The following is a 102,551-nucleotide window of genomic DNA, read 5'->3' on the forward strand; positions in this document are numbered from 1 at the left end:
CCCATCCCTAAATAAGGTGAAAAATACTGCCCATAAGGATCCACTGTCAGCCATCTTCCCAATCGTCCATCCCACAAGCGTAACTCGAAGGCTTCCATTCCGGTTTACCTCACAGGCTCTTATTTGCATAAGTGTTCGGTGAGTGCTCCGCAATTCCGGGTCTTTCTACCTCACTGTTTTATATTTTCAATAGGAGTTCGGTGAATGCTACGCATTTCCTGTCCCTGGAAAGCGTAACGGTAGTTAGAATCGGTGATTTACTGGTTGGGCAACGGCATCCCGAAAGAACGTAAAGTAAAAATACCTCTTTAAATAATAATCCCGGCTGGTGGCCGGGATTATTTTGTTTATTTTTCAAAAGCGTTATTCAATGTACTTGTTATGTTTCTTTGGGGTTCATCTCCGTTGCTGGGATTTATTTAGAAGCTATCATCAGGCAACTTATGCAGTATCATTTTGACACTCGTCGCCATGTACTTATTATGTCTCTTTGATGTTCGTCTCCCTCTTTAAAGAACTACTCCAACAGGTCAATTGGAGGTTTAGAAAGCCATTCATACCCATAAATATCATCCTCTAAAATTGCTTCTATCTTATCAAACGAGTATGCTCCATCATTTCCATTATTAAAGAACAAAAATTCATTTTCGCCGGTATCTATTTTAATATAATAGATCACCTTCTTATGAGTATCAAGTGTTTCACCTACTCCAAATTGAATATTCAAAATTTCATTGCCTAATAAACATGATAATTCATCCTTATCCTTTTCAATTTCTGTTGTTAAATAAGCCTCATATACAATCTCTTCTAAAGCAATCAACCTTGTATTTAAGCTGAATAATACTGTTTCTCCGTCATCACCTATGCCTAATTTAAATGAAAATTTTTCATTTAAGCACTCAACGTTAAAATAAAGCTCTAAAAGAATATTCTCTAAAGCAATTTTTATTATACTAATTATTTTAGCCCCATTTATTTTATTTATTTCAACCATAGTGATCTTGCATTATTAAAATGTTTATTTCCGCCGGCTCTCCTAAGAATTGTAATCATTGTCCCATCAGATTGTGTTACCACAATATGTGTTCCATTATAATAGAACACAGCATTTTCAAATCCTCCTGCTCCTGGTTTCATCCAAGTACCTTGGCGGATTTCTATTGGATTTCTATAAATACGTTCAGCTATTTTTCTCATCCAAACTAACTGCTCAGTCGTCAACGCATCTCCTTTCTTAGCCAAACCCCATTGCACTGCATGTTGTTTTAATTTATTATCATTTATTTTCAATCCAGGGCCAATAAACTCATTAGCAACCTCTTTTTCAGCTTGTGCAAGAGCTTTAGCAGCATTAGCTTCAGAAGAAAGAAGACCAAGTGAATAAGAAGTCACATTCATGACTTTATCATCCATTGACATTGTAGAACCATCCAAATTCCTAAATGCATCATCTCCAGTCCCTCCTTTGCCTTGAAAAAACTGAACAGCCATATAAATATTATTCCCTACAGAATTTATAAATTGATCGCCTATTGCATCGCTTTCTGATAGATACGTCCAATTAAACCCAAAACTATTATGCTGTGTCGGCATATGTATATCTGCCTTAGAACTATTCAAACACCTAACCCCTGAAAGATCAATATTAGGCAATGAATAGCTCATTGCAACATCTAACTGCGGCCCATACTCCCTAACAGGCTTATACCCAGCTGCAGCCGTAGTAAACAATGGCGGATCACCATCAGCTCCTCCATCCGGGTCAATTCTACTAATCGGGTTATTCCCCATCCCTAAATAAGGTGAAAAATACTGCCCATAAGGATCCACTGTCAGCCATCTTCCCAATCGTCCATCCCACAAGCGTAACTCGAAGGCTTCCATTCCGGTTTACCTCACAGGCTCTTATTTGCATAAGTGTTCGGTGAGTGCTCCGCAATTCCGGGTCTTTCTACCTCACTGTTTTATATTTTCAATAGGAGTTCGGTGAATGCTACGCATTTCCTGTCCCTGGAAAGCGTAACGGTAGTTAGAATCGGTGATTTACTGGTTGGGCAACGGCATCCCGAAAGAACGTAAAGTAAAAATACCTCTTTAAATAATAATCCCGGCTGGTGGCCGGGATTATTTTGTTTATTTTTCAAAAGCGTTATTCAATGTACTTGCTATGTCTCTTTGGTGTTCGTCTCCTACTGAAAGTTATTCTGATTTAACATTTCTAAAAAAACATTTAAAAGCATTTATTTGATCTTTATTTATTTTGTATTTAATATTTAATATTTCGATTTCTTTTTCTAATTCTGGTTTAATATTAAAATAATATTTTGTTTTGAAGCCATTCTTAGTAAAACCGATTATCAGAATTGATTTTCCACTATTCTTTTTAACTCTATATTTCTGAATAATCTGCATAAAATCCGATAAATATTCTTTATTTATAACTTTAGTTGACGAAAATATTTTAGATTCAAAATCGTTAATACTATCAAAAATTGGATTCTTATTATTAATAATTTCCATAATTCTGGTACTATCTGAAACTATCGATAAATTACAAATATTATATTCTCTTATGTTATTTTTATCAGGATTTTGGGGTAGATACAAACATTTATAATTACAACTATAAGTAAAAACCAATGTTAAAATAAAAATTATTCTCTTTATCATTTCTTCAATACATGTAAATTTATTAATCCAATATGTTCTTTAGAAGGTTTTATAAATCCAACTTTATAAAATTCAAATACATTATTAACAATATCATAACCATATCCAAATGTAAAAATACTTTTTCTTACACCTGACGCCTTATGAATTGCGGTTAATGAAAGTTGTCCATACCAGTGAATTTCCGAATTATTATGATTTGTTGTATTTGGAAAATCATAATAACCAATTGAATAGCCAGTTATTTCAATTTTAGGATAATCTGGAAAAAAATCTTCAGGCCCATCAATTTTATCTTTGAAATTTCTAGAATTTGATCCAGAAGAATTAGAAGAACTTACTGTTTGAAACCAACTATAATTCTTAAAATTATTACTTAGATCTACGAAACCTGCAAAAACTTCAACGCCCGTTAGACTACCATCCAGTTTCTTTTTAAAAGAAGAATCGAAAAGCCCTACAATTTTATCATCTAAATTAACATATGGAATCTCCGCATTTGATTTCAACTTATACCTATCAATGACCCTATTTATATTAAATAGATTATTAATATTAAATTCTTTAGAAAATTTACCTGATAATTCACCATCAATAAAAACTCTATCAAAATTATCATTCGTTAAAACTTCAGTAGTATTTCCTGTTTTGGAGTCATAAAAATAATCATTAGGCGGTTCATCCATCCCCCCATCAGGGTCAATCCTACTAATCGGGTTATTACCCATACCTAAATAAGGCGAGAAATACTGTCCATAAGGATCAATCGTCAGCCATCTTCCCAAACGTCCGTCCCACAAGCGTAACTCGAAGGCTTCCATTCCGGTCTCCGGGTCTTTCTCCTGGCCCTGAAAAGCATAACGGTAATTGGCATCCGTGATTTGCTGGTTGGGCAACGGCATTCCGAAATAACGTAAAGTAAAAATAGTATTTTAACAAATAATCCCGACTAATGACCGGGATTGTTTTGTTTATTTTTCAAAAGCATTATTCGATGTACTTGTTATGTCTCTTTGGTGTTCGTCTCCTTATTCAATGTACTTATTATGTCTCTTCGATGTTCGTCGTCCTTCTACAAATTAAATACTTTTAATTAGTTTATGCTTCCATTTAATTGAACTTAAAGAATAATTATTCTTTTTCTTAAAATCACTATAAGTTAAACTGTTTTTCTCTACATCTGCAATATTCAAGTGAATTTCATATTCATTTTCATCTTTATTCTTAATAAAAATTTCAGCATAAAAAGGTTCAACCCACTGATTATTAATCTTACTCTTTCCAAAAATTAAAAAACCTGATATAATAATTTTATCTTCATTTAAAGAGCATTGAGTAATTAAAGAATCATCTACCCACTCATCATTACCCCAAATTAAAAAATCAATCAAAATATTTTCTATTATATATGAAATTATCACTGGAATATCTTCCAAAAACTCATTATAAAATATTTCATAAGTATTATATTCAAGATTACAGTTTTCAAATTCACAAAGAAGCAATTCTATAAGTTCGTTAATTGATTTCATTTCTATTTACTAAGATATTTTTCCAATGATTTTATTAAGTCATGTTCAGCACCTTGCCTTTGCCCATGAGCTCTATCTCTACCAAGTTTTGTTGTAACCTTAATTCTTTTTTGAACACTTGCTTTTAATTGATTTAACAAAACTTCTAATTCTTCTTTCGAATACTTATGAAAGTCCTTTGGACTAATTAGTTCTCCATGAACTTTCCCTGTTCTATCAATTGAAGGCAAATCTCCTCCACTATGAGTACCCTTAGAAAAACTATCATACAACCCTGATATATCATCTACCACATGCCCTACTGCAACACCAGACACCGCACCACCATGAGCAACCATTCCAGCTCCAAACGGGACAGCTGCCAAAGAAATTCCTGCTGTTTCAGGAGCAAACACTATCGAACCTTTCATCAAACCATTACCAAGTGCTCCTTCAAATGCTCCAGCAAAAATACTAGCAACATCACCAAAAAGCTGACCAACCCTAAAAGTAGTCCTAGAGTTATTCCAATTCCACTCATCTGGACTCATTCTATTCGCCCCTAATGCCAAATTAGACCCAAAAGCACTAACCAAACCTACGCTGAAAGCTCCAAAATGTTCAAGAGCATTCTGTGCTTTTGGAACAACTACATTTATGACAACATCATCTAAAAAAGTCATTTTTTCAACTGGCCCATAAAGACCAGAATCTCCAGGGATCTGACCAGTAATTGACCAACCTGGAGGGCATCCGTTACAATCTCCTGCATCTCCATCCATTCCTCCATCCGGGTCAATCCTACTAATCGGGTTATTACCCATTCCTAAATAAGGCGAGAAATACTGCCCCATTGGGTCCACCGTCAGCCATCTTCCCAATCGGCCATCCCATAAACGTAACTCGAAGGCTTCCATACCGGTTTACCTCACAGGCTCTTATTTACATACGTGTTCGGTGAGTGCTCCGCAATTCCGGGTCTTTTTACCTCACTGTTTTATATTTTCAATAGGAGTTCAGTGAATACTTCGTATTTCCTGGCCCTGGAACGCATATCGCTAATTGGCATCCGTGATTTGCTGGTTGGGCAACGGCATCCCGAAAGAACGCAAAACAAAAATACTTTTTTAACAAATAATCCCGGCAAATGACCGGGATTATTTTATTTATTTTTCAAAAGCGTTATTCAATGCACTTGTTATGTCTCTTTGGTGTTCATCTCCCTCCTAATCATTCATAAAAATAGCAATACTACTTTTAATATAGCCTGACATTTCATTTAATCCTTTAATAAAGTTTGTTTCAATTATAAACTCCTTCTTTATCTCATTCCTCCATATAAAATTATCTCTGTATTGTTCTTTAAATCTTTCGACATCTTTATTTAAAACCAGCTTATCTTCGTCATTATTTAAATAAATTAAATCATCATAAAGTTCAATAAAAAGAGATATATCTTTCCATAATTCAAGAAATCTATCATCTAAGACTTTTAGACTATTTAATTCATTTTCGAAGTCTAACAATACTTTATCATTTTCATTATCCTCAACATTATTAACCCATTCAACTAATTCATCAAAAAAAACATTATCACATATAAATTTTTTTAATTCTAAGAAATTCAAAAAAAGAATTATTTTATTTTCATTATTTCTCAGAATATACTCATTATCAGAACTTAGATCAATCCCCCAAACAAATAAATATGCTCTATTATCTAAGATTATTTCAAATAAGTACTTACCGAATTTATCAGAAACTGAATCCATTATTATCTTTTTTTACCATTAAACTCCGCTCTTTTATTTTTAAACCATTTTTTTATTTGATTCCAAGGACTCCCAGGCCCTTTTCCTCCAGGAGGGTTGGGACCAGTAACTTCATCCGCCAAATCACCATCCCCACCTGAAGACCAATCAATATCAGACGGATTTGGTTTATCATATTGGCCATCAGGCCAAACATTCCGCCTTCCTCCTTTACTCATTCTATGAATTAATTCATCAACTGAAGCTTTATTCGCAAATACTGCTTCAATATCATACTGAGTAGGCTTATATTCTGGTTTGTATGTATTTACTCCTGCTATACAACTTAAATTTCCTGAAGCTCTAGCCTCGGAAAACGTAGGCCTATTATCTACATCAGGTATTTTAGACCCATAATACATCATTGTCCCAATAGTACCAACTCCTACAACAGGAATTAAAAAATCATTCCAAGCACCAATACCACTAACATCATCAGCTGCGAGAAACGCTTCAATTTGCATTCCTCTTGTCAAGGTCAAGTTCATCATCATTTGAGCATCCATTGCAACAGCACCTCCAATCGCAATTGAACTATATGAATACCTAGAACCCGCGACAGCTACATCAGGCAATGAATAACTCATGCCAACATCTAATTGCGGCCCATACTCCCGAACGGGCTGATAAGAAGTCTGCGCAGCCGTGGTAAACAAAGGCGGATCTCCATCCATTCCCCCATCCGGATCTACCCTACTAATCGGGTTATTCCCCATTCCCAGATAAGGAGAAAAATACTGCCCCATAGGATCCACCGTCAGCCATCTTCCCAATCGTCCATCCCAAAGCCGCAACTCGAAGGCTTCCATACCGGTCTCCGGGTCTTTCTCCTGGCCCTGAAAAGCATAACGGTAATTGGCATCAGTGATTTGCTGGTTAGGCAACGGCATCCCAAACGGATAATAGTCACTCTTACCGGTTAAAGATACTAAAGCGGTGCCAACTTTCCTAATGATAGCCCGCACATTCCCCAAGTGGTCTGTCATCTCATACAGGGTAAATCCTTTTTCCGGACTGGCATCACGCTTGAAGACTCCTATTCGCCCTGTGCCACCGTAAACCGTATTTTCAACCAATTGCGGCGTACTGCCACCGGAAGTGGTCAATACATTGTGTACCGCCATTACACTGCCCGATACATCGCGCACATAATAGGTCGCATTGATATTACCGCCGGTTAAATAGCTTTCTTTTTTCACACGCTGTCCGCGGTCATTGTAAACAAAAGCTACTTTTGACACTTGTGCAATCTGGGTACTCAGATTGTCTACAAAGATCCGTTGCTTGTATGAAGCACTGCCACTGTAGGTTTTTTGGGTCTGGATTTCCAAAGTAACATATTCCTCATTCGCCGGTGTATAGGCAAACGACACATGCTGGTCAAACAAGCGTGTGCAGTACTCGGCTGTGGCATTATTGATTACCGAAGAATTGATCAATGTCCCGTCCTGTTTTTTCAAGCGTACCGTGACCACCGGCTTAATATCCACACTGGACGTGGGATACGTTTCTTCCCCATCCGGCCCTACAGTAGGGTTACCGGTATAATACAAATTTTTATCCACTATGACATCCAGGTCAATTTTGGTATAGGTATTCGGCAGTACCCGCAGCTTTGTACTGGCGGTTTGCGTCCCTAACAACTGAAGACCGTTCCCGTGCGGGTAAACCGAGTCAAAACAAAACATGTCCTGCTCTCCCGTCCTGGTAAAGGGATAAGTCACCTGAGGTGTCCCCAACGTCCATTTTCCGGCTTCATCGGCAGTGGTTGCACTACTGTAGTTCTGGGAATACAAACTGACAAAATCACCTGTATTGCTTGACGAATGCGTCTTGATTTCAGTCACTAACCCGGATGCATTGTATTTATAACCTACTTTATCCTGAACGTTGTAAATCAATTGCCCTAAATCATTGTAGACATAATTGGACACTTTTTCAGTGTACGAACCGCTATATTGTAAATCTTTCTCCTGATTTTTCAAATCACTGTAACGCGTTGTCACCGCATTATCGGCAATATCTTTTACATACTTCAGCTGGTTCGGCTTGGCTGCATCATACACATACGTAAAGTTATCCATGCTGTTGGTTCCGTTACCGTCAGTGTAACCGGTACGTTTCATGGCCTTGATATTCCCGTTGGCGTCATACGTAAGATTACCTTCCTGATAATCATTATTGGCATTTGCCGTGAATACACCGGCAGTGGTAGCCAAACCAAAAGTAGCCTGGCTCAGCCAATTGTTTTTATTATACTGGTACGTATAGGCCTTATGGCTAGCTGAACCAACCTGTGTGTTCCAACGGGTCGATTTGATATTTCCGTTGTATTGATCCGTTCCTTGTGCCGTTGTGGTTGCCAAAGGTTTCGGCAGGTTGTTACGGGTATAATCTCCGTTATAATAATCCAGTGCAATACCGAACACATCGGCAGCAAAACCGTTCGCACCGTCATTCCCGGGATCATTCGTTGCAGAAAGAGACGGATGATTAATCGCTTTTAACTGACCGCTAAGGTTGTACACATAATCAATACCCTGCAAGCTTTCCGCTAACTCGGTACGTTTCAAAGCGCCGGATTCATTGTAAATATAATGGGCTTGCTTAGTAAAGTTAGTATCGTTTACCGAAGTCGAAACATCCGTTAACTGACCAATCGCATTATAATCATACTTATGCACAAAGGTTTCGCTTGCATTGTACTTCTGGTACAACACTTTCACCACATTTCCGTTGGCCGGGTCATATTGGTACTGGATACTTTTCAATCCGGTAATTCCCGGTATTTCCTGCAACACCCATTCTACCCTGCCAAATATGTCATAACTGTACCAGGTTTTTGTAGTATACGGATTTTGGGTATAGGAATACGAAACTGCTCCGGCAACGAAATTCTGCTTGAATACCGTTCCTGAAAGCCCGCTGGCATTGAGTTTGGCTGCCAAATCAGGATCAGGGAGGTCATATCCTATAAAATTCTGTTCTGTTCTTCCGGTTGAAGGCAAGCCATCCGTCAAATCAATAATACAGTCCACCAAAGGCGGTCCGTTATAACTCAAATCGTCCGGACAACCCTCATCGCTTACGCCGGGCGCACTGAAAACAATTTCGTTACCCGTATAAACACCACTTTCTACAGGACGTCCCAACTCATCATAATTCGTATAAGAGAAACTGCCCTTTTTTACCTGTTCGTCGTTTTGTGAAAAACGGATCTGTCCGTCATTGCGGTATTTCATCCGTCCCGTCCCTTCATCCGGACTGGTCGTTTTCAAAACCTGTCCCAGATAATCGTATTCGAAAGTACTGGACAGCTCATTTGAAGTCAGCACATTTAAAGGCTGGGTACTTTTCACCAAACGCCCCTGAAAGTCGTATTCGCTTTTAGACAAATCATAATAATTCACCTTGTAAGTAATCCGCACTGGCGAAGGAACACTTGTTGCTTTTAAATTGTTGTAATAGTATTTATTTACCTCTTCAATCCTGTAAAAACCGGGCTGAAACGTAATACTGCTATTGGAACTTGATATGGCACTCCCGGAAAGTGTCGAAGTGATATCGGTTTCGGTAATCAGGTCATACACCCGGATTTGGTGGCTGGTGGTCAGATTGGCAAAAACCACTGTGCCCCCACACCCTTGGGGAATATGGATATCCACATACGATTTGTCCAGTATGTCTGAATACACATTACGGGCACTTCCTTCTCCACTTCTGGCTGCTCCTAACATCTTTCCGTCAGTATCCACATACACAACGCTTTCTACACCATGTACGTCACGCGAAACGGTTTTAATGACCTTGCTGTTCTTCAGTGCGGCATAAAAAGGCTCCGAAGAAGTCACCGGTAATTCCATGGTCATACTAAAACTGTAGGTCTGAAGCCAATTCCCGTTAATTTTATTACCGCCCAAAACTGCTCTTGCAGTTCCCGGACTCAAATCACTGTAAATGGATCTGGTATAAGGATACGAAGTAACATCCTGATAAGCATCAAGGGTATTGGAATTGCTGTAATACCAACCCAAAGAATTTACATCGGAACTGATGACAGGCGGATTCCATAAAGTTCCGGCTGCATCATACTGTTGTATCCCAACCGGCGTACCGCCTGATAGGATAAAATTAGACTGATAGGTAAAGTCACCGCTTGCATTGACCGGAGCGGTTAAGGTCTGTAAAACAGGGCGGTTAAAATAATCGTAACGCACTTCACTGGCCCAAACCCGGTTGGTTAGCTTATCCCACGACAATTGCTGGGTTCCTTTTCCCAGTACATTAAAATAGGACACACCTTTAGATATCGTGTTCCCATTCAAATCATAACTGATGGAACTGGCCCAGTTTTTGGAAGTCCCCACATCGGGCACCGCTTCTACTGTTTGGGCAAACAGTGGTAAAGAACCAAAAAACAACAACAGATAACCTGTTAACTTGTTAAATGCGTTTATTGATTTATATAGTTTCATAAGATTCTTATCTTAAATGGTATTAATGGAAAAAGCAATTATCAATTTTAAAAGGTAAAGCCTGCTGTGTATTGCTGATTCCTTTATAATTCTGCTTATTCTGGTTAATCAGTTTAAAGCCTCCGTTGCCTGATTCATAGGTTTTACCGTCAGTATCAACATCTTCGGTATAAGTGGCAATCAATCTTCCGGCATTATCATACTTATAAATGGTCCCCATATTATTGGTTCCCAACACACAAATCAATTGATCTGTTTTTTGATCATAAACGTATGAATTCAACGAAGAGGTTAATGGTGACATTCTGAAATCATCAACATAAGCCGCTCCCATACCGCATGACCCTCCTGTCATTTTAACATGCACCGAATTGCTTGCCGTATTTTCAGGAATGTCAAAAACAAAATTCAATTGTGCCCAGCAGCCTGAATGTACAATTTCAGATGGCGCCATACCCGTACCGTTTACAACTAACATGGTTCCGTAATTATTGGTACCGGTCGTACGGCAGGTTTCGGTCATGAAGTTTTTCAACACCCAGTACGATACCTTGTACTTGCCCGGTCTGAAAGTATAAGCATAATTATTGTTAATGTTGGCATAGTAATTCTTAGGCCCGCTCGAACCGTTTACTTCAAACATTTTTTCACCAACCACACTTGATTTAACTGAATACTTCCCGGTGTGGGCCACATCAGTACTTCTCAAAGTGGCTCCTTTTACTTCACCTTCAAACATATTCCCTGATTCCACATATTCGGCACCGCTATAATACATTTCCGAATAACGGGCATTACCCGACACAATTACTTTATCTTGTTTGTCTGCCATTTTTGTAGAAGCAAAATTCCCGTTGATGTCTTTAGTCTCAATAGGAGATGAATAATGGTTATAGCGTGTAACTTCCGATACTTTCTTCCAGCTAGGTGACAAAGGCACATTATTGATCCAGTCAAACGGTGCTATGGCTTCGCTGAAACTGCTTACATATGTTCCGTCGCTGTTGCGTATTCCTTTCCATACATAACCTTTCTGTTTCCTCCAGACTTTCTCGTTATTGGCCGTAGGTGTGGCCTCAACTCCGAAATTATCACGGTAGGTCCAGTTTTTATTCCAGGTCGTTATACCTACACCAGTCGTTTTACCATCAATCGAAACGGTATTCATCACCTCTTGTGTCAGCATGTGTTTATTATTCGGGTTCACGGTTTTTGATCCCATTTCAGCATACTTTTTATAGGCCGGAACGCGGGTTACCTTTTGTTTCAGCCCTTTTGCATTGGTAGTTTCTACAGTCAGGAACATTCCTGTTTCCGGATCGGTATCACTGTAGGTTTCCGTACTGGTACCATGCATATTGGTATTGGTCGTACTCACTAACACACTACCATATTCCTTTTTACTTGAAACTGACAACAATCTGGTTTTCAATGTCAAATTGTTAGGTGATTCGGCCGGCGCAGTATAAACTGATTTCATCGATTGGAACGATTCCTTCACGGCTCCTCTGTTTATATTCGCGCTTTCCAGTTCGGTACCGCTCAGGTATTTCTTTTCAACTCTGGACATCAATTGCCCTTTAGTATTATACTCTTCAACTGATCGGAACTGACCAATCACTGAGGTATTGACTTCAACATTAATAGATTTTGCATTCAATTTCCTACTGGCATTAATCTCTCCATTATCGACAACCGTTGCCTTGAAAATCATTTTGTCATCATCATCTTTCATCACGATATTCGGATTAAAAATATCCATAACGGGTTTCAGGGTATAAAATCGGTAAAGAGTCGAACCGTCGCTCTTTCCATTCACATCCTGCGCTTCCATTGTCACATATTCATACATTACCCCGGGAGACGGAAGCTCACTTTGATACGGCACAAATTTCTGCCCTCTTACCGGACTGAAAGATGTGATTCCGGATGACTTATAATTTGCATCTGTTTTTTCTCTTCCATAACCCGGAACGTTATAATAGTATCGGGTTTTGTAACTGTTATTGGCCTCATCTTTCAGCGTAATTGATTTCACGCGCAATCCGCCTCCGGTTCTGTCTTTTGGTGTCTTGCTGGCAATCATCCGGTACTTTATACTCCAACGGTCGGGACATCCTGTACCACATCCTGGCAAATCAGGACATTCACCTCTCGGTCTTGGCTCCGAATGGTGGGAATTAGATGTTGTCGAAGTCTTACTAAAGAAGTTATTCAACACCAGGTTTTTATTATCACCGTACAACGTACCGCCTGATTCTACAGGTATGCCCGGAATAATTTCGGTATATTGAACAGGCAGTTTGTCACAAGTTAATTTTATGCCGGTATCCGACACTTCCGTAATGATACATTTGTTACCGCTATTGATATCTATGGTTCCCTTATCGGTATCTGTACCTTGACCATTCCAGTGGCGCTCATTCCGGCACAGCCACAAATCAAGGAAAACACGGTCACCTATAGCAAAATAATCCTTGTATTTAGTACCCAATCCTCCAATTGTACCACTCTCATCGGTAATTTCCACCTGGAGATTATCTCCTGAATTGGTCACTTTAAATTTCAAATTCTCACTCCAGAACTTTCTTGAAAACGCTTCAGAATGGAAGTCGTCTTCCTCATGCTCAAACTCAATGGTTCCTCCTGTAGGGGTTGTAATTTTATTCATGGTCCAGGCAGCCGCTAACACTTTGTCTTCCTGACCTGGTATATCCTTATGGAATCCCCATTCGTCTTTTGCCCTTAAATCGGTAATAGGTATTCCGTCGGTTTCAGTCTGTACCAAAGTACTGAGCCAATTCAAACCTTCCCGCTGCACAATGGCATTGGCCGGATATTTTATATAATCATTAGGATCTCCTTTATACTCACCTTTATATTCAAATTGGTAAGGCTGCATAAAATCATAGTTATTCCTGCCTAAAAAACGCACGGATTTTAAACATAACTTACCTGCATTCGGGTTTTTCGTGGCATGATAAACAGCCCCGGGACTTCCCATTGATTTCCCGGCTGTTGGTGCAGTATAATTATTCGTATGATCTTTAACGGCCAGATTATAGTTGTAATCAAGGTCGATTACCTTAACGGCGTTATTGTAATCAAAATTTTCAAAATCCTTAACATCATAAACCCCGCTCTCATTGTTGATCATAATATTCGGGTTACCGTATTCATTGTAAAATCCGCCAGCCGGCAGAAGACCGGGTTGCCCAAATACATCTTCAACATCTATATCCCCCCTGAATCCGGGTTGGTAGGATTTTACATAATCCGGAAGTCCATACGTATTCAGTTTCAGATTATCATTTGCATTTCCTTTTGAAACTACGCTCTCTTTATTATTCACCAGAATAATCTTTTCCAGCACCATTTGGAGTTGCTTCTTATAAGCAATACCGTTTTCATGTGGATAAACATTACCGGGATCTGGCCCGTTAGACTCTCCTCTGTCACAAAATACCTTTGTCGGAGAAAATTTATATTCCAGATCACATCCGGAAGAATCAAAACGCAGGTCTTTCACAAAATAAGCAGTCTGGGTTGCCGAAACTACCCTGTCCAGATAATACAATTGTTTTCTTCCGAATTGATAGGTACCGTAATCCCCTTTCTCAATCTTTTCTTTAAGATTGGAATCATAATCTTTCAGGTTTTTATCAGTAGGATTGCGCCATACATAACCGTCTGACCACTTTCCGTAGTCCATGCGCACCCAGTAACCGTAATCTTCCTGATCGGCTATATTATTGTTGTTCGTATCGATGAAGTCAGGTCCGGTAATAGCCGTCAGCAACCAATGGGTCGCATATGACGAATACTGCCTTTTCTCACTGACATTATTTTCATTGTTGTCTTTCAATACTTTTCGCTCGACCATCTCAAAATGATAAACCGGCTGTGAGAAGTGGTATACTTTACCGTCAGGTGCTGTTATTTTATAACCGCCAATACCATCGTCTTTATACTCAGGGGTATTACGCAACAAGGCATCAAGACTGGTACCGTTTGCAGTCGGACTTAAAGGAGACAGTAAACCTGCAGCCTGATTGTTCTTGATTTGCTTGTTGGTAAAAACCTCAACATAGTTCCCTTGCTTGATCCGGTCATTATTCAAAGCCGGACGTGTACTCAATATTTCCCCTAAACTGTTTCCCCCATTATTGGCTATGGTAAGTGAATTCACATTTCGGTTCTGGGTAAACTGACCGTTAAAGTAAAACTCAATATCATTGCTGGTATTTTTCCCGAATGTTTTGGTCGTAGTCAGGGAATTATGATTGTAAATCCGCATTTTCCCATCAAAAGACCCCGGATTCGGGCCATGATAACCCAAACCGTAAATAGTGGCATTATCCAACATTTTGGGAGCCATCGATCCCGAAATACCGGCTCCATTGACGTCATAAGAGTCATAACCGGCATAGGTAAAATTGATTTTTTCCCTGTCCATATCATAATCTCCTATAAATTCTTCTTCAGAAACCGGAAGCGCCTGATCATAGGTATCAATATAACGGTAGCGGTCCTGGTAATCAGAATAAACACCGTCTACTGTACTTGAATTCAGTTCAACTGCATCATTGCCTGAATCAGATGCATCAACATTACCATATAAAACACCAAAACCTTTTTTAGTGTAAGCTTTAGTTAAACTTGTAGTCACTTTTGTTTTTCCGAAACCAATTGAAAACCCGGGCAACTGGATAGGAATATAAAAACCACTGCTCTTCACTTCCCAGTCTCCAACAGAAAAACTTCCCGTCGATAAAGACATGGAACCGGATTGTCCTTTATCATTTCCACCTCCCAATGAGGCACTGTATTGAGTACCGTTTTCAGAAAAACTGGCCCCAACCCCAATAGTCATACCCCCAGTTCGCAAACCGGCTCCTACATTATAAGAAAGTCCCCCTCCATTAACATTTCCGGATATACCCATACTCCCTCCAAAACCGGTTTGACCATTTCCGGCTCCGGCATTCACGCCCAAAGAATAATTTCCGTCAGTATAAATTCTGGCAGATGCTCCCATTCCATTTCCCAAACCAACAGAAGCGAAAACCGAACCCGTCAGGGATTTATTGGAACCCCATGAGGCACCCACCCCTACTTCGGCTCCGTTTTTCAGTCCTATACCAACATCAATGTTATAAATAGTCTCAGCATCTTCATAACGGATAAAATCAAGTGAACTTCCGCCTCTCCAATCATCCGGTGTGGCATTCAACCCCCTGTTGATGGCTCCTGTATTAAGGTTCCATCCCAATCCGGTCCAGGTGGATTCCAAATCCAACGGAATACCGCCGTGATACGACATACTGATTGGCATTCCGCCAACATCCATCAAAGGCAATACATACGATAAATCACCGGTAGCTAAATTGACCATATCGGTCGCATTCGCCGACTCGAAGCCGCTGGCTTCCGGTGCATTGGGTCCGTTATTGGACGCATATAATAAGTTTACCGGAAATAAACTCGGGACAAAAACCAACAAAAAGAAGGTCGCGATTGCTCTTGAGAATCTTGTTCTTTGAATCATATTGGGGACTGTATTAATCTAATAATAAATTTGAAGGGTAAGTAAATGACAAATCTCCTGTACCAACGCCTATATCCTGGACATTGACTTTAAAAGTATTGCCTTTTGACTTTGAATGGTCTTTTTTGAATACCAACAATACATTAGTTGACTTCGACATCCCGTAAGTCCTCGGGGAATTGAAATCTAAAAACTGTAACGTATCTTTCCGGTTGGTAAGACAAACCAGTTTATGCATATTGAATGATAAATTATTCTGTATGGTATTGAATTCTTCTCTTGTCCTGGGAACCGTACTGAGAATTTCATTACCGTCTTTGGTATAAGTAAGAAGGAAATAGTAATAATCCTTGTATTTGTTCTTAAGTGAATCTTTAACCTCTTGTGAATTGTTTTTCAAAAGAGTTTGTTCCTGACTCACCATCAACTCGGCAGGCCGGTAAGTCAAGTCAACCTGTATCCCGTTAACCGTTTTAGCCTGTCTGTACCCATTGTCCGGATCATTAACATAAGATATCAGATCTTCTCCGTTATCAGGAAGACCATTCTTACAGGAAAACAAAAGCAAAACAATAAAAAAGAGGGAAATAACAAACTTTATTTTTTTCATACAACATCATTACCGTTCAAAATACAGAAAGCATACCTTTCTATTTCCAAACAGATTAACCGCATTTTTATCAGTAAATTCTTAATGTAAATTTTTCAAAATCAGTAGTAAAAGTAGTCGTAAATAATGAATTTCTAAAATTAACAGGGCAATTTATTTTTAAAGAACCGTGAAAAAATAATCAAAAAGAAAAAATTATATTTGCAGCCAAATTTACCCTCATGAAAAAATCATTCAGAAAAGTTGCTTCTTTCAACCTACAGGAAATGCTTATCGTATTGGCTATCATCGGAATACTTCTTTTGATTGCCCTTCCTAACCTTATGCCGTTAATCACCAAAGCAAAAAGTGTCGAGGCACAAACACAGTTGAAAGCTATTTTCAATGCCGAAAAGCAATACTTTTTCATGAATTCCAAATACAGTACCAGCCTGACCGAACTTGATTTTGAAACCCCAAAAACAGTAAAGGAGAGCGGAAGTGCAAATTACCACTACGAGATTCTTCAGGCTTCAAATACCGGATTCAAGGCTCGCGCAACGGCGGTTACCGATTTCAACGGAGACGGAACCTTCAATGTTTGGGAAATTGACCAAAACGGAAATCCGAAGCAAACCGTAAACGATTAATGTTTTTCGTTAAGATTTTCATACTCATTTGTTTCACGGGAATACTGCTCCAGGATTACAAATCCAGATATGTGTATTGGTTCTTGTATCCTTTGGCCGGAATTGCCGCGTTTGCACTCCAGTTTGAAAAAAACGGAATTGAAATAACGCTGTTAAACAGCGCTATAAACCTGGGATTCATCACCATATTCTTGCTGATTGCTTTCCTGTATGCGCACTTTATAATGAAGGTCAATTTCTTAAAGGAAGCATTTGGAATGGGTGACCTACTGTTTTTTATTTTTATTTCATTCGCTTTCGCACCCTTTTCATTCGTAATTCTTTTGGTTTTTTCATTGATTTTTTCACTGGCAATCCATTTTTTACTGAAAGAAAAACAAAAACAACATACTACAATACCGCTGGCTGGCTATATGTCGCTATTCTTTGGCACCATATACCTGCTGAGCTTTTTTACAAACCTGTCTGTAATTTATGCCTTTTAAAAAATGAAAGAGAACTTAATCCCTGTTGAACTGCTGCAGCTTGTATCTGTAGACCAGGCATACCATTACAGAATTTTACCTTTTAACAGAAAAGGGAACAAAATAACGTTCAAAACTGATGCAACTGATTTAGACCAGTTGCAGTCGGAGCTTGAAATCATTTTCGGACTGGAGGTTATTCTGGAAGAAGAATCTACCGAAACCATCAATAAAAACCTATCGTTAAACTACCGTAAAACAACTACCGATACGGTATCTGAAATGCATTATTCCACTGACTTCCTGGAAAAGATTTTAATGGAAGCCAAACAAATCGGAAGCAGTGACATCCACTTTGAACCTTTCGAAAAATCAGCCCGCATCCGCTTCAGACTGGACGGAAAACTCAAGGAGCAATACCTGATTCCTTCCGCCGAATATCCGGTGCTGATCAACAAAATCAAAATCAGGGCGCATCTTGATATTGCCGAAAAAAGATTACCGCAGGACGGAAGAATCACCATCAATACTGCCAATGAGGATTTTGATATCCGTGTTTCCGTACTGCCTTCGCTCCATGGAGAAAAAGTAGTACTGAGAATTTTAAGCCGCGATGCAAATCACATCAACCTGTCTTCGTTAGGGTTTACCGAAAACGAACTGTCGCTTTATACCGAAGCCATACGTAAACCGAACGGCATTCTCCTGATTTCAGGACCAACAGGATCGGGTAAAACGACAACCTTATATGCCACTTTAAAAGCGCTTAACCAACCCAATGTAAACATCCTGACCGTCGAAGACCCCATCGAGTACACGCTGGAAGGAATTACACAGGTACAACTGAAGGAAAACATCGGTCTTGATTTTGCCGCTACGCTGAGAACTTTTTTGCGTCAGGATCCGGACATTATCATGGTAGGGGAAATCCGTGACGCTGACACGGCAAACATGGCCATAAGGGCAGCCTTAACCGGTCACCTGGTTTTGTCAACCATCCATACGAATTCTGCCTGGGCCACCATCTCAAGATTAATCGATATGGGGATTCCGCCGTTTTTAATTGCCGGTACTTTAAACATGAGTATTGCACAGCGTCTGGTGAGACAATTGTGCAACCACTGCAAGGTGAAATCGGAGGTGTCAAAAGACATCTTCCCTAAAGGTTTCCAAATTCCGGCATCACTCACACACCACTACCAGGCCGTGGGCTGTGAACATTGCCACCAAACAGGTTATTCGGGACGAAAAGCGATATATGAAATCCTTCCGGTCACTACAGACCTCAGCAATGCCATTAAAGACAATCAGTTCTCAATTGACCAATATGTACAGGACAAGAATCTGGTTACGTTGCAAAAAAACGCAGTGGAACTCATCACTGACGGAACAACTTCAATCGACGAAGTTTTTTCATTACTCCTTTAATTAATTGAATTATATTTGCCGACTTTATACAAACCCTATGAAAAAGATTATCTGGCTTTTACTCTTGATTTCGAATCTGAATGTATTTTCTCAAGATGCTAGAATCCAAAATATAAAAAACAATATTGAAGCAATTACGGCTGACTCTCCGGGTCTGACCGAAAAAGTAAACATCAATATCAAAGAAACAACTTTGACCAGCTTCCTGTTGGCCGTTTCTGAAGTACACAAAATAAACTTAAGCGTATCACCGCAATTGAACCAAATCAGCATTGTAAACAACTTTACGGATGTGACGGTAGCAGATCTTTTGGTGTTTTTATGCAAGGAATACAACTTGAGCATCGACTTTACAGGAAACATCCTGTCTATAAAAGCTTACGAAAAGCCGGTGGAAAAACCGGTAGAAAAACCGATTCTTGTGGATTACAACGCTCAGGAAAACCTGCTTTCTGTCGATTTAAAGGAAGACAAATTATACGATGCTTTCAAAAGAATAATGGATGAAAGCGGCAAGAACCTGGTCTTTGCCCCCGGACTTGAAAACAAGTTACTGACCAGCTACATCAAAAACATGCCTTTTGAAGCGGCACTGAACAAAATTGCGTATGGCAATAACCTGTCTGTAACAAAATCCAAAGATAATTTCTATCTGATTGATGAACTGGAAGGTAATTATAACTTTGACCAGAATACGGAAAAAGGAAACACTACAGCTGCCAGACCAAACAAACCACAACGTTCGAGAAAATCAAATTTCTTCTTTAATGTGATCGATGCCGATAAGAAACTCCTGGAAGTTGACTTTGAAAACACACCGGTTTCCAACATCATCTATGACATCGGAAACGAATTGGGAATCGATATGTATATCTCAAACCCTATGGAAGGTGCGGGAACAGCAACCTTTAAGGCAAAAAACATCACGTTCGATAATTTACTGACTAAATTATTTGAAGGAAGAAGTCCTTCATCGTCAAATCAAACAGGTAGCGAAGACAGCTATAGCTTCAAAAAAAGTGGTTTACTATACTATTTCGGTTTAAAAAACCAACTGACATTAAGAAGTATCCGCACTGTGGCTCTTATGCACCGTTCCATCGAACTTTTGGGCAATCCCGGTTCTGATGGCAGAAGTTCCGGAAGAATCAGCAACAATTCCGGAAATTACACAAACTATTACGGAAACGGCAGTAACAGCCAGAGAAACAGCGACTCAAACAGCTCTTACAACACCAATACATCATACAACAACAATCAGAATTCGCAAAACTCGAATTACAACAGTTCTTCGGCATCATCAGGATCTTCTTCTACCTCATCTGAATCGGTATTGTCGATCGTTCCCGATGAAATCAAAAAGGATCTTGATATCAGGGTAGACAAAGAACTGAACAGTTTTATCGTAAGCGGACCTGAACTGAATATCGCACGCTTTGAATCGTTCGTAAAATACATCGATAAACCGGTTCCGGTAGTTTTAATCGAAGTAATGCTACTTGAAAACAACCGCAATTCAATAGTAGAATCAGGAATAAGTGCAGGTATTGGCGACAAACCGGTGGTCACGAAAGGAAGTATTTTTCCGGGTGCCGATATTACTCTTGGTGCCGAAACAATCAACAAGATCATTAATAATTTTGACGGCTTCGGATCGCTGAACATCGGAAATGTAGTGCCTAATTTCTACATGAGTCTGAAAGCACTGGAAGCTAACGGCAATGTCAAAATCAGATCAACTCCGAGACTTTCGACCTTAAACGGACACAAAGCCTTTTTATCAATCGGGGAAACGACTTATTATGTGGTGACCAACCAAAATTATTACGGTTCCCAGATTCCACAGGCTTCTGAAATCAAAAACTACCAGCCTGTTGATGCTGAATTATCGGTTTCAATAATGCCGCTGGTTTCCGGTGACGGACAAATCACCATGGACATCAAAGTGATCCAGTCAAGCTTCAACGGACAAAAAGTAGACAAAGATGCGCCTCCGGGAATCAACTCAAGGGAATTTACTTCAATTATCAGGGTAAAAGACCAGGATTTGGTAGTATTGGGCGGTTTGGAAGAAAAAGTAAAAAATGACTCCGGATCAGGGGTACCGTTACTTTCGAGGATTCCAATCATCAAATGGTTCTTCAGCTCCAGAAAAAGAGAAGATTCAAAGAAAAAATTAACGGTATTAATCAAGCCAACTGTTATTTATTAATGAAAGCTGACGGGTTAAAAAAAAGTTTGCTTGGCAAAAAGTATACGGGTATAGAGCTATTTTCTTCTGATGCACAGGAGAAAATAGCCATACTGGATGTGATACAGAAAAAAGACGAATTGTCGATCGTAAAAGAAGATTTACGGACTTTCAATGAAACTACTTTAAACTGCCTGGACAACAAAACACCTCATTTCTTAACGGTCAACACAAATCTGGTGATCCAAAAGGAAGTGGGAGAAAATGACCCGAACGATACCAAACTGCTCCAGAAGCATTTTCCCAATCTGAATTTCAGCGAGTTCTATTACCAGATATGGCGCCTGCAAACGAAAAGTATTATTTCCATTTGCAGAAAATCACATATTGAGGAAGTCCTGACGGCATTCCGCAAAAACAATATTCCGGTAATCAACCTGAGTCTTGGTAACTCTAATATGCATCTGATCCGTAAATATTCGGAGGTAAACAGCATCACTACAAACATCCACACGGTTGCCTTTACCGGCAATGAAAACATACTGACTAAAACAGTTAATACAGTTTCGGTTTTACACCATTTAAACGGACTGGAAATCAGAAACTCACAATTGTTATCTTTTGCAAGTATTCTGGGGTATTTGTCCGGAACTGCTAATTCGGGGGAATTACAACTTAAAAACAACGAACTGGAAGACAGCTTCCTTCAAAACAGACTGTTCAGAAAAGTACTGACGGGATCGGTCTATTTCCTGTTGATTATCCTGTTGGTGAACTTCATGGTTTTTAATAGTTTTTTCAAAGCTAATACCGAACTCGACAAACAAATTGAAAGCGCAAATTCTTCCAATCAGAACACAACACAAATCAAGAAAAGAATAGCACAAAAGGAACTTTTCATCGAAGAATATTTCCACAATGCAACCGCAAAGAAATCAGGCAAAATAGCCACCATCACCCGAATGGTTCCGGCCACAATTTCACTGACAACACTGCATTTCAACCCGAAGGAAACCAAAAACGAAGATCCTTCCGCTCTTGTCTTTGAAGAAAACAGCATCAGCATTTCAGGAACTTCAAACAATACCGCCGATTTCACTAAATGGATCGGTAAACTGGAAAGCCTGGATTTCATCAAAAAGGTCAACATTTCCAAATACGGTAAAAACGAGGAAAACAAAACGCTTTTCGAACTAAAAATAGGAATAGATGAAAATAAACAATAAAAATAAAATCCTTTTTTTGGGCGTTTTCACGGTCTTTTATCTGGCGTATTATTTTGCTGTTTCAAAGACAATGGATTCCTATAATGAAAACAAAGAGAAGAAAAAACGGGTGGATAATTCACTGGGCGGACTTTCAGTTCAGCAAATGCTCCTGAAGGAAAAACAGGCCGATGAACTAATCAGACAATACAAAATTACAGGAACAAAGAAGGAGAACTTCCAGAATTTCCTGCTCAATGAAATCGACAGACTATGCCGCGAAACTAAAATCAACATCCATGATTTTAAAGAACCGGCCGAAACAAAAGAGAGCAAAAATTCTTTCTATTACATCCTGACAGTTGAAGGAAAATTCAACAACACGCTCAAGTTCATCAACAAACTGGAGAACAACCACAATGTGGGAAAAATAAAAAGCATCGCTTTCTCAAAACTAACCGATTATAATACTAAAAGCGAAAAGTTATATACCGAGATTGCTTTGTTGAATTAATTACCAAAACCATATTTATTTTACAATTTATATCGTTTGGCAACCTCAGCACTTTTGCCTGTTTTCATATTCGGCTCATTTCTCAAATAGGCATCCCCGATAGCGCAAATTCATAATCCTTACTATCGTTTCTCTACGGAAACAAATCAATCTCCTGCTTGTTCAAAATCTCATTCATACTGAAACCTGCCTTTAATAGCTCTGCTGTATCCGTTACTTCTTCATAATACATGGGACGCACACCTTCAGGTTGATCCTCTGAATATACTATTTTGAAAAATTTATTAAGATTGGAGTAATAAAAACCTTGAGGACCAGTTCCGCCATTGGCTCTGTATTTTGTCCCATTTATATAATAAGAAAAGTAATTTGGCGGATGTTTCCCCCATCTTTCACGGGCCACATATTTACCGATAGTAACCTTTTCTTTTTCACCTACCTCTACCTTGCAGTAATCTTTTTCCTTAACAAACATAAGCACAATAATCACTAAAAGACAAGCTACTATTTTATCAGTTTTTTTATTCATAATTCCGTTTTTACTTTTGCAAACTTTACCGTAATGAAATAAAGATTCTTAATTCATGCTCTTGGAAATTGTCCAGAAGAGATATTAAAAGATTCACTATTTCGCTCTCAGTACTCTCCAGTTGAGTCACATCAACAGACACTAACTGACTTCTGAACAAAGTCACATCGTTAACTTCCCACTCATCCTGATCGTACCAGCCACCTTCAGTAGTGTTATAGATCGAAAAAAGAGTATTGGGCAAATGCATGTAATCCTGAATTCGAATGGCTTTGATAAGATTACCAAAATAGCTTTCCCACATCCTGACGGTAACAACCTCATTCCCGTTAACAAATGAAAGCACAATCTCGTCTTCTCCTTCAAAGCCGCTATAAAAATCAACTATTCTCATTTTATGTTCACTACTCTGTTATTCACAATATGTGTAAAAGATTAGTCTTCCGGATCAGCTGCCCGTAATCCTCCGCCATCGTTTTCCTCATGCCATGAAAAATCACGTATGGCAACACCTAATGCCGACACTTCCATCAAAAATTCATTGCCGGTGCTTTCATCAACTTCAAGACGCAAAATCACCACCTCAAGATTACAAAGACTATTCGCAAGCGGCGCTGCCTTATCAATCCCATAACCGGTAAATTCTTTCAAAATACTGATCAGTTTCATTTTATAAATTTGATCAGCACTTCCAAAAAGTTCTATAGTATGTACCATTGCCGAAAATTTATTTAACGAATAAAAAATCTAATTTATAAACAAAAGTCTTCATCCTCCGGATAAAACTACTTTTGTCAATGAACAGTTGACCATTAACCTTTTTGATTGATCTGCTGTTAAAAATAAAAGAGACTTCGACATCGAAAGCAATTTTACGCAACACCGTAACTTTTGATGTATATTTTATTCTCATTTCTTGTCCGGGTCCAACCTGAGACAAACTAAAATACTTGGATCCCCCCAATTCCAAAGCGTTTTCTCCCAGAACTATTTTCTCATAAGAACCGCCTAAAATTGACTGCTCTTCTTTGGAAAGATCAGCAAAATAAAGAGCCTCCCCGGAAATATTTTTAAAAATGAGTACAAACTCATCTTCATCAATCTTTTCCGCTTTTAATGAAAACGTCCTTTCTCCTTTTATGCTTTGAATTGTATCCAGACAACTATTTTGCGAAAATGCAGCTGTCACAGACATAAAAACAAGCGCTAAAAGCATTATAAGATTTATCATTTTCATCATTTTTTCCGCTGCTTTTCAATTTTCATGAAAGAAGCCGCTGCCATTGTCGTATGATTACCTGTACTATAATACAGATGAACAAAACATTCGCCTCTTTTATGCTTTACTTTTTCTACTGACACCTTCCGGAAAACATATTTCTGCTCAATACCGTCTACCGTCAGAAACTTCCCCCGTTTGAAATAAAACACAATCAATTTTGGTGTAGCTTCTTTTTTAAAATACAACTCACCTTCTTTATTGAACAAATATTCTTTTGGCTCATCCGTTTCATAAAAGACACATGCCTTTTGGGGTTTTAAGGATTTGTCAACTTTGAATGTTATCATGTCAAACTCCTGAGGCAATTGCCATCCCAAAAAGGAAACTGCAATCAACATTAAAAATGTTATTTTAAAACCGGTTTTCATATATCAATAAGCAACAAATCCTTCCTCAGCATCATAATAATACTTAGGAGACATCTTTTTTTTCTTTTTTAAATATTCCTGTTGTGATATATGATCAACATCTTCCTGATATTCATCAAAATACACATTGATTAAACGGTACTCAATTTTATTCTTTTCATCTTTAGTCTTAACAAGTATCCGGTATTCATCGCCAACAACTTCAACCACATCAAGAACAAGGGCCAAAGAATTAGTATCATCTAAATCTATACGGATAAACTTTGACTCATAAGCGTCGCACTCACTCAGGTAAAATTTACCAGTCAGTTTTTCATTGTAATCATAATCACTGAAAATAGGCTGACAATCAACAAAGAACAGGAGCGGCAACAGCAAAAAAATCTTTTTTATGTTTTTCATTTTAGTTCTATTCATTATTTAAGAATTCATTTTTATATTTTTCAAAACGCTCCCATAAACCTGATTTGTAATCCCGAATGGCACTTCAGTCAACACGAAAAAGATCACCTTCTTTATACCTGTATGCCACTTCAAATGTATTGCCTCTTAAATGATGGATCAAGACAAACCCATCCTTTTTAATTTTAAAATCACTACAGTAAAATACATGCAGCAATCGTCTATAGGGAATGTATATCCCAACAATCTTACAAAATTCTGGTGAGGCTGGAAGAAAAGCACTATAATTATTCTCCAGCACCAGAAGTCGCATCTCCTCCTTATTGATTACAACCCTATCAAAATTTTCAAGCACTTTAAAATCGGCTAACTTTGGCATACCCAAAGCTTCCACAACGCTATCCTCATGAAGATCCAACACAACATTCATAATTTCCTCATCAAAACCATTCATGCTATAACCCGGCGTGACTTTATAAATCCGTTGGTTGATTTTTGCCCCATCCACAAGTGAATCATTCTTATATATCAATTTCAAACGGGAATCGGTAACATCCAGAAAACGGTCAGGATTCATTCTGTTTAATTTTCCGGGCTTGTGTTCAGTATAAACCACAGTATCCTTTAAAACCATGGCAGTATCCTTTTTAATTGGTTTATTATGGTTAGTTTCAGACTTCTTTTGTCCATTATCCGAACATGAAATAACAAAAACAGGAAGAATTAAAAAAAACAACTTCATATCTGGTCTTTAATAGGGTGTGCAAGTGCAAAAAACATTATTTGGATTATCATCAACCAAAACTAAGCAAACAATTCTAAACAATAAACTACAAACAATAAACTACAAACAATAAACTTCCTACAATTTAAAAACCTCCTGTTAAAGTAATAGATATAGTACTCTTATAGTACTGGCATACCACTAAAATATACAGTCAGATTATTGAATAATTAAATACACAGACATCTGAAAAGTCCTGTCTCTCCGGAAACCGACTTTATAACATTCAACTTTACAAACAAAAAAAGTCTCTTTAAACCCTTTAATCTCCCTACCTTTCGATCCCCATATAAAGCAATAGATATAGCGTGGATATAGCACTGTTGTAGCACTGTTATAGTACTAATATACCACTAAAATGTACAATCAGATTAATGGATTATTAAATACACAGACTTCTGAAAAGTCCAGTCTTTCCGGTAACGGACTTTATAACATTCAACTTTACAACTTTACAAACAAAAAAAGCCTGACTGTACAGTCAGGCTTTTACTTTGCAGAGAGGAAGGGAGTAACTCCGTTTTTCCCTTAAAAAGATAAAAGACACAAAGTAAAAGCCAATAGCTTTTTCAAAGCTGTCTCCTTTTTTGTTCCCTGAATGCTTCTGAAAGTAAAACTTTCATCACATTCCGGGAACAAAAAAGCCTGACTGTACAGTCAGGCTTTTACTTTGCAGAGAGGAAGGGATTCGAATTAATTAATTTAAACTGAATTCAATTTTATAAATTTTAATCAAAATATGTAATAATTACAGCAAATAAAAGGCTTTAAAGGGTTTTTAAAAATTAATTCCTGTTAAGTGAAAATAAAGTCAATTCAGCTTTCGTCGGACAAAAGTCGGACAAATATTTTGCAATACCAATCCTACAATTTATATTTGCTGCAACTAAAAACCAAAAATGGCAACCATCAAATTTTCAATTCGGGGAAATAACAACCCAACCAAAATATACATCCGATTTGTAGCGAACAGAGAAACAGACATTAAACTGGCAACTCCTTTGGTTGTCAATCCGACTTACTTTAATCCTTCAAATGGAAAAATCAGAAAGATTTCGCAATTCGCAGAAAGAGACAGTCTTCAAAACCAGTTGGACACCTTAGAATACTACATCATCAATAAATACAACGAAGGCACAACCAAAGGCGATATAATCAATAAAGATTGGTTAACTGACTGTCTGAACTTACACTTCAATAAATTCGAAAAGAAAGACGCTAATTTCCTCTTGAATTATTGTGACATTTATATTGAAAAACTAGGATTAAAAACCAATGACAGAACCGGCGAACTCGGAACATCAAAAACCACAATTACTAAATACAAAACAATCAAATTAAAAATACAGGGATTTCAAGAATACAAACGACACAAGTACAAACTATCGGAAGTCGATTTAAAATACAGAAATGATTTTCTTAAGTATTTGCTTGAAGTAGAAAAGCTAAGCCGAAATACAGCAGGACGTTACATAAAGTTTTTAAAAACCATTTGCTTAGATGCTCAAAAGTCTGGCTATACAGTTAGTCCACAACTTCAACAGATAAAAGGTTTCAGCGTTCAAATTGACAAAACCTACCTCAACTGGGAAGAATTAGCTAAAATTGAAGACGTCGATTTAAAAGAACCTCATCTACAAGATGCAAGAGACTGGCTTTTGATTGGTTGCTACATCGGGCAACGTGCCGGAGACTTATTGCAATTGACCAGTCAAAACATTAAGCAAATAGGCAATTTGGATTTCATCGAATTGATCCAACAAAAAACGAAGAAAAGAGTTTCTATCCTTATACATAATAAAGTAAAAGACATCCTTAATAAACGAGATGGAAACTTCCCTCCCATTTACAGCCAAAACATAGACAGTTCGAAGACAAAGTTCAACTTATACATAAAAGATGTTTGTAAAGAAGCCAAATTGGATGAGATAATTTCAGGAGCAAGAATCAACCCTGATACTTCCCGAAAAGAAAACGGTGATTTCCCAAAATGGGAATTGGTAACTTCTCACATTTGCCGACGTTCTTTTGCAACCAACTATTATGGAGATATCCCAACTGGTTTACTGATGAATGTAACAGGACACAGCACCGAAAAAGAATTTCTAAATTACATTGGAAAAACTGCTATCGATTACGCACAACAAATGGCAATGTATTGGAATATTCAAAGTCAAAAGCAAGAAAAGGAATCGGTTTTGAGGATTGCTAAGTAAACTAAGCTTTACTTTTAATTGCAATGGTATTGCAATTCTAGATACAAATCATTGCAATTCCAGATTAAGTCAAATTTAAACCAGTTGCAACTGGTTCCACAACTTAGTTGCAAACTGTTTAAATGTAATAAGAAAAGCTTGTTTCAGACACGCTTTGACTATCTTTTTTAAACTAACACCTAAGCATCTTTTTCTCTATACTCTAGTAACCTTTCTGCAATTTGCGTGTCAGTAATTTTCTTTTGGCTAAATTCTTCAACTAATTCTTGAGCCAAATTTAACGGAAATAAATTCTCATAAGTAATACCGCCAATTTCCACAATTAATCTATTAGGCATTTTTTCTGCATCAAAAAATATGATCTCTGAACCTAATCCTAATTTATCAACCATGTAAATATCAACCAAATCATATTCAATATCTGGCAAACTTTCATTGACAAAGCTTTCTGCCTCTTCAAAACTTTTCAAATGTTTTACTAATTCAACTATGTTCATCTTCAAATTATTATTTTTTATAAATATAGTTATTTATTCCAAATATGCATTCCCCCAACACCCCCAGGGTGCAATGTTTCCCAATATATAGAACCTGTCGTATGTTGTGTTTTAGGCACTAATTGCATTACTCCAGCTCCAACGTCATGATGCCAAACCCAATTAGTGGGGGATTTACCTAATATATTTCCAGTTGCTGAACGTGGCACAGTAACGCCTAAATTAGACATTGAATTAGAAAACGCGACATCAGAAGCCATTGCATCGCTTAGAGAAGTATTAGCTGCCTTAAAATGAGAATAATAACTACCTCCTGGAAACAATTCACTCGATAATGTTGTTTCATAAGCTACCGAATAAACCGAACCACTAGCCTCTACAGATGTTTTAGCAGCTGTCCCAAACAAACCATTCCACGCATAACCTAATCCTTTGAAAGCCCAGCCCCAAGAGAAAAAAGGCGAAGTAAAATTCATATCATTAGCAGCTCCAGACGCACGTTCAAAAGGCTTTATAAGAGATAAAGATGATATCTTTGTACCAGCACCTGTTGTAAAACTCATCAGGGTTGTTGCATATAGAGTATTACCTTGTCCATCAGTAACTGAACCATTAGCATTTAAATTATAAGAATACGAGCCATCTGTAGCTGAAATATTTAAGGATGCATTCACTGCTGTGACTCCCTCATAACCCGCTGCCTTTGCTTGTTCCTCAGTATCAATACTAGAGTTATAAGAAATTTTCTTTTCTCCATCAATTACTTGTGTTATCCATCCATCTGCTTGCATTCCATCAGGATCAACAAAATACATTGGATTATTATAAGCATAGTTATACGGTGTCCACCTACGTGAATTTTCAGCTTTTGGGTCTATATTCATCCATCTACCTATCGCCGAATCATAATTCCTAGCACCATAATCGTACATGTTCAGCCCCAGTTCGTCTTGCAGCTCTTTTCCGTTATACTTATACTTATAACTTGTATTCTCTGTATAATTATATCCATCATGCTTTAATCCTAAAGGATAGTAATTATTTTCCTCTACAATATAAGGCGTTCCACTTGCGTCTCCTGCATAGGTTACCCGTACGTCACCTAAATGGTCTATATAATTATAATGGTAAACATAATTCCCACCTTCCTTCTTGACATAACCTTCCGTATGCGGAACAAGTTCCAACACGTTGTTTAGATACTGAAAACCTCCTAAAAGGTAGTCCGTTTTATCCACAGTAGCAACCAGATCAGCACATACTTGGCCTAAACCACCACCTGAGCCACTGCAGGCCACAGGAACAAACTTATGATGCGACACTTTTTTGTTTACTTTCCTTCCCGTAGAATCATAAACATAATCAATTGAAGGGTTTTTAAAGGTACTGAATTCAATTCGTACCGGCAAATTCAAATGATTGTAAGTAATTTTACTGATGCCTTTATTCTGGTCTTTAATCATGTTCCCGTTGGCATCATATGTATAATCAACAGCATCATTGACTCCGTCACTGTCAGTATCCATACTTTCATTAAAACCTTCACTCCAACCACTGCTGTCGGTCACTTTTGACAATCGGTTTTTGTTATTGGAATCGTATGTATAAATAAGATTATCAATTTCGTACTCATATCCTTCCTCCTCAAATGAATTACGGTTCAACGATAGTATATTCCCGTTTTTATCATAGTTCAGATGTTCTTTATAGGAATTCAGTATGTTAACATTTCCCGGCCTGGAGTAATCCGCCTGTAACAAACGATTCAAATGATCGTAGCTATACACATACTTACGTAATTGATCGTCATTGTAAGTACGCCAGTATGTCTCGGAGATGTTGCCGTTGAAAAGCGCTTTAGTATTGTCGGTCGGATCGTTGTAACTGATTTTAAAGGAAAACAAATCGTCTTTGGTACCCAAATCATTGCTGATCAACCCGTCGGTATCATTGATCGATTTCAGCCAGCCTCTGATATTATACTGGTAGTCTACTTTCTGCAAAGAAGTGTAACTTGTAGCGCTTCCGCCCACTTTCTTACCAACCAATTGGCCCAGTTTATCGTAACTGTTATCGGCCAATAACTGTACATCACCACCGTCTATCTGATGTGTGTGTAATTTCAATCGGTCCTGATCGGTATAGGTAAAGGTATCGGTGGTCACGATCTCGGTATCGCTGGCTTTACGTTTGTGGCGTGTAATGGTATATAAATTTTTACCTATAAAGTCCAGCTTGCTGTCCACTTCGGTATATCCGCCCAAATAATTGTCGGTATGGGTGCGGATAGGACGGCCTTTCTTGTCATAGAGTGTATATGACAATTCGCCCAATGTTTCCGTTGGGATTGTCAGGATTCTGACCCAACTTCCCGTTGGCATTCCTTTCACGGCAGTTTCAACATCTTGTCCTTCAATCTGACCCGGTGGAGTAGGGGCTCCGGCATAACTGTAGTTATCATAATAATTCTTACTCAGTATACGATTTGTAGTTAATGTAAATACATTATCCCCGTTGTTCATGTCAGTTTGGTAATCATAACGCGAATTCATATCCATCGGGAGCTCAATCCAGCCGGTCTGGGTAGGTCTTCCGTATACATCATACTGGGTCACCATCGACCCGCTTGTACCCGTTCCCCATGGTGACAGGGCTGGTCCTGTAGCAATAGGTCGGTCCTGTAAATCATACACAATAAACTCCCATTGTTTGCCCGGCAGTTTCTTCGACACCAAGCGGTTACGGTTGTCATACTGGTACTGATAGCACAGTCCGTTAAGGGTTGTGCTGTCATAAGCGGCATTGGCCAATGGCGGAATCACATACGCTAAATTTCCAAACTGGTCATACACATAGTAGGTTTCATGCGCCACATTATTGTTAAAGGTTCGTTTCAACACCACTTTACCGGCTTTGTCCTTGAACTCCTGTGTGGTATGGTTGTTCCCTGATACCCAGTTTTCGTCCTTGGTTATGCTTAGGTACAGTGTATTAGCCGCGTAGTTCTCAGTTTGAGTCAATGTATTTGTATACGCCAATAATGAACTGTTCCAGCTGGCGGTAGCCTTGAAGAGTTTCACAGCGTTGTTGCCGTTAGCTTCATTGGTACCGTACTCAAATTTAATTTCATGGCCTGAACCCATCTTCCAGGCTTCGCCCGGCGCGGATTGTTTCAGCACACGGTCAAGTGGTGAGGCTTCCAACAGTTTCTCACTGTAAGCCACCTTTGTCGTATCTCCGTTAGCAAGGGTTTTATAATAGTCGCTTTGGGTCGTTAGTGCACTGCTTAAATAATCCAGTGTTGACACTCCGGATACAAACGGTAAATAATCTTTCACCGGTCTGCCATACGCATCATACTCGATGTGGGTCACGATATTCTGGCCCGTATTGCTCATCGCGTTATCCACTTTCTGGATCGGTCGGCCCAGTCCGTCAAAATAAGTGACAGTTGTTTGTGGCAATGTATTGTCAGGACCTCTGTAGGTCGTGGCTTTGGTATAATTCTGGTTGGTGCTTTGCGCTAAGGCAAATCCCGGTACCAACAATAGTAATATCAGTTTTTTCATCTTGCCTTAGTGTTTGAAGTTTTGGTCGAATGCCTTGATCACGTTGTTGTCATTGTCCTTAATCTGTTTCAGACGGTGCAAATCATCATACTCGTAAGTCGTCTTTTTCCCGTTCGGGTCATACATTCGGACAAGTAAATTTGTGATCGGCTCATATTCAAACACGCTCACTTGTGCATTCGGGTATTGCCCGATGAATGCCAGGGCATCTGCAATACTGTTAGTATTCGGATCCAGTGTTCCGGTAAAGTTCTCAATCTTGGCGATTACCTGGTTATTGGCATTGTACAGGTACTTGATTTTTACACCGCCTGTCAATGACATTAGGGTTGGATTTCCTTTGCTGTCATACTGTTCAAAAGCGGCACGTTCTTCTATTAGCTGTGTCCCTTTGGCGGTATAGATTTTCTCGGGCACTACTTTAGTAATGGAAAGTTTTTTATAAGTAGTACGTTTCTTGGTCAATGTCTCCGAATTATCAGATTGTTTTACCTCAATTGGTGCAGCAATATTGTTTTGTGCCAGCATCAAAGCATAAGCAGCCTTCTGATCGGTTGTCAGTCCGCTTAAGGTTTCATACTGATTCACATAAATGCTCTCACTGTTTTGTGTTGTACCATCACTATTGGTCGTGGTGACTTTGATTGGCATTCCTCTTAAAGTTCCATATTCAAAAGTTTGGGTACTGGTAATCTTCTTGTAAGATGCTTCTAGTTGTTCTTGGGTAGGAAAATCATTAGGATCTTCAAATTCTGTTGGTTCGTGTGCAATGAGCGTTGCAGGGACAGGATCAATGTAGTTAACTTCTTTCTGCGCTGTTTTTTTAAACCCATAAGAATTAGTATAATAATAACTAATCCAGTAATTGGACAAAGCCCTACCATTAGAACCTCCCGCTTGGGTACATTCTACACTAATATCGCTTAGAAATTTACTCCCTTTTAAATTGTATTTTTTATAAGTAACCAGATTGGAATAATCATACGTCACTTCTTTTACTTTTTTCTTTGTTCCGTTGAAATTTGAAAATATTTTTTCTTTAATAACTTGACCTCTTAGAGGATTAGGATTTGAAATTGGATTATTTTCTGTAAAAATCAATTCTGAACTTCCAGCAAATTCATTTATGTTTACTGGTATTATTCTTTCTCCAGGCAAAGAATCTGCCAGAGCAAAAGTTTTTTCAATTCCACCCTGTTCAAAATTATCACCACCATAACTTACCGTTACACAATTATAATCACGCATAGATCGAACTAATGTATTGTCTAAAAAGTTCATATCTGAATTTAGTGTTTCTGTTTTAACCATAATATCCACTGTACTTAATCCTGGATATCCAATAACGGTATAAACTTGGCAAAGTATAATATATCCTCCATGTTTAACAGGATTATGAAAGGTAAATGAATTAAAATTCAGATCATCAATTTTATGGTAAGGCTTATAAAAATATCTTTTTATAACAGGATCAACACTTACTAAATCATAATTCTTAGTTCTCTTCAAGCGTACTCCATAACCTGTTGGAGCATGATAATCTGTATGCAATTTAAATGAGACCATCCCTCTTGCACTATAATTAGGACTAGCTGTAATCGAAGGGATTAAATCCATTTCAATTTTATAATCATGTCCTTCTTTAAATTCATATGGAAAATAAATAGCTTGTCCAGTTTGTTTCTCAACTGTTGAAACAACAGTACCGTTCAGCTTTTCTATTATCTTCACTTTAACCTTAAAAGCCCTGAAATCAGAAGGATAAGGAAGTGCTTCATATGAAGTGTTACAAGAAAGATTAATTACAACTTCTTGATTATATTTTACCGTTTCAATTATTTGAGAAAAATGCTGGTTTTGGTCATCAATATAAACACCCGGTAATTCATCGTGCATTTTTTGATATGCCCCATTTATAAAAATGCCTTCACCGTCTAAAGCTCCTGTTCCGTTATAATAAGTATCTAAGTCGTAAGAAGTATACTTTGGCTCCAAATAAGGCTGTGACTCATACTCAAACTCAGAATATCCTTTAGTAGGATAGATCACTTTTTTTAACACACTTTACTTGCAAATTCAAAGTTAGATACTCTGTCAGGGTTACCATTTTGATTTTCAAAAGCAAAACGGGGATATAAATTAACATTAAGTGCATTATTAAAATAGCCTAAAATATCTTTCGAATATGAATTTATCAAGGGAAGAGCCGTTGGGTCATTATACTCAAAAATATAGGCTTCTCTTTTAGCATCCATGTTACTTATATGATTATTAAAATCAACCTTGGTAAGGAAAAAACGGTGCAAATTCAATGGAGATAAACCAGTATACTCAAAGCTGGCTTTTTGAAAAACATTACTTCCTTTAAAATATTCAATTGATTTCAGTACTTTCTTAAAACTCACCGCACTATCATATAAATCCCTGTTAAATAAAACATAATCTCCAGTCTCAGGACTGTAGATTTTTTTAACCATTTTCTCATTGACTATATAATGTTGTGTCATGGAGTCTCCAAAAGAAGTAGTTGTATCTGATTGAGGCAATCCGGGGCATGCCTGTTGCTCATTTCCATCTAGGGAAAGTAAAGTACCTTCATTAATTTCTTTTTTTACCTTAAAGTAATTAATACTTATTGGCACACTATGGGAAGCTGTGGTTTCATAATCCAACAATATAGTTCCGTTAAGTGGATGCTCAATTTTAAACAAGTAAAATGAAGTGATTCCACCTATTGCGTTAATATCCGCATTACCGTTATTGCGCACCATCATTGCAGAATCTTCCGAAGCAGATGTTCCTCCAAAATAATATTTCACACCATCAGGTGCGGTAATCATAAACGTTTTTCCAACACGTAATCTCTCACGTTTATCGGTTTGGCCCCCCACAATTTCAATAAGCAGTTCTTGATCATCTTTGGTCAATACCGGATCAAAAGTATCATTCAAGAAAAACGATCCTGAATACCCTAAAAAGTTAAAGCTGAAAAGATCATTTTCTTTATCGAGATTTTTATTATCGATAATAGCTCTTAACTGTTGGGCTTCAGTACTACAGTCCTCCCCATTCAAATTCATTACCTGAAGAAGTGACAACGTAAGTCTATCTACTTCTTCGTCAGGTTGTCCTTTGATTTCACGGCCGATGACTCCACCAGCATTCAGTGTCCAGTTGATTCCTACTTGAGTAGGTATATCATTAACTTTTACCCCTGCACCGTAATAATTCACACTCACAGGTACACTCAGCATTCCGACTTTGTATTCAAAAACAGGAACATTCAGATTCACTTTCCCATTGAATTCGTCAATTGGAACATCCCCGTACTTGGTCATAGCAAAAGTCTCAGGTGCTGGAGGAGTTGATTTAGGCAAAAAAGATGTATTATTATCCGCATCCTGTTCTGTTTGCGAATACACTGTGGTCATACCTACTAAAAGCACGGCCCACAAAAATATATGGATTTTTTTCATCTTACTTCTTTAAAATTTTAACGGCCTGGGTTCCGTTGTTTGTACTCACATTGATCAGGTACACACCCTGTGGTAAATTAGTCAGGTTGAACGGGATTTCCGCTTCGCCTTTCAGTTCCTTCACCAGCAACTGTCTGCCGCTGATATCATACAACGTTGCCGTTCCGCGCTCGTACTCAAAATCAATCGACACATTGGTCACGTTCATCGTCGGGTTAGGGTACGCACTTAAAATCTTCTCGATCTTCTCCTTTTTCGTGTTTTTCAATTTCACCACCCAGTAGTCGTTGCCGCCTATTTTGTTGTTCTTGTCTCTCGATTTCTCTCCGTTTGAAGTTCCGGCCAGTAAATAACCACCGTCTTCCGTAGGAATAACTTTCTTCAGTACTTCATCACCACGGCTGCCTACCGCCTGTGACCATAGTTCCTTTCCTTTCGGATCGATTTCAAGTGCGATATAATCGTTGATGCCTTCTTTCTCTTTACTGATACGGACGCCTTTTCCGTTGTCTTTAAGTTCGCTTTGCGCAAAACCGCCCAATAATATCTTCCCGTCAGCTGTTTCGGTCATGCTCGACAAGACGTCCTTCGAACCGAAGTTGTAGGTTTCCTGCCAATCGGTAGTACCTTCGGCATCGAGTTTCACCAACCAAAAATCGCTTCCTTGTGTATTGGCTTTGCTCTTGTTGCTGTTCTTGGCTGCGCGGTTGCCTGTTCCGTTAGTCTCTTGTCCGGAGTTTCCGCCTATTACAAATCCGCCGTCATGGGTCCGGATCAAACTCACCAGCACATCATCACCGGTACCGCCCAGCGTCTGTTGCCAGATGATTTCACCTGTACCGTTCACTTTTAGTATCCAGTAATCACCCAGACCGATCGGATTGGTATTCTTATCACCTGATTGGGTCGAGTTGGAATAACCGCCCAGTAAATATTCATTGTTAGCCAAAGGCTGTATCACTTTGAGTTCGTCCTGGAACTTTCCGCCCAATGTTTTCTGCCAGGTCACATGCCCGCCTGCATCCAGTTTCACCATCCAGAAATCCAAGCCACCTCTCGATGCTTCTTTCTTCAAGTTCGCAGCAATGTTTCCGTTCACATCGGCTTTGCTTTTTGGGGAACTCGACGAACCCGCAATCGCATAACCGCCATCCGTAGTTTGTACAATACTGCTCAGTTTTTCCTGTCCGTTACCGCCAATGGTGTTCTGCCATTGGATGGCACCGCCGCTGTCAATCTTTACGATCCAGTAATCGGTCGAACCCTGGCACACATGGATCTTGTCACCGGTCTTGCACGATGATGAGATACCCGCAAGAATATACCCGCCGTCTGAAGTGGCTTTCACCGACTGCAGTAAGTCCATATTAGACCCGCCATAGCTCTTCTGCCAGATCAGATTATTATTGGCATCCATCTTGCATACCCAGTAATCCAGGTCCCCATTGTTGGCCTGGTTCATGTTCCCGGTACGGTTGGACGAAGTACTTCCGGCAATTAAAAATCCGGAATCCAAAGTGGGGATCGCATCAAACAGATACTCCTGGCGGTTACCGCCAAGCGCACTCTGATAATCGACTGATTGTTCTTGTGCCCTAATGTTTGAAAAAGGGCATAGAGAAGTAATGAGTAGCATTAACATACTACCCCTTCGTAAATGTTGCATAAGAGAAGAGATTGGTTACTTTGAAATTGTAAAATCAATTTTGAAAAAATAGTGTTTTACATTTCAATGCAAGATTACAACATTTAACGAATATAAAACAATCACCTATTTTAATGATTTTTAATTTTATTTGTACGTATAAATACTGAATATCTAAATGTAACAGGATTTTTTTTACTTTGAAACGATAAAACGAAAAACTCCAAAGACATGGCTTCGGAGTTTTTCGTTTTAAATAGATTTAACCTTTTATTAGAATATTCATAACCTATTCTTCACTTCCTCTACCCGCAATTATTTTTTTAGCCTTTTCAATTTCTTCTAAAAGCTCTTTATCTTCTTTCAGTTCCTTTTTTAATTCCTTCGAAGCGATATTATCGAGCAATTCAATCTTGCTATCCAACGCAACCCAATTTACATCTAAACCTGTTGCATTTTGAATGTATTGACTTTGGATATTTGCCAATGATTCTTTAATACTTTTTTTACTCATCTTTAATTTTTTTAATGTGTGTTATTTAAATATAATTTAAGGTTATTTCTATATAAGTAAATAGTTTATCAAAAATTTTACAAAAAAAGTCTCCTAAAGCATTACTTAAACCGTCTAGATAAATATAATTTTTTGAAATACCATCACGAATAAAAACTTAAGCGCTAACTTTTCTTTTAGCTTTTATCTAAATCAGTACATTTTTTGCTAACGTTTTACACACTTACTTTCCTTAAAAAGTCAATTGCCCCTTTGATATTAAAATATTTTTGTTTCATCAAAGCTATTTTATATTTCACAGGCAAATAAACTCCCCATTTAGATACACTAAACACATCTGAAGTAGTTTCCAATTGATTTGTAATGTTTTTTTCAATTGTTTCAAGACTGTTCTTTATTAATTCTAATTTTGAAAAAAAATCCTCTTTTGATACTTTGATATAAAACACACTCGCATCATCATCTAAACTGCATTTGATTTCTAAAGTATTGAAAAGCAAAAGAAGAGTTCTGTTAATTTTAGTACTTGTAAAAGTATAAAATGCCAGTTCCTTTTCAGACACCAATAGCGGCCTGCTAGTTTCAAAATTTTGAATACTAAAGATTGAGAAATCTTTTCTCATTTGCTCCAACTCATCTCCGGCAGATTGATTTAACTCAGGAAACTCTTCATTATTAAAAAGAATCTGAAACATCTTTTCTCTAATTTTTTGGTGAACAATCCCTCCTCCTCCATTAAATTTAGGCTTCTTACCATCTTTTGCCGGAATAACTTCAATTTTTTTAGCTTTAAAATCTACAAACTGAATCTTCCATATTTTAGCAGCCAAAAGTATATTCTCATCTTCTCTTACTTGGGGAGTATAAGGTATTTCACCAACCTTGTTCCCTGCATTAACAACCTTGAAGTTCTCTTCAACTGTAAATGCACTATAAAAATCTCTACTGTTTACAATTTTTTCCCCTTCAATTCCTACAATGACTTCATCTTGCAATTTCTCAAGAAAATCAATCTCAATCAAATGGTTCAAAATTTCCTCAATATCTACAGCCTCAATATCATTAAATGCGAAATTACTTTTCAACTTCTTGATTAAATCAGAAAGTTTAATTCCTGAATACCCTTTTGTGATTGATAAAGCCTGATGCAATAAAATATCATACGCTAAATTCATAGACTCTGAAGGCTCAATAAAACCTTCTTTGTAAAGACCCCAGCATGCCAATGATTGCAACAAACTCCATTGATGCGTTGCATATAAGAACAAACTGCTTTTTGCCCCATCTTGCCTACCACTCCTACCTACACGTTGTATCAATGATGCAATACTGTTTGTCGCATCAATTTGCACAACTTCATCAACAGAACCGATATCAATGCCCAATTCCAAGGTAGATGTACATGAAATACAAAAATTATTTCGTTTATTATTTTTAGCAAAATACTCCACATATTCTCTAACTTCTTTATCAACAGAAGAATGATGGGAGAAATAATTTGAATGACCTTTTACCCTTTCTGATATTTTTTTCAGTTTAACTGCAAGTTCTTCAGCCCGACCTCTACTATTAGGAAAAATTAGAACTTTGTTATCTTTTGTTTCTATATACAAATCTTTTAAAAGATCTAAAGGAAGTTCAGCGCCTTCATTTTTGAAATATCTAAATTCTGTATCAATTTCTTTTGATGTTTTATCTCGAAGAACTTTTGTTTGTAAAGCATCCCCTGTGAATTTCTTTGCATCTTCATAATCACCAATCGTTGCAGAGAGTCCAATAATTTTAAACTTTGACGAATTTAAATCTTGTAATCTTGACAAAATAGATTTCAGCTGAGTACCTCTATCAGACCCAACAAAATAATGAATTTCATCTATTACAACATACTTAAGATTAGAGAACAAATGTTTAACATTATATGGCTTATTCACAAACATCGCCTCCAATGACTCAGGAGTAATAAGCACAATCCCATTTGGATCTTTGATTATCTTTTCCTTAAGTGTTTTGTTTGCCTCTCCATGCCATTTGGTAACGGTAACTTCAAGGTACTCACAGAGTTCTTCAATTCTGTAAAACTGATCGTTTATAAGAGCAATTAGAGGTGAAATATAAAGTACTTGGACACCCTGTTCACTAAAATCAACCTTTGAGAGAATTGGCAAGAAGGCTGCTTCGGTTTTACCCGAAGCTGTCCTTGAAGCTAAAATATAGTTTTCATTTGTTGAAATGATTCTTTGAATAGCGGCATCCTGAATGGGACGCAATTGTTCCCAACGTTGGTCACGAACATATTTTTTTATAGAATCGGAAAGTAAATTATATGATGACATTATAATTCTTCGATGCTATCGATTAATGATAATTCATCTGGTCTTTCATCTGAAATTTCGATTTCACCAAATAGTTTATTTTTATCTACAGTTGGGTTCTGTCTTAAAATATTTAGAATATTTAAGAAGTCTCGAATAACTTCACGTGGCGTTAAAAACTCTGAAGCCCCAGGTTTATTAAACATTTCTTCCATAAACTGGTGGATGTCATTATCTGAAATATCAATATTTGTTTTGTAGTTAAAATCGAATATGGCTTTAAGCTTTTTCAACAAAACAAATATCTCATTATGATCTAAAGGCATTAAACGAATTACGGGTTGAGCAAAATCTCTAATCTCTGAAGTTTCAAATTTATTTGTCTCTAATCTTGATTTTAAAGCATGATAACTAAAAAGGCCTCTTCTTTCATTTTCTAAAAACTCTCTTGTACCAGCAAAATTGAAAAACAAGTTAGTTACTTTCCCTTGAAAACAATCATTATAAATAGTTAAGATCTTCTCATAGTTTTTCTCTCTCATTACAGAAGTAGAAATTTTATACAAATTTATTGCTTCATCTAAATTGACCATAAAACCACTATATCCCATACTGACAAATAACTTACAGAAATTTTTAAGCATATCATAATAATTCAAATCATTAATGATTTCCCTTACTCCTAAGTCTTGTTTTGCTTCAGTTTTAGTTCGATATTCTCCTTTAAGCCATTTTAGAGCATTTCTTCTTAGCTGTTCATCATCTTTTATATACCCTTCATAATACTTCATAATCACAGTACCAAAATCAAATCCACCAACTTCGGTAATTTCATTAATGGTTTGCATTATATTTTTCTGGATGAGAGGTAAGTATTGCTCTTCTCGAATTTCAGTAAATGAAATATTGTTTTCTTCTGAAGTTTTAATTATTATCTGCTCTATCCATTTTTCAAGCAATGTTGGCAAAGCTCCCCCTTCCGGTTTTGTTTGAATTGCGATATTGTCCATAATAGCTGAGTAAAGCATAACACCTTTACCATCGTTTGAGTACAACCTATTATCGGGAGTAAAATCAGCGTTAGTAACCACAAATTTTTGCTTTAAAGCAACTGTATTTAGCAAATGAAGCATAAACGATTTTCCTGAACCAAAATCTCCAATCCAAAATTTTGCCATACTATGACCATTCTTCACATCTTCTAAGGCAGTCACAAATGCCTCAATCTCTTCGGATCTCCCAACAGTTATATGCTGAACTCCAATTTTAGGAACAACTCCTCCGATTAATGAATTTATAATTGCAGTAGCTTCTTTTGGTTTAATATTATCTATCATTATGCTAAAAGTTTTTGGTAGTAATTATTATCAATAGTGTAGTAATCTTCATCTTCTTCAATCAGAACGTCATCAAGGATTTCATAACACATTTCGTTTATGCTCTCAATCAACTGATTTTTAAATGCTCCTTTTGATTTGGCAAAATCTTCAAATTCGCTTTGCAACATTGAAAAATTATTTTTGACAAAAATTTCCAATGCAGATGTATGTATAGGTTTAAAAGGAAAATCATTTAAATATATTGAGATTGAAGCTTGTTCATTATTTTGAACAACCTTAATTTCAATCTCCTCATTAATCATTTCTGCTTTATTTTCTACTACTTCATTTTCATCTTGAAGATATTCATTTAAAAGCTCTACAGTTCCCGAATGTTGTTCCTGAACTTCTTTGATTAATGTCTTATCCAGTTGAATCTTTTTACGTTTTACAGCATATACTTGAGATACTGAACTAAGCGCTTTTTCAAAGTCTTTATTTTCGATATAAGCAGAGACAATATTTTCAAAAGATTCGATTTGTTCGCTGTTTTTAAAAAGACTCTTTTGTATTGTTTTTGTAAGTTGCTTATTATCGAAAGTAGCTGATTTTAAATCGTGGTATAGATAATGCAAATAAAGTGTAAGTGCTGATTCTTTATCGTACTTCGAGATAAACTTAGATGCTTCAAAAAAGACATTTTCTACCGAAGGATTTTCTTTATTTAAGGCACCTAATTCAATAACTTTCTGAACAAATTTACTCGGAGAGCTATTATACTCAGATGTCATTTGTTCAAATTTAATTTTCCACCGAGTAGTATTCAAACTATTCAACACTATCTCTGTTGTTTCATCAGGTAGAGCAATTCCAGAGATTAGTTCTGAATGAATTTCTGAAACCTTATTTAATATTTTCGTTTCAAATTCCGCTCTTGCTTCGGGAGTTGTTATATAAAGATCAATTTTTATTTTTCTTTTATGACCATATAATTCGCGGATAGTATTTTCACAATATTTAAAAATATTTGTATACAGCTCATTTTCACAAGTTTTCATTCCATAGTTATAGTTATTACTCCCTTTTCTAAATCTATAGTGTTTTCTAACTATCACATCTGCAATTTCTTCGAACTCATTTTCAATTGTAGTATCGTCTTCTGAATATGTTTGTGAAATTCTTTTGATAGTTTGCAGATACAGCTTAATGACCTCAATACAGCAATACTCAATAGATACAAAATTATTGGTTGAAAACCAGATTTTATCAAGAATACCTGTTTCTTCTTTGACAAGATCGAGTTTCTTCTTGTACTTATTTCGCCATTCAAAAGTGGAATAAGAAACCTGACTATATTGATAGTCATAATGGTCTTCTCTTAACCTGGCTACACCTTCTGTATCTCCCACTTCTTGCATTTTTTTTATTAAAAAATTTACTCCATATGTTTTCGTCTTAGGATAATGATTCCCTAAAATTTCAACAAAAGATTCGAGTTGTGTAACATTTTTATGCTTATCAAATTCGTTTAACAAATCAAACAATAAAATAAAGGCATAGTTTGTATTTCCCTCAAGCTCTAAATATTCACCTTTTAGAAAACTGTCTTTAAAATACTGGTAAAATTTCTTCTGTTGAGCAGTAGCATAATTAATCTCTGAATACGAGTAAACATAAGCATGTGACCAATAAGGAACTTTTGAATTTAAACCATAATCAGGTTCTATTATAGTGGACTGTGAACCAACATCAATTATAGAATCATCTTTACTTTCAACTTTTAAAACCGGTTCTGTTTCTATTTTGATACTATTTTTTAGATTATTTTCAACTAATATTGATGTCACTTTTATTTGCTGCTTTTTTGCAGGATCATAGTAATTTTTCTTAGGAGGTGGCGATGGCTTTTTCTTTCCAATTGAACCCAGAAAAATTATTATTCCAATAATAATTAATATTGTCATTATAAACTAAATTAAATCATCAATAATATCAGAAAAATCAAACTCATGGATGAGTGTAATAGTGTGACCTTCTTTTCTAAGATTAATTGCCTTTTCTACTTTCCTCCCATAACAGGAAAAAGCCCAAGCTGGGTTACCATTATCACCAACAATTAAATAGTCTGTCTTTTTACTAACACTTTCTGTAGGGATTCCTCCCAATTTTTGAATTTGCTTTTGTAATGTTTCTCTATTCCCTCTTTTTAATACACCTGTAATGCAAAATGTTTTTCCTGAGAATTCAATATTTGGTTCGCTAGTACAATGTCCTGTGATACTTATATCTGCTGTTTCTTCTTTGATTTGTTCTTGCAACTTCGAATCTTGCAATTGTACAAATTGACTAAAATAAGCTTTTAAAACAATCCGCTCTTCTTCTTCAATTTTACCATCAGAAACAATCGAAAGTATCAAACTCCTTATTTCATCATAAGGATAGTAGGTGTTCAAATGTTCGTTTTCAGATAACCATTTATTCAAATCCAATATTTCTTTATCAGTAATTATTCCATCTGAAAGTATTCCATGACAAAGTCCTTGCAGTGTCTGAAGGTCTGTCGTAACAGCATTGTAATAATAGCTATCACTCTCATACTTCTGACACAGCCAAAATAAATCTTCAATTGTTTCTATTGGCGGAATTTTGTTAGAAATTGTTTCCTCAATTATTGTCATAAATTCGTTAAAAGGATTTCTTTTAATCAAATCCTTGTGAGCGACGACCCATTGTTTGAGTTCGTTAATTTCTCTTTCATTTACCTCATTATCTAAATTAATTCCCAAAAGAACACCTTTAAGAGAACTGATTGCTTTATCTGCTTGGGATTTTGAAGTGTAAATTTTCAGCAATTCTTGGTCAATATCACTCATAATTATATATTTTTTTTGCTCATTTATAAATTAATTTAAGAATATCTATCAACTATATAGTCAAAAAACAAATCAATGTCTGTCAAATTGATGTTGTCACAATAATCAGACGTCAGACAAAACTTTATACTAGCATTAACTAATTTAATTAAAAATAACAATTTACTCTATTATAAAGCAAATATTAGTCATTATTATGCGATGTCATTATGGGAAACCTCATTTCTGAAATAACTTCCAAAAATACCAATAACATCAAGCATCTAAGTACGTATTTATACTGAATTTATGACTCTTATAAGAAGAAAAAGACTTTAACTATTCTCTCTTTTGTATATTTACTTTTAGAAGATGCGAAACTGAATCTAAGTTTTAATTAAAAACACAACGTTGCTGAAATTATCTTAAACAAGAACCAAAAACATACATGGAATATAAAAAATGGATAACCTATTGGAAAAAAAGTTTATCTGATTCACTCAAAGCAGATATCGATATTGATAAATTAAAACATTTTGAAATGGAGAATTTTGAAATAGAAAATGATTTCATTTTTGAACTTCAAAAAATTAACGAGCTTATCGACTTTGAAGAAACTAGGATTAATAAGAAGAAAGGTATTATAAATAAGCAAAGTGAAAATTGGGTAGTGTTAAATGAAGTTGAAATAGTCATTGCTCCAATAAAAATTAAACCTACTACAGAAAATTTAGTTTTTTTAAAAGACCCAAAACCCAAATATCCATTTTGGTTTTTCGCCAAACTAGATAGAAATGGTAAACTAAGAATCCCCGAAGAAACTTTCCCAGTTTTTCAAAGAAAATATTTAGAGCCTCTTGCAGATGAAAGGACGGAGTTCATTTTCAGTTCCGTAGAAAAAATAGATTTGGCTACAGCTATTGGAAAGGAAGAATTTGATAATTATGCTCATTACATCAAATACCTAAAAAAAGTATTTAAGTTTTCCATTGACCAAGATATTGAAGAATATTTCACACAAGGTTATGAAACCATAAGCAATGCCATTATCTTACTTCCTGATGAAGAAATGAACGCTGCTATTGGAATAATTCAACTTTATGAAAAAATTCTTAAAGAAAAAGAAATTCCCAAATTACTAAAGTCATTCATTACCTTAAAAAACGGGGATGTCAAAACTCCAGTTGCTGTATCTGATTTAATAATCCCGAACTCATTACATCTTGGACAGATGGGATTTGATTTCCCTTTATCAATCTCTCAAAGAAAAAGTCTCTATACCCACTTAGAATCAAACGAAAAAGTTTTTGCAGTGAATGGCCCTCCGGGAACAGGAAAAACCACATTACTACAAAGCTTAGTGGGAAACAAATTTGTTGAAAGTGCTATAATTGGACTCAACGCTCCTGTCATTCTTGCCTGCTCTACAAATAATCAAGCAGTAACTAACATAATAGACAGCTTCTCTAAGTCAAATACAAAAAAAGGGAAATTGCAAGGACGATGGATACCTGAAATAGATGGTTATGCCACTTATTTGCCTGCAAATGGTAAAACAGAAGCCGAATTAAAAGGAATTAACTACAAAAAACAAAACGAAGAAGGATTATTCTCTAAAATAGAGAGGCAAGACTTCTTACAAAAAGCAAAAATATTTTTCTCAGAAAAAGCACAAGCCTACCATGGGGTAACCTCTTTTAGTATAAAAGAAACTACTAAAAAACTACAAAATGAAATTATTCAGATACAATCAATTCTCAAAGAAGCTTCTACGATCTGGAATGAATACATGAAAGCTGAAAAAGTCTTTTCAACAGATTATTTAATTTCAAATTCTGAGATTGAAAAATACTATAAAGACTCTATTTTAAATGAAAACAGCTTCAAAGTTGATATCGAAAATTTAAAAAGCATTGAAGAAAGAATTATTAATTATTTCAACAAGGAGCCATTCTTTAGAAAATTATTATGTTTTTTGGGTTTAAAATCAGCTTTGAACAATAGAGCATCTGAAATTAAAATAATTATAAGAGATTCTTTAATCGAAGTAATCAATGGATTTATTTTTACAAAAAGCAGTATTCTTGAAAAAGTAGATGCCAAAATAAAAATGGCAGAAACCATAACAGATAAAATTGAGAATTGGAAAAATTGGAAGAATCAAAATGCCATATATGGTAATCCACCAAGAACTGAAGAAGATTATTGGGAATTTGAATTATTAAAAATTAGAAATGACTCAGAGCCCAATTGTTTTTATGACGAATTAGATATTTCCTTTAGACATAAAGCATTTCAAATAGCATTACATTATTGGGAAGGGAGATATTTAATGCAACTCGAAAGCGATTTATCAGATGACAATTTCACTAAAAAAGGATTGGATGCTGTAAAAAACAGATGGCGAAGACAGGCAATGATCACTCCTTGCTTTGTAAGCACATTTTATATGGCTCCTAAATTTTTCAGTTCATTTAGATTTTTTAAAAAAGGTGAAGATGGAAAAAATATTTTTGACACTCCTCCGCTTTTTGACTTTATAGATCTGTTAATTGTAGATGAGGCTGGGCAAGTTTCACCTGAAGTTGGAATTGCCACATTTGCACTTGCTAAGCAAGCTGTTATAGTTGGTGACGTAAAACAAATCGAACCAGTTTGGAACATCACAAATAAAATTGACGTTGGAAATCTAAAAAAATGTGAATTAATAAAAAGTTATGACGACCTGATTTATGAAAAAGAATTTGACCCGAAAGGATTTCTCTCATCAACAGGGAGTATCATGAAAATGGCTCAAAATGCATGCAACTTTAAGGAAAAAGAAATAAAAGAAAAAGGAGTTCTTTTGGTAGAACACAGAAGATGTTATAATGAAATTATTAATTACTGTAACGTTTTAGCGTATAATGGACAACTCATTCCGCTTAAAGGAAACGCTCCAAAAGATTTGCTTTTTCCGCCTATGTACTGTATTCATATTGAAGGAAACTCAACCACCATAAATACGAGTAGATATAATCAAAATGAGGTTGATGCAATTGTAAATTGGCTTTCAATAAATCGACAATCAATTGAAGAAAAATACGGAAAACTTGAAAAAGCAATAGGTATAATAACTCCTTTTACGGGTCAGAAAAACAGCTTAAAGTACGCTTTGAAAAATGCAGGATTTGACATTGACATCCTAAAAATTGGTACTGTACATGCCTTACAAGGAGCTGAAAGACCGATTGTTTTATTTTCAATGGTTTATGGTGACGGTGACTCAGGCACATTATTTTTTGACAGAGACAATAAACCAAACATGTTAAATGTCGCTGTTTCCAGGGCAAAAGACAACTTTATAGTATTCGCTAACACACGAATTTTAGATAAAAAAGCTAAAACACCATCAGGTATATTAGCCAACCATTTAGTATATGAAAAGTAAAATATATTTACATGATAAAAAACCTTGTTAAGTCAGATTTATGAAAAAGACAAATTACTTTTATATAGATGAAACAGGAAGCATTAGTAATAATGCTCCTTTTTTTATTCATGGATGCATAAAGACCGATTCACCTAATGTAATTACTGATAGTCTTATAAAATTAAAAAACGACTTAACAAGTTCTCTTTATTATGAAAATTTCAAAGATTCTATTCTAAAAAAGGGGTTCCACGCAACTGCTAATAATATGGACATACGAACAGAATTCTACAAACTACTTCCATTATTAGATTATCGCGCTTATTTTGTAATTACAAAAAAGGATTCGCCTTTTTTTAAACAAATAATGAAACAAGGTGACGAATCTGATTTTTTCGAATTTTCTCTAAGCAAACTTTTACATGACAGAATAATATCAAACAGAGATGCTAAAAATATATTTTACTTTGAAACTATTCAATTAACCAAGAGAAATCTCAATACTGTTTTACAATCATTTTTCAGCAAATACCCTGATTATGATATTGAATTTAATATTGTAGGAAAAGAAGAAGAAAATCTTGCAGTAGTTGATTACTTAAATTTCATTTTTGATCATATATTTACTCCCGATAAATTATTCCCTACAATGGAAGGAAATTTTGATAGAGTAGCCGGAAAAATAGCAATCATCAAAATACTCCATACTAACACATATTTAAGCCGTAAAAAGCCACTCGATTTTCAAATAAATTTAAAAAACATTAAAGATAAATACTAGTGGGTTGTCAGATAAATTTTGAATATGATTCCGTATTCGAGCATAATGCATTAGTATCTTTCTTATCCTGACACCCACTTTTTATTATGAAACACTCAGAACTAACAACTATTCAAGACTTGGCCAATTACTTACGTTGTGATGTAGAGTTTCTTAAAAAAGCGACACAACATGAGTTTGATGTTGTTGATTTTACGAATGGCAGCAAATTAAGAGTAACACCTTCTGGGGTCACAGTAGGTCTATTACACATAAAAAAGAAAGGTAAAAATGGAGGTCATAGACCAGTACATGAAATATGGACTGATCAATTTAGTAACTCTTTAAAAATATTGAATAATTACCTAGCAACTATTTACACCCCAGAATATTGTGTTCAAGGTTTTGTTAAAAAGCGAACAATTAAGACAAATGCTGATTTACATCTCGCAAAAAAAATTATTTTATCGGTAGATATTGAAAATTTTTTTGAGTCAATTACAAAATCAATGATAGTAAAAAGTTTAATAAAAATTGGCTTTAAAGAGCAAATAGCAATATGGATAGCAGAATTTACGACAATTAATAACTCATTAGTTCAGGGTTTTACTACAAGTCCAATAATTGCCAATATTGTTTCAACCGAATTAGATTTAGAATTAATTAAATATTGTAAAGATGATATAACATACTCAAGGTATGCTGATGACTTATACTTTTCTTCACAAAAAGAAAATATTTCTTTATCTGAAATTGAAAAAATCATTACTTCTTATGGCTTCAAATTAAATACATCAAAAACTAAGTTCATGAAACGAGGCCAATTGCAATATGTTACTGGACTAACTGTTTTTGATAGCAATAGAGCGAGAATTTCAAAGCAAATAAAGCGCAATATTCGGTTGGAAATATATTATATAACAAAATTTGGATATAGAAGACATATTCGCCTAAAGCTTAAAAAATTAGGATATGACAAAACATCCAAAGATTTTAAAAGTTATGTCAATTACGAAATTGAGGCAACTATCAATAGAATTTATGGATGGCTACATTTTATTAATTCTATCGAACCTGCATTTGCAGAGAAATATTATAAAACACTAAATCAAATTAAACCAAATTTTTATCAAAGTAATTTATTGCAATAGCTACATGATTTTTAACAATTACAATTGACTAATCGATACTCCTATCTTAAACTGGGATTAATTAATTGCAATGCCATTGCAATTATTATAATCATAAAACCAGTTGCAACCAAATACAAAAACTGGTTGTTTTATTTACTTGTGTAATAAAAAAAAGATTCCATGCTAACATAAACTTAATATATATGATTTTTTTCTAGTTTAGTAGTTGAAAGACTAAATAAAAAAATACATATGAAAGAAATAGTTTCTGTTGGATACTGCTTACCAACACATGATGATGATTTTATCAAATTAGACAGTAACTCTTCATTATCTGATGCAGATTTAGTTATTTTTTGTCCTGATTTTAAAACTACTAATTTTTCTTATGGCTTAAATTCTACTTATAAAGGCAAAATATCATATGATCTCAACACTTCATCAAGAATTATTGAAGCTACAAAACATTGGAGAAAAGAGCTAAACTCATATTTGAAAAGCGGAAGAAATTTATTTATTTTCTTATGTCAAAAAAATGAATTTTACATAGATACTGGGCAAAGAAATACAAGTGGAACAGGAAGAAATCAAAAAGTAACAAATATTGTTGATTCCTTTAACAATTACAAAGTCTTCCCTTTTGACATTGACGTCAACAATGCCAAAGGAAAAAAAATAATAAGCAAAAATGAATTATTAAAATCATTTTATAATTCATTTGAAAAAAATTTAAGCTTTGAAGCTTATCTTGAACCAAAAGACCACTATACTGAACTTCTTCAAACTAAAACCTTAGACAAAACCCTATCTGTTACTTTTAAAAAAGATGAAGGACAAATTATTATTTTACCATATTTAGACACGAGTAAAGATGAATTTTATGACAAGCATGGAGAATGGACGCAAGAAGGCATAATTTTTGGAAAAAAACTTATACAGTGTATTTTAGAGATTGATAAAAAAATATCATCTCAACATGAAAGAACAGCCAAACCCGAATGGTTGGAAAATGAAGAATATAATCTTGAGAAGGCAGAAGAAATAAGTGAACTAATAAAAAAGAAAAAAAAATCAATACAAAAGCTAGAAGACGAATGTGAAGAATTAAATCAGGCTTTTATCGAGGAAGAAACATTTAAAGATTTACTCTTTGAGACAGGCAAGCCACTAGAAGTTGCAGTTATTAAAGCATTGGAAATATTGGGATATAAAGCAGAAAATTTCAACAATGGAGCTTTAGAGTTGGATCAGGTAATTACTTCTCCTGAAAATTTTAGATATATAGGAGAATGTGAAGGCAAGGACAGTAAAGCAATCGATATCACTAAATTCAGACAGCTTCAAGATTCCTTAAATGAAGATTTCGAAAGAGAAGAAATTTATGAAAAAGCATTCGGATTACTATTTGGAAATCCTCAAAGACTCAACCCACTTGGAACAAGAAAAGACTTTTTCACTGAAAAATGTATAAAGGGTGCTGAAAGAGAAAAAATTGGATTGATAAAAACAATAGATTTATTTTTTGTATGTAAATATCTTAGTGTAAACAATGATGATAAATTTAAAAAGAAATGTCGTAATGCAATTCATAGTTCTTTAGGTTCAATTGTTAAATTTCCAGATATCCCTAAAAAATAGCTTGTACTTCACAAGATTGAGTGCATAACAATTACCATTGCAATGATTCTATTATCCAATTGCAATGATTCTATTATCCAATTGCAATGCATTGCAATGATAGAAACTGGTTGCAACCAGTTGAACAAATCCATTGCAATAATTTTACCCGAACAAATAAGTTAGCTAAAAACAAGTCAATTAACTTATCAAAGAATCATAAAACCAGTTGCAACCAAATATAAAAACTGGTTGCTCTTATTTGGTTGCAGAAGTTATTAAAGTCGATATCTGATTGCTTATTGTAGTCTTGAATTGTAACGCTTAGTAGTTATAGTGAAAAATGTGTTGATTTTGTTGATTTGTTGACAATAGTATGTAATCTCCTGTATTTATTGGGTTTTACACTTCAACAGGCCGTCAACAAACTGTCAACAAAAAAAGTGAAGTGAAACTATAAATTTGATTTGTTGACATAAAGTTGATACGTTGTTGACCTGTGAAGCATTGTATTTATTGGTTTCTTATTCATTTTTCAACAAGTCAACAGTTTTTAATGAATTTATCTTTCTTAAATGTATAAAACCTTCCCTTTCTGCTTTCGGTGTAAACACTCCATTTATCCTGATTCATTGTGGATAAATCCAAACTATAAAAATTGTAACTGCTATTTTTAGGCTCGAGTTTAAAATTCTCAGTGATTATTTTAGAAACATAACTCTTCCCTACCCTAATATTGGCAAGATTCAGTTGCTCGTGTAAATCTTTGGTTGTATAATACAATTCGTTTAATTCAAGTGTATGGAATTGCTCAATGATGAATTCTTCAATTTCTTTTTCTATTGTACTTCTGTTTCCTTTTATTAGAACTTCTAAAGCTTTGGTATAAATCAATTCTTTAGAAAACCACATTCTGGTTGTTCTGGGTGCTTTTACCTCTCTATGGGTTAAATAATAAGTAAAGTTTGAAATCTCGCTTCTCATTTGCTGTAACAAGTCCGGGTTTTCTTGTGTAAACGGATTGACTTTAATAACCCAATACCTGATTTCCAAATCATCAATCTTGATGAAATTATCCTCATTATTCGAACATAAGATAAACTTACCAAAAAACTCGATTTCAGCTTTATCAACTCCTTTTCCTTCCAACTTGTAATGATTAGAGGTTGAAAGGTTCTTAATACGCTCACTATCTTCCTTTTTATCTAATAATACTTCATCAACCGCGACAATCAACTTCCCTGCCCAATCGGAATTAAAACGGCTTCTGAAATCTTCATTTTTATTGATTGTCATATTTCCTTCAAAGATTAACTTTAAGAACTTCAAAAAGGTACTTTTCCCTGTATTTCGCTCCACACTTACCAAACATAGTATCGGTAAGATTTGGCTGGGATGCTTCCAAAGGATTGTTAAGTAATCCAAACCCAATTCGTATTGCTCTCCGAAAATATGTTGCAAAAAGAATTTAACATTCTGCCAATCTCCTTTATCACTTATTTCATAGGAAAGAGGTTCGTATTTATTATAAAAATTATTGATTTCTCTTTGATAATCTACATGGGAAGGAAACGTACAAAAGGTTTCATACTTTTTAATCTGTTGTAAACTTTCTTTCCCAAAATCATCTATGATAGTTGCTTTATTCCACTTTATCAATGATTTCATATTGTCACCACTCATCAATGGACACAGTACTTCCTTGAAATACTCGGTTCCAACACGGATATACTCTTTCATATTTCAAAAATTATGGATGCCATTTTTGAATGATCAAGATTATCAATGTACTTACTTTTCCTGATTGTTATTAAAATGCCGTGTAATTCAGCATCTTTTAATAATACGTTATTGATATTATTTGATAACAATTTGAAATTATAATTATCATAACTTTTAATAAGCTGACCGATTAGCTCACAGGATTCAATATATTTCCCTGTTGCATACACTAAGGCTTTATCATCATTATAATCCAACCTTAGTCGTGCAAAATCGTTTTTCATGGCATTCAAATGACTTAAAGCATCTGAAATTAATATCTGATTATTTGTTTGCATAAGAAAGACTTTTTAAAATTCACCAAACTGGTTTTTCTGATTCAATGATTTTAAAATCTCACTTCTTTTGTAACGAACCTTATTCCCTATCCGGTACGCTGGGATAATATCTTTCTTAGTCCAATCCCATAAAGTGACCAAACTAATCGAAAGGAGTTTTGCGGTTTCTAGTCTAGTGAGAAGTTGGTCTGTTTGCTCATTTAATTGCAATGAGCCTGGATTATTTTTTAATGCTAAGATAACGCCATCAATAATTTCATTTTTAAAATCAGTAGCGTTGATGTTTTCGAATTGCAAGATTTCTTTAGCCATAATTTAATTATTAGTTTTTATTAATTATGGCGCAAACTTAATCTGGTCGTATGGAGTTAAAACTATTAGGGTAACCCTGTGAGTTACCCTAATAGTTTTTTAATAATTTCATCTGCTTTTTTCCTGTCGTTTAAAAGCTTGTCTGAATTCTCGGAACTTTTCTTGTCAAGTTCAAGATAAACCTTTTTAATATTGTCTTTATTTTTACCAAGTAAGTGACTAAGGATTTCTCCTTTTTTGTTCGCACTTATACTGCTCCAATCTTTCATGTTTATGATTTCCTCAAGCAGAAAAACTTGTAATGATGTGTCAACAACATTTGATTTCTGTTTAGTTTCTTTAAGAGCATTAATCTGTTCTTTACAAAAGTCAATTTGTGTTTTGATGGTATAATATTTTGTCCATATACTCAAAATATTTTTTGGAATATCTGGCATTTGAAAATCTGATGTTAAATACTTCTGAATAAAAGTACTTTCTCCTCCAAGGTAGGCAAAGATTAATTCATGCCAATTTTCAAACCCGTTAACCTCCTTTATTTCAGCATAAACAAGATACTCTGATTCGTTTTTAACCTGAGAATATAAATCCTTGTGTTTTTTCTCCAAGTATTTTATCTTTTCGACGTTGTCAATTCGCCCTTCCAAGTTGGTTAAAATCTTGTTTAAATCAAATTCTATGTCGGAAGCAACAGTTTCAACAAAAAACTGTATTGACGAATATATCTCTTCTAAAATGCATTGATTTATTTTATACACTTTTGAGTCCAAAGTTATCGAAGTATCAAGCTCTATTGAATCTGTTTTCTCGTATTCAGTTAAAAATTTAACTTTATAGTTGGTTGAAGTTTCATCTTCAATAAAAACATTTTGCACAATAAGGTTTTCTATATTTGAAAGTTCCAACTCTTGTGGCTTGAATTTCTTTACAAATTTTCTGTTTTCTATCTCCTGATAATCAAAATACATTTTACTAGATTTTTTATTTATTTACACTTCAAAAAATTAACTCTTAGAGTTACATCTTTAAGTTATTGAATTTGCTAAAGTTTATTTTTGGATAAATTGTTTCTTTCAAAAAGAAATTCTAAACCTGAATATTTTTTTGAATTGGGACAATTGTCGGACAAAGCAGAAATAAAAAAACCGCAAATACTTATTCCTAAGTTACTTGCGGTTTACGCTTGCAGAGAGGAAGGGATTTTTACCACTCTTATAATTCGCTATATATCAGTAATTTGAAATACTTTTTAAATTAGGGTAACCGAATTTACCCCCTTTTAATCGTAAACAATTCATTTATTTTGTGAATTGTAAATATACTCATTTACAATGAAACGGCAAATAAAACTTAACAAATATTGATTAACAGAATAAAGAAATGGCTGGAGATAGATGTTCAATGACTGTACCAGTTATTGAACTTGTCTAAAAACTGAATAATAAATCTGCTTTTTCTAATTTGATCTGAGGCTTGTTTAATTCAATGACTGCGGATTTAACTTTAATTTTATCCTCTGTTGATAAAAATATAGGAATCAGTTCTTTTAAATCTATTTTCAATAACCTATTTATAATAATCAAATCTTTAAGAGTAAATGGCTTTATTCCATTCATTAACTCGGACATATGTGTTTTACTTTTATGACCCAAAATATGTCCTAAATTTTCTTGGGTTAAATCAAGAGTTTTTAATTTTTTACGTATCTGCTGTTTTCTGTTCTCTATAAAAATTCTTTCTTGTTCGGCAATAATCTCTGATTTGTCACTTTCAAATACTTTTTTATCAGTCAAAGTATCTAAATTAGACCACTCTTTATTTTCATATACTTCAATTAAATCTCTTAATTTTTTTCTAAGATTTTTGAAATGTACACTTTCTTTAGATAGCAACCTTAACTTTCTATCAGCAATCATCGCCCTTTCTAAATCCAATTCATTATTAATTGAACCGTTCTCAATGAATTTTTCTATATCAAAATTTGTTTTCATTAGTCAATATGGTTTTTATCTCTAAGCCATTTTTCAATGGTTGATTTGTTATTTTTAAAAACTCTTTCATATTCTTGATGCGTTCCTGTCCAGATTATTGTGGCTTCGCCGTCATCATCTAACTCAATTAAAATTAATGTCCTATGAATATTAATATCAAAAAAATAGAAACCATCACTGTGAACACAATCTGCATCTTTTCTAACTTCAGTTAGAACTGATTGCTTCGGGTCAAATTTTTCTAAATCTTCTATCAATTTATCGACTTCATCACATAACTTTCTATTGCCGATATTTTTCTTTTTTAATTTTAAAATTGTTTTTTTACCTATTACTCTCATAATAATTATAGCAAATATAAAAAATAAGTTCGGAATATAACCGAACTTATGTGTTAATTTTTATTCTTTTAACTTTCAATAATTGAAAGGTACATTTTCTTTATTACCCTATGTGATAAATTCATCTGTTCAACTATTGAAATTTGTTGCCTTGTACTATTTTCTTTTAGCTACAATATCACTTAAATAATTCCCTCTAAATAACGATGGTGTAAAATTATGTGCTACCAATAATTTCGATATTTCTAATGGAGTAATAGCATTAATCCCAATACTAACAATTCCATTTACAAATTGAGATAGATTTTTTCTTATTTTATCTAAAGTAGCATCATCTATTACTTTTGTGTTTTCACTTGGATTAACATTATAACCTTTCACTTTTGGCGATTGTAAAGTTACAAGGGTATGCTTAGTTGACTCTCCATATTGCTTTTTGAACCATTCCCCCGACTGCAATAATTGTCCAATATTGTCACGAGTAATTTCAGTATGAATAGCCATTGATTTTGCCTCTAATACTAAAAAATGATTATCAGTCATCCCCCATAAAACATCTGGACCATTCCCGTATTCAAATTCTGGCTCTTGAGCATAAAAACCAATAATTCTTCCACAATTTGCTAGTGCATTTTCAAATTTCGTTGAATTAATTTCGGGACTATACTTTAAATCATTAAGTACTTCTTCTAAATAAATTTTAAAATCTTGCGATTTATCAAATTGGCTGATAAATTTTTTGATATTTGAGGACTGCTCTTCATAAACACTAATCTTAGTATAATTGTTACCTAATTTCGTTTTGAACATATGAGATGCTAAAGCTGATGCTCTAATTTGTAAATCATTAGCTAAAACCTTTTGTTCTAAATATAATAATTGAGCAGCATATTGAAAATACCATCCCTTTTGTTTATCATTAATGGATGTACCATCGATAATTTTACTTACAATAGTATCTTTTGCACTTGTATAACTTCTTGAACGAAACAAGTCAATAGCTTGTTTTTCATATTCGGCAATATTTATATTTTTTATTTTTTCATTGTTTAAGGTTTCAACTTCAACTTTTGAAATGCCTTGAGAGTGAAACGTTCTCCAGTCTATGTTTTGCGACAAACAAAAATCAATTGTATCCGCAATAGTCTTTAGTGAATTTTCTTTATCCTCCTCATCCAATAGAGAAAGCCCCATTTCAAGCTGTTTTCTTGTAACTGAAGTAAAATATTGCAAATTATATCTATTTCCTAAAAATTGAAGCAAGTCGTTACCCATCAATATCACTGCACAATAATCACTTCCGGATCTCACACCTCTGCCTAACCCTTGCTCAATTATCTGAGCCTTAAGTGAAGCTTTAACACTTTCTAACCGCATCTCTGTGTAAAGTTCTTTAGAAGAGGTAAAAACTGGATAACCATCTAAAATTAAAATTCTACACATATCCCCATTCAAATCAACTCCGTCATATCTGTTTACTAAAACATGTAAACCGCCTTTCTTTAGTTTAAGGTTGTTGATATTATCATTTATGTCTCCTTCATTTAAGAAAACTGCTCCGTTTTGAACCCAAGGTACAGCTTTTGCATAAGAAGGAACTAAAATAACGACATTAATCTCTTTTAGAGCATAGTCTTTTGCCAACTTATAAATATCAGTATCGAATAAACTAGGGTCAAATCTTTTTGGGGCTAAGATTAACCTTTGACCTATGTCTTTTCTGTCTTTAGGAATTAGAGCGTTGATAATACTGTCAGAATTAATTCCGAAATCTTTAATTAAATCTGTTTGGTCTTCAAATGTTGCAGATAAAATATACTTATGTTTAGCTTCAGTGAATGATTTTACGTTTTGATAAGGAACATGTATTGGTGCTATTTCGATACCTCTTGGTCCCAAATAACAGTCATAAGACAAAAGGTCATCTGAAATCAGACCCCACTTAAATTTTAATTCGTTATCATCAGAAAATTCATTTAAAAGTGTAATTACTTCGTCAATTCTATCCATCCAAGCCCAATATGGAACTTTCAGTATGCTAGCAAATGGATCGCCGTCAAATAATCTTCGATAAGTTCCAGGTGCTTGGTCAATTAAATCGGTTTCAAATAGCTTTATTATTCTTTCACACGCGCTATGACCTCTAGGTAAATTAATCGTTGTAGTATCTCTAGCTTTATCTAAGCAACTATGTGCATCATCAATAACGAGAGAGCCAATATTTATTTTATCTCGATTAAAAATTGATTTTGAATTAAATAATTTCTGAAAAGTACACAACAAAATGCTCTTACAATTGTGAAAATCGGTTGGGAAATCATTATCCTCATTTATTTCGCATACAGGAATACCATACAATTCAGCCTGTTTTTTTGCTTGTTCCAATAGTTGTTTATCTGGGCATAGGTATAATGATGTTCCAACTCCTTCATTCATTTTGGAATGTAGCATTAATAAACTTACTAATGTCTTACCCGATCCTGTATTCATTTTGCATAAAACATCTCTCTGGTCTCTTATTGAATGCCATGAGTTCAAAACTTCTTCTTGAATCCCTCTTAAATATGAGTATCCTTCTTTGTGAAAAAGTCCTTGAAATATATCAATTGGATGAATTGGTAAATCTTCGTCACTAGTTGCAAGTAATTTTTTTGAAAATATATTCATAAATTCATTATAGTTTTGATTGTTCTTTAATTTCCATTAATTTTTAAGGGACTGTTATGAATGTGATAATCACATATAATTTGCAAAGATATTAAAGTTAACAAAAAAGAATTGGTTTTTCTTATAGATGTGTATTAATAATCAAGTGTAATTTAAAATTATGTTTCGTAGTATCATTGTCAGGGTAAACCTGACTTTTTAATATAAAACATAATTTTTATCTAAATATTTATAAGCTAAAAAAAGCCGTACTACATTCCTGCAACACGGCTTTAATCAACCAATTAAAAACTACTTTTTACCTTTCGCCTTTACAACTCTACCACCTTTAACATAACGATACCCTTTTTTCAACGTACCGTCTTTTTTAACTCCTTCTCGGACAATTACTCTACTGCATAATTTTTTAGCTGAAATTCTCTTTTTACTTTTCGGTTTTGCTTTTTTACTTACCATGATTTTGAATTTTAATTATTTAACTTTAAACGATAATTTTCTTTTACTTTTTTGTTCTGTTGGTTCACTAACAACCTTTTTGTAATACATCGAGTATATAAAAGTGAGGTCGTTTCCTCTGTTTTTTTCAAGTGTGGCAAACCTTTGTTTTGGGTCTTGATTCGAGGAACAATGAATTACAGAAGTTGGATTGTGCGCCATCTTGTTACCGCCATACATTGCACCATTTTCTTTTACTTGAGATATAAAGCACCAAATTACTTTTGGGTAAGTGGTTCTTAAAAAATTCAGTTGGTCGGCTGTAATTTTTAAATCCGTAACGGAATCCGCTATAATGACTTTAACTACTTTACAGAAATCCTGTAACTCTTGAAAAGGTTTTTCTAAATAACCTTTTATAGCTATGTATCCTCTTCCTTTCTCGCTTGTATTTCGGTTAATACTGTCTAGTGTATCTTTACTTTCAATCCCTCCTTGTTCATAATCGATGTAGGCAACTGGCGTTTGTTGTTCTCCAAAAGCATTAGCAATTTGCATAGCCAACTGAGATTTTGAACTGTGTTTATTTCCTTTAATCAAGATGAGTGCTTTGTGTGGTTGTTGCTTTTGCAAAAACTTGCCAATCTCTCCTCCCAAAACAAAAACATCTTTAGCCTCTTTTGGTGCGGAATTGGCAGAAACAAAGCCCAATTTCTCTAACTGATTTAAACTTTTATTCCGATCCTTTGCAAATGTTTTTTCACTTACTCCAGTAGTGGTTTTTCCTGGTACTTTCACAAGTCTTTTTTTCTTTACTTCAGTAGTTTTTTTAGTTTTGGCTTTTGCTCCCAATCCAACAAATAAATCCAATTGTTCCCCTTGTTTAGTTTTACTTTTGAATTTACTTTTTGGAGTTCTTTTGACTGGAATTTTTACAGCTACTTTTTTTACTGGCTCTTCCTTTTTTTCCTCTTCCTCTTCTTTTAAACTATCGGAGTTTCTACCTAATATGTAATTGACTGCTTTTTGAGATTGAGCTGAAGCTTTCAAAAAAAAGCGATTGTCATTTTCCAATTCGCTCACCAAAACAGTATTCCAATTTTTAAGATACTTAGCTGAGTTTTCTTTGGTTTGAAATAAAATTCCAGATTCGGAACACATGAAAACTGCTCCGAGTTCTGCAATGAGTTCCTCAAAGGCATAAGGTTTACTTCCAAAAGTTCCAGTCATATCCCTGTTCAATCTTTTTTTTGCTCCAGTTGAATGGGTCAACTCGTGGAAATAAGTGCAGTAATACGAAGCCTCTTTTTTAAAAGCTTTAATATTTGGCATATTGAGTTTATCGGTTGAAGGCTGATAATAAGCTCTATCTCCAATAAAAGTGTATGTAGGTGGGTCTTTATAACCATCGATAAGACTTTGAGCCTGCTCAATTGGATTCACATTTTTATTACCTGTTGCCTCAGGAAATTTTAATCCAGTACAATCATCCGCCCTAAAAACATTGTAATATTTAATTACTGGGATTTTCACTAAATGCGCCTTCAAATCTTCTTTGGTTAGTCCGTGAGATTTTACAAACTCGGTAAACTTTGCCTTATCAGTTGTTTTGAATTTTAATGTACCATTATCGTAATTAAAAATCATAGTGTAATAAATTACTCGTCTTGCTTTACTATCCTTTTTCAATGAAGCTTTAGTTTCCCTGATTTGATTAAAGGTTAAATAGTACGGTTGAATAAACTTTATAGGCACTAGATAACCTTTGCCTTCTTCATCAAATTTCACATCGAAATTCAAAAGGAAGTTTGCTCCAGTGTATTCTTTCTTGCTTAGATAATTTTTAGCTGCACCATCAGAACCCGAACCGACCCAATCTTTTTGCCAAGGTAAATGCCCGACTTTATCAATGGTATTGATAATCAAGTCTGTGATATAACTGTAAATATCATCAGGTGAAACTCCATTTAGTCCACCTTCTGAATCCTCTTCAGAAATGTATTCTAGTGTTGGAAGAATGATTTTTTGCTCTGCTCCACTAAGTCCTGCTGGTTCTATTAATTGCGTTAGTTCAATAGCAAAAAGAGTATCATTATTTTGTTGTAAAACTTTACTAATCCGACTTGCAATAATCGAATGCCTCTGCTTTTTAGCTCTTGTTAAAAGGGATTTCAAAAAGGAACGTTTTACAGTTTTACCGTTAAGATTATTGAATGATGATATTAAATCCATGCTTACTTTATTATTGAATATTCTTTGCCTAAAACACCTAAAATCGTTTCGGTTTGAAAGTCATTTACACTTCTTATTTGAGAGAGACTTTGCCAATTGGAGATATTCTCCAATATTGGAATTTCAACAATTAGATCCTTCAGTACATGTTTTCCTTTGGCAGGAATGGATAAAAAGGATTTATTGACTGTGATTGTAGCAATTCGCTTGGCTGTTTTATCTTTGAGTATAATCCGTTTAACAATTGCAATAACTCCATCAGGACTAAAATTATCACCTGTAGGATTGTAGATTGTAACATCCAAATTAAAGCGCACTCGTTTGAAATTAATATCAAAGTTTCTAATTCCAGTTGGTAATGCTTTTAGTTTATTCATTGTTTCTTTCCACTTATTGAGTTTGCTCGTGTACCATAATGCTCCAATGCCTAAAATTGCACTTGTGATTACGATATGTTTAGCTCTTATGCTCATAAACTTGTTCTTTTTCTGATTAGGGCAACTATCTTAAATCCGATGTAGAGTAATACCAAAATCCCCAATCCCATTAAAAATTTTTTCAATTTTGATAAGGGCTTTTCAACCACCACAGGAATTTTTTTAACCTGGATAATTGTTTTTACTTTTTCATCTTTAACCGTCGTATTTTCATTTTTGGTTTGAGCGATTTGTGCATAAAACTCCAACTGCTTTTTAAGTTTGTCATAAATGAGTTTATAGCTGTTATCTCCTGAATTTTTAGTAGTATTCAACTTGGATAAAATTTCATCTACCTTAGCATTAACCAAACTATCAAAAACTACATTTCCTGTTTGACTCTGCACAATCGGAGTAACTAACTTATCATCAATTGCCTGATTAATAATAGTGCTTTTGATACTATCTCTTTTCTGAATTTCATTTTTAAGAAGCGTGTTTTCTTGCTTTAATTTTTTAGCTGAAGAACAACTTGTAAAAACCATACTGGAAATGATAAACAAGGCGATATAGTGGATTAACTTTTTCATGGTTTTGATTTTTTAAAGTAGATTTTTATAACAAAAAATAGTAGTTCCGAAACCTCTATTACCTGAATCAAATCGATTTCGTAATAGACACTGAGGACTCCGATAATTTTGTCAAAGGTTTTTCTTTTCATTTCCCTTGTTATTCAAACAGCCTGAACATCGTTTTTGATATTCCTGCAATTGTTCTTTAAGGTTTTTAATTTCAATAGTATTTTCATCAATAATCCGCTGCATTTCTTCAAACTTCTTATCCGTTACAACTGACATTTTGGTGTAAATTGAATCGATAGCTTCGAGTGCTGAAGCTTCCGTTTTCTTTAGCTCTGAATTTCTTGACTTCCAAGCGATATAAATCGAAATCAGAGTCGTTGAACCCAAGAAATAGTTGAGTATGGTTTCTATTGGTAACATATTTTATCCTTTATTTAGTTTTAGAACCAAAATCGAGCACCCTAGTAAAAGGGTTGTAGAAGCTATAAACAGGTTTACTCTTCGATTTGACCGTTCTCGGACTCGCTTTTTTTTTTTAATATCCCAAGTGTGTCAATGCCTGTATAATAATTTAGCTGTTTGACCCGCTCAGAAAAATTGGTAAGACCACCGTTGATTTTCTTAGTAATTGATGTGATATTGTTTGTATCTGCAATTGGATTAAGTTTGAACCTCACACTCCAAAACCACCCTGCAATATCAATTGCAATGTCTGGGCGTGAAGCCAAATCAGGGTTGGCAACTACATCGACACCAGAATAATCTTTATAGGCTTGATAGTTTGCTCTACCTGTTAATTGAATTAATCCACGTCCTCTAAATCTCCAACCGTCACCAACTTGAGTATTACCTAAATTTACTTTTCCCCAATTTCCGCCATACACAATGTTAGCGATGGCTTCCTGATTGGCTTTGCGTTTAGCTGTTCTTCCATAAAAGTTAGCTTGAGCAACTGAAATCTGATTCGTTCCAAAAGTTTTAATTAGTCCAGCAGGAGTGTAATTCAAGTTTTCAGAAAGTTTTATAAATCCGCCCGTTTCTTCGTGAAGCTGTGCTAAAAAATGCGCAACACGCTTTGGAGTATTAATAGCATACTTTTTAAAAACCTTTAAAAAAGGCGTACTATTTGATAATAAAAATTCCATTACAATTGTACTTTTTTAGGTTCGACATCGGACTTTTTGTTTAATTTGGATTCTATTTTAGGTTTAGATTCATCACTCATTGAAGCGATAATGATTGCGCCCAATACTCCTAAACCAATCCATACTCCTGTACTTTTATTCATTATCTCCAGTCTTTAAGTCTAATTTGTTTTACTCCTTTTTGAGTGAAAAGAGCATTCTCCGTATTTCTTCCAAAATCACCGTCCACCTTAACTTTTAATAAAGTTTGTAGTGTTCTTACTTCTATTCCTTTGCTACCTTTTTTAAGAAGCATAGTTTTATCAATTCCTGATGTCTCAGTTACCGCTTGAATAGTTGGTAAAATCTTTCCAATAGGTTTTATGACACTATGATCTGCAATCCAATAGATGTCATTTAAAAAAGCACCATCCCTTTGAACTACATAGCGATATGTTCCATCAGGCCTTTTGCCAACCCAAATTATTTTTCCGATTTTATCTCCTTTTTTAAAAGTGGCTTTTCGAATTCCCTCACTGGTATAATTTCCGTCTGCCATCTTCCTTGCATCATAGGTTTTTGTTCCATTAAATCCTGAAGCCATCACTCCCTGACCTATGCTGTATCTAAATGCATCAGCACTTCTAACAGGAGGTTCTGATATTGTTTTCACAGGAACAATCGGGGTGGTTGCCAATGTTGGCGTTCGTATAGGCTTCGGTGTGGCAACAGGTAAAGTTTCATTGCTTAAATCCGCTTCAATTTCTTGACTGATTTCATTATCATTCTTATTTTTTTGAACGAAATAATAAATGCCACCACCAATAGCAAGAGCGATACCGCCACCAATCCATATTTTATCTTCTGTGGTCATTCTTATAAGTATTTTGGATAATTTGATTTCAATAATTTATAATCGCTGTCACTTAATTCCTCTTTAAGCCAAACCTTCAAAGGATGCTTCACAGGACTTTGCCATAAGGCGAAATAGGTGTTACCCGTTAGAGTGTTGTAATATCTACTCCCAAAGGCTTTAATCACCCATGAAAACTGTGCTTGACTCACTCCTGTGAGTGTTGTAAAAATGGTTTTTCGTTTATCGGTATTTGTAAAATTGGCTTCTTTCATAGCATCGTAAAGCACCGTGGCTATTTCTTTTGCATTGAAGCTATTTTCTACAGTTCCTTGATTCAAATAAGCATTTCCGTTTTTATCTTTATTTGCTTGAACTATGGCAAAAAGCAATATCCCCAATCCAGCTACACTAATCGAGATAGGCAGTAATTTTGAGCTGTCCATGATTAAAAAAAGTTGGGAATTAAAAAGCGTAATTCCATTAGTTCATTTTGGCTGAACTGATCACTAAACCATTCTATCAGGGTCATTTTCTTGGATAAAGGATTGATTCCTTTTCTAAGTCCGAAAGCATTATGGATTCTCACAAATCCGTTAGAATTAATACCCATAAGATTTTGCTTTACCGATTTAAAACCGTTTCCGACACCATACATCGCACTATAAATCGCTTCAGCTTTATTTTTTGCCATACCTGTTGAAATATTACTTGGTCTCTCTCTTTTGTTTTCTTTCAAAGGTGAAAAACCATTAAAAATCTTCTTGTAAGCAAAGTAACCCACACCTAAAAAAAGTCCCATTTTCATGACCCCTTTGACTATCGAGACCGTAGCATTAACGCCTGTACTTGTATTTTCAAGAGTTGTTGCAATTGCTTTTTGTCCCTGTGGAGAGGAAGCTACTGCGGGATTATGTAAGCCTTGTCTTTTCATATTCATTTCTTGGCTGTAGTATTGCTCCCAATTTCATTTTTACTCCGAGGATTTCATTTTTAGCATTCTAAAGAGTTGTCCCAGTAGTTGGTACGTCTTACTCTCCTTGTTTCATCTTTACTTTCTTAAATTGGAGCAATGTCTACACCTGTGTTTTATCATTGTTTCGCCCGTTCCATAAATGGAGCATACAAAACGAGCTACTCCAACTTTCTACATTATAAACTCTTTGATTGTTTGCCAGCTTTGAGCATCGGTAACCATTACAATGGCTTTTTTGGATTTCTTCAGCTCCACCAGTTTTTCTAAAACCTCATTATCCAAATCAGATAATTCCTGAACTAGCTTAGTTTTCTTTTGCAATTTGAAAGGATTGGTCTCCTTTGTTTTTATACTTATTGTGCTCATATTAACATTTGATGTTTTTGTAATAATCCGAACAGTTCTTGTGAAAAGAGATTGTTTTCGGACTTCTCGTTGATTTTCTGATAAATAACTGTTAACAATGTTATGGTGTCATCGTCAAGCGTTTTGGTAATATCCAAGAATGCCTTTTTAGCATCCGAATAATTTTCATCTTCCAAATCTTCTTGCGAAGCCATTGCCAAACCACCACTTTCAACCGGAACATTAAACCCTAATCCTTTTAAAATAATTGGGGCTTGTTTGACTACTCCTAAGAGCATGTTATTCAAACTATCGTTACTCTCTTTGGTATATTTCCTTTGCAATTTTTCCTCAGTGAGTTCCTCGTTTTTAGCTTTAAGTTCCCGATTGTATTTTTCAGATTCTTCTAATTTTTTAGCTAGTTCATCCCGATCGCGAGCTTGTAATTTCAAGTCGAAAATGTCCGCAATTCCTAAACCCAACAGACCAACACTTTTTTTCTTTTTCTTCTTCTTTTTTGAAGCTGTCATTAACTCTTCTTCTTTATCTCTGGATTTAGATTGAATCTCACCAAAAGTCACATCAAAAGGATCTCCTTCAATTTTGAAAGCATTTACTCCATTTTTACGTTTTTCCTGAATGGTGAGTTTAGTAAACCCATCACTATAGAGTTTCTCAAAGAATTCTTCACTTGTTCCATAATCATTTTTTATTTGCTCATGTGTAATATTGCGAAAAATTGGCTTTGAAGTAGTTCTGTCGTAAACTGTTACAGCGCAAAATTTATCGCTTGCCAGTTTATCCATCAAATCATCTAATTGCTCCATTTTAAATTAGTTTTTTGTAGATAAGTAAAATCCTGTTTCGTTCATTTTTCCTAATAATTCCCTTTACTAATTTTGGATCAAAAGTTGATTCACTTGTCACATAATTAACTTCTAACTTTACCTTTGAAAAAGTGCCATCTGGAGGAATTAATATTTGCTTCTGTGTTGGGTAAATTGTAACATCATTGATAATTGCAATTGTAGTTCCTGTGTTTACAACCGAAAGGCAGGTAACTCCCTCTAAAACGGGAATTTGTTCTTCCCTAAACTCTCTTGTTATAAAAGCAGATTCTACAAACATGCTATACTTTATTAATGTTATTGTTGTATAAAAACACTACATGAAATTTTAATGGAACATCACTTTTTAATGGTTCGTCCAAAGCGAAAATGAGTGAATAATCTTTGTTACCTGTATCGAAATTCAAGGGTTTAAAACTCTTTTCATATTCGCCACCGTTTGATTGTCTCCAATTATCAATATGAACCGAAGGAATGATAGCAATACTGTTATCGTCTTTCATTTCAATGGATGTCATTGCACTGATGTTTTTTTCAACTCCATTAGTGTACACTGCTACGCCAGTGGTAAAACCAATTGGAAGTTTAAAATTCTCAGATGTATTACTTTCTCCTGGCTTTATGATTGCCTTTACTACATGTTGAATTTGTCGCATACTTTTTAAGATTAAAAAGCCATAGCCATTATGACTTCGGCATTATTGGCTCTCTTACTTTTTAGCTTCCGTCACTCTAAACTCTAATCTAAGAAACATTCCGCAACCTTCTTTTGAAATCGGAACTGTAACACCTTTTGGAAATTCCAATTCTAATTTGAACTCTTCTTTTGCTCTTAAAAGAGGTGTGGTTGCAATTGGACGAAAATCTTCTGTTTTGAAGTTTTGTACATCTGTAAGTGGTAAATCAATAAGCATGTCATTGGTTTGAATCAGTCTTAAATCAGCATTTTGCAACTCTGCTGGAAGTGTGTCTCTACTTTGCCAGTCAGCACTCTCAATTTTTTGCCCTCTTGTAGTGAACTGCACTCGGATAGCATCAATTACAACATCTCTTCCCGAGTTAAGCAGGTTACCATCAAAATTGGTAATCCCAACAACTTTTTTAGTATTGGCATCAACAAGTTCATTAATACCACTCATACCATCGACCTTTACGTTCAGGTAATACGTTTTATCTACCAATTTTGTGGCTTGTGGTCTTGCGACTTGACTTGTTTGACGTTGTCTCGCTCCTAAAACTTTAATTGCTCTTTGCAATTGCGGATTTCTATTTTCCATTTTTCTTTATAGATTAAATTTTACTTCTAATTGTGGGTTACAGAATGTAATTCCCGTTTTCATCGATATAAGCTCCTAAACCTTCATCTTCACTACCTCCTAAACCATCTTCAACATAGTTACCATTGATGTCGATGTAACCGCCTAAACCATCTTCATGATAGTTACCTGCTTCGTCAAAATATCCGTTTAAACCTTCTTCTTCATAAGCACCCAAGCCATCGCCACCATCATAAGCATTTAATCCGTTTTCTACATAGTTACCGTTAATATCGATGTAACCTCCTAAACCATCTTCGTGATAATTACCGTAAGAATCGATATAGCCACTTAGACCATTAATTGCTCCTGAAAGGCCTGCTGTTTTTTGCATAAATCGTCCGATTGTTGTTTCAGGATTTAGCTTAGAAGCAATTTTTTCAGATGAAAAAATATTCTTTACTAATTCCAGACCGTGAGCAATAGAAATACCTATTGCTGAACCTCTTAATAGTGAACTTTTGGTATCACTTCCGTTTACTTTTACCGCTAAAAATCCAGCACCAATAGCAACCGCTCCATTAACAACACTTTTTACCGTGTTTGAGGATGTCTCGGTCATAGTGCCTGTAAGACCCCTTGAAAGAGCACCTACAACAACGGCAGAACTGATTGTTATTAATTCTTGTTTCATTTCTATGTTTATTAATTACTTTTTGAACTTGTTACTAAAAGAATGACTCCTACAGCTCCAACACCTATAACAATTGGAATTGTATAATTAGACTTATCTGATGTTGAAGCTCCACTTTCGAGTTGTGCTGTTTCTTTTTGAGCTTGGACTTCTTCTTTTAAATTTTGTACAGGAATATCCTTGACTTTGGAAATAGTTTCAAGCTGTGCATCATTTGGAACTGCCACACCAGTATCTGCTTTGCCAGTAGTTAAGGATTCCGCTGGAACTCCTTTCACTTCTGCAATAGTTTCCAATTGTGCAGGCGTAGGAGTCGCATTTGGCATGATTTCAACTGGCTCGGTAGTTTCAAATTGCTGTACATTACTAATAGACTGTGGTTGATTATTTATTTTTGAAATTGCATTATTAACCACAGGTTTTATAATTTTGTTAAGTGCAAGCTTTCCAACTTTTGTCCCTGCAATTTTTTTGACTTTCATTGCAATTTTTCCAATCTTACCTGCCTTGGTTGCAATTTTAGTTAGTTTACCTGCTTTGGCTATTTTTGAGGCTATCCCAATGGGTGCAGTAGCAGGGAAAAAACTCATAGCAGTTGTAGCAATAGGAACTACGGCTTTACCAACTTTCACAGCATTTTTGATGCTAACATTTTTTAGTCGGATATTTTTTTTCAGCATTTTACCGATTTTAAGTCCTCGGTTTAATCCTGCATTTAATCCTGTTTGTTCTTCTAATATTATCATAATCAAATTATTTAAAATGGAAATCTTCTACTGGATTGAGTTGTCTTTTTTATTACACCTTTAAGTCCTCTTTTACTGCCATAAACACTATTACTTTTAACATAGATATTATAAGCACCTCCTTCACTTGTTGACTTATGAGCAATTGCATCACTACCTAATGATTTTAGCATGTTCTTTGCTTGTACAGCACTTCTTGTAAAATCATACAATTCATAAGCCTTTTTGCAAGGTTTCCTAGTTACATACCAACCTCTCTTTTTAGGAGCTGGACAATTCAATCCTATGTGTGGTAATTTCTGATCCATAAAAACATCTTTTTTATCCGTATAATTTGGTTCTTTGTTGCTATGTATTGTGCCATCAATAATTGCATCACCTTTGTCTAACTTTCCGCTCACCTGATTAAAAGGTACAACCACATAAACATGGGTGTACTGTTTTGGATTGAACTTAGGTTGTTTGATTTGCCTGATGTAATGCTTGATTCCTAAATTCATTAAAACCGAACTGGCGAAAATCGAATAGCTTTTACAATCAATTCCATCTCTGCGGTTGAACCAACTATTGGCAGGACTTCTTAAATTCTGTGTTACTCCATCAGCTTGATACTGGATGTCGTAATAAAGGAAATAATGAATCTTATCACAGGTTTCTTGAATCGTTTTCCCTTTCAGAATTTGAGATAGTTTGGTAACCTGTCTGTAAAAAGTCTCCACCCAAACTTTCATCATGGAAACCGAATAAAACGTATCTCCCTTTTTAAGTTTTACCTTTTGTCCTTTTGGCTTTTCAATCAAGTGATTAAACTCATCACCATTTTTTATCCTTCGTTTTAGAATTAAGTTGATTTCATCTTTGGTCATCTTCATTTACTAACTTTCTGAGGCAAATGTTTGAAATAAAAAAACCTCGCCTTGAAGTATGGCGAGGTATGATAAAGTATTGTAAAGGTTTGTCAGGTATTGTAAAGTATTATCAGGTATCATTGCAATTTTATTGCAATCAATCATCATCAAAATAATACCCTTTGGGCAATCCATAAGTTTCCACAAACTCCATGAACTCCAAGTGGGGAATCATTTTAACATCCTTTGAGATTTTCTTTTCTTTAAGGATTTCATTGATTTGATTTCTGATTTTAGTTTCGCTAAACTGATTGCAATACATCTCTATTAGTTCTGATTTTGTAACAGAATGCGGAAGTGGTTTCTTATTTTTCTTACTCATTTTAGACTCTTTACAAGTTAAACTTCTTTTCTCAAATCATTGATTAAGAATAAGATTCTGAAAACTTTGTCTTCCAGACATTTCAAGATTCGGTTTTTACCCATAAAGATAAAATCTAAAAATTGCAATGGAGCACTAATAATAATTACAAAGCATATTAATATTGCTAATATATTCAGATAAACTATTTTAAAGCATTTTTTTACTTTCATAATTTTTGATTTTAAATATTGACAAGTCTTTCGTGAATTATATCAGAGATAGTTTGCATTACAATTCCCTGCTCTTGGGTTCTTTCTTTTCTTTCCCATTGGCAACAGTAGAGTAGTATAACCGATTGTGTTGGAGTTAAGCTAATATTTAAATCTACTTTTCGGGTTTCAATTTTTGTTCTAAAAATGTAGAACATACTTTGAAGTGTGTCAATAACAATTATATCATTGCAATACTTGTCATAATCCTTGCAATGATGAATATTATCAACCTTGTTTCGGATGAATTTTAGCAATTCAGATTGTATTATCTCAATGTCTATTTTCTTGATTTTTTTAAAGGTTATTTTCATATTGATATTTTAAGTTAGCGCTTGTCTATTGTGTTTTTATCGAATGCAATGAGGTTCAGCATTCCTCTTAATCTCGATCTGATTCTATTTCCATAGGCTGTTTCTATTTCTGAAGCGGAAAGATTGGTTGTTAGATGTGTAATTACTTTTCTTGCTATGAATAAATCATATCTGGAGAGAATAATTTCAGCCATTACATTACACTCATTTCCATAGTATTTTAAGTTTTGCTCAACTCCTAAATCATCGAAGCAATAATTCTTATACTCCGTTTGTGAATAACTGCCTCGACTGTAGCGGTGTATAATTTCATATCCTTCTTTGATAAATTCAAAACTTATATCTCTGCAAGTCTTCAGATAAAATCTATTGTTCTGTTTGGTAACATATTTCATCAAAATCATTAAAGTTGTCTTTCCACAGCCCACAGGTCCCGATAATAGAATCCCTTTAGTCAAATCAATGCCATACTCATTTGTTTTTGTTTCATCTTTCAAAAAATAGGCTACAAGCTTTGTGATATTAGGTGTATCCTGATGTTTAAAATGAAACTTATCTCCATAGTCTTGTTTCCCTTTTTGCTCCAACCAAGCTAGAATTTCCGGGTAGTTGTATTTTAAATTCATAGTTGATTTTCTTACAATGGTTCTGCATAGTCTTTATCTTCTTGTGTGTGTAAATTATTGGCTCGTGATTGTTCCTTACTTTTCGGTAGATTGATTGAGAATTTAGAAGTAGTAAGCATCCAATTTCTAGCTGCTGCATTCCAATCTTTCATTTGAGTTTTTCCACCAATTAACCAACCATTACTTGTGTAATAATTAAAAAACCTCTCGGCTTCAATTTCAGAATATTCCTGAAGTTTGAAATATTCTTTGACCAACTCTATACTTGGGCTTTCTTTTTTTTTTGCGGAACTTTTTTTTTCTTTCTTGTCAGCTTCTAAATAATCTTCTTCAATTGAAACTTCAAAATTCCCTTCAATAGATATGTTTTTATTGTTTTTAAATGTTTGTTTATTATTATATATATGAGGTTCAATAACATGTTCAGTAACCTGACCATTAACTTGTTCAATTATTGGTTTTGTATTGTCAATTATTGAACTACCTCTTCGCTTATTCCCATCAGAAAGATTATACATTATTACCTCTGTACCATGGTACGGATTATAAGAAGGTAAATATTCTATGAATCCGAGAAATTGCAATTCTTTAATACACTTATGATATGTTGCTTTTGAGGCAATTCTACTGGCTTTCATCATTTCTTCCCTAGAAATGGTAATTGGATTTTTAAACCTATTTACATTCCAGCTTTGAAACAATGCTAAATACAAACTGATGTGAGTAGGGTAAATGATTTTTTCATTGCCGATGCAATTAAAAAAACCTGTAAGATGCTTAATGTAATTCATTCAACAGGATTACATTATTTGAAAAAATATGAACTCTTTTTTTGAGTATTACCATTCAAGACTTTTTCAATATCTGAATAGTTATAATACATTATTCCGCCAATTTTGGTAAAAGTAAGTGTACCATTGATTCGGAGGTTCTGTAAAGTACCAGGAGAAATATTAAGCAATTTTCGGACTTCATTGGATTTGAGCCATTGCTTTACTTGTTGCGGTTTGGATTGAATGATTTCTTTTAAATCTTTCAAAAGAAGACTTCTGAATTCGTTTAAGTCTTCGCGAGTGATAACTTCGATAGCCATAACTGATGTTTTAGATTGTTATGGTACAAAATTGTGAGGTTTAATTTGTTTTATTTCAGAATTCGGTTCGTGTTCGGTGTCATTTCTTATTTAAATTAGCTCATCTGAGTCGTTCATTCGCTTTAACAAAGTTTCATTTAAAGAAATTATAAATTTTGTTTTATCTGTCTTTCTTGCTCTTATTTCGTGGAAAGTTCTGCGATATTGTCCCAAGTCAACCTCGAAAATATATTCAAAATATTCAGCAATATCTTTTAGATCTGCAGTACCATTATTGAATACTCCTTCTGAATTTAGAGCATATAATAATTCAATTAATGAAACTTTTGAACCTGTCCATGTCAATTTGATGTTCGGTTTACGTTGTGTTTTTTCTGACGTGTCTTTACTTTCAATCATAATTAATTGGTTTTCTAAATATAATTGGATTAAATCATTAGCTAAAATTTTAGCCACTTTGAAATCGTGAGAGGTTGAAAAAGTAGTATCTGTTTCAAAATAATAGTTATCAAGTGATAGTTTTATATCAAATTTACCCCGAAGAAAATATTTATAGTCTAAATAGCTATTACCTGATCGGTAATATTTATAGAATTCAAGTTCATTATCAAAAAAAGCTTTAAGTTTTATCAATTCATTATTATAATACTTCTTCAAAATACGATTGCCTCCATTAGGCTTTTTCATTTCAATTTTTAGAATAGTATTGTAGTAGATTATTTTTGAGGTGAATTGCGGTTTTATTTCTTTGAAGAATTGAATTTCATCATCTTGGCTTTTAAATTGGTTTTTTAAAACAATATTTCGCAAATTTTCTTTAGCATTAAGTATAATTTCAATTGCTTTCTCGCAACGTTTTATTTCATTATCAATTTCAAGATCAATAAAATTTAGTTGTTCGTTAAGATCAGTTAATAGTTTGGAGACTTTAGGGTTCAAAATTATTTATTTTCTACTTTTTACCATTTATTAAAATAAAAAACACAAACTTTATTTTAATCATACCAATTAATTTATTGTTTTTATTAATGCTAATCTTTAACTATTTTATAACTATAATATTGGTTATAACTATTTAATTTAAAATATACATTCCATTAGAAAATTCTAAACTATTAAATAACAATATCGATAATAGTAATTGACCTAATTCTTTTAGTTTTACTATATTTTTCATACTTTGTATTTTTATTATTTTACGGTTATAATAAATGTTCTTATTTATTTATGATTTCAAAACCGTCTTCTTCCAAAACAAAATGATCAGTATCATAAATATTATAGTCCACATTCTTAACATCGTTTTTAAAAGCTTCGGCTCCACTTTCAGGAAAATACTCTTCGTTTTTAACCCAAACAACTAACAGTCTTGGCTCATTTTCACGCAAATATTGTTGCCATTTTGGATATTGTTTTAAGTTGTTTTGATAATCGTGCCATAATTCTAAATTCACCTTATGTGCATGAGGTCGATTCATTCTAAGGAAATCTAAATGCCAAGTATCAGGATTTACCATTTCAGGATTTCGAGTTCCGTGTGTATATTGCCACTTCAATCCTTCTAATTTGAAAGCTGGTAGTAACTTTTTTTCAGTTTTCTCGTCGCGATTAGCCCAAAAATCTTTTATGTCAGCCTATGCTTCTCCAATACCTTCTTCATAGGCATTACCGTTTTGAGTAATTATCGCAGTTATTCTATTTGGATTTGCTTTTGCGATTCTAAATCCAATAGGCGCACCATAGTCTTGCATCATTATTACCTAATAATTAATATTCTTTAGTTATAAAAATGCGTTTATAGTTTTTTGTAATATTCTCGAAATAGATCAACGATTTAGATTATTACTTAATTGCTTGAATATCAATATAAAATTTGATTTCTTCTCTTACTAAAACACCACCTGTCTCTAATAAAGTATCCCAAGTTAAACCAAAATATTCTCTATTTATTTCTCCAAAATTATTTATAAACTGCCAAAGAATTTACTGGAGAAATTAAAAAGTGAGGAAACGCTGCAACCAACTGTGATTTGCGCTTCCTCATATAAGATCATTTTTTTTGTAGAATCTATATTTATTAATTTCTTCTTTTAATAAAACTTAGTAATTCATTATTAAATTTTTCTAGTTCTTCAATAAATAAACCATGACCACTTTTTTCAAATTTTACTATGTAAGAATTTTTTATTCCATTATGCATTTGCTCCGCTAGAGCAAATTCACAAATAACATCTTTAGTACCATGAAAAATAGCAGTTGGTATATTAATTTTTGAGAGTTCGCTTCTCAAATCTGTATCCCTCAATGCAATTAAACTTTGAGTAGTTGCATAAGGTGATGCTTCTAAATTTATGGTTCCTAACCAGTTACCAATACCTGTAGGTATAGCGGTTTCTGTTGCACCGAATATTTTTCCAAAATTCTCTAAAAGTTGCGGTCTGTTATTTTTGCTTAATTCTATAAGACTATTCACATCTTCTTTGGTAAAACCGTAATTGTAGTCATCACGTTTAGTCCATACAGGAGCTGCAGCACCAAACAAAGCAAGTTTACTAACTCTTGAAGCATTATATTTTGCCACATAATATATTGATATTGCGCCACCCATTGAAAAACCTCCTAATATTGCACCTTTTACATCTAACTTGTCTAAAACAACTTTAATATCTTTTGCATATACATCATAATTATAAGCCCCAAAAGGTTTATCAGATTTTCCAAAACCACGTAAAGTAATACCTATTACTCTGAAACCTTTATCAACTAAAAATTGATATTGATATTCGTACATAGCATCACTTAAAGGCCATCCGTGTATCAAAACAACCGGTATGCTTTGAGTTTGACCTAAATCTGTAACATGTAGTTTTACGTTTTTTTCTACTGTTATGTATTCTTCTCTTGCTAAAGGAGTTGCATTATTTTGTGCAGTCATCTTGGTTGTAGTTAATGATATTACTAAAACTACAATTAGTGTTTTTAAAGTTTTCATATTATTATGTATTAAATTAAAGTTGCATTTAAGGTGATTTCTAATTTGTAAGCGTTACTTACTGGACAAGTTTCTTCTGCCAATTTTGCAATTCTCTGAAATTCTTCTTCTGTGATTCCCTTTATTTTTGCAGTTAAAACTAAATCTGATTTAGTTATAACACCATTTTCTAATGTAATTGATGCTGTAGTCGTCAGCTCTTCTGGGTTATATCCAGCAGATGTAAGCTCGGCACTTAATTTCATGGTAAAACAACCTGCATGAGCTGCTGCCATCAGTTCTTCAGGATTAGTATCTGTACCGTTTTCAAAACGAGACACAAAAGTGTAAGGTGTTTTTGTTAACACACCACTTTGTGAGGTTAAATGACCTTTACCTTCTTTAATTGTGCCGTTCCATACAGCTGTTGCATTTCTTTTCATGTTTATTATCATTTAATTTATTATTTAGTTTTAAATCTATTTTATTAGTTTAAAACATATAATTTTATGAACGTAATCCCATTGCTTTTTTTAATATTTACATATTTGCCAATTTTTAACAATTATGCTCCTCCTCCTTATTTAAAAACCAATCCAAATTGTTAATCCATTATAAAAAGTGTTTTTAGAAGCACCACTTTGTTTTACAAAATCACCAGCAACAAATAGATATGTTTCACTTGATAATTGTAAATTTCTATTTATTTCATACTCTAATTTTAGTCCATTTTGAAAACCAATAAAACGACTATTACTATTGTTAGATGGAAGTATTAAACGTTTTCCACCGTTATATAATCCATCTTCTAATTTTGCTCTCCAGTAAAAATCAGCTTCAATAACTGCTTCAAACCTTTCAGTAAAATTTAATTTAATCGACGGGTGAATATCAAACATATTCATTGCTGCAACTTGGGTAATTAAACCAAAATATGCTGGATTATTAAAATAAGGGTTAAAAGTTCCGAGTTTGTTATCTCCTTTATTTTTATCTCCTGAAATATAATCTAATTTCAATCCAAAATCAGGCTTAAATTTAGTATTGATTAAGTTATAATGCCAGTCTCCAGCAATAGAAAAAGCGCTTATTGTTTTATCTCCAAAATCTCCAAATTGATAATTTAGTTCTGTATTAAACTTAAATCGTTTACCTATGCTTCCAAAGCGTCTTATTCCAATTGTATGACGAGTTTCTGGATTTATTCCAGCTTCATACATTACCATTTTTGAATCAAAACCAATATAATATAAAGACGTCTTACCATAAAAATTATTGTTATTTGTATTTACGCCTATACCCCATGTGTATGGTGCATCAGATGATCTATTGTCAAAAATGCCATTAGGTACTTTTACTTCTCTTCCATAAAATAGATTTCCATTAAAAAAATTGTTGTCAATAATTATTCTTAACATATCAAAACTTAAACGACTGTTAGGACCATTTCTGAATGAGATAAGGCGACCTGAGCCCAAAAATAATTCTTGTCTTCCTGCTCTTATTCTTAAGCTTGTAGATTTGATAGGAATTGTAAACTCTGCAAAGGATTGGTGTAAATCTAGCTTATCAGATTGTAGAATCAAGCTTTCCTTAAGTGAAACTAAACCATGAGTAAGCTGCCCGAAAACACGAACATATTTTCCTAGATGTAAATCAGTATGAAACATCATTCGTTGAGAATAAAACGATTCATCAGCATCTTCATTGCTACTCCAATTTTTGTTATCTGTATGCTCAAATCTAGGTCTAAATTCGCCTCCTAAACTCAAATAAATAGACTTATTTTTAGAAAGTGGAATCGCTTTAATTTGATTGAAAAAAGATGCATTTCTTAAACTATCATTTTGGAGTAAAAAGCTGTAGTTTTCATCCTCTCTCAATAATTTAATATTGGGTAATTCTTGTGAATATCCTGCTATAGAGCCGAAAAGTACAAATATAAATAAACTAATTTTTTTCATTTTATTGTAAATTTTAATATGTTTCTTAAATTATTGGTAATGTAATCTGTAGGTTTATAATCAAATAACTTATTGATTGTATTAGCTGAAATGTCTTCTAATTGTGGCTCTACAATTACTTGATAATCACCTTTTTTCCATTTTTCATTGGGTTTGAAAATCCATGTACTTTCATGGTTATCTAAAATAACGTTACCTTGAATTTTTTTTTTATCTCTAAAAACTTTAATCAAGGTGTAAGCAGATATATGGTTTATTTTATCATTAAAATTAATAACAATTGTTTCTTTGGAATTTAGTTTTGGCAATTCCAATTTCCACTTTTCAATATCTGGTGGGACTATATCGTCATTAACAGCAATGAAGGTTTTGGTATAATTATTTTCTAATTTTTGATCTTCAAAATCAAGTATCAGATTATCAATCTCTAGAGAATATTTTTTTCCTTCATCAAATGCACGCCCCATTTTATTATTGGCTAGTAAACCTAATTTTACTCTTCCAGGATCTACAAGTAAGGTTATGGTAGTGCGGTCTTCATTCCATAATTCATATTGATTTTCATAGAAAACACCAGTGATATTTTTTTTGCATTCATCCAATAGTTTAATGTGTTGAAGTATATTCATTTCCTGCATAGGTTTTGAAAACTTAATATAGAAGCGTAGAATATTAACTGGTATTGAATCCGAAGTAGGATATATAGCAATTATACGAGGTCTATTCTGTGCATTCAGCTTTGTAAAACTGAATACATAACAAAATAAAAGTATTTTAATAAAAGAAAGTAATCTATTCATTTTTGCATTTTTTTTCTATATTTCTGTCTGGTATTAACCAAACCAAGCCAACTCCTACAAAACAAATAATTGAAAAATATGTATTTACCAAGACCAGTGCCATTCCTATTACATATACAATAATTGAGGCGTATTCCTTTTTTTTCGAACCAATAACTTGATGGATGTCATCAGTAGCGCTATGATTTTTAAGAACCATAGTTTTTAAAATTAGGAAAGCTATAGCACTCATTAAAAAAACAAATCCATAAATCATAACAGGAATAGTTTCCATGTGATTTTCTCCTATCCAAGTTGTCGTAAAGGGTATTAGCGAAAGCCAAAATAGAAGATGTAAATTTGCCCAAAGTATTTTTCCGTTAATTGCTTTTGTAATTTGAAAAAGGTGATGGTGACTATTCCAATAAATACCAACATTTATAAAACTTACCAAATAACTTATTAATAATGGCATTAATGAAATTAAACCTTTAATGCTTAGAGTATTTGGCGGATTTAATATTAAAACCATAATTGTAATAATAATAGAAAAAACACCATCACTGAAAGCTTCTAGCCTTGATGATTTCATAAGTTTTCTTCTAGTCCATTAGCATGTAATGCAAATCTGCCTTTATTTCTTGGGTGAACTTGTTCCGCTTCTTTCCATGGCCAACCTCCAAATTGTGTTTTACCAAAATCTTTCATAGCTTCTCTAATTTCAAGTTCAGTATTCATTACAAATGGGCCATATTGTACGACTGGTTCGTTTATCGGTTTGCCCTCTAATATCAAAAAACAAGAAATTTCATTGTTATTTTCAATAATTAAATCTTCATCAGGTTTAAATTCAACTAGTTGGTTTACTTTTATTTGCTGTCCATCAATATTTATTGATTTACCTTTATAAAAAAACAAAGTTCTATTAGCTTCTGGTATAGTTTTAGAAAACGTAAATATGGCATTAGCTTCCATTTTAAAAGTGTAAATACCAACAGCATTATTATAATCTGCAGCCCAAGAATTTGGAGTAGGAGAATGAGCTGTTATTTCATCTATTTTACCAGCAATAATATCAATAATTGTTTTGTTACCATTAACATCTTTATGTTCAATAGTTGGTATGTTTTCTTTCCACAACATTTTAAAATGTGGTTCTACCATTTTAGACGCTTTAGGTAAATTAAGCCATATTTGAAACATTTCCATTGGATTAACTTTATCTTGATTAATTAAAGGAAACATTTCAGAATGTTGAATACCACTACCTGCAGTCATCCACTGCACATCACCAGCCATAAATCTGCCTGCTGCCCCTAAAGAATCAGAATGATCTATTACGCCTTCTTTATTTATTGATATAGTTTCAAAACCACGATGTGGATGATAAGGAAATCCTGGAATACTTGTACCATGATACATTCTGAAGCCATCTTTCATAACAAAATCATGTCCAATGTTTCTATCTTTAAATTGCTCAGAGTCCAAACCCATATTTGCATTCCCTTTTGGGTATACGTCACGATGATATGCACAAAAGATGAAAGGATCATTTGTTTTCCATGGAAAACTTAGTGGTTCGATATTTACTATTTTACTCATTTTCTTTTATTTTTAAAGTATCAGAAAGAATTAAAATAACCATTTTTTAAACAGTTTAGTGAGATTTGGCATCAAAACCCATGTTAACAAAGTAACCAATGTTATGGTGACAAAAAAAACTTTTAGGGCTAACGGAAATGATGGAAACAATTTGCTAAAAATTTCTAAAAGTATTATTACCATAGGAAATACGGCAATCCAAGTAAGTAAAGCCATTTTCCACTTTGGAGGTTTTTTATCTTCAACTTTAACACCAGTAAACCAAAAACCAATACTATTATGAAAATCCAATTGCATTTCTTTTTGTGAAATTTTATTTAATTTTTTTAGTTCTAATATTCGTTCCTCCGAATCTATCCATTCAATAAGATTTTCCATGTTTTCGAATTGAAATGCAATTATATATTCATTCGATAGATTATTTACTTTGGGAGGTATTATAAATACTCCTTTAAATCCTTTGAATAGGTTGATTTTTTTTTCAATTTTATCAAACCAATTTTCAAAATCTTTTTCAGCACCTAATTTTATACTGTGTCGAACAATAGTTGTAATAGGAGTAATAATTTCAGTGGATTTTTTATGCCTTTCTATCATGATTTTAATTTTTGTAATAAGACCCAAAGAGTTTTACAGGAGACCAATTAGGAAGAATTTCAGGAATTTTAGGCGCTAATGATTCAAAATTACCTGAAGCATATACTGGTTTTCCATTTACTATGGTTAAAACCGATTCTATAGTTTTTATTTCTTCATCAGAAACCTTCATGTAATCTTTTGATAAGAGAACAAAATCTGCAAATTGTCCAATTTTAATTCGCCCTTTAACATGTTCCTCATCTGAAAACCAAGCACTGCCATAAGTATGAACTCTTAACGCTTCCTCTCTAGATAATACATTGTCTTTATCATATATTATTCTCCCGCTAGCAGTTTTTCCTGTAACCATGTAATGTAATGAAACAAAGGGATTAAAACTGCCACCGCGTGTACCATCGGTTCCCATTCCCATAGGTATTTTTTTATCATATATATAACGCAAAGGAGGGCTATATTTACCAGCATTTACACCATAACGCTCTATGAAATCATCTCCCAAAAAAACCATTCTATCTTGTAAAGCAATGCCTCCACCTAAAGCAGCAATTCTATCTACAGTTTCTGGTTTTATGGTTTCTGCATGTTCAAAAGACCATCTTAATCCTTTTAGTGGAGTTTCTTTATTAACTTTTTCGATAACAGCAAGAATTTTTTGAATAGACTCATCATAGGTAGCATGAATTTTAAATGGCCACCTTTTCTTTATTAATAGTGTGATAATTGGCTCAATGTTTTCACCCATAGTATCAGGTAATTCGGGGCGTTCCCATCTGAAATTTTCATAATCAGCAGCTTCCCATAGAAGATATTCACCAGCACCCTCTAATTCAAAACCATGTTCTTTGTTGGGGTCTTTGTTAGAACCTGCGGCATTCATATCGCTCCATGTCATAAAATCCTGAAGCTCTTTTTTGGGCTTTTGAGCGAATAGGTAAAACGAAGCACGTATAGGTAATTTTCCTTCAATTGCTAATTGTTCTGCTGTATTGTATTGTTGTGGGTAGTTAAATCCACCTCCACCTGCATCAATAACACTAGTTAATCCATAACGTGCTAATTCTCGAAACATATAAATTGTAGAATTAGCTTCAACTTCTTTTGTTGTTTCTGGCAAAGCTGCTATTTTTCCATAGAAAATACCAGGATGAGGCTCCGCAAGCATAAGACCTGTTGGGTTACCTTCATTATCTTTTTCAAAACGACCTTCATATGGATTTGGTGTGTTTTTTGAAATTCCTAATACTTCCAAACCTTTTAAATTCACAATAGCTGCACTGTAAAAGTACTGGACGTAAACGGGTCGATTAGGAGAAGCTTCGGATAATTCAGCAGGAGTTGGCAATCGCTTTTCAATAAATTGCCAAGGTGTCCACCCGCCAATAACACGAACCCATTCTCCTTGTGGAGTAATCTCGGCAGCTTTCTTAATCATATTTAAACCTTCTTTTAAAGATGGCACACCGTCCCAGCGTAGTTCTCGTGAGTAACTAAGACCTCCTCGTAAAAAATGAGAATGAGAATCATTTAAACCGGGAATAATTCGCCTACCATTTGCATCAACTATAAGTGAATTGCTGGATTTTAATTTTAGTATTTCCTTGGAATTACCTACTGCAATAATTTTCCCTTGTTTGATTGCAACTGCCTCGGCTGTGGGTTGATTTTCATTAAGTGTAGTGATATTAGCATTGTGCACAATCATATCTGCAGTTTCTTTTTGTATTTTACCGCTAGAACAACTTATTAGTATTACGAAAATAAAAAATGTAAATAGTAATTTCAAGCCGAGAATATTGACTTTTTCATTAAATAACATAATATTATTGTTTTTTAAATTTATCTTGACCTAGGTCTTGTATCATCATGTTTTGATAACCTTTCATTTGGATTTGATTAGGATCATTGTATTTATAAGTTGGTTGGTCATATTCTGTAACAAACTCATCTAATCTTAAATACAAATTTTTCAAAAAGGAAATCAATTCTAAACTCCCTGTTTCATCATTTCTTCGCATCGTTAGTATATGATAATCATCTTGATCTTCCATCTGCATTAATCCAGTCATTGGTAAATTAGTGATTGGTATACCTGCATGTTCAGCCATTCCTGCATAACCAATACCGTCTGTTTTTGAGCCTATTGATAAATCATCTAAGTTTACAAATTGGGCTGTTCTGTTTCTATTAGCTAGAATAATTCCTTCATACTTTTTTTTATCAAAGTCCTCTGATTGAAATTTAATTATATCTACAGGCGTATTACCATAACCCATTTCAGCAATGGTTTTACCAACAATATGAGCGCCGTTTTTTAAATCTTTTACAGGTATTAAAACTAAAGGTGTACATGTATATGCAGCTAAAACATAATCTACATTATTCAAATTAACAAATTGTAAAGTTTGAATTGGAGCTCTGGTTTCATTTTGACCGTGTACAGCGTGATATATTTCTAGAGAAGTTGTGCTAATTTTTGAATTAAAAGGATAGTCAATAACTCTTAATGCAGACGAAAATTCTGCATTAGACATTCCACTTACATACAATTTTCCTTTGTAGAAATCTATATCTGTAAAAGTTAATGAACGCATTGGGGTTTTGTCCCAAAAAATAATATCTTTTGTTGGAGCGTCATTAATCTTTATTTCAGTATGTTTAGTAGAAACTAAATCAAATTTACGAATTTTACCATCTTGATTTACTACTACAATTTGAGAAGTGTACCCATTTTTTGATTTTGTATCAATAGCAATGTATGCCTCCTTTGATTTTGGATTTACGGACATATCTCTAACGATTAAATCCAATGGATTTACTTTCAAAAAAGTTGAAATTTTATTGCTTAAATCATGTATATTGTAAGCCTTTTGTGCTGATGAATTATCTACATTAGGTACTGTATAAGCGTACAATGTAGCCGATTTACTATCGCCTATAAATAAGGTATTGTCGTCGCCAAATTTGATGACTGTGACTGATTGCGGATTTGTGGCAAATGCCAAAACAGATGTAATAGTTATTACAAATGTTAAAAATGTTTTTTTCATGTTAAAAAATTTAATGTGTTAATATTTAATAAATTGAATTTTGAAATAAATTATATTTCTTAACCAACTGGTAATCTTTTTATCTTAATGAATAGAAAGTTAATTAGTTAGAAAATAATGCTTGAATAGTTTTTAAGAACGTTTAAAACGGGAATCTAATGCGTATTTACCTGGACCAGTTAAAAAGATTAATAGAAAACAAATTGAATACATAAAAGGAACGTCTCTCTCCAACAATGTGTCATTCCAATGAACAATAAAGTAACCCGATAGAGTAACAATTAGAATAGGAATTGTTGCAAGTCTCGTATAAAGACCTATAATTACCAATAGAGGGAAAAGTATACTAGAACAAATTGCAAATGATTGATTTATCAATTCTGGAAAATGAAACGGATTAGGCACTTTCTCAGCTATCTCCGTTCCAATACCAATCTTTTTTAAACCATGAACAACAATTAATTGCAATGAAATTACAACTCTAAAAAAAAGAATTGATAAATCGAAGGAAACACTACTTTCTTTAAATTTGGTTAAAAAATTTGTTATGTTCATTTGATTATAAAAAATTAAGTTTTATTGTTTAATAAATTGAATTTCAGATATTAATTTTATTTCTTCACCAACCAGTAATCCACCAGTTTCAAGTGCTGCATTCCAAGTTAAACCAAAATCTTTTCTGTTAATTTCTCCTGAAACCGAAATTCCTAACTTGGTGTTATTCCAAGGGTCGGTCATTAAACCACTATATTCTGTATGTAATTGAATATTTTTTGTGACTCCTTTAATTGTTAAATCACCCTTAATAATAAACTTGCTATCATTAATTCTTGTTATTTCAGTTGATATAAATGAAATTTTTGGGAAATTATCAACATCAAAAAAATCTACACTTTTTAAATGATTATCTCTGTCAGTACTATTTGTATCAATAGAACTTACTTGAGTATTAAAAACAATTTTTGACGAAGTAAAATCGTTATTCTCGTTTTCAATTCTAGCATCGAAAGCATTAAATTTTCCCGATACATTTGTAAACATCATGTGCTTTACTTTAAATCCAATTTCTGAATGTGTAGGGTCTATCACCCAATTTGATTTTTCCATTTTTTCTTTTTATTTAATTAATTAACATTGATACTTCCATTATTAAGATTTCGGTTTTTTCTTCATCTATAGTTATATTGAGCTGATTAGTATTCCAAATACCCAAACCATCTCTTGTGTCTAGCTTATTGCCATCAATGGTTGCTTTACCTTCAATTATAAAAAAATACACCCCATTTTGATGATTTTTTAATTCGTATTTAGCGGTTATGTTTTTATCAAAACTTCCTAAATGGAGCCAAGCATCTTGATAGATCCAAACTCCTTCGTCGTTCGGATTTGGCGATAAAACTTGTTGAAATTTGTTTATTCTTTCTTTTTTGTCTAAAGTGATTTGCTGATATCTTGGTTCTACATCAATTTTATTTGGAGTTATCCATATTTGAAGGAATTTTACCAACTTATCTTGATTTTTGTTATATTCACTATGAGAAATTCCACTACCTGCACTCATTACTTGAATGTCGCCCTCTTTAATTACTTTAGAATTTCCCATATTGTCTTTATGTTCCAAATCACCTTCAAGTGGAATACTTATAATTTCCATATTTTTGTGTGAGTGAGTTCCAAAACCCATACCAGCACTTACTCTGTCATCATTTAAAACCCTTAAAACACCAAAGTTCATTCTTTCAGGATTATAATAATTTGCAAAACTAAAAGTATGGTAACTCTCTAACCAACCATGATTTGCTTGTCCTCTCGATGCTGCTTTATGTAATACAAAATTTTCCATAATTATTAATTTATTTATGATTTATTGTTTGTGTTTTATAGTTAGCGCACCAGAAGGGCATTTGGCAACAGTATTTTTTATTTCTTCATCTAAGGCATTTTCAATTTTTATCCAAGGTTGTTCTTTTGGTTGAAAAACGGAAGGTAAGTTCTGAACACATTTTGCGGAATGCATGCATTTATTTGATTGCCATACAATGGTTGTTTCTCCATTTGTATATTCTTTGGTTACATTTATTTTATCCATAATATTTGATTTTACAATACATCTTTAAAATCCTCAACTTTATCAAAAACAGATTTAGCAAATGGACATAGTGGAATTATTTTTATTTTTGTTTCTCTAGCAAATTCAACAGCTTTAGCTACCATTTGTTTGCCAGCACCTTTTCCCGCCAATGTTTCACTTACTTCTGTGTGGTCTATAATTATTCTATCTGCACCTGCCCACACATAGGTCATTTCGGCTAAAGTTTTATCGTTTATTTCTACATAAAAAACACCTTTTTTGGTATCGTCTTTTTGTTTAATTTCCATACTTAAATAGTTGTATTAATAGTTATGTGATTTTCTAATAATTTAGATATTGGACATTTTTTAGCAATTACAAATAATCTTTCTTTTTTTTCTTGTGAAACGAAATCTTTGAAACGAATATCTCTTTTAATTTCAGTGATTAAAGAATTTGAAATGGATTGACTTACGTTTATTTCTACCGATAACTCTGGAATTTGCCATTTTTTCCTATCTATATACATTCGCAAAGTTGATAAGGTACAAGATGCTAAAGATGCTAAAAGTAGAGTGTAAGGATCTGGTCCAGTATCTTTACCTCCTAAATTAAATGGTTCGTCAGCAATAAATACGCCATTGCGCCATTGAATAGTAACCTTGTATAATTCTTGACCAATTGATGCTATTATTGGTTTTTCAAAAACATTTTGCATAGTATTTTAATTTCAAATTTTTTATTTATTGATTATAATAAATCAAATAATTAATTACTCTTAACAAATAAGTAGTATTATTATAAAAAACATATCTTTTATATGAAGATCTTATAATAATGTAAAATTAATTGTAATGAAAATAAGAATTATAAATAAAAGTCAAAAAAAAAAGTAGACAAAAGTCTACTTTTTATATCTGTTGTTGTTAATAATGTCTAATTTATCAATGGTTTAGTTTTCTTATTCTACTCAAAGTTTCTTTAGTAATGCCAAGATAAGATGCAATTAGGTTTTGAGGGAAACGCTGTAAAAATTCTGGATAATTTGAAATAAGATCATTATATCTTGTTTCAGCACAGCAATTAGTTAAAGAGGTTATTCTTTTTAGGTTGCATAAATCGTTATTCTCTCTCATTTTATAAATTAACTCTTTAAAAGATGGAGAATCATTTTCAAGTTTTTGTTTATTTTCTATGGTTATCATTAAAAGTTCACAATCTTCCCACGCATCTATAAAGTATGAACTTGGTGTTTTTGTGCTATAACTTTGTCTATCAACAACCCACCAATTTTCTAAATACAAATTTACAATATTTTCTTTTCCATTTTCATCTATATAATATTTTCGCATAGCACCTTTTTTTATAAATGCAAAATATTTACAAACTGTTCCTTCAACTAAAAGGTATTGCTTTTTTCTAATTTTTTTATAAATGAAATAGCTACTTATTAGCTTAAATTCGTTTTCAGATACGGGAGTAGTAATGTATTTATTAATATGATTTAAAAGGACTTGCATAAATAAATAAATAAATAAATACAAAATTATTGATTTTATTTGATAAATTATGTACTTAATTAACATAATTTGATTGGATTTGTTTAATATGACTTATTAAATAAACATTCTTATTGAAAATCAATTAAATGAATTTTTAAAATCAAAGCGAGATAAATTAGTTTTAAACAGTTTAAAAAAACTTTGACTATATTCAAAACCAAGTGTGTAAGCAATTTCAGAATTGTTAAATTTATTGTGTAAACTTTTAATTTAGCTTTCTCGATAAATTTTTCGTGAATGTGTTTGTGTTTGTGTTGTTGTTGTAAGCTCCACCAAAATCAATTGCAATTGCTTCATCTACTACATTATTAGTAGTGATTTGTCTATTTCCTAATTTTCTTGCTAAACATTTTGTATAGGTTTCTATAGTTCTTTTCATACTTGCATATTTAGAAACATTCGGAAAAGAAATTATTATTAATTTTGATGAAATATTTGCAAGTCTTCCACCATCATTTAACAGTAGTAAAAACTTTTGCGTTAAGGAAAAAAACTCCTTTAAAATTAATATTTATGATACTATCCAAAAATTGATTTTGGTATCAAGAATAAATAGAAAATTTAATATTATCTAATTTAAAATGGAAAAACATTAATTTTTATTTTTCATTCTTCTTCTTAATCTACTCAACGTGTCTTTTGATATACCCAAATAGGAAGCAATAACATGTTGAGGGAAACGTTTAAAAAAATATTCATGTTTATCAATAAAATTTTGGTATTGATCTTCAGCATTTAAACTTATTGATAAAGTCACCCTATTTTGAGTTGCAATTATATTTCTTTCGTCCATTGTTGTAACCATTTCATTAAAACTTGGAAATTTTTCTTTTAATTTTATAAAATTCTCTTTTGTAATTAGGATTAATTCTGAATCTTCCCAAGTATCAATATTATATTTAGATGGGGTAGACATTACCCAGCTTTCTCGATTACGAACCCACCAATTTTCTACATATAAATTTACGATATACTCTCTGTTTTTATTATCTACATAATATTCTCGCATTGCTCCTTTTATTATAAATCCTACATATTCGCAAACTTCGCCTTCTTGAAGAAAATAACTTCTCTTTTTTAATTTTTTTGGTATAAAATAAGTTAATATTTCGTCAAAATCTTCTTGATAAAGAGGAGTGGATGAATATTCTTTAATGTATTTGTATAGTGGAGAATCCATAGATAATTTTATATTTTGTGTAAAATTATTAATTTAATTTGGTATATTTTGAATATTAATGTTGTTATTTGACCATTAAATAAATAATTTTTAATATGGTTTATTAGTTATTAGTACAAAACCTTATTTCTGAATTAATCATCACTCACATTTTTAATTAAATTTTTTTTATATAATTTTTCTTATTAACGTTATAAAATCTTTTAAATTTGCTTGTTTTTTAAATTCAAACTATTTTTTGAAGATATATAGTTGTTGTAATTACTAATTATGGATAAATTTGACTTTTTAAATCAAAAAGTTCTAAAATTAAAAATTTATAATGACCAATTCAAATTTCTTTAAAAAACTAAATCTTATAACTATTTTACTTTGCTTTTCTTTGGTAAAAGCTAATACAATTCAAAAATGTGATGCATTAATAAAAGTCGGTGTTGAAGCAATGCAAAAAAATAAGCACAAGAAATCATTAGAAATTCTTACCAAATGTAAAATCATAGCTGATAGTAACCTTTGGTACAAACAACAATTTCTTGCTATTAACAATATTGGAGCAAATTATTATATGCTTTTGGACTAAGGAGAAGCACTCAATTATTACTTACAATCCTACACTATTTTCATTAAGCACTTAGAATCAAAATATGAAATGATTGTACTAAATAACATTGCTATATTATATTCTAAAGAGAAAAAGTTTAATAAAGCAACTGACTATTTTTTAAAAGCTTATTTGATTGCAAAAGACGATAAAGACCAACTCAAAATTGGTTTGTACGGAATGAATTTGGGTAACTTGGAAAATGACAAGAATAATCCCAAAAAGGCTCGTAAATACTTTGCAGAATCTTTACCACTATTAAAAAAATACAAGCAATATTTAGTGATGGCTGAAATTTAATTAACTAACTGTGATTTATTGGACGGTAAATTTATAGAATCACGCGAAAATACTTTAAAATTAATTAAAAAAAACATTTGAAGATGATAATAAAGTTACAATTCCTTTACTAACTATTATTTCAAAAAGTTATTTAAGAGAAAAAAAATATGATAAATCATTGTTGTTCGCAAATAAAATTTTTAAACAAAATCCAAATTTAGAAGATAAAATTTCAGGTTTCGAATTACTTTCTGAAATAAAATTCAAATTAAAAAATTACCAAGAAGTTTTTTCATACAAAGATTCAATATTTAAAACAAATGAAAATTTGAATGAAATTAATAATGCTAAACTTTTTGAAAACAATAAAGTAAAATTTGAAATTTAAAATTATAAAAATGAAATTGCAAATAATGAAGAAAAAATTAGCAGAAATAGAGTTTTTTATTTTTCTATAATTATATTTATTAGCATTGTTGTTCTATTGGTAATTATTTTTTTTAGAAAGCAAGTAATTTTACATAAACAAAACAAATTAATTGCAGAAAAGAATGAACAGATAATAAGTTTAAAACTTGAGAAAGAAATAAATGAAGTACAATTACTTGAAAAAATTGTAGCTGAAAATCAAGCTATTTCACTTTTGGAACAACAAAAACTAAAAAATGAAGTTGAAATAAGAAATAGAAAATTATCTTCAAAAGCATTATATCTTTCAGGTAGAAACAATATGATTGAAGAATTATTAATCGATTTATCAAAAATTGCTCAAGTCTCTAAAGATATTTCGTTGATAAAACATATTAGTTCACTTCAAAACCATCTTAACACAGATGAAGAATGGAATAGTTTTATTACACATTTTGAAGAAGTCAACTTCGGGTTTTTATCAACTCTAAAATCACTTCACCCAACGCTAACTGCAAATGACGTTTGATTCATATCATATATTTATATGAATTTAAGCAATAAAGAAATAGCGTCAATGCTTAATATTGCTCCAGAATCTTGTAGAAAAAGAAAGGAAAGAATCGCTGCAAAAATAGGTTTTAGGTAGTGTCTCACTAACTTACACAGTTATTGAGACACTACCTTTATTTTTTTTGATTTAAACGGTTACAATGTATTTTTCGATTAATGGTCTATCGCTATTCTCATCCCAAATTAATTTCCAATTTTCTGATTCAACGACATTGATTTCTTTTTGGCTTTCTTTTTCCTTAGCTTGGAATTGTACTTGAAAACGGATATCAAATTCATTTCTTTCTCTTTCCTCGATTATTAAATTTTTAACTTCGTGTTTTGTAGGCGCCTCTAATTTTTCTATTATTGATTGATACCATTTATTGAATTCGCCATGTCCTATCATATTACCATATCCAGGAAATGTAAATTCTACTTTTTTATGTAGGTATTGAATAAAATATCCGTTTTCATCTAACTTGTCAAAATGAGTAAACCACTTGTGGATAAATGCTTCCACTTTTACTTTATTTCCTTTAGTGAAATCTTGAATTTTTGCAATAATTTTTTCTGCATGAGCAACAGCATTTTCTTTTACTTCTGACATAGAGTTTAATATGTTAGGCTCATAAGCATTGCGATAAGAATATAAAGGAGGATTGTAAATCATTTGTGTGTGATAAACGGTCTGTTCCATTGGCTTTAAAAAATCTTTTAGTCTAAAACGATTATAGCCAAGAGGTGTGTAAGATTCTTTAGAGCCACCTAAAGTTATGCTTTGTAAAAATTGTTTGCCTTTGAGTTTATCACCACCAACACCAAAAGCAAATCCCCAAATTAATACCTCGTCTAAATATTTCTTTAGGATTGCAGGTGTGCTATACCAATAAAATGGATGTTGAAAAATTATAAAATCTGCATTAAGCAAAGCGTTTTGCTCTGATTTTACATCAATTATATAATCAGGATATAATGATTCTAGATGACGCACTTCTAATGCTATTTCTAGATTCGCTTTTTTTAGATTTTCGATGATTGTTTTATTGGCTATTGAACTTTCCAAATTGGGATGTGATAGGATAACTAGGACTTTCATATTGTTAAAATTTAAGGAATTCATTAAGATAGTTAATTGTTTGTGCACACATTTTAAACTATATTTATTACAGTTGCAAAACTATTTCTAAATTTGTACACAATCAATAACTGTCAATCTTGACAGGTTAAAATAATTTAAATGAATAATAATATAGGATTACTTCCCAATTATGTTGATGGGTTAAAATTTCATTGTGGGATGGATGTAGCAATGCACCATCTGGGTGGAAAATGGAAAACTGTAGTGCTTTGGTACTTAATTGAAAATAAGAAAAGGTTTAATGAAATTAAAAAAAACATCCCCAATATTACCGAAAAAATGCTTACTATTCAACTGAAAAGTTTAGAAAAAGACGGAATTATAAAAAAAGAGGTTTTTAATATAAAACCGCCTTTGAAAGTAGAATATTCATTAACAGATTTTGGTAAAACACTTATACCTTTATTGGAATCTTTAGTTGATTGGGGACATTTTGTTGTAAAAGAAAAATCGTATGTAATGCACACAAAAAAGTAGTTACAAAAGCGGCAATTAGTATAGACAAAAATTCACGATTTGAGTATATCATTCATGAATTTGGTTACTTAAGTATTTTGCCTCAAACTATTTTTGATGAAATTGACCATAGAATAGTTGCGAATGATAATAAACAGTACCTTGCCGTCAGTATAAAATGTGACGAAATACCAATAAATAATTATTTTCGTTGTACAAAATGTGAAACAATTGAATATCTTACAACGCTTGTTGATTTTTCTATTCCGGAAAAATATATTGTCCAAGAAATGAACTGTGTTCTTGTAGGTATTTGTAAACAATGTTCTTGATATTTTATTTTGCTAGATTGTTGGGTATTTCTATTTTAAATTTATTTCTCAAAATTTTCATATCCTCACTTACTTTTTTGTCTAGTACTTTTGCATAGTGTTGGGTAGTTCTCAAATTTTTATGACCGAGCATTTTACTAACACTTTCAATCGGAACTCCATTTGTTAAAGTTACAGTAGTAGCAAAAGTATGTCGGGCAATATGGAATGTCAATTCTTTTTCAATCTCACAAACTTCTGCAATTTCTTTTAAATAAGCATTCATTTTTTGATTGCTAAGAATTGGTAGAAGTTTATTTTCATTATTACATTGTGGATGATTTTCGTATTTATCAATTATCATTTGCGTAACTGGTAGTATTGGGATTTTAGAAGCACTTTCTGTTTTCTGACGATGTGTAAAAATCCACTTTTCACCATCGATACCGATACTTATATGGGATTTTGTCAAATTCCTTACATCAATGTATGCTAGACCCGTAAAACAGCTAAAAAGGAAAATATCACGCACTAGAGACAATCTTTCTATTTTAAAATCTTTTTCAATAATACTTTGAATTTCTTCCTCAGATAAATAAATTCGTTCTACTTCTCTAACTTTAGATTTATAATTGGCAAATGGGTTTTTCTCAAGCCAATCATTAGCCAAACAAATCTTAATTATTTTACTGAAATTTTTGATGTATTTAACGGCAGTATTATTAGCGCAATTTCTAACACTTCTTAAATAGAATTCGTAATCGGTAATAAAGGCATGGTTTATTTTAGAAATCTCAATATCCGAGACACTATATTTCCATTCCAAAAACTCAATAGTGTGTTTTAAAGATGTGGTATAACGTTCTAACGTTCCGGAAGCGTATTCTTTGCCTACCAATTCTTTTATTTTATTGTTATGGTCTTGGAAGATTGGAACTAGCATCCTTGCTTTTTCATTTACTCCCAATATTTTGCTTTTAAGAGATTCAGTTGTTACAGGTATCTTTTTATGGATTAATTCCATTTGAGCATCTATAATTTGAGTTTTAAGTAGAGTAAGGTGACTATTTATTGAACGAGCTTCCTCTGATGAACCTTTCATTTTACCAGCTTCTACAGACCATTTAAAGGTTTCTACAAATCGATTGGTACTTAATTCAATTCTTTTGCCGTTGACTGTGATTCTTGTGTAGATTGGTAATAATCCATTAACGTTGGCTTTTGCTTTCTTTGCATAAAAGAGAATAGATACTTTTGTTTTCATTGTGATAACCTTTTTTAGTTGTTATTAAATTAACTTCAATTGGACTAATCCACAAGATGTACAATCATTGAACTGGTTGTTAAGCCTTGTAAATACTAGTCTTAAAGGACAAATCGGTTACCAAAGATTTGGATTATTTTAGGGTAACCGATTTTATCCCTTTAGGTTCACTCATTAATGAATAATTTGATTATGTTGGAAATGAAAAAACCCTTTAAATCATACGATTTAAAGGGTTTTAATTCAATTTGTATTCTATACTGGCAGAGAGGAAGGGATTCGAACCCTCGATGCAGTTACCCACATACAAACTTTCCAGGCTTGCTCCTTCAACCACTCGGACACCTCTCTATTATGGGATTGCAAAGAAATCTATTTTTTTCCAGAAAAAAAAGGACAAAACGAATTAATTCATTTCACCTCTCAAAGATGTTTCAAATATGGTTTTAAATACAGACGGCGCGACGTTCTGCCCTAACAGGTACATAAGCTTGGTAATAGCTGCCTCGGTAGTGATATCTTTCCCTGAAATCACCCCAATCTGCTTTAATTGTGAACTGGTTTCATAATGTCCCATATTCACGCTTCCCCCCGAACACTGGGTTACATTCACCACATGAATTCCTTTTTGGATCGCTTCCGAAAGTAGGTTTACAAACCATTCTTCAGTAGGCGCATTACCTGCCCCATAGGTTTCCAGTACTATTCCTTTCAGGTTTTCCGCCGAAAGTATGGCCTTCATGACGTGATGGTTCACACCCGGAAACAACTTCACCACCGCTACATTATCATCAAACTGTTTGTGTATTTCTATTTTCTTCCCGGTAGGCTTCAAAAGGATTTCTTCATTTACCTTCAAATGCACACCTGATTCAACCAGACAGGTCAGGTTGGGAGATGTAAAGGCATTAAAATGTTCGGCACTGATTTTTGTGGTACGGTTACCACGGTAGAGTTTATATTCAAAATACAGACACACTTCGGAGATAACCGGTTTCCCTTTGTGTTGTAACGATGCTACCTGTATAGCCGTAATCAGGTTTTCTTTTGCATCGGTACGCAAATCCCCTATCGGCAATTGCGAACCGGTAAAAACCACTGGCTTGTCAAGGTTCTCCAGCATAAAACTTAAGGCTGACGCCGAGTACGACATCGTATCGGAACCATGCAACACCACAAACCCGTCATACTGATTATAATTTTCCTCAATGATCGAAGCAAGCTTTACCCACTCCTGAATATTCATATTCGAAGAATCGATGGGCGTATCAAACGAAACAGTCGCTATCTCACAATCCAGCAACTTTAATTCGGGGATACTCTTCAACAGTTTATTAAAATTGAAAGCCTTTAAGGAACCTGTTTCAAAATCTTTGACCATACCAATGGTACCACCGGTATAAATCAGTAAAATATTAGGATTAGACGATGTCATGGTATTTTAATTTGTTGACAACAGGATTAGCATACATGGCCAGAAAGCCTTCTTTCATTTGCTGGTTTTGCTTATCGATACGCATTTCAAGACGGCGCTGGAAAAGGGATTTCTCCTGATCGGTATATTTATCCTGAAAACGGGTCGTATTGTTTAAAAGATCGTAAGCAATAAAGTTGGTTGGCCACAAACGGTACGATTGCAGTATGGAATCATCAACCACTTGGGTTAACGCCTGTATTTGCTTATTGTTATTTAAGTGTTCTTCCTTAATCGCATCCAACTCGCTGTCCAGTATATCTCCAACATGAATGTGTATTCTTCTCTTTTGTCCTAAAACCCCGCGCAGTATATTATTAAAATCCTCATTGGAACTTTTCACATATACTTCATTATTCGCTTCGGCCATTAACTGTGGCATCTTCAAAGCATCGGTAGGATCATATTCATAGGATATGGAAATAGGCACAATCTTTATCTCTTTGAAATAATCGATTACATCCCTTCCGTTTGCAGCCATCGACAACATCTTAAGCACACCACTGTGCGTGGCATCGTTACCGTCTTTGGTTCTTCCTTCGCGTTGTGCTATCCATACCGAGCGGTTTTCACGAAGCAATAACTGCTCAATATATTCCGACATTAAGTGTGAACTCTGCAACAATTCCCTTGGTGGCAAACCACGCTGTACAACAAAATTGCGGTTCAACTTAGACAACGAGCGTAAGAAATCTTTCTTTACCAGGTTATCACCAATAGCTGAGGCAGTCATCACCAGTCCATAGTCAAACAAAGCAATGTTCAGCAATGAAGTGTCTAATATAATATCGCGGTGATTGGATATAAATAAATAGGAAGTATTCGGTTCCAGTTTTTCAAACCCCGAAGTGGATAATCCGTCAGAGCTTTTCTGCAATACTTTCTGAATGGATTCATAAATGAAGTTACATTGAAAATCACGGATGGAATGTGTTTTTTTCAACTGTGCTTTCCACACTTCTTCATCAACATCAGGAAACGTGAACTGCATCATCGCTTTCATGATGGGATGATTGATTCCATTTTGGATTGCCTGATTTACTTCGGCATCATAATAAGGTCGGATGGCATCGAATTTTGACATTTCTGCTTAATTTCTACTACAAATGAACGAATAATTTTTGAATCCTTTGTAAATACTGCGTTATATTCCGAATACCGTTGCAGAATTTTCAGTCGTGATACGGGCAATCTCTTCAATTGGAAGATTATAAATCTCCGCCAGTTTCTGAGCCACCAATGTTACATACCCACTTTCATTCCTTTTTCCTCTGTGCGGAGCCGGAGCCAGATAAGGCGCATCGGTTTCCAGTACAATATGTTTGATATCGATTTGATCCAGGAACTGGTCAATCTTTCCGTTTTTGAACGTCACCACGCCTCCTATTCCAAGTTTCATTCCGTATGAGATGGCTTTTTGAGCCTGCTCCAGATCCCCTGAAAAACAATGGAAGATCCCGAACAAACCGTCACCCTTTTCCAGCTCAAGCACTTCGAAAATTTCATCAAAAGCATCACGGCAATGAATGTTGATAGGCAGTTTGTATTTCTTTGCCAATTGAATTTGTCTTTGAAAAGCAATCTTCTGGATATCCAAAGTCGTTTTGTCCCAATACAAATCAATCCCGATTTCGCCCACGGCATAGAATTTCCTTTTTCCAAACTGCTCTTCCACAAAAGCCAGTTCCTCCAGATAGTTTTCCTTCACATAACAAGGATGCAATCCCATCATCAGAAAAACATGATCAGGATATTGCGCCTCAAGATCAAACATACGCTGTGCATAAGTCGAATCGATAGCCGGAATAAAGAAACGCGTAACCCCCTTATCCATGGCATTCTGAATCATTTCGGCACGGTCATCGGCAAATTGTGAAGAATATAAATGTGTATGTGTATCGGTAAAAATCATGGTATTTATTTAAAGTGCAAAGGTACTGAGATTTAGAAAGAATAAAAAAACGTCTTGATTAATAATCAGGACGTTTTTAAAAAGGACTAATAAATTCTAATTACTGAAAATCTGAATCAGCAACTCCTTCATTTACTTTCACATCCGAAACCACAAGATCAATTGGCATCCCGGCTTCAATACTTATTTTAAAAGGATACTTCACCCCTTTTACTTCTTTATAATCGTCAAAATAAATCATTTGTTTAATCAATTGCTCACCCTGCTTGCTTTCATTCTCAGATGCTATTTTCAAACCTGTTTTTACATCAAAGAACAAACGGGACTTTGGCGTTTTGACCACATAAGCATCAACGTCATTTACTTTCTCAATTCCTGTAAATGTTACTTGCGGATTATCAATAAGGTACAACTCAAAGAAAGGATGCGCCTGTGATTTCATCAACTTATAATCTTCACCTTCAATCATCTTTTTCTTCCCTTGCTGCTCAATATAAGCCACTTTATCATTGATTCTCTGCTTCATAACCGTCATCTTCATTGCAGGCAAAACCATATCAACCGCAAATGTTCCCTTAGACGATGCCTTGGTATTAAATTCCAGCTGCTGTCCCTGAATATTCCCTTTGGCAAAAGTTGCCACTGTTTTAACTTCAGAAATTGCCTTTATACCACCAATCGCATTAACATAATTATCAATTACCGATTTTACCGTAACCTTTACATCTGCTTTTTTGGTCACAGGTTTCTCAACCGGATTACCATATTTATCGAAGAAGAACATTGGGATTTTAGTTTTTTCCAATGCAGGAATCACTTCACTTCCCTTTCCAACTACAATAATCCTTGCGTTATCAGCCAGAAAATATTTTTTTGCCGCATTCATTACTTCATCAGCCGTAACTGCATTGATACTTTTTATATAGTTTTCATAAAAATCAGACGGTAAATTCTGGGTTTCCGTTTGTAAAGCATAACGCGCAACCGTTTCAGGCTTTTCTATTTTCATTACAAAACTTCCGATATAAGCTGCTTTTGCATCTCTAAGAACTTGATCTGTTACTTTTTCCGTTCTTATTCTTTTAAGCTCGTTCAACAACTCAACAACTGCGCTATCAGTTACCATATTACGTACCTTAGCTGAAGCTGTAAATTTTGTTACAAACTTACTTCCGTTCACATATGATCCGGCACCATATGTCCATCCGTGTTTCTCACGAAGGTTCATATTCAGGTAGCTGCCAAAATCACCTCCAAAGATTTGATCTGCAATAATAGTTGCAAAATAATCCTTGTCTGTCATTTTCAGACTGACCGTGTTCACAAATGACACATTCGACTGTACTGCATTAGGCATATCAACAAAATTGATCTGTGTGTATTGCACATTTTTCGGGTCATTATAAGTTGCATTAGGAGCAGAAGCTTTAGTCCAATTCTCAAAAGCTTTCTCCACTCTATTTTTTATATCTGCAAACTTCACATCACCAATGACAACCAAATAAGCATTCTCAGGAACGAAATAGGTATTATAATACTGAATCACATCATTCAATGAAACCGCATTGATTGATTGTTCCGTAAGATACTCTCCAAACGGATGGTTTTTCCCAAAAGCCAAAACATCTTCCACTCTGGAGGCAACATTTGCAACATCTTTTTCTTCTGATTTAACTCCCTCAATAAGTTCAATTTTTTCCTTATCAAGTTCATCTTGGGTAAAATTCGGCTCTAAACATCCTTTCACCATAAGTTCAAGAATTCTTACCGAATATTTTGACAATCCGGAAGCATATGCCCCATCAGCCGAAAAATCGATTCTTGCGCCCATCATGTCAATTTCATCATTAAAAACATCTCTAGATACCGATTTTGTTCCTTTACCAATCAATTCACCTGTTAAATTTTTAACTCCTTTCTTTGCTCCTTCGGCATGTGGATTGTTATCAACACTCAAACTGAAAGAAACACGGGGCAGTTTATGATTTTCAACCACCATTACTTTCAACCCGTTTGGTAAAGTAAACTTTTGAGGCTTTCCAACATTTACCGTTGGCACAGGTCCCGGTTTTGGCATTGGCCTTTCGTTTTGTGCTTGTAAAGATGTCAAGGTAAAAAACAAGCTTGAAAATAATATAATTGCGTTTTTATTTATCAGTAGTGTTTTCATATTACGTAATTGCTTCGCCAATTCGCTGGCGCTCGTGTCTTGAATTTTCGCTTTCATACTCTTAGTTTTTCGCATTGTCTTTAGGAGCAATGTAATCCAATACTAATCTTTGATTAGAATTCAGGTGTTTTTTTGCCACTTCTTTTATGTCTTCCCGGGTAATCGAGCGGTAAATATCAGCTTCATTGTTAATCAGATTAACATCACCATACAACAAATAAAATGCAGCTAAGTTTTCTGCAACTTTCTCGACATTAGCAACGTTATTGACAAATTTATTCTCATAGATATTTTGCAGTTTCTGGAAATCTTTTTCGGAAATTAAACCTGTTTGAAGTTTATTAATTTCTTCATCGATGTCAGTCAGCATACTCTCTGTAGTATTAGTTCCTATAGGAACGGCAAACAAAATATAAGCACCGTAATCCTCTTGGGAAAAACTAAAAGCACCAACTTGCAAAGCCGATTTTTCATCGTCAACCATCTTTTTATAAAGCTTTGAACTCTTTCCGTTGCTCAAATAAGTGGAAATCATATCCAACACCCTTGCATCACGTGTTTTCATTGAAGGTGTTCTATAACAAGCAAACACTGCAGGAATTTGTATGTTTGGATCTTCGAAAGTTGCTTTGATCGTTTCCATAATTGGCTCCTCAACAAAAGTTTCCCTCTTAATATTGGCACCTTTCTTTATTGGACCAAAATATTGTTTGATCCATTTCACAGCAGTATCAAATTCAAAATCTCCTGCCACAACAAGTACAGCATTGTTAGGCACATAGAACTTTGCATTAAATTCCTGGAATTCTTTTAAAGTTGCTGCATCCAAATGTTCCATAGCGCCAATGGTAGTCCAACGGTAAGGATGTTTTTTAAACAGATGCCTTTTTATTTCTGCCAAAAACTGACCATAAGGCTGGTTATCATAACGGAGTCTTTTTTCTTCCTTCACCACTTCATTTTGAGTATCAACCCCAATCTGGTTAATGACAGGATGCATCAATCTTTCTGATTCCATCCACAAACCTAATTCCAGGTTATTAGATGGAAAAACCTCAAAATAATACGTTCTGTCATCCGTAGTATTTGCATTATTTGTTCCTCCATTGGAAGATACTAACTTCATCCATTCCCCGCGACCGATATTCTTAGTCCCTTCAAACAACAAATGTTCAAAAAAATGGGCAAAACCCGTACGTTGCGGATTTTCATCTTTAGCTCCAACATGATACATGACTGAAGTAATAATAACAGGCGCCGATTTGTCCTGATGTAAAATAACATGTAATCCGTTATCAAGAGTAAGCTCCTGAAAATCTACCTTTTGGGCATTTACGACACTTCCAAAAAGAAAGAAAAAGCCCAAAACCTTCAATGATTTTTTCATAAAATTTAATAAAATAGTATGCAATTTAGTCTCTGAACATTTCTGTTTGTTACATCAGAAAAGCAAATTTTGTACTAAATTACTTTCTTTTCGTAAAATCATTTTTACTTTTTTTTCGCACATACTTGCCAAGTTGACAAATAGTTGTATATTTGCGCACTTAAAATTTTAATAAACATCATTGTTATGTACGCAATCGTAGAGATAGCAGGGCAACAATTTAAAGTAAGCAAAGACCAAAAAGTGTATGTTCACCGTTTGGCTAGTGAAGAAGGATCAAAAGTTTCTTTTGACAAAGTTCTTTTATTAGACGATAACGGAAACGTAACTTTAGGCGCCCCAGCTATAGAAGGTGCTTCAGTAGAAGCTAAAGTGTTACAACACTTAAAAGGAGAAAAAGTAATCGTTTTCAAAAAGAAAAGAAGAAAAGGTTACAAGAAAAGAAATGGTCACCGTCAGGCATTAACTCAGATTATTGTTGAAGGTATTGTAGCATCAGGTGCTAAGAAAGCAGCTCCGAAAAAAGAGGCAGCTCCTAAAGTAGAAGCAGCAACTGAGGAAGCAGCAGCTCCAAAGAAAAAAGCTACTAAAGCCAAAAAAGAAGATACGCAAGAATAATATTAACTTATAAAACCAAAACATCATGGCTCACAAGAAAGGTGTCGGTAGTTCGAAGAATGGTAGAGAATCAGAATCGAAACGCTTAGGTGTTAAGATTTATGGTGGACAAGCAGCTATTGCTGGTAATATCATTGTAAGACAAAGAGGTTCTAAACACAATCCAGGTGAAAATGTTTACATGGGTAAAGATCATACTTTACATGCTAAAGTTGACGGTGTTGTGAAATTCCAAAAGAAAGGTGACAACAAATCATTTGTGTCAATCGTTCCTTTTGAAGCATAGTCTTCACAGAACATACAATATAAAAACGCTCTTCTTGAGCGTTTTTTTATTTTAAAACAATAAATCTACCGCAGATTCACAAATTACAAATCGTTTTTAATTTGCGAATCTGCGGTTACTGATTTTATTTAATACCTTTGCAACAATATTTCTATTATGAGTAAAATACGCATTACCAAACAGTTTAATTTTGAAACCGGTCACGCTTTATTCGGGTATGACGGGAAGTGTAAAAACGTACACGGACACAGTTACAAGCTTTCTGTAACGGTTATTGGTTCGCCCATAACTGACCGCAATAATGTGAAGTACGGTATGGTAATCGATTTCTCGGACTTAAAGAAAATTGTAAAGGAAGACATCGTGGATATTTTTGACCACGCTACTGTCTTTAATGCCACTACTCCACACATCGAACTGGCCAACGAATTAAAAACAAGAGGCCATCATGTGATTTTAGTGAACTATCAGCCTACAAGCGAAAACATGGTGATTGATTTTGCCGATAAGATCAAGAGAAGACTTCCGGAAAGTGTTAAGCTACATTCGTTAAGACTACAGGAGACAGAGACTTCGTTTGCGGAGTGGTACGCTGTTGATAACGAGTAGCTCAGTTATGAGTTATGAGTTATGAGTTGTTAGTTGTTTAGGTAGTATCTCACTAACTGTGTAAGTATAAAAAATAATGGGGTTTTAAAACCCCATTATTTTTTTGTTTAATTTTAAATGTTACACAGTCTTATGAAAAAAGAAAATTTATTATCAGATGATTTTTT

102 protein-coding genes and 1 tRNA gene are annotated in these 102,551 nt (G+C 34.0%); 18 read left to right on the plus strand and 85 right to left on the minus strand.

Features of this window, described 5'->3' with window-relative positions; translation table 11 throughout:
• Nucleotides 1–517 precede the first annotated feature (517 nt).
• The 10 genes from NAT51_RS15300 to NAT51_RS15345 form a co-directional block, all read right to left on the minus strand.
• Nucleotides 518–997 (minus strand): hypothetical protein, encoded by a 480-nt coding sequence (locus NAT51_RS15300; protein WP_250600176.1) that lies wholly within the window; start codon nucleotides 995–997, stop codon nucleotides 518–520.
• Nucleotides 985–1,887, minus strand: coding sequence for an RHS repeat-associated core domain-containing protein (locus NAT51_RS15305; RefSeq protein ID WP_250600178.1), 903 nt, complete (start codon nucleotides 1,885–1,887; stop codon nucleotides 985–987). The genes NAT51_RS15300 and NAT51_RS15305 overlap by 13 nt, the downstream gene beginning before the upstream one ends.
• A 315-nt stretch (nucleotides 1,888–2,202) precedes the next feature.
• A complete protein-coding gene (locus NAT51_RS15310) occupies nucleotides 2,203–2,523 on the minus strand; it encodes a hypothetical protein (protein WP_250600180.1) in 321 nt (106 codons plus the stop codon).
• A 146-nt stretch (nucleotides 2,524–2,669) separates the two neighbouring features.
• A complete protein-coding gene (locus NAT51_RS15315) occupies nucleotides 2,670–3,575 on the minus strand; it encodes an RHS repeat-associated core domain-containing protein (protein WP_250600182.1) in 906 nt (301 codons plus the stop codon).
• 177 nt (nucleotides 3,576–3,752) lie between these two features.
• Nucleotides 3,753–4,205: a hypothetical protein gene (locus tag NAT51_RS15320; protein WP_250600184.1), complete on the minus strand. Its 453-nt coding sequence runs from the start codon at nucleotides 4,203–4,205 to the stop codon at nucleotides 3,753–3,755.
• 2 nt (nucleotides 4,206–4,207) lie between these two features.
• Complete coding sequence (locus NAT51_RS15325) at nucleotides 4,208–5,101, minus strand: RHS repeat-associated core domain-containing protein (RefSeq protein ID WP_250600186.1); 894 nt, start codon at nucleotides 5,099–5,101, stop codon at nucleotides 4,208–4,210.
• Nucleotides 5,102–5,410: 309 nt separating this feature from the next.
• Nucleotides 5,411–5,956: a hypothetical protein gene (locus NAT51_RS15330; protein WP_250600188.1), complete on the minus strand. Its 546-nt coding sequence runs from the start codon at nucleotides 5,954–5,956 to the stop codon at nucleotides 5,411–5,413.
• Nucleotides 5,957–5,958: 2 nt separating this feature from the next.
• Nucleotides 5,959–10,470, minus strand: coding sequence for an RHS repeat-associated core domain-containing protein (locus NAT51_RS15335; protein ID WP_250600190.1), 4,512 nt, complete (start codon nucleotides 10,468–10,470; stop codon nucleotides 5,959–5,961).
• 22 nt (nucleotides 10,471–10,492) lie between these two features.
• Nucleotides 10,493–16,018 carry a porin family protein gene (locus NAT51_RS15340; protein ID WP_250600192.1) on the minus strand — a complete coding sequence of 1,842 codons (5,526 nt, stop codon included), beginning with the start codon at nucleotides 16,016–16,018 and terminating at the stop codon, nucleotides 10,493–10,495.
• Nucleotides 16,019–16,031: 13 nt separating this feature from the next.
• Complete coding sequence (locus NAT51_RS15345; protein WP_250600194.1) at nucleotides 16,032–16,628, minus strand: hypothetical protein; 597 nt, start codon at nucleotides 16,626–16,628, stop codon at nucleotides 16,032–16,034.
• Nucleotides 16,629–16,849: 221 nt separating this feature from the next.
• On the opposite strand from NAT51_RS15345, the gene NAT51_RS15350 reads away from it, so the two are divergent.
• Genes NAT51_RS15350 through NAT51_RS15375 form a run of 6 tightly spaced genes read left to right on the plus strand, consistent with a single transcriptional unit; the run spans nucleotide 16,850 to nucleotide 23,059 of the window.
• Nucleotides 16,850–17,257: a type IV pilin protein gene (locus NAT51_RS15350; protein ID WP_250600196.1), complete on the plus strand. Its 408-nt coding sequence runs from the start codon at nucleotides 16,850–16,852 to the stop codon at nucleotides 17,255–17,257.
• The gene (locus NAT51_RS15355; protein WP_250600198.1) at nucleotides 17,257–17,742 is read left to right on the plus strand and encodes a general secretion pathway protein; all 486 of its coding nucleotides are present in this window, start codon (nucleotides 17,257–17,259) and stop codon (nucleotides 17,740–17,742) included. Before NAT51_RS15350 ends, NAT51_RS15355 begins: the two co-directional genes overlap by 1 nt.
• 3 nt (nucleotides 17,743–17,745) lie before the next feature.
• Nucleotides 17,746–19,149: a GspE/PulE family protein gene (locus NAT51_RS15360; protein ID WP_250600200.1), complete on the plus strand. Its 1,404-nt coding sequence runs from the start codon at nucleotides 17,746–17,748 to the stop codon at nucleotides 19,147–19,149.
• 37 nt (nucleotides 19,150–19,186) lie between these two features.
• Entirely contained in the window at nucleotides 19,187–21,361 is a 2,175-nt protein-coding gene (locus NAT51_RS15365) for a type II secretion system protein GspD (RefSeq protein ID WP_250600202.1), read from the plus strand.
• Between the two features lie 26 nt (nucleotides 21,362–21,387).
• Entirely contained in the window at nucleotides 21,388–22,566 is a 1,179-nt protein-coding gene (locus NAT51_RS15370; protein ID WP_250600204.1) for a hypothetical protein, read from the plus strand.
• Nucleotides 22,550–23,059 carry a hypothetical protein gene (locus NAT51_RS15375; protein WP_250600206.1) on the plus strand — a complete coding sequence of 170 codons (510 nt, stop codon included), beginning with the start codon at nucleotides 22,550–22,552 and terminating at the stop codon, nucleotides 23,057–23,059. Before NAT51_RS15370 ends, NAT51_RS15375 begins: the two co-directional genes overlap by 17 nt.
• Before the next feature lie 133 nt (nucleotides 23,060–23,192).
• Here NAT51_RS15375 and NAT51_RS15380 read toward each other — a convergent pair whose 3' ends face one another.
• The 7 genes from NAT51_RS15380 to NAT51_RS15410 all read right to left on the minus strand — a co-directional run bounded on the left by NAT51_RS15380 (nucleotide 23,193) and on the right by NAT51_RS15410 (nucleotide 26,382).
• Nucleotides 23,193–23,588: a hypothetical protein gene (locus tag NAT51_RS15380; RefSeq protein ID WP_250600208.1), complete on the minus strand. Its 396-nt coding sequence runs from the start codon at nucleotides 23,586–23,588 to the stop codon at nucleotides 23,193–23,195.
• A gap of 25 nt (nucleotides 23,589–23,613) precedes the next feature.
• Nucleotides 23,614–23,982: a hypothetical protein gene (locus NAT51_RS15385; RefSeq protein WP_250600210.1), complete on the minus strand. Its 369-nt coding sequence runs from the start codon at nucleotides 23,980–23,982 to the stop codon at nucleotides 23,614–23,616.
• Nucleotides 23,983–24,023: 41 nt separating this feature from the next.
• Nucleotides 24,024–24,305, minus strand: coding sequence for a hypothetical protein (locus tag NAT51_RS15390; RefSeq protein ID WP_250600212.1), 282 nt, complete (start codon nucleotides 24,303–24,305; stop codon nucleotides 24,024–24,026).
• A gap of 10 nt (nucleotides 24,306–24,315) precedes the next feature.
• Nucleotides 24,316–24,828: a hypothetical protein gene (locus NAT51_RS15395; protein WP_250600214.1), complete on the minus strand. Its 513-nt coding sequence runs from the start codon at nucleotides 24,826–24,828 to the stop codon at nucleotides 24,316–24,318.
• Nucleotides 24,825–25,208, minus strand: coding sequence for a hypothetical protein (locus tag NAT51_RS15400; protein WP_250600216.1), 384 nt, complete (start codon nucleotides 25,206–25,208; stop codon nucleotides 24,825–24,827). Before NAT51_RS15400 ends, NAT51_RS15395 begins: the two co-directional genes overlap by 4 nt.
• 33 nt (nucleotides 25,209–25,241) lie before the next feature.
• The gene (locus NAT51_RS15405) at nucleotides 25,242–25,640 is read right to left on the minus strand and encodes a hypothetical protein (protein WP_250600218.1); all 399 of its coding nucleotides are present in this window, start codon (nucleotides 25,638–25,640) and stop codon (nucleotides 25,242–25,244) included.
• Nucleotides 25,641–25,725: 85 nt separating this feature from the next.
• Complete coding sequence (locus tag NAT51_RS15410; protein WP_250600220.1) at nucleotides 25,726–26,382, minus strand: hypothetical protein; 657 nt, start codon at nucleotides 26,380–26,382, stop codon at nucleotides 25,726–25,728.
• A 941-nt stretch (nucleotides 26,383–27,323) separates the two neighbouring features.
• Between NAT51_RS15410 and NAT51_RS15415 the strand changes: the two genes are divergently transcribed.
• Nucleotides 27,324–28,640: a phage integrase SAM-like domain-containing protein gene (locus NAT51_RS15415; protein WP_250600222.1), complete on the plus strand. Its 1,317-nt coding sequence runs from the start codon at nucleotides 27,324–27,326 to the stop codon at nucleotides 28,638–28,640.
• Nucleotides 28,641–28,819: 179 nt separating this feature from the next.
• Here NAT51_RS15415 and NAT51_RS15420 read toward each other — a convergent pair whose 3' ends face one another.
• From NAT51_RS15420 to NAT51_RS15465, 10 genes are all read right to left on the minus strand, one after another.
• On the minus strand, nucleotides 28,820–29,137 hold the full coding sequence (locus NAT51_RS15420; protein ID WP_250600224.1) for a hypothetical protein: 318 nt from the start codon (nucleotides 29,135–29,137) through the stop codon (nucleotides 28,820–28,822).
• 29 nt (nucleotides 29,138–29,166) lie between these two features.
• Nucleotides 29,167–32,706: a DUF6443 domain-containing protein gene (locus NAT51_RS15425; RefSeq protein WP_250600226.1), complete on the minus strand. Its 3,540-nt coding sequence runs from the start codon at nucleotides 32,704–32,706 to the stop codon at nucleotides 29,167–29,169.
• Between the two features lie 6 nt (nucleotides 32,707–32,712).
• Entirely contained in the window at nucleotides 32,713–34,755 is a 2,043-nt protein-coding gene (locus NAT51_RS19755; protein WP_250600228.1) for an RHS repeat domain-containing protein, read from the minus strand.
• Nucleotides 34,756–34,760: 5 nt separating this feature from the next.
• Complete coding sequence (locus NAT51_RS15435; protein ID WP_250600230.1) at nucleotides 34,761–36,182, minus strand: hypothetical protein; 1,422 nt, start codon at nucleotides 36,180–36,182, stop codon at nucleotides 34,761–34,763.
• Between the two features lies 1 nt (nucleotide 36,183).
• Entirely contained in the window at nucleotides 36,184–37,848 is a 1,665-nt protein-coding gene (locus tag NAT51_RS15440) for a T9SS type A sorting domain-containing protein (protein WP_250600232.1), read from the minus strand.
• 268 nt (nucleotides 37,849–38,116) lie between these two features.
• Nucleotides 38,117–38,341 carry a hypothetical protein gene (locus tag NAT51_RS15445; RefSeq protein ID WP_250600234.1) on the minus strand — a complete coding sequence of 75 codons (225 nt, stop codon included), beginning with the start codon at nucleotides 38,339–38,341 and terminating at the stop codon, nucleotides 38,117–38,119.
• Nucleotides 38,342–38,556: 215 nt separating this feature from the next.
• Nucleotides 38,557–40,674 carry a DEAD/DEAH box helicase gene (locus NAT51_RS15450; protein WP_250600236.1) on the minus strand — a complete coding sequence of 706 codons (2,118 nt, stop codon included), beginning with the start codon at nucleotides 40,672–40,674 and terminating at the stop codon, nucleotides 38,557–38,559.
• Nucleotides 40,674–41,990, minus strand: a complete 1,317-nt coding sequence (locus NAT51_RS15455) for an ATP-binding protein (RefSeq protein WP_250600239.1) — start codon at nucleotides 41,988–41,990, stop codon at nucleotides 40,674–40,676. The genes NAT51_RS15450 and NAT51_RS15455 overlap by 1 nt, the downstream gene beginning before the upstream one ends.
• Nucleotides 41,990–43,936, minus strand: coding sequence for a tellurite resistance TerB C-terminal domain-containing protein (locus tag NAT51_RS15460; RefSeq protein WP_250600241.1), 1,947 nt, complete (start codon nucleotides 43,934–43,936; stop codon nucleotides 41,990–41,992). The genes NAT51_RS15455 and NAT51_RS15460 overlap by 1 nt, the downstream gene beginning before the upstream one ends.
• Nucleotides 43,937–43,942: 6 nt before the next feature.
• Nucleotides 43,943–44,845, minus strand: coding sequence for a BRCT domain-containing protein (locus tag NAT51_RS15465; protein ID WP_250600243.1), 903 nt, complete (start codon nucleotides 44,843–44,845; stop codon nucleotides 43,943–43,945).
• 427 nt (nucleotides 44,846–45,272) lie between these two features.
• On the opposite strand from NAT51_RS15465, the gene NAT51_RS15470 reads away from it, so the two are divergent.
• From NAT51_RS15470 to NAT51_RS15485, 4 genes are all read left to right on the plus strand, one after another.
• On the plus strand, nucleotides 45,273–48,254 hold the full coding sequence (locus NAT51_RS15470; protein ID WP_250600244.1) for an AAA domain-containing protein: 2,982 nt from the start codon (nucleotides 45,273–45,275) through the stop codon (nucleotides 48,252–48,254).
• A gap of 40 nt (nucleotides 48,255–48,294) precedes the next feature.
• The gene (locus tag NAT51_RS15475) at nucleotides 48,295–49,017 is read left to right on the plus strand and encodes a hypothetical protein (protein WP_250600247.1); all 723 of its coding nucleotides are present in this window, start codon (nucleotides 48,295–48,297) and stop codon (nucleotides 49,015–49,017) included.
• Between the two features lie 86 nt (nucleotides 49,018–49,103).
• Complete coding sequence (locus NAT51_RS15480) at nucleotides 49,104–50,147, plus strand: reverse transcriptase family protein (RefSeq protein WP_250600249.1); 1,044 nt, start codon at nucleotides 49,104–49,106, stop codon at nucleotides 50,145–50,147.
• A 234-nt stretch (nucleotides 50,148–50,381) separates the two neighbouring features.
• Entirely contained in the window at nucleotides 50,382–51,767 is a 1,386-nt protein-coding gene (locus NAT51_RS15485) for a hypothetical protein (RefSeq protein ID WP_250600251.1), read from the plus strand.
• 522 nt (nucleotides 51,768–52,289) lie between these two features.
• On the opposite strand, the gene NAT51_RS15490 is transcribed toward NAT51_RS15485, so the two are convergent.
• The 50 genes from NAT51_RS15490 to NAT51_RS15740 form a co-directional block, all read right to left on the minus strand.
• A complete protein-coding gene (locus tag NAT51_RS15490) occupies nucleotides 52,290–53,486 on the minus strand; it encodes a primase-helicase family protein (RefSeq protein ID WP_250600253.1) in 1,197 nt (398 codons plus the stop codon).
• Nucleotides 53,483–53,806: a hypothetical protein gene (locus NAT51_RS15495; RefSeq protein WP_250600255.1), complete on the minus strand. Its 324-nt coding sequence runs from the start codon at nucleotides 53,804–53,806 to the stop codon at nucleotides 53,483–53,485. The genes NAT51_RS15490 and NAT51_RS15495 overlap by 4 nt, the downstream gene beginning before the upstream one ends.
• A gap of 12 nt (nucleotides 53,807–53,818) precedes the next feature.
• Nucleotides 53,819–54,118: a helix-turn-helix domain-containing protein gene (locus NAT51_RS15500; protein ID WP_250600257.1), complete on the minus strand. Its 300-nt coding sequence runs from the start codon at nucleotides 54,116–54,118 to the stop codon at nucleotides 53,819–53,821.
• An 83-nt stretch (nucleotides 54,119–54,201) separates the two neighbouring features.
• On the minus strand, nucleotides 54,202–55,086 hold the full coding sequence (locus NAT51_RS15505) for a hypothetical protein (protein ID WP_250600259.1): 885 nt from the start codon (nucleotides 55,084–55,086) through the stop codon (nucleotides 54,202–54,204).
• A gap of 459 nt (nucleotides 55,087–55,545) precedes the next feature.
• Complete coding sequence (locus NAT51_RS15510; protein WP_250600261.1) at nucleotides 55,546–56,109, minus strand: transcriptional regulator; 564 nt, start codon at nucleotides 56,107–56,109, stop codon at nucleotides 55,546–55,548.
• Nucleotides 56,109–56,450 carry a type II toxin-antitoxin system HigB family toxin gene (locus NAT51_RS15515; RefSeq protein ID WP_250600263.1) on the minus strand — a complete coding sequence of 114 codons (342 nt, stop codon included), beginning with the start codon at nucleotides 56,448–56,450 and terminating at the stop codon, nucleotides 56,109–56,111. The genes NAT51_RS15510 and NAT51_RS15515 overlap by 1 nt, the downstream gene beginning before the upstream one ends.
• A 156-nt stretch (nucleotides 56,451–56,606) precedes the next feature.
• Nucleotides 56,607–59,117 carry a DEAD/DEAH box helicase gene (locus NAT51_RS15520; protein WP_250600265.1) on the minus strand — a complete coding sequence of 837 codons (2,511 nt, stop codon included), beginning with the start codon at nucleotides 59,115–59,117 and terminating at the stop codon, nucleotides 56,607–56,609.
• A 291-nt stretch (nucleotides 59,118–59,408) separates the two neighbouring features.
• Nucleotides 59,409–59,573 carry a hypothetical protein gene (locus NAT51_RS15525; protein WP_250600267.1) on the minus strand — a complete coding sequence of 55 codons (165 nt, stop codon included), beginning with the start codon at nucleotides 59,571–59,573 and terminating at the stop codon, nucleotides 59,409–59,411.
• A 15-nt stretch (nucleotides 59,574–59,588) separates the two neighbouring features.
• Entirely contained in the window at nucleotides 59,589–61,784 is a 2,196-nt protein-coding gene (locus tag NAT51_RS15530; protein WP_250600269.1) for an ArdC family protein, read from the minus strand.
• A gap of 2 nt (nucleotides 61,785–61,786) precedes the next feature.
• Complete coding sequence (locus NAT51_RS15535) at nucleotides 61,787–62,257, minus strand: hypothetical protein (protein ID WP_250600271.1); 471 nt, start codon at nucleotides 62,255–62,257, stop codon at nucleotides 61,787–61,789.
• Nucleotides 62,254–62,790, minus strand: coding sequence for a hypothetical protein (locus tag NAT51_RS15540; RefSeq protein ID WP_250600273.1), 537 nt, complete (start codon nucleotides 62,788–62,790; stop codon nucleotides 62,254–62,256). Before NAT51_RS15540 ends, NAT51_RS15535 begins: the two co-directional genes overlap by 4 nt.
• A gap of 111 nt (nucleotides 62,791–62,901) precedes the next feature.
• Entirely contained in the window at nucleotides 62,902–63,201 is a 300-nt protein-coding gene (locus tag NAT51_RS15545; RefSeq protein WP_250600274.1) for a hypothetical protein, read from the minus strand.
• A gap of 74 nt (nucleotides 63,202–63,275) precedes the next feature.
• A complete protein-coding gene (locus NAT51_RS15550) occupies nucleotides 63,276–63,926 on the minus strand; it encodes a glycoside hydrolase family 19 protein (RefSeq protein ID WP_250600276.1) in 651 nt (216 codons plus the stop codon).
• Nucleotides 63,926–64,069, minus strand: coding sequence for a hypothetical protein (locus NAT51_RS15555; RefSeq protein WP_250600278.1), 144 nt, complete (start codon nucleotides 64,067–64,069; stop codon nucleotides 63,926–63,928). The genes NAT51_RS15550 and NAT51_RS15555 overlap by 1 nt, the downstream gene beginning before the upstream one ends.
• Nucleotides 64,069–64,779 carry a peptidoglycan-binding domain-containing protein gene (locus NAT51_RS15560; protein ID WP_250600280.1) on the minus strand — a complete coding sequence of 237 codons (711 nt, stop codon included), beginning with the start codon at nucleotides 64,777–64,779 and terminating at the stop codon, nucleotides 64,069–64,071. Before NAT51_RS15560 ends, NAT51_RS15555 begins: the two co-directional genes overlap by 1 nt.
• Nucleotides 64,780–64,781: 2 nt before the next feature.
• On the minus strand, nucleotides 64,782–65,204 hold the full coding sequence (locus NAT51_RS15565) for a hypothetical protein (protein WP_250600282.1): 423 nt from the start codon (nucleotides 65,202–65,204) through the stop codon (nucleotides 64,782–64,784).
• 2 nt (nucleotides 65,205–65,206) lie between these two features.
• A complete protein-coding gene (locus tag NAT51_RS15570) occupies nucleotides 65,207–65,692 on the minus strand; it encodes a hypothetical protein (RefSeq protein WP_250600284.1) in 486 nt (161 codons plus the stop codon).
• Between the two features lie 213 nt (nucleotides 65,693–65,905).
• Nucleotides 65,906–66,100 carry a hypothetical protein gene (locus NAT51_RS15575; RefSeq protein ID WP_250600286.1) on the minus strand — a complete coding sequence of 65 codons (195 nt, stop codon included), beginning with the start codon at nucleotides 66,098–66,100 and terminating at the stop codon, nucleotides 65,906–65,908.
• The gene (locus NAT51_RS15580; RefSeq protein ID WP_250600288.1) at nucleotides 66,097–66,906 is read right to left on the minus strand and encodes a hypothetical protein; all 810 of its coding nucleotides are present in this window, start codon (nucleotides 66,904–66,906) and stop codon (nucleotides 66,097–66,099) included. Before NAT51_RS15580 ends, NAT51_RS15575 begins: the two co-directional genes overlap by 4 nt.
• Before the next feature lies 1 nt (nucleotide 66,907).
• Nucleotides 66,908–67,207, minus strand: a complete 300-nt coding sequence (locus tag NAT51_RS15585) for a hypothetical protein (protein ID WP_250600290.1) — start codon at nucleotides 67,205–67,207, stop codon at nucleotides 66,908–66,910.
• Between the two features lies 1 nt (nucleotide 67,208).
• Nucleotides 67,209–67,583 (minus strand): hypothetical protein, encoded by a 375-nt coding sequence (locus NAT51_RS15590; protein WP_250600292.1) that lies wholly within the window; start codon nucleotides 67,581–67,583, stop codon nucleotides 67,209–67,211.
• A gap of 54 nt (nucleotides 67,584–67,637) precedes the next feature.
• Entirely contained in the window at nucleotides 67,638–68,204 is a 567-nt protein-coding gene (locus NAT51_RS15595; RefSeq protein WP_250600294.1) for a hypothetical protein, read from the minus strand.
• Between the two features lie 37 nt (nucleotides 68,205–68,241).
• Nucleotides 68,242–68,877, minus strand: a complete 636-nt coding sequence (locus NAT51_RS15600; RefSeq protein WP_250600296.1) for a hypothetical protein — start codon at nucleotides 68,875–68,877, stop codon at nucleotides 68,242–68,244.
• An 11-nt stretch (nucleotides 68,878–68,888) separates the two neighbouring features.
• A complete protein-coding gene (locus NAT51_RS15605) occupies nucleotides 68,889–69,623 on the minus strand; it encodes a hypothetical protein (protein WP_250600298.1) in 735 nt (244 codons plus the stop codon).
• A gap of 11 nt (nucleotides 69,624–69,634) precedes the next feature.
• Entirely contained in the window at nucleotides 69,635–70,495 is an 861-nt protein-coding gene (locus NAT51_RS15610) for a transglutaminase-like domain-containing protein (protein ID WP_250600300.1), read from the minus strand.
• A 133-nt stretch (nucleotides 70,496–70,628) separates the two neighbouring features.
• The gene (locus NAT51_RS15615; protein WP_250600302.1) at nucleotides 70,629–70,853 is read right to left on the minus strand and encodes a hypothetical protein; all 225 of its coding nucleotides are present in this window, start codon (nucleotides 70,851–70,853) and stop codon (nucleotides 70,629–70,631) included.
• Nucleotides 70,854–71,076: 223 nt separating this feature from the next.
• The gene (locus tag NAT51_RS15620) at nucleotides 71,077–71,418 is read right to left on the minus strand and encodes a hypothetical protein (RefSeq protein ID WP_250600304.1); all 342 of its coding nucleotides are present in this window, start codon (nucleotides 71,416–71,418) and stop codon (nucleotides 71,077–71,079) included.
• Between the two features lie 14 nt (nucleotides 71,419–71,432).
• A complete protein-coding gene (locus NAT51_RS15625) occupies nucleotides 71,433–72,044 on the minus strand; it encodes an ATP-binding protein (RefSeq protein ID WP_250600306.1) in 612 nt (203 codons plus the stop codon).
• An 11-nt stretch (nucleotides 72,045–72,055) separates the two neighbouring features.
• The gene (locus NAT51_RS15630; protein ID WP_250600308.1) at nucleotides 72,056–72,835 is read right to left on the minus strand and encodes a transcriptional regulator; all 780 of its coding nucleotides are present in this window, start codon (nucleotides 72,833–72,835) and stop codon (nucleotides 72,056–72,058) included.
• A 14-nt stretch (nucleotides 72,836–72,849) separates the two neighbouring features.
• The gene (locus tag NAT51_RS15635) at nucleotides 72,850–73,137 is read right to left on the minus strand and encodes a helix-turn-helix domain-containing protein (RefSeq protein ID WP_250600310.1); all 288 of its coding nucleotides are present in this window, start codon (nucleotides 73,135–73,137) and stop codon (nucleotides 72,850–72,852) included.
• Nucleotides 73,138–73,227: 90 nt separating this feature from the next.
• On the minus strand, nucleotides 73,228–74,076 hold the full coding sequence (locus tag NAT51_RS15640) for an RteC domain-containing protein (protein ID WP_250600312.1): 849 nt from the start codon (nucleotides 74,074–74,076) through the stop codon (nucleotides 73,228–73,230).
• A 278-nt stretch (nucleotides 74,077–74,354) separates the two neighbouring features.
• Nucleotides 74,355–74,693: a hypothetical protein gene (locus NAT51_RS15645; RefSeq protein WP_250600314.1), complete on the minus strand. Its 339-nt coding sequence runs from the start codon at nucleotides 74,691–74,693 to the stop codon at nucleotides 74,355–74,357.
• Nucleotides 74,694–75,214: 521 nt separating this feature from the next.
• Entirely contained in the window at nucleotides 75,215–76,129 is a 915-nt protein-coding gene (locus NAT51_RS15650) for an alpha/beta fold hydrolase (protein WP_250600316.1), read from the minus strand.
• An 11-nt stretch (nucleotides 76,130–76,140) separates the two neighbouring features.
• A complete protein-coding gene (locus tag NAT51_RS15655) occupies nucleotides 76,141–76,551 on the minus strand; it encodes an OsmC family peroxiredoxin (protein WP_250600318.1) in 411 nt (136 codons plus the stop codon).
• 141 nt (nucleotides 76,552–76,692) lie between these two features.
• Nucleotides 76,693–78,072 carry an alginate export family protein gene (locus NAT51_RS15660; protein WP_250600320.1) on the minus strand — a complete coding sequence of 460 codons (1,380 nt, stop codon included), beginning with the start codon at nucleotides 78,070–78,072 and terminating at the stop codon, nucleotides 76,693–76,695.
• Entirely contained in the window at nucleotides 78,069–78,872 is an 804-nt protein-coding gene (locus tag NAT51_RS15665; RefSeq protein ID WP_250600322.1) for a hypothetical protein, read from the minus strand. Before NAT51_RS15665 ends, NAT51_RS15660 begins: the two co-directional genes overlap by 4 nt.
• Nucleotides 78,865–79,443, minus strand: a complete 579-nt coding sequence (locus NAT51_RS15670) for a TMEM175 family protein (RefSeq protein WP_250600324.1) — start codon at nucleotides 79,441–79,443, stop codon at nucleotides 78,865–78,867. Before NAT51_RS15670 ends, NAT51_RS15665 begins: the two co-directional genes overlap by 8 nt.
• Nucleotides 79,440–80,453 carry a pirin family protein gene (locus NAT51_RS15675; RefSeq protein WP_250600326.1) on the minus strand — a complete coding sequence of 338 codons (1,014 nt, stop codon included), beginning with the start codon at nucleotides 80,451–80,453 and terminating at the stop codon, nucleotides 79,440–79,442. Before NAT51_RS15675 ends, NAT51_RS15670 begins: the two co-directional genes overlap by 4 nt.
• 30 nt (nucleotides 80,454–80,483) lie before the next feature.
• Nucleotides 80,484–81,050 (minus strand): hypothetical protein, encoded by a 567-nt coding sequence (locus tag NAT51_RS15680; protein WP_250600328.1) that lies wholly within the window; start codon nucleotides 81,048–81,050, stop codon nucleotides 80,484–80,486.
• A 4-nt stretch (nucleotides 81,051–81,054) separates the two neighbouring features.
• Entirely contained in the window at nucleotides 81,055–82,869 is a 1,815-nt protein-coding gene (locus tag NAT51_RS15685; protein ID WP_250600330.1) for an amidohydrolase, read from the minus strand.
• 4 nt (nucleotides 82,870–82,873) lie between these two features.
• Nucleotides 82,874–84,100 carry a hypothetical protein gene (locus tag NAT51_RS15690; protein WP_250600332.1) on the minus strand — a complete coding sequence of 409 codons (1,227 nt, stop codon included), beginning with the start codon at nucleotides 84,098–84,100 and terminating at the stop codon, nucleotides 82,874–82,876.
• Between the two features lie 132 nt (nucleotides 84,101–84,232).
• Nucleotides 84,233–84,655 (minus strand): DoxX family protein, encoded by a 423-nt coding sequence (locus tag NAT51_RS15695; protein ID WP_250600334.1) that lies wholly within the window; start codon nucleotides 84,653–84,655, stop codon nucleotides 84,233–84,235.
• A 21-nt stretch (nucleotides 84,656–84,676) separates the two neighbouring features.
• Nucleotides 84,677–85,207 (minus strand): YceI family protein, encoded by a 531-nt coding sequence (locus NAT51_RS15700; RefSeq protein ID WP_250600336.1) that lies wholly within the window; start codon nucleotides 85,205–85,207, stop codon nucleotides 84,677–84,679.
• A 13-nt stretch (nucleotides 85,208–85,220) separates the two neighbouring features.
• Entirely contained in the window at nucleotides 85,221–85,943 is a 723-nt protein-coding gene (locus tag NAT51_RS15705) for a pirin family protein (RefSeq protein WP_250600338.1), read from the minus strand.
• Nucleotides 85,944–85,964: 21 nt separating this feature from the next.
• Complete coding sequence (locus tag NAT51_RS15710; protein WP_250600340.1) at nucleotides 85,965–86,189, minus strand: (4Fe-4S)-binding protein; 225 nt, start codon at nucleotides 86,187–86,189, stop codon at nucleotides 85,965–85,967.
• A gap of 11 nt (nucleotides 86,190–86,200) precedes the next feature.
• Nucleotides 86,201–86,479, minus strand: a complete 279-nt coding sequence (locus NAT51_RS15715; RefSeq protein WP_250600342.1) for a GNAT family N-acetyltransferase — start codon at nucleotides 86,477–86,479, stop codon at nucleotides 86,201–86,203.
• Between the two features lie 2 nt (nucleotides 86,480–86,481).
• Entirely contained in the window at nucleotides 86,482–86,889 is a 408-nt protein-coding gene (locus NAT51_RS15720; protein WP_250600344.1) for an OsmC family protein, read from the minus strand.
• Between the two features lie 226 nt (nucleotides 86,890–87,115).
• Nucleotides 87,116–87,691 carry a Crp/Fnr family transcriptional regulator gene (locus tag NAT51_RS15725; protein ID WP_250600346.1) on the minus strand — a complete coding sequence of 192 codons (576 nt, stop codon included), beginning with the start codon at nucleotides 87,689–87,691 and terminating at the stop codon, nucleotides 87,116–87,118.
• Between the two features lie 247 nt (nucleotides 87,692–87,938).
• On the minus strand, nucleotides 87,939–88,244 hold the full coding sequence (locus NAT51_RS15735) for an SDR family oxidoreductase (RefSeq protein ID WP_317245601.1): 306 nt from the start codon (nucleotides 88,242–88,244) through the stop codon (nucleotides 87,939–87,941).
• 81 nt (nucleotides 88,245–88,325) lie between these two features.
• Entirely contained in the window at nucleotides 88,326–88,913 is a 588-nt protein-coding gene (locus NAT51_RS15740) for a Crp/Fnr family transcriptional regulator (protein ID WP_250600348.1), read from the minus strand.
• A gap of 322 nt (nucleotides 88,914–89,235) precedes the next feature.
• On the opposite strand from NAT51_RS15740, the gene NAT51_RS15745 reads away from it, so the two are divergent.
• The 3 genes from NAT51_RS15745 to NAT51_RS15755 all read left to right on the plus strand — a co-directional run bounded on the left by NAT51_RS15745 (nucleotide 89,236) and on the right by NAT51_RS15755 (nucleotide 90,733).
• Complete coding sequence (locus NAT51_RS15745) at nucleotides 89,236–89,493, plus strand: hypothetical protein (protein ID WP_250600350.1); 258 nt, start codon at nucleotides 89,236–89,238, stop codon at nucleotides 89,491–89,493.
• Nucleotides 89,494–89,562: 69 nt separating this feature from the next.
• Entirely contained in the window at nucleotides 89,563–89,814 is a 252-nt protein-coding gene (locus tag NAT51_RS15750; RefSeq protein ID WP_250600352.1) for a tetratricopeptide repeat protein, read from the plus strand.
• A gap of 466 nt (nucleotides 89,815–90,280) precedes the next feature.
• Nucleotides 90,281–90,733 carry a hypothetical protein gene (locus NAT51_RS15755; protein WP_250600354.1) on the plus strand — a complete coding sequence of 151 codons (453 nt, stop codon included), beginning with the start codon at nucleotides 90,281–90,283 and terminating at the stop codon, nucleotides 90,731–90,733.
• A gap of 171 nt (nucleotides 90,734–90,904) precedes the next feature.
• On the opposite strand, the gene NAT51_RS15760 is transcribed toward NAT51_RS15755, so the two are convergent.
• On the minus strand, nucleotides 90,905–91,855 hold the full coding sequence (locus tag NAT51_RS15760; RefSeq protein ID WP_250600356.1) for an NAD(P)H-dependent oxidoreductase: 951 nt from the start codon (nucleotides 91,853–91,855) through the stop codon (nucleotides 90,905–90,907).
• Between the two features lie 141 nt (nucleotides 91,856–91,996).
• Between NAT51_RS15760 and NAT51_RS15765 the strand changes: the two genes are divergently transcribed.
• Complete coding sequence (locus tag NAT51_RS15765; RefSeq protein ID WP_250600357.1) at nucleotides 91,997–92,374, plus strand: winged helix-turn-helix transcriptional regulator; 378 nt, start codon at nucleotides 91,997–91,999, stop codon at nucleotides 92,372–92,374.
• A 315-nt stretch (nucleotides 92,375–92,689) separates the two neighbouring features.
• On the opposite strand, the gene NAT51_RS15770 is transcribed toward NAT51_RS15765, so the two are convergent.
• The 7 genes from NAT51_RS15770 to NAT51_RS15800 all read right to left on the minus strand — a co-directional run bounded on the left by NAT51_RS15770 (nucleotide 92,690) and on the right by NAT51_RS15800 (nucleotide 100,871).
• Complete coding sequence (locus tag NAT51_RS15770) at nucleotides 92,690–93,928, minus strand: site-specific integrase (RefSeq protein ID WP_250600359.1); 1,239 nt, start codon at nucleotides 93,926–93,928, stop codon at nucleotides 92,690–92,692.
• A 261-nt stretch (nucleotides 93,929–94,189) separates the two neighbouring features.
• Nucleotides 94,190–94,279: transfer RNA gene (locus tag NAT51_RS15775), tRNA-Ser, on the minus strand.
• A 55-nt stretch (nucleotides 94,280–94,334) separates the two neighbouring features.
• Nucleotides 94,335–95,363: an asparaginase gene (locus NAT51_RS15780; RefSeq protein ID WP_250600361.1), complete on the minus strand. Its 1,029-nt coding sequence runs from the start codon at nucleotides 95,361–95,363 to the stop codon at nucleotides 94,335–94,337.
• Nucleotides 95,350–96,486: a 1-acyl-sn-glycerol-3-phosphate acyltransferase gene (locus NAT51_RS15785; RefSeq protein WP_250600363.1), complete on the minus strand. Its 1,137-nt coding sequence runs from the start codon at nucleotides 96,484–96,486 to the stop codon at nucleotides 95,350–95,352. The genes NAT51_RS15780 and NAT51_RS15785 overlap by 14 nt, the downstream gene beginning before the upstream one ends.
• A gap of 60 nt (nucleotides 96,487–96,546) precedes the next feature.
• Nucleotides 96,547–97,314: a TatD family hydrolase gene (locus NAT51_RS15790; protein ID WP_250600365.1), complete on the minus strand. Its 768-nt coding sequence runs from the start codon at nucleotides 97,312–97,314 to the stop codon at nucleotides 96,547–96,549.
• Nucleotides 97,315–97,414: 100 nt separating this feature from the next.
• Nucleotides 97,415–99,541, minus strand: a complete 2,127-nt coding sequence (locus NAT51_RS15795; protein WP_250600367.1) for an insulinase family protein — start codon at nucleotides 99,539–99,541, stop codon at nucleotides 97,415–97,417.
• Between the two features lie 4 nt (nucleotides 99,542–99,545).
• A complete protein-coding gene (locus tag NAT51_RS15800) occupies nucleotides 99,546–100,871 on the minus strand; it encodes a M16 family metallopeptidase (protein ID WP_250600369.1) in 1,326 nt (441 codons plus the stop codon).
• Between the two features lie 186 nt (nucleotides 100,872–101,057).
• Between NAT51_RS15800 and rplU the strand changes: the two genes are divergently transcribed.
• From rplU to NAT51_RS15815, 3 genes are all read left to right on the plus strand, one after another.
• The gene (gene rplU / locus NAT51_RS15805; RefSeq protein WP_250600371.1) at nucleotides 101,058–101,489 is read left to right on the plus strand and encodes a 50S ribosomal protein L21; all 432 of its coding nucleotides are present in this window, start codon (nucleotides 101,058–101,060) and stop codon (nucleotides 101,487–101,489) included.
• A gap of 25 nt (nucleotides 101,490–101,514) precedes the next feature.
• Nucleotides 101,515–101,775 carry a 50S ribosomal protein L27 gene (gene rpmA, locus NAT51_RS15810; protein ID WP_108777454.1) on the plus strand — a complete coding sequence of 87 codons (261 nt, stop codon included), beginning with the start codon at nucleotides 101,515–101,517 and terminating at the stop codon, nucleotides 101,773–101,775.
• Between the two features lie 156 nt (nucleotides 101,776–101,931).
• The gene (locus NAT51_RS15815) at nucleotides 101,932–102,384 is read left to right on the plus strand and encodes a 6-pyruvoyl trahydropterin synthase family protein (RefSeq protein WP_250600373.1); all 453 of its coding nucleotides are present in this window, start codon (nucleotides 101,932–101,934) and stop codon (nucleotides 102,382–102,384) included.
• Nucleotides 102,385–102,551 lie beyond the last annotated feature (167 nt).

This window comes from Flavobacterium amniphilum (genome assembly GCF_023634845.1).
Classification (GTDB): Bacteria; Bacteroidota; Bacteroidia; order Flavobacteriales; family Flavobacteriaceae; genus Flavobacterium; species Flavobacterium amniphilum.

Bases quoted from the DNA above. Each gene is read 5' to 3' on its own strand.
- NAT51_RS15300 (WP_250600176.1), bottom strand. From the start codon at position 997: ATGGTTGAAATAAATAAAATAAATGGGGCTAAAATAATTAGTATAATA.
- NAT51_RS15305 (WP_250600178.1), bottom strand. From the start codon at position 1,887: ATGGAAGCCTTCGAGTTACGCTTGTGGGATGGACGATTGGGAAGATGG.
- NAT51_RS15310 (WP_250600180.1), bottom strand. From the start codon at position 2,523: ATGGAAATTATTAATAATAAGAATCCAATTTTTGATAGTATTAACGAT.
- NAT51_RS15315 (WP_250600182.1), bottom strand. From the start codon at position 3,575: ATGCCGTTGCCCAACCAGCAAATCACGGATGCCAATTACCGTTATGCT.
- NAT51_RS15320 (WP_250600184.1), bottom strand. From the start codon at position 4,205: ATGAAATCAATTAACGAACTTATAGAATTGCTTCTTTGTGAATTTGAA.
- NAT51_RS15325 (WP_250600186.1), bottom strand. From the start codon at position 5,101: ATGGAAGCCTTCGAGTTACGTTTATGGGATGGCCGATTGGGAAGATGG.
- NAT51_RS15330 (WP_250600188.1), bottom strand. From the start codon at position 5,956: ATGGATTCAGTTTCTGATAAATTCGGTAAGTACTTATTTGAAATAATC.
- NAT51_RS15335 (WP_250600190.1), bottom strand. From the start codon at position 10,470: ATGAAACTATATAAATCAATAAACGCATTTAACAAGTTAACAGGTTAT.
- NAT51_RS15340 (WP_250600192.1), bottom strand. From the start codon at position 16,018: ATGATTCAAAGAACAAGATTCTCAAGAGCAATCGCGACCTTCTTTTTG.
- NAT51_RS15345 (WP_250600194.1), bottom strand. From the start codon at position 16,628: ATGAAAAAAATAAAGTTTGTTATTTCCCTCTTTTTTATTGTTTTGCTT.
- NAT51_RS15350 (WP_250600196.1), top strand. From the start codon at position 16,850: ATGAAAAAATCATTCAGAAAAGTTGCTTCTTTCAACCTACAGGAAATG.
- NAT51_RS15355 (WP_250600198.1), top strand. From the start codon at position 17,257: ATGTTTTTCGTTAAGATTTTCATACTCATTTGTTTCACGGGAATACTG.
- NAT51_RS15360 (WP_250600200.1), top strand. From the start codon at position 17,746: ATGAAAGAGAACTTAATCCCTGTTGAACTGCTGCAGCTTGTATCTGTA.
- NAT51_RS15365 (WP_250600202.1), top strand. From the start codon at position 19,187: ATGAAAAAGATTATCTGGCTTTTACTCTTGATTTCGAATCTGAATGTA.
- NAT51_RS15375 (WP_250600206.1), top strand. From the start codon at position 22,550: ATGAAAATAAACAATAAAAATAAAATCCTTTTTTTGGGCGTTTTCACG.
- NAT51_RS15380 (WP_250600208.1), bottom strand. From the start codon at position 23,588: ATGAATAAAAAAACTGATAAAATAGTAGCTTGTCTTTTAGTGATTATT.
- NAT51_RS15385 (WP_250600210.1), bottom strand. From the start codon at position 23,982: ATGAGAATAGTTGATTTTTATAGCGGCTTTGAAGGAGAAGACGAGATT.
- NAT51_RS15390 (WP_250600212.1), bottom strand. From the start codon at position 24,305: ATGGTACATACTATAGAACTTTTTGGAAGTGCTGATCAAATTTATAAA.
- NAT51_RS15395 (WP_250600214.1), bottom strand. From the start codon at position 24,828: ATGATGAAAATGATAAATCTTATAATGCTTTTAGCGCTTGTTTTTATG.
- NAT51_RS15400 (WP_250600216.1), bottom strand. From the start codon at position 25,208: ATGTTGATTGCAGTTTCCTTTTTGGGATGGCAATTGCCTCAGGAGTTT.
- NAT51_RS15405 (WP_250600218.1), bottom strand. From the start codon at position 25,640: ATGAAAAACATAAAAAAGATTTTTTTGCTGTTGCCGCTCCTGTTCTTT.
- NAT51_RS15410 (WP_250600220.1), bottom strand. From the start codon at position 26,382: ATGAAGTTGTTTTTTTTAATTCTTCCTGTTTTTGTTATTTCATGTTCG.
- NAT51_RS15415 (WP_250600222.1), top strand. From the start codon at position 27,324: ATGGCAACCATCAAATTTTCAATTCGGGGAAATAACAACCCAACCAAA.
- NAT51_RS15420 (WP_250600224.1), bottom strand. From the start codon at position 29,137: ATGAACATAGTTGAATTAGTAAAACATTTGAAAAGTTTTGAAGAGGCA.
- NAT51_RS15425 (WP_250600226.1), bottom strand. From the start codon at position 32,706: ATGAAAAAACTGATATTACTATTGTTGGTACCGGGATTTGCCTTAGCG.
- NAT51_RS15435 (WP_250600230.1), bottom strand. From the start codon at position 36,182: ATGAAAAAAATCCATATATTTTTGTGGGCCGTGCTTTTAGTAGGTATG.
- NAT51_RS15440 (WP_250600232.1), bottom strand. From the start codon at position 37,848: ATGCAACATTTACGAAGGGGTAGTATGTTAATGCTACTCATTACTTCT.
- NAT51_RS15445 (WP_250600234.1), bottom strand. From the start codon at position 38,341: ATGAGTAAAAAAAGTATTAAAGAATCATTGGCAAATATCCAAAGTCAA.
- NAT51_RS15450 (WP_250600236.1), bottom strand. From the start codon at position 40,674: ATGTCATCATATAATTTACTTTCCGATTCTATAAAAAAATATGTTCGT.
- NAT51_RS15455 (WP_250600239.1), bottom strand. From the start codon at position 41,990: ATGATAGATAATATTAAACCAAAAGAAGCTACTGCAATTATAAATTCA.
- NAT51_RS15460 (WP_250600241.1), bottom strand. From the start codon at position 43,936: ATGACAATATTAATTATTATTGGAATAATAATTTTTCTGGGTTCAATT.
- NAT51_RS15465 (WP_250600243.1), bottom strand. From the start codon at position 44,845: ATGAGTGATATTGACCAAGAATTGCTGAAAATTTACACTTCAAAATCC.
- NAT51_RS15470 (WP_250600244.1), top strand. From the start codon at position 45,273: ATGGAATATAAAAAATGGATAACCTATTGGAAAAAAAGTTTATCTGAT.
- NAT51_RS15475 (WP_250600247.1), top strand. From the start codon at position 48,295: ATGAAAAAGACAAATTACTTTTATATAGATGAAACAGGAAGCATTAGT.
- NAT51_RS15480 (WP_250600249.1), top strand. From the start codon at position 49,104: ATGAAACACTCAGAACTAACAACTATTCAAGACTTGGCCAATTACTTA.
- NAT51_RS15485 (WP_250600251.1), top strand. From the start codon at position 50,382: ATGAAAGAAATAGTTTCTGTTGGATACTGCTTACCAACACATGATGAT.
- NAT51_RS15490 (WP_250600253.1), bottom strand. From the start codon at position 53,486: ATGAAAGAGTATATCCGTGTTGGAACCGAGTATTTCAAGGAAGTACTG.
- NAT51_RS15495 (WP_250600255.1), bottom strand. From the start codon at position 53,806: ATGCAAACAAATAATCAGATATTAATTTCAGATGCTTTAAGTCATTTG.
- NAT51_RS15500 (WP_250600257.1), bottom strand. From the start codon at position 54,118: ATGGCTAAAGAAATCTTGCAATTCGAAAACATCAACGCTACTGATTTT.
- NAT51_RS15505 (WP_250600259.1), bottom strand. From the start codon at position 55,086: ATGTATTTTGATTATCAGGAGATAGAAAACAGAAAATTTGTAAAGAAA.
- NAT51_RS15510 (WP_250600261.1), bottom strand. From the start codon at position 56,109: ATGAAAACAAATTTTGATATAGAAAAATTCATTGAGAACGGTTCAATT.
- NAT51_RS15515 (WP_250600263.1), bottom strand. From the start codon at position 56,450: ATGAGAGTAATAGGTAAAAAAACAATTTTAAAATTAAAAAAGAAAAAT.
- NAT51_RS15520 (WP_250600265.1), bottom strand. From the start codon at position 59,117: ATGAATATATTTTCAAAAAAATTACTTGCAACTAGTGACGAAGATTTA.
- NAT51_RS15525 (WP_250600267.1), bottom strand. From the start codon at position 59,573: ATGGTAAGTAAAAAAGCAAAACCGAAAAGTAAAAAGAGAATTTCAGCT.
- NAT51_RS15530 (WP_250600269.1), bottom strand. From the start codon at position 61,784: ATGGATTTAATATCATCATTCAATAATCTTAACGGTAAAACTGTAAAA.
- NAT51_RS15535 (WP_250600271.1), bottom strand. From the start codon at position 62,257: ATGAGCATAAGAGCTAAACATATCGTAATCACAAGTGCAATTTTAGGC.
- NAT51_RS15540 (WP_250600273.1), bottom strand. From the start codon at position 62,790: ATGAAAAAGTTAATCCACTATATCGCCTTGTTTATCATTTCCAGTATG.
- NAT51_RS15545 (WP_250600274.1), bottom strand. From the start codon at position 63,201: ATGTTACCAATAGAAACCATACTCAACTATTTCTTGGGTTCAACGACT.
- NAT51_RS15550 (WP_250600276.1), bottom strand. From the start codon at position 63,926: ATGGAATTTTTATTATCAAATAGTACGCCTTTTTTAAAGGTTTTTAAA.
- NAT51_RS15555 (WP_250600278.1), bottom strand. From the start codon at position 64,069: ATGAATAAAAGTACAGGAGTATGGATTGGTTTAGGAGTATTGGGCGCA.
- NAT51_RS15560 (WP_250600280.1), bottom strand. From the start codon at position 64,779: ATGACCACAGAAGATAAAATATGGATTGGTGGCGGTATCGCTCTTGCT.
- NAT51_RS15565 (WP_250600282.1), bottom strand. From the start codon at position 65,204: ATGGACAGCTCAAAATTACTGCCTATCTCGATTAGTGTAGCTGGATTG.
- NAT51_RS15570 (WP_250600284.1), bottom strand. From the start codon at position 65,692: ATGAAAAGACAAGGCTTACATAATCCCGCAGTAGCTTCCTCTCCACAG.
- NAT51_RS15575 (WP_250600286.1), bottom strand. From the start codon at position 66,100: ATGAGCACAATAAGTATAAAAACAAAGGAGACCAATCCTTTCAAATTG.
- NAT51_RS15580 (WP_250600288.1), bottom strand. From the start codon at position 66,906: ATGGAGCAATTAGATGATTTGATGGATAAACTGGCAAGCGATAAATTT.
- NAT51_RS15585 (WP_250600290.1), bottom strand. From the start codon at position 67,207: ATGTTTGTAGAATCTGCTTTTATAACAAGAGAGTTTAGGGAAGAACAA.
- NAT51_RS15590 (WP_250600292.1), bottom strand. From the start codon at position 67,583: ATGCGACAAATTCAACATGTAGTAAAGGCAATCATAAAGCCAGGAGAA.
- NAT51_RS15595 (WP_250600294.1), bottom strand. From the start codon at position 68,204: ATGGAAAATAGAAATCCGCAATTGCAAAGAGCAATTAAAGTTTTAGGA.
- NAT51_RS15600 (WP_250600296.1), bottom strand. From the start codon at position 68,877: ATGAAACAAGAATTAATAACAATCAGTTCTGCCGTTGTTGTAGGTGCT.
- NAT51_RS15605 (WP_250600298.1), bottom strand. From the start codon at position 69,623: ATGATAATATTAGAAGAACAAACAGGATTAAATGCAGGATTAAACCGA.
- NAT51_RS15610 (WP_250600300.1), bottom strand. From the start codon at position 70,495: ATGAAGATGACCAAAGATGAAATCAACTTAATTCTAAAACGAAGGATA.
- NAT51_RS15615 (WP_250600302.1), bottom strand. From the start codon at position 70,853: ATGAGTAAGAAAAATAAGAAACCACTTCCGCATTCTGTTACAAAATCA.
- NAT51_RS15620 (WP_250600304.1), bottom strand. From the start codon at position 71,418: ATGAAAATAACCTTTAAAAAAATCAAGAAAATAGACATTGAGATAATA.
- NAT51_RS15625 (WP_250600306.1), bottom strand. From the start codon at position 72,044: ATGAATTTAAAATACAACTACCCGGAAATTCTAGCTTGGTTGGAGCAA.
- NAT51_RS15630 (WP_250600308.1), bottom strand. From the start codon at position 72,835: ATGAATTACATTAAGCATCTTACAGGTTTTTTTAATTGCATCGGCAAT.
- NAT51_RS15635 (WP_250600310.1), bottom strand. From the start codon at position 73,137: ATGGCTATCGAAGTTATCACTCGCGAAGACTTAAACGAATTCAGAAGT.
- NAT51_RS15650 (WP_250600316.1), bottom strand. From the start codon at position 76,129: ATGAAAACTTTAAAAACACTAATTGTAGTTTTAGTAATATCATTAACT.
- NAT51_RS15655 (WP_250600318.1), bottom strand. From the start codon at position 76,551: ATGAAAAGAAATGCAACAGCTGTATGGAACGGCACAATTAAAGAAGGT.
- NAT51_RS15660 (WP_250600320.1), bottom strand. From the start codon at position 78,072: ATGAAAAAAATTAGTTTATTTATATTTGTACTTTTCGGCTCTATAGCA.
- NAT51_RS15665 (WP_250600322.1), bottom strand. From the start codon at position 78,872: ATGAATAGATTACTTTCTTTTATTAAAATACTTTTATTTTGTTATGTA.
- NAT51_RS15670 (WP_250600324.1), bottom strand. From the start codon at position 79,443: ATGAAATCATCAAGGCTAGAAGCTTTCAGTGATGGTGTTTTTTCTATT.
- NAT51_RS15675 (WP_250600326.1), bottom strand. From the start codon at position 80,453: ATGAGTAAAATAGTAAATATCGAACCACTAAGTTTTCCATGGAAAACA.
- NAT51_RS15680 (WP_250600328.1), bottom strand. From the start codon at position 81,050: ATGATAGAAAGGCATAAAAAATCCACTGAAATTATTACTCCTATTACA.
- NAT51_RS15685 (WP_250600330.1), bottom strand. From the start codon at position 82,869: ATGTTATTTAATGAAAAAGTCAATATTCTCGGCTTGAAATTACTATTT.
- NAT51_RS15690 (WP_250600332.1), bottom strand. From the start codon at position 84,100: ATGAAAAAAACATTTTTAACATTTGTAATAACTATTACATCTGTTTTG.
- NAT51_RS15695 (WP_250600334.1), bottom strand. From the start codon at position 84,655: ATGAACATAACAAATTTTTTAACCAAATTTAAAGAAAGTAGTGTTTCC.
- NAT51_RS15700 (WP_250600336.1), bottom strand. From the start codon at position 85,207: ATGGAAAAATCAAATTGGGTGATAGACCCTACACATTCAGAAATTGGA.
- NAT51_RS15705 (WP_250600338.1), bottom strand. From the start codon at position 85,943: ATGGAAAATTTTGTATTACATAAAGCAGCATCGAGAGGACAAGCAAAT.
- NAT51_RS15710 (WP_250600340.1), bottom strand. From the start codon at position 86,189: ATGGATAAAATAAATGTAACCAAAGAATATACAAATGGAGAAACAACC.
- NAT51_RS15715 (WP_250600342.1), bottom strand. From the start codon at position 86,479: ATGGAAATTAAACAAAAAGACGATACCAAAAAAGGTGTTTTTTATGTA.
- NAT51_RS15720 (WP_250600344.1), bottom strand. From the start codon at position 86,889: ATGCAAAATGTTTTTGAAAAACCAATAATAGCATCAATTGGTCAAGAA.
- NAT51_RS15725 (WP_250600346.1), bottom strand. From the start codon at position 87,691: ATGCAAGTCCTTTTAAATCATATTAATAAATACATTACTACTCCCGTA.
- NAT51_RS15740 (WP_250600348.1), bottom strand. From the start codon at position 88,913: ATGGATTCTCCACTATACAAATACATTAAAGAATATTCATCCACTCCT.
- NAT51_RS15745 (WP_250600350.1), top strand. From the start codon at position 89,236: ATGACCAATTCAAATTTCTTTAAAAAACTAAATCTTATAACTATTTTA.
- NAT51_RS15750 (WP_250600352.1), top strand. From the start codon at position 89,563: ATGATTGTACTAAATAACATTGCTATATTATATTCTAAAGAGAAAAAG.
- NAT51_RS15760 (WP_250600356.1), bottom strand. From the start codon at position 91,855: ATGAAAGTCCTAGTTATCCTATCACATCCCAATTTGGAAAGTTCAATA.
- NAT51_RS15765 (WP_250600357.1), top strand. From the start codon at position 91,997: ATGAATAATAATATAGGATTACTTCCCAATTATGTTGATGGGTTAAAA.
- NAT51_RS15770 (WP_250600359.1), bottom strand. From the start codon at position 93,928: ATGAAAACAAAAGTATCTATTCTCTTTTATGCAAAGAAAGCAAAAGCC.
- NAT51_RS15780 (WP_250600361.1), bottom strand. From the start codon at position 95,363: ATGACATCGTCTAATCCTAATATTTTACTGATTTATACCGGTGGTACC.
- NAT51_RS15785 (WP_250600363.1), bottom strand. From the start codon at position 96,486: ATGTCAAAATTCGATGCCATCCGACCTTATTATGATGCCGAAGTAAAT.
- NAT51_RS15790 (WP_250600365.1), bottom strand. From the start codon at position 97,314: ATGATTTTTACCGATACACATACACATTTATATTCTTCACAATTTGCC.
- NAT51_RS15795 (WP_250600367.1), bottom strand. From the start codon at position 99,541: ATGAAAGCGAAAATTCAAGACACGAGCGCCAGCGAATTGGCGAAGCAA.
- NAT51_RS15800 (WP_250600369.1), bottom strand. From the start codon at position 100,871: ATGAAAAAATCATTGAAGGTTTTGGGCTTTTTCTTTCTTTTTGGAAGT.
- rplU (WP_250600371.1), top strand. From the start codon at position 101,058: ATGTACGCAATCGTAGAGATAGCAGGGCAACAATTTAAAGTAAGCAAA.
- rpmA (WP_108777454.1), top strand. From the start codon at position 101,515: ATGGCTCACAAGAAAGGTGTCGGTAGTTCGAAGAATGGTAGAGAATCA.
- NAT51_RS15815 (WP_250600373.1), top strand. From the start codon at position 101,932: ATGAGTAAAATACGCATTACCAAACAGTTTAATTTTGAAACCGGTCAC.